General features: G+C 37.7%; 119 protein-coding genes, 1 tRNA gene, 1 pseudogene and 2 other annotated features (1 of these 123 running past the window's edge). Of the genes and pseudogenes, 103 read left to right on the forward strand and 18 right to left on the reverse strand.

Going from position 1 to position 115343, the window contains the following annotated elements:
• The 3 genes from B2R82_RS14275 to B2R82_RS14285 all read left to right on the forward strand — a co-directional run.
• Window positions 1–641, forward strand: a 641-nt coding sequence (locus tag B2R82_RS14275; protein WP_286925488.1) for an IS4 family transposase, incomplete at its 5' end; no start/stop codon positions are given.
• A gap of 196 nt (window positions 642–837) precedes the next feature.
• Window positions 838–3564: an ATP-binding protein gene (locus B2R82_RS14280; protein ID WP_286925489.1), complete on the forward strand. Its 2727-nt coding sequence runs from the start codon at window positions 838–840 to the stop codon at window positions 3562–3564.
• Between the two features lie 2 nt (window positions 3565–3566).
• The gene (locus B2R82_RS14285; RefSeq protein ID WP_286925490.1) at window positions 3567–4418 is read left to right on the forward strand and encodes a CheR family methyltransferase; all 852 of its coding nucleotides are present in this window, start codon (window positions 3567–3569) and stop codon (window positions 4416–4418) included.
• A gap of 53 nt (window positions 4419–4471) precedes the next feature.
• Here B2R82_RS14285 and B2R82_RS14290 read toward each other — a convergent pair whose 3' ends face one another.
• Both B2R82_RS14290 and B2R82_RS14295 read right to left on the reverse strand, forming a co-directional pair.
• The gene (locus tag B2R82_RS14290) at window positions 4472–5611 is read right to left on the reverse strand and encodes a PP2C family protein-serine/threonine phosphatase (protein ID WP_286925491.1); all 1140 of its coding nucleotides are present in this window, start codon (window positions 5609–5611) and stop codon (window positions 4472–4474) included.
• A 233-nt stretch (window positions 5612–5844) separates the two neighbouring features.
• Entirely contained in the window at window positions 5845–6858 is a 1014-nt protein-coding gene (locus B2R82_RS14295; protein ID WP_286925492.1) for a hypothetical protein, read from the reverse strand.
• Between the two features lie 382 nt (window positions 6859–7240).
• On the opposite strand from B2R82_RS14295, the gene B2R82_RS14300 reads away from it, so the two are divergent.
• The gene (locus B2R82_RS14300) at window positions 7241–8488 is read left to right on the forward strand and encodes a GNAT family N-acetyltransferase (RefSeq protein ID WP_286925493.1); all 1248 of its coding nucleotides are present in this window, start codon (window positions 7241–7243) and stop codon (window positions 8486–8488) included.
• Window positions 8489–8517: 29 nt separating this feature from the next.
• On the opposite strand, the gene psiE is transcribed toward B2R82_RS14300, so the two are convergent.
• Window positions 8518–8973, reverse strand: coding sequence for a phosphate-starvation-inducible protein PsiE (gene psiE / locus B2R82_RS14305; protein WP_286925494.1), 456 nt, complete (start codon window positions 8971–8973; stop codon window positions 8518–8520).
• A 212-nt stretch (window positions 8974–9185) separates the two neighbouring features.
• Here psiE and B2R82_RS14310 point away from each other — a divergent pair, with 212 nt between their 5' ends.
• On the forward strand, window positions 9186–9410 hold the full coding sequence (locus tag B2R82_RS14310; RefSeq protein ID WP_054771635.1) for a hypothetical protein: 225 nt from the start codon (window positions 9186–9188) through the stop codon (window positions 9408–9410).
• Between the two features lie 77 nt (window positions 9411–9487).
• Here the strand turns inward: B2R82_RS14310 and B2R82_RS14315 are convergent, their stop codons facing one another.
• Window positions 9488–11221 (reverse strand): methyl-accepting chemotaxis protein, encoded by a 1734-nt coding sequence (locus tag B2R82_RS14315; protein WP_286925496.1) that lies wholly within the window; start codon window positions 11219–11221, stop codon window positions 9488–9490.
• An 823-nt stretch (window positions 11222–12044) separates the two neighbouring features.
• Entirely contained in the window at window positions 12045–13028 is a 984-nt protein-coding gene (gene guaC, locus B2R82_RS14320; RefSeq protein WP_286925497.1) for a GMP reductase, read from the reverse strand.
• Between the two features lie 256 nt (window positions 13029–13284).
• Here guaC and B2R82_RS14325 point away from each other — a divergent pair, with 256 nt between their 5' ends.
• On the forward strand, window positions 13285–13704 hold the full coding sequence (locus tag B2R82_RS14325) for a VOC family protein (protein ID WP_286925498.1): 420 nt from the start codon (window positions 13285–13287) through the stop codon (window positions 13702–13704).
• 48 nt (window positions 13705–13752) lie between these two features.
• Here B2R82_RS14325 and B2R82_RS14330 read toward each other — a convergent pair whose 3' ends face one another.
• Both B2R82_RS14330 and B2R82_RS14335 read right to left on the reverse strand, forming a co-directional pair.
• A complete protein-coding gene (locus B2R82_RS14330) occupies window positions 13753–15702 on the reverse strand; it encodes a methyl-accepting chemotaxis protein (RefSeq protein ID WP_286925499.1) in 1950 nt (649 codons plus the stop codon).
• Window positions 15703–16012: 310 nt separating this feature from the next.
• A complete protein-coding gene (locus B2R82_RS14335; RefSeq protein ID WP_286925500.1) occupies window positions 16013–17962 on the reverse strand; it encodes a methyl-accepting chemotaxis protein in 1950 nt (649 codons plus the stop codon).
• A 215-nt stretch (window positions 17963–18177) separates the two neighbouring features.
• On the opposite strand from B2R82_RS14335, the gene B2R82_RS14340 reads away from it, so the two are divergent.
• Window positions 18178–18552 (forward strand): VOC family protein, encoded by a 375-nt coding sequence (locus tag B2R82_RS14340; protein ID WP_286925501.1) that lies wholly within the window; start codon window positions 18178–18180, stop codon window positions 18550–18552.
• 75 nt (window positions 18553–18627) lie between these two features.
• Here B2R82_RS14340 and B2R82_RS14345 read toward each other — a convergent pair whose 3' ends face one another.
• Window positions 18628–19368, reverse strand: coding sequence for a hypothetical protein (locus B2R82_RS14345; RefSeq protein WP_283870127.1), 741 nt, complete (start codon window positions 19366–19368; stop codon window positions 18628–18630).
• A gap of 265 nt (window positions 19369–19633) precedes the next feature.
• Between B2R82_RS14345 and B2R82_RS14350 the strand changes: the two genes are divergently transcribed.
• From B2R82_RS14350 to B2R82_RS14370, 5 genes are all read left to right on the forward strand, one after another.
• The gene (locus tag B2R82_RS14350) at window positions 19634–20830 is read left to right on the forward strand and encodes an acyl-CoA dehydrogenase family protein (protein ID WP_286925502.1); all 1197 of its coding nucleotides are present in this window, start codon (window positions 19634–19636) and stop codon (window positions 20828–20830) included.
• 3 nt (window positions 20831–20833) lie between these two features.
• On the forward strand, window positions 20834–21709 hold the full coding sequence (locus B2R82_RS14355; RefSeq protein ID WP_286925503.1) for a transporter substrate-binding domain-containing protein: 876 nt from the start codon (window positions 20834–20836) through the stop codon (window positions 21707–21709).
• A gap of 155 nt (window positions 21710–21864) precedes the next feature.
• Window positions 21865–22572 carry an amino acid ABC transporter permease gene (locus B2R82_RS14360; protein ID WP_286925504.1) on the forward strand — a complete coding sequence of 236 codons (708 nt, stop codon included), beginning with the start codon at window positions 21865–21867 and terminating at the stop codon, window positions 22570–22572.
• Between the two features lie 12 nt (window positions 22573–22584).
• Window positions 22585–23286 (forward strand): amino acid ABC transporter permease, encoded by a 702-nt coding sequence (locus tag B2R82_RS14365; protein WP_286925505.1) that lies wholly within the window; start codon window positions 22585–22587, stop codon window positions 23284–23286.
• Between the two features lie 13 nt (window positions 23287–23299).
• Window positions 23300–24055 (forward strand): amino acid ABC transporter ATP-binding protein, encoded by a 756-nt coding sequence (locus B2R82_RS14370; protein ID WP_283870123.1) that lies wholly within the window; start codon window positions 23300–23302, stop codon window positions 24053–24055.
• A gap of 44 nt (window positions 24056–24099) precedes the next feature.
• On the opposite strand, the gene helD is transcribed toward B2R82_RS14370, so the two are convergent.
• Window positions 24100–26403 carry an RNA polymerase recycling motor HelD gene (helD, locus tag B2R82_RS14375; protein ID WP_286925506.1) on the reverse strand — a complete coding sequence of 768 codons (2304 nt, stop codon included), beginning with the start codon at window positions 26401–26403 and terminating at the stop codon, window positions 24100–24102.
• A 407-nt stretch (window positions 26404–26810) separates the two neighbouring features.
• On the opposite strand from helD, the gene B2R82_RS14380 reads away from it, so the two are divergent.
• From B2R82_RS14380 to B2R82_RS14410, 7 genes are all read left to right on the forward strand, one after another.
• Window positions 26811–27767 (forward strand): AAA family ATPase, encoded by a 957-nt coding sequence (locus B2R82_RS14380; protein WP_286925507.1) that lies wholly within the window; start codon window positions 26811–26813, stop codon window positions 27765–27767.
• Window positions 27768–27791: 24 nt separating this feature from the next.
• Entirely contained in the window at window positions 27792–28427 is a 636-nt protein-coding gene (locus B2R82_RS14385) for an RNA ligase family protein (RefSeq protein WP_286925508.1), read from the forward strand.
• 92 nt (window positions 28428–28519) lie between these two features.
• Window positions 28520–28587 (forward strand) — tRNA-OTHER (locus B2R82_RS14390).
• A gap of 396 nt (window positions 28588–28983) precedes the next feature.
• A complete protein-coding gene (locus B2R82_RS14395; RefSeq protein WP_286925509.1) occupies window positions 28984–30396 on the forward strand; it encodes a YfcC family protein in 1413 nt (470 codons plus the stop codon).
• Between the two features lie 38 nt (window positions 30397–30434).
• On the forward strand, window positions 30435–31604 hold the full coding sequence (locus tag B2R82_RS14400) for a M20 metallopeptidase family protein (RefSeq protein WP_286925510.1): 1170 nt from the start codon (window positions 30435–30437) through the stop codon (window positions 31602–31604).
• Window positions 31605–31992: 388 nt separating this feature from the next.
• A complete protein-coding gene (locus B2R82_RS14405; protein ID WP_286925511.1) occupies window positions 31993–33039 on the forward strand; it encodes a YHYH domain-containing protein in 1047 nt (348 codons plus the stop codon).
• Window positions 33029–33652, forward strand: a complete 624-nt coding sequence (locus B2R82_RS14410; RefSeq protein ID WP_286925512.1) for a hypothetical protein — start codon at window positions 33029–33031, stop codon at window positions 33650–33652. Before B2R82_RS14405 ends, B2R82_RS14410 begins: the two co-directional genes overlap by 11 nt.
• Before the next feature lie 37 nt (window positions 33653–33689).
• Here the strand turns inward: B2R82_RS14410 and B2R82_RS14415 are convergent, their stop codons facing one another.
• Window positions 33690–34880: a coenzyme F420-0:L-glutamate ligase gene (locus tag B2R82_RS14415; RefSeq protein WP_286925513.1), complete on the reverse strand. Its 1191-nt coding sequence runs from the start codon at window positions 34878–34880 to the stop codon at window positions 33690–33692.
• Window positions 34881–35008: 128 nt separating this feature from the next.
• Here B2R82_RS14415 and B2R82_RS14420 point away from each other — a divergent pair, with 128 nt between their 5' ends.
• Complete coding sequence (locus B2R82_RS14420; protein WP_286925514.1) at window positions 35009–35929, forward strand: LysR family transcriptional regulator; 921 nt, start codon at window positions 35009–35011, stop codon at window positions 35927–35929.
• A 20-nt stretch (window positions 35930–35949) separates the two neighbouring features.
• Here the strand turns inward: B2R82_RS14420 and B2R82_RS14425 are convergent, their stop codons facing one another.
• Complete coding sequence (locus tag B2R82_RS14425; RefSeq protein ID WP_286925515.1) at window positions 35950–36831, reverse strand: LysR family transcriptional regulator; 882 nt, start codon at window positions 36829–36831, stop codon at window positions 35950–35952.
• Between the two features lie 113 nt (window positions 36832–36944).
• Here B2R82_RS14425 and B2R82_RS14430 point away from each other — a divergent pair, with 113 nt between their 5' ends.
• Window positions 36945–37964 carry a YeiH family protein gene (locus B2R82_RS14430; protein WP_283872950.1) on the forward strand — a complete coding sequence of 340 codons (1020 nt, stop codon included), beginning with the start codon at window positions 36945–36947 and terminating at the stop codon, window positions 37962–37964.
• A gap of 78 nt (window positions 37965–38042) precedes the next feature.
• Here B2R82_RS14430 and B2R82_RS14435 read toward each other — a convergent pair whose 3' ends face one another.
• On the reverse strand, window positions 38043–38378 hold the full coding sequence (locus tag B2R82_RS14435) for a heme oxygenase (protein ID WP_286925516.1): 336 nt from the start codon (window positions 38376–38378) through the stop codon (window positions 38043–38045).
• Window positions 38379–38666: 288 nt separating this feature from the next.
• Here B2R82_RS14435 and B2R82_RS14440 point away from each other — a divergent pair, with 288 nt between their 5' ends.
• The 13 genes from B2R82_RS14440 (at window position 38667) to B2R82_RS14500 (ending at window position 51593) form a co-directional block, all read left to right on the forward strand.
• Complete coding sequence (locus B2R82_RS14440; protein WP_286925517.1) at window positions 38667–39350, forward strand: response regulator transcription factor; 684 nt, start codon at window positions 38667–38669, stop codon at window positions 39348–39350.
• On the forward strand, window positions 39334–40761 hold the full coding sequence (locus tag B2R82_RS14445) for a sensor histidine kinase (RefSeq protein WP_286925518.1): 1428 nt from the start codon (window positions 39334–39336) through the stop codon (window positions 40759–40761). The genes B2R82_RS14440 and B2R82_RS14445 overlap by 17 nt, the downstream gene beginning before the upstream one ends.
• 129 nt (window positions 40762–40890) lie before the next feature.
• Window positions 40891–41748, forward strand: coding sequence for a peptidylprolyl isomerase (locus tag B2R82_RS14450; protein WP_286925519.1), 858 nt, complete (start codon window positions 40891–40893; stop codon window positions 41746–41748).
• A 12-nt stretch (window positions 41749–41760) separates the two neighbouring features.
• Window positions 41761–42462: a polyphosphate polymerase domain-containing protein gene (locus B2R82_RS14455; RefSeq protein WP_283870109.1), complete on the forward strand. Its 702-nt coding sequence runs from the start codon at window positions 41761–41763 to the stop codon at window positions 42460–42462.
• Window positions 42463–42481: 19 nt separating this feature from the next.
• Window positions 42482–43165, forward strand: coding sequence for a DUF4956 domain-containing protein (locus tag B2R82_RS14460; protein WP_286925520.1), 684 nt, complete (start codon window positions 42482–42484; stop codon window positions 43163–43165).
• A gap of 38 nt (window positions 43166–43203) precedes the next feature.
• Window positions 43204–45012 carry a CotH kinase family protein gene (locus B2R82_RS14465; RefSeq protein ID WP_286925521.1) on the forward strand — a complete coding sequence of 603 codons (1809 nt, stop codon included), beginning with the start codon at window positions 43204–43206 and terminating at the stop codon, window positions 45010–45012.
• 88 nt (window positions 45013–45100) lie between these two features.
• Window positions 45101–45703, forward strand: a complete 603-nt coding sequence (locus B2R82_RS14470) for a class I SAM-dependent methyltransferase (protein WP_286925522.1) — start codon at window positions 45101–45103, stop codon at window positions 45701–45703.
• A gap of 481 nt (window positions 45704–46184) precedes the next feature.
• The gene (locus tag B2R82_RS14475; protein WP_286925524.1) at window positions 46185–47423 is read left to right on the forward strand and encodes an ABC transporter substrate-binding protein; all 1239 of its coding nucleotides are present in this window, start codon (window positions 46185–46187) and stop codon (window positions 47421–47423) included.
• 202 nt (window positions 47424–47625) lie between these two features.
• Complete coding sequence (locus tag B2R82_RS14480; protein WP_286925525.1) at window positions 47626–48501, forward strand: branched-chain amino acid ABC transporter permease; 876 nt, start codon at window positions 47626–47628, stop codon at window positions 48499–48501.
• 12 nt (window positions 48502–48513) lie between these two features.
• On the forward strand, window positions 48514–49449 hold the full coding sequence (locus B2R82_RS14485; protein WP_286925526.1) for a branched-chain amino acid ABC transporter permease: 936 nt from the start codon (window positions 48514–48516) through the stop codon (window positions 49447–49449).
• Entirely contained in the window at window positions 49449–50228 is a 780-nt protein-coding gene (locus tag B2R82_RS14490; protein ID WP_286925527.1) for an ABC transporter ATP-binding protein, read from the forward strand. The genes B2R82_RS14485 and B2R82_RS14490 overlap by 1 nt, the downstream gene beginning before the upstream one ends.
• Entirely contained in the window at window positions 50228–50935 is a 708-nt protein-coding gene (locus B2R82_RS14495) for an ABC transporter ATP-binding protein (RefSeq protein ID WP_283870102.1), read from the forward strand. The genes B2R82_RS14490 and B2R82_RS14495 overlap by 1 nt, the downstream gene beginning before the upstream one ends.
• Before the next feature lie 160 nt (window positions 50936–51095).
• On the forward strand, window positions 51096–51593 hold the full coding sequence (locus tag B2R82_RS14500) for a cupin domain-containing protein (RefSeq protein ID WP_286925528.1): 498 nt from the start codon (window positions 51096–51098) through the stop codon (window positions 51591–51593).
• A 40-nt stretch (window positions 51594–51633) separates the two neighbouring features.
• Here B2R82_RS14500 and B2R82_RS14505 read toward each other — a convergent pair whose 3' ends face one another.
• Window positions 51634–52353: a DUF6904 family protein gene (locus tag B2R82_RS14505; protein WP_286925530.1), complete on the reverse strand. Its 720-nt coding sequence runs from the start codon at window positions 52351–52353 to the stop codon at window positions 51634–51636.
• Between the two features lie 22 nt (window positions 52354–52375).
• A complete protein-coding gene (gene rluF, locus B2R82_RS14510) occupies window positions 52376–53077 on the reverse strand; it encodes a 23S rRNA pseudouridine(2604) synthase RluF (protein WP_286925531.1) in 702 nt (233 codons plus the stop codon).
• Between the two features lie 240 nt (window positions 53078–53317).
• Here rluF and adh point away from each other — a divergent pair, with 240 nt between their 5' ends.
• The 5 genes from adh to B2R82_RS14535 all read left to right on the forward strand — a co-directional run bounded on the left by adh (window position 53318) and on the right by B2R82_RS14535 (window position 58648).
• Window positions 53318–54838, forward strand: coding sequence for an aldehyde dehydrogenase (gene adh / locus B2R82_RS14515; protein WP_286925532.1), 1521 nt, complete (start codon window positions 53318–53320; stop codon window positions 54836–54838).
• A gap of 21 nt (window positions 54839–54859) precedes the next feature.
• A complete protein-coding gene (locus B2R82_RS14520; protein ID WP_286925533.1) occupies window positions 54860–55219 on the forward strand; it encodes a DUF779 domain-containing protein in 360 nt (119 codons plus the stop codon).
• 441 nt (window positions 55220–55660) lie between these two features.
• Entirely contained in the window at window positions 55661–56629 is a 969-nt protein-coding gene (locus B2R82_RS14525) for a DUF4003 family protein (protein WP_286925534.1), read from the forward strand.
• A 44-nt stretch (window positions 56630–56673) separates the two neighbouring features.
• Window positions 56674–58101 (forward strand): aldehyde dehydrogenase family protein, encoded by a 1428-nt coding sequence (locus B2R82_RS14530; RefSeq protein ID WP_286925535.1) that lies wholly within the window; start codon window positions 56674–56676, stop codon window positions 58099–58101.
• Between the two features lie 67 nt (window positions 58102–58168).
• On the forward strand, window positions 58169–58648 hold the full coding sequence (locus B2R82_RS14535; RefSeq protein WP_054771407.1) for an acyl-CoA thioesterase: 480 nt from the start codon (window positions 58169–58171) through the stop codon (window positions 58646–58648).
• Window positions 58649–58692: 44 nt separating this feature from the next.
• Here the strand turns inward: B2R82_RS14535 and B2R82_RS14540 are convergent, their stop codons facing one another.
• Complete coding sequence (locus tag B2R82_RS14540; protein WP_286925536.1) at window positions 58693–60003, reverse strand: globin-coupled sensor protein; 1311 nt, start codon at window positions 60001–60003, stop codon at window positions 58693–58695.
• Between the two features lie 324 nt (window positions 60004–60327).
• Here B2R82_RS14540 and B2R82_RS14545 point away from each other — a divergent pair, with 324 nt between their 5' ends.
• The gene (locus B2R82_RS14545; protein ID WP_054771408.1) at window positions 60328–60537 is read left to right on the forward strand and encodes a hypothetical protein; all 210 of its coding nucleotides are present in this window, start codon (window positions 60328–60330) and stop codon (window positions 60535–60537) included.
• 276 nt (window positions 60538–60813) lie between these two features.
• Here B2R82_RS14545 and corA read toward each other — a convergent pair whose 3' ends face one another.
• Both corA and B2R82_RS14555 read right to left on the reverse strand, forming a co-directional pair.
• Window positions 60814–61773 (reverse strand): magnesium/cobalt transporter CorA, encoded by a 960-nt coding sequence (gene corA / locus B2R82_RS14550; RefSeq protein WP_286925537.1) that lies wholly within the window; start codon window positions 61771–61773, stop codon window positions 60814–60816.
• 138 nt (window positions 61774–61911) lie between these two features.
• Window positions 61912–62592 (reverse strand): class I SAM-dependent methyltransferase, encoded by a 681-nt coding sequence (locus tag B2R82_RS14555; RefSeq protein ID WP_286925538.1) that lies wholly within the window; start codon window positions 62590–62592, stop codon window positions 61912–61914.
• A gap of 128 nt (window positions 62593–62720) precedes the next feature.
• Here B2R82_RS14555 and B2R82_RS14560 point away from each other — a divergent pair, with 128 nt between their 5' ends.
• The 8 genes from B2R82_RS14560 to ispD all read left to right on the forward strand — a co-directional run bounded on the left by B2R82_RS14560 (window position 62721) and on the right by ispD (window position 71403).
• Entirely contained in the window at window positions 62721–63026 is a 306-nt protein-coding gene (locus B2R82_RS14560; RefSeq protein ID WP_286925539.1) for a DUF4870 domain-containing protein, read from the forward strand.
• Between the two features lie 253 nt (window positions 63027–63279).
• On the forward strand, window positions 63280–63750 hold the full coding sequence (locus B2R82_RS14565) for a CtsR family transcriptional regulator (RefSeq protein ID WP_283870093.1): 471 nt from the start codon (window positions 63280–63282) through the stop codon (window positions 63748–63750).
• 13 nt (window positions 63751–63763) lie between these two features.
• Window positions 63764–64312 carry a UvrB/UvrC motif-containing protein gene (locus B2R82_RS14570; RefSeq protein ID WP_286925541.1) on the forward strand — a complete coding sequence of 183 codons (549 nt, stop codon included), beginning with the start codon at window positions 63764–63766 and terminating at the stop codon, window positions 64310–64312.
• Complete coding sequence (locus B2R82_RS14575) at window positions 64309–65418, forward strand: protein arginine kinase (protein WP_286925542.1); 1110 nt, start codon at window positions 64309–64311, stop codon at window positions 65416–65418. Before B2R82_RS14570 ends, B2R82_RS14575 begins: the two co-directional genes overlap by 4 nt.
• Window positions 65408–67852: an ATP-dependent Clp protease ATP-binding subunit gene (locus B2R82_RS14580; protein ID WP_286925543.1), complete on the forward strand. Its 2445-nt coding sequence runs from the start codon at window positions 65408–65410 to the stop codon at window positions 67850–67852. Before B2R82_RS14575 ends, B2R82_RS14580 begins: the two co-directional genes overlap by 11 nt.
• A 107-nt stretch (window positions 67853–67959) precedes the next feature.
• Entirely contained in the window at window positions 67960–69336 is a 1377-nt protein-coding gene (radA, locus tag B2R82_RS14585) for a DNA repair protein RadA (protein ID WP_286925544.1), read from the forward strand.
• A 276-nt stretch (window positions 69337–69612) separates the two neighbouring features.
• On the forward strand, window positions 69613–70698 hold the full coding sequence (locus tag B2R82_RS14590) for a PIN/TRAM domain-containing protein (RefSeq protein WP_286925545.1): 1086 nt from the start codon (window positions 69613–69615) through the stop codon (window positions 70696–70698).
• A 12-nt stretch (window positions 70699–70710) separates the two neighbouring features.
• Complete coding sequence (ispD, locus tag B2R82_RS14595) at window positions 70711–71403, forward strand: 2-C-methyl-D-erythritol 4-phosphate cytidylyltransferase (protein WP_286925685.1); 693 nt, start codon at window positions 70711–70713, stop codon at window positions 71401–71403.
• A 105-nt stretch (window positions 71404–71508) separates the two neighbouring features.
• On the opposite strand, the gene B2R82_RS14600 is transcribed toward ispD, so the two are convergent.
• Window positions 71509–73167, reverse strand: a complete 1659-nt coding sequence (locus tag B2R82_RS14600; protein WP_286925546.1) for an SWIM zinc finger family protein — start codon at window positions 73165–73167, stop codon at window positions 71509–71511.
• A 184-nt stretch (window positions 73168–73351) separates the two neighbouring features.
• Between B2R82_RS14600 and ispF the strand changes: the two genes are divergently transcribed.
• The 55 genes and pseudogenes from ispF to rpsK all read left to right on the forward strand — a co-directional run.
• Window positions 73352–73828 carry a 2-C-methyl-D-erythritol 2,4-cyclodiphosphate synthase gene (gene ispF / locus B2R82_RS14605; RefSeq protein ID WP_286925548.1) on the forward strand — a complete coding sequence of 159 codons (477 nt, stop codon included), beginning with the start codon at window positions 73352–73354 and terminating at the stop codon, window positions 73826–73828.
• 90 nt (window positions 73829–73918) lie between these two features.
• Window positions 73919–75379, forward strand: a complete 1461-nt coding sequence (gltX, locus tag B2R82_RS14610) for a glutamate--tRNA ligase (RefSeq protein ID WP_286925549.1) — start codon at window positions 73919–73921, stop codon at window positions 75377–75379.
• A gap of 50 nt (window positions 75380–75429) precedes the next feature.
• Window positions 75430–75652: a binding site (T-box leader), on the forward strand.
• A 172-nt stretch (window positions 75653–75824) separates the two neighbouring features.
• A complete protein-coding gene (gene epsC, locus B2R82_RS14615) occupies window positions 75825–76475 on the forward strand; it encodes a serine O-acetyltransferase EpsC (RefSeq protein ID WP_286925550.1) in 651 nt (216 codons plus the stop codon).
• Entirely contained in the window at window positions 76472–77872 is a 1401-nt protein-coding gene (gene cysS / locus B2R82_RS14620; RefSeq protein ID WP_283870083.1) for a cysteine--tRNA ligase, read from the forward strand. Before epsC ends, cysS begins: the two co-directional genes overlap by 4 nt.
• Before the next feature lie 5 nt (window positions 77873–77877).
• Window positions 77878–78297, forward strand: a complete 420-nt coding sequence (locus B2R82_RS14625; RefSeq protein ID WP_286925551.1) for a Mini-ribonuclease 3 — start codon at window positions 77878–77880, stop codon at window positions 78295–78297.
• Window positions 78297–79049 carry a 23S rRNA (guanosine(2251)-2'-O)-methyltransferase RlmB gene (gene rlmB, locus B2R82_RS14630; protein ID WP_286925552.1) on the forward strand — a complete coding sequence of 251 codons (753 nt, stop codon included), beginning with the start codon at window positions 78297–78299 and terminating at the stop codon, window positions 79047–79049. Before B2R82_RS14625 ends, rlmB begins: the two co-directional genes overlap by 1 nt.
• A 2-nt stretch (window positions 79050–79051) precedes the next feature.
• Window positions 79052–79564, forward strand: a complete 513-nt coding sequence (locus B2R82_RS14635; RefSeq protein WP_286925553.1) for an NYN domain-containing protein — start codon at window positions 79052–79054, stop codon at window positions 79562–79564.
• A 68-nt stretch (window positions 79565–79632) separates the two neighbouring features.
• On the forward strand, window positions 79633–80280 hold the full coding sequence (gene sigH / locus B2R82_RS14640) for an RNA polymerase sporulation sigma factor SigH (RefSeq protein ID WP_286925554.1): 648 nt from the start codon (window positions 79633–79635) through the stop codon (window positions 80278–80280).
• Between the two features lie 76 nt (window positions 80281–80356).
• A complete protein-coding gene (rpmG, locus tag B2R82_RS14645) occupies window positions 80357–80503 on the forward strand; it encodes a 50S ribosomal protein L33 (RefSeq protein ID WP_286925555.1) in 147 nt (48 codons plus the stop codon).
• Window positions 80504–80551: 48 nt separating this feature from the next.
• On the forward strand, window positions 80552–80737 hold the full coding sequence (gene secE / locus B2R82_RS14650) for a preprotein translocase subunit SecE (RefSeq protein WP_054771416.1): 186 nt from the start codon (window positions 80552–80554) through the stop codon (window positions 80735–80737).
• 323 nt (window positions 80738–81060) lie between these two features.
• Window positions 81061–81594, forward strand: coding sequence for a transcription termination/antitermination protein NusG (gene nusG / locus B2R82_RS14655; RefSeq protein WP_286925556.1), 534 nt, complete (start codon window positions 81061–81063; stop codon window positions 81592–81594).
• Between the two features lie 233 nt (window positions 81595–81827).
• Window positions 81828–82253, forward strand: a complete 426-nt coding sequence (gene rplK / locus B2R82_RS14660) for a 50S ribosomal protein L11 (protein WP_004233593.1) — start codon at window positions 81828–81830, stop codon at window positions 82251–82253.
• A 116-nt stretch (window positions 82254–82369) separates the two neighbouring features.
• Complete coding sequence (gene rplA / locus B2R82_RS14665; protein ID WP_286925558.1) at window positions 82370–83068, forward strand: 50S ribosomal protein L1; 699 nt, start codon at window positions 82370–82372, stop codon at window positions 83066–83068.
• Between the two features lie 51 nt (window positions 83069–83119).
• Window positions 83120–83265, forward strand: a sequence feature (ribosomal protein L10 leader region).
• Between the two features lie 32 nt (window positions 83266–83297).
• Complete coding sequence (rplJ, locus tag B2R82_RS14670) at window positions 83298–83798, forward strand: 50S ribosomal protein L10 (RefSeq protein WP_286925559.1); 501 nt, start codon at window positions 83298–83300, stop codon at window positions 83796–83798.
• 72 nt (window positions 83799–83870) lie between these two features.
• The gene (rplL, locus tag B2R82_RS14675; protein WP_054771419.1) at window positions 83871–84233 is read left to right on the forward strand and encodes a 50S ribosomal protein L7/L12; all 363 of its coding nucleotides are present in this window, start codon (window positions 83871–83873) and stop codon (window positions 84231–84233) included.
• Window positions 84234–84310: 77 nt separating this feature from the next.
• The gene (locus B2R82_RS14680) at window positions 84311–84913 is read left to right on the forward strand and encodes a class I SAM-dependent methyltransferase (protein WP_286925560.1); all 603 of its coding nucleotides are present in this window, start codon (window positions 84311–84313) and stop codon (window positions 84911–84913) included.
• Window positions 84914–85155: 242 nt separating this feature from the next.
• Window positions 85156–88731, forward strand: coding sequence for a DNA-directed RNA polymerase subunit beta (gene rpoB / locus B2R82_RS14685; RefSeq protein WP_286925561.1), 3576 nt, complete (start codon window positions 85156–85158; stop codon window positions 88729–88731).
• A 202-nt stretch (window positions 88732–88933) separates the two neighbouring features.
• Window positions 88934–92620: a DNA-directed RNA polymerase subunit beta' gene (gene rpoC, locus B2R82_RS14690; protein WP_286925562.1), complete on the forward strand. Its 3687-nt coding sequence runs from the start codon at window positions 88934–88936 to the stop codon at window positions 92618–92620.
• A 135-nt stretch (window positions 92621–92755) separates the two neighbouring features.
• Entirely contained in the window at window positions 92756–93004 is a 249-nt protein-coding gene (locus B2R82_RS14695) for a 50S ribosomal protein L7ae-like protein (RefSeq protein ID WP_054771420.1), read from the forward strand.
• Window positions 93005–93102: 98 nt separating this feature from the next.
• Window positions 93103–93522 carry a 30S ribosomal protein S12 gene (rpsL, locus tag B2R82_RS14700; RefSeq protein WP_004233609.1) on the forward strand — a complete coding sequence of 140 codons (420 nt, stop codon included), beginning with the start codon at window positions 93103–93105 and terminating at the stop codon, window positions 93520–93522.
• A gap of 44 nt (window positions 93523–93566) precedes the next feature.
• Window positions 93567–94037: a 30S ribosomal protein S7 gene (gene rpsG, locus B2R82_RS14705; protein WP_286925563.1), complete on the forward strand. Its 471-nt coding sequence runs from the start codon at window positions 93567–93569 to the stop codon at window positions 94035–94037.
• A gap of 42 nt (window positions 94038–94079) precedes the next feature.
• On the forward strand, window positions 94080–96158 hold the full coding sequence (fusA, locus tag B2R82_RS14710) for an elongation factor G (protein ID WP_286925564.1): 2079 nt from the start codon (window positions 94080–94082) through the stop codon (window positions 96156–96158).
• A 135-nt stretch (window positions 96159–96293) separates the two neighbouring features.
• On the forward strand, window positions 96294–97481 hold the full coding sequence (tuf, locus tag B2R82_RS14715) for an elongation factor Tu (protein WP_283870073.1): 1188 nt from the start codon (window positions 96294–96296) through the stop codon (window positions 97479–97481).
• A 219-nt stretch (window positions 97482–97700) separates the two neighbouring features.
• Window positions 97701–98390 carry a response regulator transcription factor gene (locus tag B2R82_RS14720; protein ID WP_286925565.1) on the forward strand — a complete coding sequence of 230 codons (690 nt, stop codon included), beginning with the start codon at window positions 97701–97703 and terminating at the stop codon, window positions 98388–98390.
• A gap of 6 nt (window positions 98391–98396) precedes the next feature.
• Complete coding sequence (locus tag B2R82_RS14725; protein ID WP_286925566.1) at window positions 98397–99413, forward strand: sensor histidine kinase; 1017 nt, start codon at window positions 98397–98399, stop codon at window positions 99411–99413.
• A gap of 96 nt (window positions 99414–99509) precedes the next feature.
• Window positions 99510–100271 carry an ABC transporter ATP-binding protein gene (locus B2R82_RS14730; RefSeq protein WP_286925567.1) on the forward strand — a complete coding sequence of 254 codons (762 nt, stop codon included), beginning with the start codon at window positions 99510–99512 and terminating at the stop codon, window positions 100269–100271.
• Window positions 100261–102246 (forward strand): FtsX-like permease family protein, encoded by a 1986-nt coding sequence (locus tag B2R82_RS14735; RefSeq protein WP_286925568.1) that lies wholly within the window; start codon window positions 100261–100263, stop codon window positions 102244–102246. Before B2R82_RS14730 ends, B2R82_RS14735 begins: the two co-directional genes overlap by 11 nt.
• 446 nt (window positions 102247–102692) lie before the next feature.
• Window positions 102693–103001: a 30S ribosomal protein S10 gene (rpsJ, locus tag B2R82_RS14740; protein ID WP_004233624.1), complete on the forward strand. Its 309-nt coding sequence runs from the start codon at window positions 102693–102695 to the stop codon at window positions 102999–103001.
• A gap of 46 nt (window positions 103002–103047) precedes the next feature.
• Window positions 103048–103677: a 50S ribosomal protein L3 gene (rplC, locus tag B2R82_RS14745; protein ID WP_286925569.1), complete on the forward strand. Its 630-nt coding sequence runs from the start codon at window positions 103048–103050 to the stop codon at window positions 103675–103677.
• A gap of 26 nt (window positions 103678–103703) precedes the next feature.
• Complete coding sequence (rplD, locus tag B2R82_RS14750) at window positions 103704–104327, forward strand: 50S ribosomal protein L4 (protein ID WP_004233626.1); 624 nt, start codon at window positions 103704–103706, stop codon at window positions 104325–104327.
• Window positions 104327–104611, forward strand: coding sequence for a 50S ribosomal protein L23 (rplW, locus tag B2R82_RS14755; RefSeq protein WP_004233628.1), 285 nt, complete (start codon window positions 104327–104329; stop codon window positions 104609–104611). Before rplD ends, rplW begins: the two co-directional genes overlap by 1 nt.
• A gap of 48 nt (window positions 104612–104659) precedes the next feature.
• Window positions 104660–105490, forward strand: coding sequence for a 50S ribosomal protein L2 (gene rplB, locus B2R82_RS14760; RefSeq protein ID WP_054771424.1), 831 nt, complete (start codon window positions 104660–104662; stop codon window positions 105488–105490).
• Window positions 105491–105550: 60 nt separating this feature from the next.
• Entirely contained in the window at window positions 105551–105829 is a 279-nt protein-coding gene (gene rpsS / locus B2R82_RS14765) for a 30S ribosomal protein S19 (protein ID WP_036151954.1), read from the forward strand.
• Window positions 105830–105851: 22 nt separating this feature from the next.
• Window positions 105852–106196 (forward strand): 50S ribosomal protein L22, encoded by a 345-nt coding sequence (gene rplV, locus B2R82_RS14770; RefSeq protein WP_004233639.1) that lies wholly within the window; start codon window positions 105852–105854, stop codon window positions 106194–106196.
• A 3-nt stretch (window positions 106197–106199) separates the two neighbouring features.
• The gene (gene rpsC, locus B2R82_RS14775; RefSeq protein ID WP_004233642.1) at window positions 106200–106853 is read left to right on the forward strand and encodes a 30S ribosomal protein S3; all 654 of its coding nucleotides are present in this window, start codon (window positions 106200–106202) and stop codon (window positions 106851–106853) included.
• A gap of 1 nt (window position 106854) precedes the next feature.
• The gene (rplP, locus tag B2R82_RS14780) at window positions 106855–107289 is read left to right on the forward strand and encodes a 50S ribosomal protein L16 (RefSeq protein ID WP_004233644.1); all 435 of its coding nucleotides are present in this window, start codon (window positions 106855–106857) and stop codon (window positions 107287–107289) included.
• Entirely contained in the window at window positions 107279–107479 is a 201-nt protein-coding gene (gene rpmC / locus B2R82_RS14785; RefSeq protein ID WP_004233646.1) for a 50S ribosomal protein L29, read from the forward strand. Before rplP ends, rpmC begins: the two co-directional genes overlap by 11 nt.
• Before the next feature lie 18 nt (window positions 107480–107497).
• A complete protein-coding gene (rpsQ, locus tag B2R82_RS14790) occupies window positions 107498–107761 on the forward strand; it encodes a 30S ribosomal protein S17 (RefSeq protein ID WP_004233648.1) in 264 nt (87 codons plus the stop codon).
• A gap of 43 nt (window positions 107762–107804) precedes the next feature.
• Window positions 107805–108173, forward strand: a complete 369-nt coding sequence (rplN, locus tag B2R82_RS14795; RefSeq protein WP_004233650.1) for a 50S ribosomal protein L14 — start codon at window positions 107805–107807, stop codon at window positions 108171–108173.
• A gap of 35 nt (window positions 108174–108208) precedes the next feature.
• Window positions 108209–108517 carry a 50S ribosomal protein L24 gene (rplX, locus tag B2R82_RS14800; RefSeq protein ID WP_053482809.1) on the forward strand — a complete coding sequence of 103 codons (309 nt, stop codon included), beginning with the start codon at window positions 108209–108211 and terminating at the stop codon, window positions 108515–108517.
• Between the two features lie 28 nt (window positions 108518–108545).
• The gene (gene rplE, locus B2R82_RS14805) at window positions 108546–109085 is read left to right on the forward strand and encodes a 50S ribosomal protein L5 (RefSeq protein ID WP_004233654.1); all 540 of its coding nucleotides are present in this window, start codon (window positions 108546–108548) and stop codon (window positions 109083–109085) included.
• A 21-nt stretch (window positions 109086–109106) separates the two neighbouring features.
• Window positions 109107–109292: a type Z 30S ribosomal protein S14 gene (locus B2R82_RS14810; protein WP_004233656.1), complete on the forward strand. Its 186-nt coding sequence runs from the start codon at window positions 109107–109109 to the stop codon at window positions 109290–109292.
• 29 nt (window positions 109293–109321) lie between these two features.
• The gene (rpsH, locus tag B2R82_RS14815) at window positions 109322–109720 is read left to right on the forward strand and encodes a 30S ribosomal protein S8 (protein WP_008181717.1); all 399 of its coding nucleotides are present in this window, start codon (window positions 109322–109324) and stop codon (window positions 109718–109720) included.
• Between the two features lie 30 nt (window positions 109721–109750).
• Window positions 109751–110290 (forward strand): 50S ribosomal protein L6, encoded by a 540-nt coding sequence (rplF, locus tag B2R82_RS14820; protein ID WP_054771426.1) that lies wholly within the window; start codon window positions 109751–109753, stop codon window positions 110288–110290.
• 32 nt (window positions 110291–110322) lie between these two features.
• Window positions 110323–110682: a 50S ribosomal protein L18 gene (rplR, locus tag B2R82_RS14825; protein WP_286925571.1), complete on the forward strand. Its 360-nt coding sequence runs from the start codon at window positions 110323–110325 to the stop codon at window positions 110680–110682.
• A 21-nt stretch (window positions 110683–110703) separates the two neighbouring features.
• The gene (gene rpsE, locus B2R82_RS14830) at window positions 110704–111207 is read left to right on the forward strand and encodes a 30S ribosomal protein S5 (protein ID WP_054771428.1); all 504 of its coding nucleotides are present in this window, start codon (window positions 110704–110706) and stop codon (window positions 111205–111207) included.
• 13 nt (window positions 111208–111220) lie between these two features.
• Window positions 111221–111403 carry a 50S ribosomal protein L30 gene (gene rpmD, locus B2R82_RS14835; protein WP_054771429.1) on the forward strand — a complete coding sequence of 61 codons (183 nt, stop codon included), beginning with the start codon at window positions 111221–111223 and terminating at the stop codon, window positions 111401–111403.
• Between the two features lie 34 nt (window positions 111404–111437).
• On the forward strand, window positions 111438–111878 hold the full coding sequence (gene rplO / locus B2R82_RS14840) for a 50S ribosomal protein L15 (protein WP_054771430.1): 441 nt from the start codon (window positions 111438–111440) through the stop codon (window positions 111876–111878).
• Window positions 111878–113173 (forward strand): preprotein translocase subunit SecY, encoded by a 1296-nt coding sequence (gene secY / locus B2R82_RS14845; protein WP_286925572.1) that lies wholly within the window; start codon window positions 111878–111880, stop codon window positions 113171–113173. Before rplO ends, secY begins: the two co-directional genes overlap by 1 nt.
• Window positions 113174–113243: 70 nt before the next feature.
• Window positions 113244–113897, forward strand: a complete 654-nt coding sequence (locus B2R82_RS14850; RefSeq protein ID WP_286925574.1) for an adenylate kinase — start codon at window positions 113244–113246, stop codon at window positions 113895–113897.
• Window positions 113898–114156: 259 nt separating this feature from the next.
• Window positions 114157–114225, forward strand: a pseudogene (locus B2R82_RS14855) (hypothetical protein); the annotation flags it as partial.
• Window positions 114226–114311: 86 nt separating this feature from the next.
• Complete coding sequence (gene infA / locus B2R82_RS14860; protein ID WP_004233690.1) at window positions 114312–114530, forward strand: translation initiation factor IF-1; 219 nt, start codon at window positions 114312–114314, stop codon at window positions 114528–114530.
• Between the two features lie 37 nt (window positions 114531–114567).
• Window positions 114568–114681, forward strand: a complete 114-nt coding sequence (gene rpmJ, locus B2R82_RS14865; protein WP_000868344.1) for a 50S ribosomal protein L36 — start codon at window positions 114568–114570, stop codon at window positions 114679–114681.
• A 24-nt stretch (window positions 114682–114705) separates the two neighbouring features.
• Window positions 114706–115071: a 30S ribosomal protein S13 gene (rpsM, locus tag B2R82_RS14870; RefSeq protein ID WP_004233729.1), complete on the forward strand. Its 366-nt coding sequence runs from the start codon at window positions 114706–114708 to the stop codon at window positions 115069–115071.
• A 25-nt stretch (window positions 115072–115096) separates the two neighbouring features.
• Window positions 115097–115343: the 5' portion of a 30S ribosomal protein S11 gene (gene rpsK / locus B2R82_RS14875; RefSeq protein WP_004233731.1), read on the forward strand. Its footprint extends 143 nt past the window's final position; the window shows 247 of its 390 coding nt (coding positions 1–247); its start codon is at window positions 115097–115099; its stop codon lies off the right edge, out of view.

Here is a 115343-nt window from a genome sequence, read left to right on the forward strand (position 1 = left end):
GTTGTTCGTACCCTGATAAAGCGGTGTTAACGAAAGCGAAAGAACATGATCGTGGTCAGCTTGAAATTCTCGTTGATGACAAGGAATGCATGTACGTGTTTGACCGAGGCTACTTAGATTATGAGCGTTTTGACCGCATGACAGATGATGGATTTTTCTTTGTCTCACGCTTACGAAAAAACGCCGTAACACGTGTGGTTGAATCGTTTGAAGTATCTGAACAGTCATCTGTGTTATCGGATGAAATGATTCTGATTGGCAACACGCAAAATCGTGCTGAAAATGTATTTCGCCGTATCGAAATACTGGATCCAAATGGTAAAGAGCTATATCTGATAACAAATCGTTTTGATTTAAGTGCAGATGAAGTCGCTGAACTGTATAAGTCACGCTGGGCAATTGAGCTGTTTTTCAAGTGGATGAAACAGCATCTAAACATTAAAAAGTTCTACGGGCAAAGCGAGCAAGCTGTGCACAATCAGGTGTTCATTGCGATGATCGTATACTGCTTAAACGTGCTAGCACAGCTTCACACAAACAGTTCACGGACGTATCTACAAATTAGTAGGTACTTAAAAGCAGTACTATGGAAACCGGCACGTATTTGGCTTCGGAAAATAGAAGGAAATACAGTACCATAAGGATTTTGAATCCTCAGTTGCCCCAGTCAAAGGTTATAGTAAAAAAAGGGTGTTTACTACTTTTGTTTAAGTGTCTTTCAATTTCTTAAAAACGCAAGAAATTGAAAACAGAAAATTCAATCAAAATTCATGCGACGTTAGTGAATACAATTATACTAATAATAGATGAATATGACAGGTAAAGGTAGGAAAACAAATGCTCAATAAATTAAAGCTAGGTATACGAACTAAAATTACATTAGGTTATATTGTTATCATACTTTGTTTACTTGCATCAGTAGTTTTCTTAAATAATCAAATTACTGCTTTACAAAAAGAAAGAAATTTTATTATAAAATATGATTCTCAAGTTCAGGAGTTAACCAACCGAATTGAGAAATACATCTTGGATATGGAATCAAGTCAACGAGGATTTATCATTACCGGGGATGAAAGTTATTTAGAGCCTTATAATAGAGCTTCCGAAAACTGGAAAATTGATTTTAATGATCTCTATCAGCTCTTAGATAATAAACCTAAGCAACAAGAGAAGCTCAAGGAAATAGAGGTAACGATAGAGCATTGGATTGCAACGTCTGGTAATCCAACACTTTTAATGAAGAAGGAAAATAACACTGCTGCTTTAAAGGAATTTTTTAAGGTCGATGTTGGTCGCAAAGATATGGAAACAATGCGGAAACAATTTACTGCATTTAGATTAGCTGAAAATGCATTTACTCAAACTAAGGCAAATCAATTAGACAAGCGAAATAGCAATATAACGAGTGCTTTATTTGGGCTGTTGGTACTTGTTTCGGTAATCGCTATTGTAATCGCTAGTGGAATTTCCCGCTCAATTGTGAAAACGATAACAGAGGTTACTCAAACAATTAAAGAAATTGCAGCTTCTAAAAGCAATCAAAAGGGAAGAATTTATGTGAAAACCAATGATGAAATAAATACCCTTGCCGATGCTACAAATGAGCTTTTAGATTCGATTGAAAAAAGAGAATGGCTACAGTCAAATATTGCGGACATTGTCACTAAATATCAAGGTATTTCGGTCATTACAAAATTAGCCGAAACCTTCCTTTCTGAAATGGCACAGAAGACACAATCCTCTCTTGGTGCCTTTTATGTTCGTGAAACAACAGAAGATAATATTCAATTTGTGAAAAAAGCTGCATTTGCTGGTACAAGTACTGATGTAGGAAAGGATAGCTTTAAACTTGGGCAGGGCTTAATTGGACAATGTGCCTTGGAAAAAAAGATTTTAATCTATAAGGATATTCCGGATGAATTTCGTTTGATCGGAACAGGCTTAGGGGAAGTACCACCTAAAAGTATTCTTATTATCCCAGTTATATTTGAGAAGGACGTAATAGCAGTTGTTGAATTGGCGACTATGACGGACTTCAGTAAGCTTCAGCTGGAATTAGTCAAGCAAGTAGTCGAAACGTTTGGCTTAACAGTGAATAGTGTTGTAGGACGTATGGAAATTGTACGCTTGCTTAATGAATCCAGAGCGATGACAGAAGAATTACAAGTACAATCGGAGGAGCTACAGACACAATCAGAAGAATTACAAATGCAAACAGAAGAGCTAACAATGATTAATGAGCAGTTGGAAGAAAGAACGAAAGAGGCAGAATCCAAATCGAGAGAGCTAGCAAAAGCGAAAAAGGAATTAGAAAAGAGTGCTGAACAGCTATTACTCAATTCCAATTATAAATCCGAGTTTTTAGCCAATATGTCACATGAGTTACGAACACCATTAAATAGTATCTTAATTTTATCAGAGATGCTGGCAGAAAATAGTCAAAGTAATTTAACGGAAGAGGAGGCTGAATTTGCGAAGGTTATCCATTCCTCTGGTGAGGATTTACTTGTACTCATTAATGATATTTTAGATTTATCAAAGGTAGAGGCAGGAAAGCTGGACATAATGTTTGACGAAGTAAATATGAGTGAGATCCCTCTGCAAATTGAGCAGACATTTGCACCTGTAGCAATGAAAAAGCATTTACAGTTCCATATTTCAAAAGCAGAAAATGTAGTGGATATTTTCTATACGGATGAAAGGAGATTCCAGCAAATCCTAAAAAATTTATTATCAAATGCTTTCAAATTTACAGAGCAAGGTTCCGTAACACTTGCTATTAAACAGTTAAAAGAAGAGCAGTTGACAAACAATATGCAGAATATAAGTGCTGATTGGTTAGAGATTACGGTTTCAGATTCTGGCATAGGTATTCCTAAGGACAAGCATCAACTAATATTTGAATCGTTCCAACAGGCAGACGGTGCAACGGTACGGAAATATGGCGGTACAGGTCTTGGCCTATCAATTTGTAAAGAATTTGCCAAACTACTTGGAGGTTGGGTTTCTTTACAGAGTGAAGAAGGGCATGGTAGTAGCTTCACACTAACAATTCCAAGCCTGCCTAATGGAATTCAGGAGGAGCAATGTCTTGAATTGGCTATTCATGAGGTTGGAGCTACAACAGAGTTACATGGAATAGAAGAAGAGCTGCATGAAGTTATAGAGGTAGAGGTATTTCAAGGGAAAACTATATTAATAGTAGATGACGATTATCGTAATATCTATGCACTAAAAACAGCGCTTGAAAAAAGAGGCATGAATATCTTAGTTGCCAAAGATGGGATAGAGTGCTTAGATATTATGCAAGCTAATCAGGAAGTAGATCTTATTCTTATGGATATTATGATGCCTAATATGGATGGCTACGAAACGATGTCTATTATTAGACAACAAATGAAGCTGAAGGATTTACCGATTATTGCTTTAACAGCAAAGGCCATGAAAAACGATCGTGATAAATCATTAAAGGCAGGAGCTTCAGATTACATTAGTAAGCCATTAAATTTAGATCAACTTTTATCCGTTTTAAGAGTATGGTTAGTTTCTAAAGGGAGTTTATAAGCATGGATCAATTTCAGCCCTTGGAGCAAAAACTACAAAATAAGCATACAAATTTAGAAATTGATTTATTACTGGAGGCAGTTTATCGTTTATCAGGCTTTGATTTCAGGGATTATAATCGTTCTTCCATAACACGAAGAATCTTGAATAGAATGAGAATCAATAATATCCCAACCGTTACTAGAGTGCTTGAAAAGGTGATACACGATCAACAGTTTCTAGAGCAGCTATTAAATGATTTTTCCATTAATGTCACTGAGATGTTCCGTAATCCAAGTTTTTTTAAAGCATTTCGACAGGAGGTTATTCCATATTTACGTAATTATCCTGAAATACGCATATGGCATGCAGGATGTGCAACGGGCGAGGAAGTATACTCCATGGCAATTTTGCTAAAGGAAGAGCAGCTCATTGATAAGGCAGTTATTTACGCAACAGATATGAATGAACAAGTATTAGAAAAAGCAAAAAAAGGTGCTTTCCCTATACACAAAATGCAAGCATATACTAAAAATTATATGCTTGCAGGTGGTAATGATGCATTTTCTGAGTACTATAAAACAGATTATCAGTATGCGTATTTCCATCCTTCCCTATTAAAAAATATTATTTTTGCACAGCATAATTTAGTTACGGATCAATCATTTAATGAATTCCATATTATTTTGTGCAGAAATGTTTTAATCTATTTTTCACAGGCACTACAAAGTAAGGTTCATCAATTATTTTATGAAAGTCTTAGTGAAAAGGGTTTTTTATGCTTAGGCGATAAGGAGACACTGCGCTTTGATGATATTATGGAAAAATATAAAGAAGTTGTAGGAAATGAAAGAATATATCAAAAGATCAATTAATGAAAATCCGCCTATCTTTCTAGATTCACAGATAAATAGGCGGATTATATTTTTTAAGCATGTGCTTGAATCATTAATACACACATATCATCAGGCTGATTGTCTTGCTTCTCTTTAGGTAATAAATTATCAATCAGACATTGTGTATAATCCCACTTTGCAGATGTTAGCGTTTGCAGATGTTTCTCAGACTCTATCTCACAAGGTCCCATCGCCTCTAATACACCATCTGTAAAGAGAATTATTTGTATATCATGCTCGTATTGTATTCTTTGTTTTTTTACTTCAATTTCATCAAAAAAGCCGACAGCACAGCTACCTTGATTTAACGGAACAAGTGTCTTTTCATCAATAAGGGCATAGCCAGAAGGATGGCCGGCATTTACATATTCGATTGTTTTTTGTTCTGTATCCATCACTAAATAAATCGCCGTAAAGTAATAAAGGTTGTCTTCCTTCCCATTTCTTAAAAGTGTCATATAGCGGTTCAATTCTTTTATGACTAATTCAGGCTCTATCAATTGTTTGACAGCTTCTCTAAGAACAGAAGAGATGAACATACAGACAAGTGCTGCCGAAATCCCATGTCCCATCATATCAAGTAAAATAACAGCATAGCGATGATCATTTATTTTGTGCCAATAATACATATCCCCTGCCAAATTAGAGGAGGGTAGGTAGGATACCGCTATTTGAATATTATTCTCATTTAATGGTGGACTCAGTAGACTCCTTTGGACATGCGTTGCTAAATCTAATTCGTATTGTATTTTCTTTTCCTGCTGAGTATGCCAATCTAATTCAGCCTTCAATCGTAGAGCCACACGAATTCTAGCAAGAAGCTCTGTTTTATTTATCGGCTTTGTAATATAATCCACCCCACCGATATCCAGGGCCTCAGCAAGTTGGTTTTTATCTTCTAGAGCGGTGACAAAGATAATTTGAATGTCCTTGAATCTTTCATTTTTCTTAATACGTTTACAGGCTTCAATACCATCTATCTCTGGCATCATAATATCTAATAAAATTAAATCTACAGAATTTCCTGTCGAATCTTGGACATCAAGCTGTAAATAGTCAAAAAGCTCATAAGCAGAAGCTAATGAAACACAGCTATCATAACCTGCATTTTTTAAAATTTTTTCAATTACAAATAGATTTACTTGATTATCATCTACAAGAAGAATGGTCATAACTATTTCCCCTTATTCTGTACTGTTGCGCAGATTATTAATATATGTGTATTTAAAAACTCTCAACTACATTATTATACAAAACATTAGAGAATAATGGTATTTTGGTGTTTTGAAGGAGTATTTTGCTAGGTATTAAGTCTTTTATATTGGTAAAATACTGTAATCGAAAGTATAAAAGCCCTCAGTGAATAAGTAGGTGTCTAGTTCATGGACTTTGAATAGCAATATGTCTAATCCTGCTGAATTCGTGCCTTTTTAAAGCCGCCATAAATATCAACTACATTGGCTATGATGGTAATAGCAACAGTGACTAGTAATATGCGATCTATAGCAAACAAAACCTTAGCAGAGGTTGTATCTGTAATTGCAGCAATATAGGGTATAGCTGCACTGTGTATAAAATCAGGTCGATTAACCATAAGAATAAAGACAATGGTCCCTAAACATTGAAGGACAGCATTTAGGACAGCAATTAGAAAAGTCCATTGACCCGCTTTTAATTTAAATAATGCTAAAGCTATACTTAAAGCGATACATATCAAAACAACCGGCGCAAAGGACAGTAACACATTTTGGTTGAATATAGGCATAACAAATTTCAATCCACCTCTATCGTGCGAAGAGTAGATTCCTAAAAGATGATTTGCATTAAAATAGATAAACGAAAAAACAGTAATACCTATTAAGCTAAAAATAATATCAGGAAGTGATATAGTTTTATCTTTTGGGATAACTTTACTATTTAATAAATCATCTGGAGTCCAAGGCTTTTGTTTTTTTATAAAAGGTATTGGAACATCACTACCTGAGCGTTCAATTATAATAAAAGAAACTGTAATCCAGAACAGCACGTGTAATACCACTGTGATAACATTTACAATAGTAATAGAAAAAGCATTAATCACAGTAGATAAAAGGGCATCTTCTCCGCTGTAGCGTACAATATTTTCTACCACATGAACGATTACCGTAATAAGTATGGCCCAAGGGACGATTAATTTTATTGTCCGAATATACGTGTCAAATACTTGTGGGCCAATTAAAAAGTTTGGTGAATCCCTGTAACTTGCTGCGACCTCAATAGGATTTCCTAGCTTTATAAGAACTTCTTTTACATCTGATTCTGTATAATCTTCAGGTAACATTTCCTCGATGGTAGATTTTAGCTTAGAACTAATTTCATCCCGTTTCGTTTTGCTTATCCTTTTTGTAACTTCATGAATATAGGCATCAATTAAATCCATTCTAAGTGTCTCCCTTCAATAAATTATTTATCTCATTCAACAGATTTTAGAAGGAATGAATTGTGTAGGCACAATTCAAAATCCGGAAGCATTGTTTATCTGTAGCGAAAGCAAAGCGTCAGCTACAATTACGCCAAGGCCAAATCGATTGTGTGACTTTAAAAGGGCATATACTTTTTCAGGAAGGTGAATAATCAGGATGTATTGTTGACTTCAGGAGAAATGACCCCGGTAGGATACCCAGCTTAGATCATCTCACTGTCATCATACAGTATTATTTTAACTCGTGGTAATATATGTTATTATCGGAAGTTAAAATTAATGTGAAAAATATGATTATGAACAATTTTTTAGATTGCAATAAATGAACAGGGGGATGAATATGCGAGTGGTAGATAAATTATGGGATGAAGAAGATTTTTTGCAATTTGTCGACATTGTAATTGGTGCTTATCCGGGAAGGCTGGACGGCTCACAGCCAACAAAAGAACAATTGAAGGCACTTTTTCAAAACAATGATGCAGCTATTCATTATTATGGATTATGGGAAGAAAATAAACTAGTTGGTGGTATGAGACTTCATGATTTTGAAATGAATTTACTTTCTAAAATAATTCCGGTTGGAGGGGTTGGTTTAGTTGCAGTTGATTTACTTCGCAAAAAAGAGAGGATTGCTAAGGAATTAATAGAACACTTTTTAAAAGTATTTTTAGAAAAACAAGTACACTTTGTAGCATTATATCCTTTTAGACCCGATTTTTATAAAAAAATGGGCTTTGGCTATGGACCTAAAATACATCAATACTTAGTAGAGCCTTCCAGCTTTCCGAAAGGTCCAACCAAAAAGCATCTTAAGTATTTAACAGTGCAGGATCAGCATAAATTAGCAGATTGCTATAAAAGAGTTACAATGAAAAGGCATGGTATGTTTTTAAAAACAGAATCGGAGCTCGCAGCAATATTTAAAAATCCTCAAAATTATGTGATTGCTGTTGAAAAAGGGGATACCATTCAAGGTTATTTAGTATTTTCCTTTACTAAACAAAGTGATACGAATTTCCTGCTTAACAATTTAGTTATTAAAGAGTGGATTTATGAAACACCAGAGGCATTATTAGAACTTAGCACATTTTTAAATAGCCAAGCCGATCAGGTTGCTCGAATTGAATGGAACACCCAAGAAGAAAATGTTCATTTCTTTTTAGGAGATGTAAGAAATGGATCGAATCATTTAATCCCAAGTGTCTATCATGCAAGCACTGTGTCAGGAGTTGGTTTGATGTATCGTATTATCAATGTCAGAGGCTTTTTTGAGGAGCTAAAAACACATAATTTCAATAATCAAACTTTAACATTTAAGCTTACTGTAGAGGATTCTTTACTCCCAGAAAATAATCAGCAAATCGTTATGAAAGCAATTGATGGCAATATGACAATAGTAGACAATCATAAATGCGATGTGGAGATGATAATAGATATTGCAGAGCTTTCCTCACTAACTATGGGAGTTGTTACAGTACAAGAGCTATTTATGCTCAGTAAGGTAAAGATTAGTGATGAGCGATATATTCAGAAATTACACCAACTCTTCTATGTCTATGATAAACCGATGTGTATTACAGCATTTTAGGGAAGCCATAGTGGGCATCCCCATGCGAACTATTTTTCTTTTTTTATAAAGAGGGAAGAACGTACTGGTCGTTCCAGTGGTGTAATGTTAATAATAAAATAGCTTATAATTAATATTAAAATAATAAGTGAATAAATTAAGGTATTGATGGGGTGGTCATGCTCAACAATAATTAATCGAATCATGGCTGTAATACCAATATATATAAAGTATCGTAGAGGGAAATGATAGTCCTCCTTAAAATATTTAACAATCATTGTGATAAATTCAAAATATAAAAAGAAGAGAAGAATATTTGCAAGGAAAAGCTTATAGTCGCCTTTATCCTTAGAGAAAATGATAATTTTAAGGAATTCGACTAGTTCTTTAAAAAGTAGGAAGGATAATATAAGCGCAAGAAGTATGAGACAAACATTAAGAAACAATTGTAAAGACTTTGGCACAGCCTTAATTAGTTGTTGATAGGTTGAGTTGTTTTGATCCATCTAATTCCTCCAATCATTATAAAAGACGATATAACATAATTATATGGTCGATCGTCTGGCGATTATGATTTGAATATAACATTTAATCGTTAATGTTTTTATAAATTTTTGTAAAATTTTGGTATATTTTATTGAAAGAATGTTTTCAAATTAATTTAGCGGTATGCTAAAATAGATGTGCATGAATATAAATTATAAAAGGGGTTTTTAAAATGGCAAAAGCTGCAAATTCAAATGCAAAAATTACACCAGAACGTTTAGAAGAAGCGTTAAATGTTCGCGATCGTCTTATTATTGAGTTACTAGTACAAGTACTTGATGAAAAGCTAGTAATTGAACGCCCTGTGCTACGTGAACGTTTAGGAAACCTTGTAGAACTTTCTGACCATGATGCAGAATTAAAGGAAACTTTACACGGTGTAATTAATAAACTGTAATTCTCTAAGATTTATATAATTATGCTTAAATGTAATTATAAAATCCCCTATAGCTTAGACTGTAGGGGATTTTAATATCATGTAAAACGATCTACTAATTCGTGCATACGTTCTGCCTCTGAGTGAAGCTCGACTGAGGAATGCATAATAGAAGTGACCGCTGATTTCTGTTCATCAATGGAAGCATTGATTTGCTCGGTAGCTGCTGCAGATTCAGTGGCCACACTTGCTATTTCATTAATAGCATTAATAACAATTAAACGATTTTCAGCCATTTCACTCATCCCCTGATCAAGGGACACAAGATGTGCAGTAATGCCCTGGATGGAATCAGCTAACAATGTAAAAGCATTTTTTACCTCACTTATAGAAGTAGCTTGTCCCTGTGAAAGCTGAAGGGTGTGCATCATCTTAGCGTCTGAGCTAGCAGTATCGATTTCGATACGTTTTAATAAATTTCTAACACGATTAGTTGCCTCATTCGTATCCTCTGATAAATTGCGAACTTCTTCTGCTACAACGGCAAAACCTTTTCCATGTTCACCTGCTCGTGCTGCTTCAATACTTGCATTTAAGGCTAAAAGATTAGTCTGTTCAGAGATGGAGGTAATTGTTTGTACAACATGATGAATTTCCTCCATTTGTCCTGTTAAGCTCGAGAAGTTTGATCTCAATTCTTCAATGACTTGTGTAAATTCATGTGAATTTTGCTGTAATATTTCGACCTTTTGTCTACCATTTTCCTGTGAGCTATTAATGTTATTCATATCCTCCGTAATTTCAGCATATTTTTCTGTTGCATTTGAAATAAGAGAAGACAATTTTTCAACCTTGCTAATGGCCATTTCGGCTTCTTCTGCCTGAATGACAGCTCCTTTCGATATTTCAGTAATAGCCTGATGGATTTCATCGGCAGAAGCGGTTGTTTCTTCAGTAATAGCGCTAAGCATTTCTGAGGAAATTCTCATTTTGCCTGCACTGTCTTTCGTGTTATCAACCATTTCATTTAAGCTGAGTTTCATATTATTCACATTGCTAGCCAGTATTCCTAATTCATCTTTTGTAGTTATAGGAATATCCTCGCCTGTTAATTTCCCTTTAGCAATATCAGAAGTCATCACCATAATTCGGCGTATGTATGAAGTCATTCTGCCAGAGAAGAACCAATATAGGGCAACGCCAATGATTGTTGCAAGGAAAGTCATGACAACTGTGTAGTAAAGGACATTTTTAGTACCTGCATTAAAATCCATTTCATAAGTACCAGCAGCGATAATCCATCCCCAATGCTTGTCCGTAGCTACATAGGTAATTTTAGGAGCAACAACATCAGGGTTTGATGGCAATGCCCAGTCATAACGGACATATCCCCCGCCTGCCTTAGCCTCATCAATCATTTCACGTACAAAATAGCGACCATCCGTTGTCTGTAGGTCTGAAATATTTTGCCCTTCAAGAGATGGGTGAGTTTCAACTGTTCCATCAGCTTTAAAGGCATAAAAATAGAAATTTTCACCGTATTTAATGGGGTTATCAATAGATCTTTTATTATCCTCTGTTTTCTTGCCTACTATTTGTGTCCTAGCACGCTCCTGAGCCTCGGCTAATGTAAGCTTCCCTTGCTGAACTTGCTCATCTAATTCAGCTATTACTTCGAGTATCCCCAATGTCCCATTCTTTAGACTTTGTCTACCTACCTCATCAATTTCACTTTTTGCCACAAAGTAATTTACCGTACCAACTAAAGTTGTAGGAATCAAAATGACGATAATGGCTAATGTGACAAGTTTGTTACGGACTGACTTCATCATGGGCACAACCTCCGTTCCTGTCTAATTATACAAAGTTTTACAAATCCTTAATTTAATTATAATACAAAGGATTTCAATAAAATAGAAAATTCCGAAAATTAACGATAATATTTTAAAATAAGGGCAATGTTATATTCTTTTATGATGAATGGAGGATTGGTGACCCTGAAAATTGCTTAGTTGAGTGTCAAAAATTATTGGTGAGGTACAAACTGCTCAGTTTAAGGAAGAACAATTCGTGGGAGGCGGAAAACTACTTGGTTTCCCTAGAAGAAGCACTTTGGTAAGGCTCAAAAAAGTTCGGTTCCCTGGATCAATCCCTCAGATAAGGCTGAAAATAGCTCGGCTCGCCAGAAGAAGCGCTCAGGTAGTGCTAAAACTAGCTCGGCTCGCCAGAAGAAGCGCTCAGGTAGTGCCCAAAACAGCTCGGTTCCCCAGAAGAAGCGCTCAAGTAGGCCCCAAACTAGCTCGGCTCGCCAGAAGAAGCGCTCAGGTAGGCCCCAAATTTGCTCGGCTCCCCAGAAGAAGCGCTCAGGTAGGCCCCAAACTAGCTCGGTACCCCGGAAGAAGCGCTCAGGTAGAGCCCAAATTTGCTCGGTTCCCCGGAAGAAGCGCTCAGGTAGAGCCCAAACTAGCTCGGCACCCCAGAAGAAGCGCTCAGGTGAGACCCAAAAAAGCTCGGCTCCCCAAAAAAACTGCTCAGGTTCTTCAAGGAACTGCTCTGGTAGCTTCTATTATTGCTCAGGCAATAATGGAAATTCAGCCTGGTTAAAGGCTTTATAATTACGAAAACCCAAACAAGAGTGTTTGGGTTTTAGCAATATTAATATACTTTATCGCCGTTAAAAATAGAGTTTTTCACAATAACATAATCTACATTTCGAATGGCATCTAGTTTGTTGCCACCTGCATAGGAAATAGAGGATTGAAGGTCTTGCTGCATTTCAATTAATGTATCCTTGATGCTGCCCTTATGTTCAACGTACATTTTTTTGCCTTCCACATTTTTGCGTTCGCCTTTTTGGAATTCAGAGGCAGACCCGAAGTATTCTTTGACAATTTTACCGTCAATTTCGATTGTTTCACCAGGTGATTCTTCATGGCCAGCAAATAATGATCCAATCATAACCATGGATGCGCCGAAGCGAACTGATTTTGCAATATCACCATGTGTGCGGATTCCTCCATCCGCAATAATTGGCTTTGTAGCAGCCTTCGCACACCAGCGTAATGCAGCTAACTGCCAGCCACCTGTACCAAAGCCTGTTTTAATTTTAGTAATACATACTTTACCTGGTCCTATACCAACCTTTGTAGCATCTGCGCCGGCATTTTCTAATTCACGTACAGCTTCAGGCGTACCAACATTACCAGCAATGACAAAACTATTTGGTAAGTATTTTTTGATGTGTTGAATCATACGAATGACAGCATTAGAATGACCGTGAGCAATGTCAATTGTAATAAAATCGGGAACTAGATTAACAACAGCTAACTCTTCTATAAATGAATACTCTTCATCTTTTACTCCAACACTAATGGACGCGATAAGTCCACGTGCTTGCATATCTTTAATGAAATCCGCACGAGTTTCAGGGTTGAAACGATGCATGATATAAAAGTAACCGTTTTCAGCAAGCTTCACAGCAAGACTTTCGTCGATAATTGTTTGCATGTTTGCAGGAACAACAGGAAGTTTGAATGTATGTCCACCTAAAGTAACTGATGTATCACATTCAGAGCGACTTTCTACAATACATTTTGCGGGAATTAATTGAATATCCTCATAGTCAAATACGTTATCCATTCTATACACTCCTAAAATACGAATATTTTTAAATAATCGATTTAAATCGTTCGTCATTTGGTAATTTACATGATTTTTGAGTAAATGTCAAAGCTTTTATCATAATAAATAGAAAAACAGCAGAATAAGTGATAAAAGCGATTCTATACATGCAGAAGGATGTTATTATATAAGCAATTTTATTTAAAATTTGTCATACTATTTGATATCCATGTACAATAGAATTGTTTCAGAAAATGACAAAGGAGTGTTGGAGATGGCAGTAGAAGTGTATTTAATTTTTAATGGAAATTGTCGGGAGGCTGTAACGTTTTATGAGAAGGCTTTTAATACGGACAAGCCTGAAATTATGACCTTTGGAGATTCACCTCAAAATCCCAATTATCAATTACCAGAGGAAGCCAAAGATCTTGTCATGCATACACGACTTTCGATTTTTGATAGTACAGTAATGTTCTCAGATACATTCCCAGGATCGCCATTCACACAAGGAAACAATGTTACATTAGCTATTGTTTCTAGTGATGAAGAGAAGATGCGTAAAGCCTTTGAAAATCTGAAGGATGGCGGCAAGGTAAGTATGGAGCTACAAGAAACTTTTTGGAGTAAGTGCTATGGCTCGCTTACAGATAAATTCGGAATTGAATGGCAATTTAGTCATGAGGAAAATAAATAGTGACAAAAGTAAAAGCACGATGATAGTCCTTTATCATCGTGCTATTTTTTAATATTTAAATTGGTTTACAAAGCCTTGGAGCTCATCGGCCATATCGAGTAGTGCTTTTGCAGCAGAGGCGATATCCTGCATGGAGGATAATGTTTGCTCGGTAGATGCAGCGACTTCCTCAGACGCGGCTGCATTTAGCTTAGCATGATCAGAAAGCTCAATTGCAGTAGCGGAAACTTCTTCGACCACTGCAGACATTTGCTGTGTTGATGCAGAGATATCCTCCATTTTTGGTGCAATACTTCTTAGGCTTGCGATAATACTCTCGAATTTCGTACTTGTGTCTTCGGAAAGTTTTAGACCATCCTGAACGTCTACGGATGCCTTTGTCATGGTTTGAACAGAATTCGCTGTGTCCTGTTGAATACCAGTAATTAGCGTAGAAATTTGCTCTGCCGATTGATGGGATTGCTCTGCTAATTTTCGAACCTCATCAGCAACTACCGCAAAGCCTTTTCCGTGTTCACCTGCACGTGCTGCTTCTATAGCTGCGTTCAATGCAAGTAGGTTGGTTTGGTCTGAAATTGCACTAATAATTTCAATAATAGAGCCAATTTCCTTTGTTCGATCATAAAGTGTTTTAATCATAGCATCTGATTGTGCAACAGATTCGTGAATAGAAACCATTTGGTTAACCGTTTGCTGTACTGATTGACCGCCTTCTTCAGCCAAATTAATAGCGTGGCTAGATAGGTCTAGAACCTGCATAGAGCTATCGGCAACCTCGACCACTCCTTTAGCTATCTCCTCGATAGAAATTGCATTTTGATCAATACTCGATGTTTGTTTTTCTGTACTAATAGCCACCTGTTGCATCGCTTCCGTCACCTGCTCTGAAGCAGCAATATTTTGTTCCGAATTAGCAGATAGATCTTGTGCTGACTTTTGAACATGCTCGGCACTCTGATTGACATTGCGGATTAATTTTTTTAAGTTCACCTTCATGGATATGAAGGCTTCACCTAGTTGACCAATCTCATCTTTCGTGTGTACTTCAATATACTCTGTTAAATCGCCATCACTAATTTTTAATGCGCTATTTTGAAGGAGTTTAAGCGGTTTAACAATAGACTTGATCATGTAAAGCATGAATATTAGACCTATAATTATTGAAAAGAAAGTAATAACTAAAATAATTTTAAAAGTTGAAGTAGCGGCATTTGTAGCCTCAGCCGTAAACATCGTACCAATAATCTTCCAGCCAGTTAGTTTATTTGTGACAAACTGTAAGTGGCGGTCATTTTCAACTATTGTTCCTTTCTCCTGCTCATAAACCTTCGAAATATAGCTTTCTGTTGCTTCAGAACCGCTCTCTTTATCTCGCTGAGAAACATATAGCTTATCCTTATCTATTAGGGAAGCAAATCCTGTTTCTCCAATACGAGCGTCCTCTGTAATTGCACCTAGCACAGAGATATTAAAATCTAACGCAATTACCCCAGATCCATCCGGAAGAGTCTGCATAACTGAAATAACCATGTTATTTGTTGATTTTGATATATAGGGTGAAGTAATGGTAACTTGTCCTTTGTTAGCGACTGCTTCTTTATACCAAGATCGTTCACGTGGATCATAGTCACTTTCATACTCATGAACAGGCTCATCTATTATTCTGCCATCCGCAGTACCTATATAAAGTAATTCAACCTCTGGGTGTGTATTTATATATTCTTGAAAAAGACCCTTTAGTTCATTGTTTTTTTCTCCCGATAGATAAGTTTGATCTACTTTTTTTGCAAAGTATTCGATATCCAATACTTTAGGAGAAATGGTATTTGTAATATTGGTATTTAGCATGCGTACGCTTTCTGTAGCACTTGCTTGTTGCTCCTTTAGAATTTGGCTTTTTGTACTTTTGAAGGAGGTGTATCCGATTAATAGAGTTGGAACGAGAAGTATGGCTAAAAATGCAAAAATTAATTTTTTTCGTAAGCTGATTCGTTTCATAGATAAATTCCCCCTTATAACAATATTTATATATATGAATAAATTGGACTACCAAAATGTTATTTGTCTTATTTTATCAGAAAAATGTATAATTGTATGTAATAAATTGGAATTTGTTAATGTTTTTCCACTTATAAACTGCTTCACTGATAGTTCAAATGTTTTAATCTGATTCTAAAAGTAAAATGAATTTAAATCAATGAAATTATCTAAAATATCAGAAAATTTAAACTCCTGTGTAGATTAATGTAAGCTATACAAAAATAAAAATCTGAGCTCAATCGCATGTTGAGCTCAGACGTATGAATCATCAATATTTAAAACGGCCTACATAGCTCTGTAATTCATCAGCCATATCAAGTAGTACTTTAGCAGCGTTAGCCATTTCTTGCATGGAGGATAATGTTTGCTCTGTAGATGCAGCCACTTCTTCAGATGCGGCAGCATTTAATTTAGCGTGATCTATTAGCTCAATAGCTGTTGCAGAGACTTCTTCAACCACTGCAGACATTTCCTGTGCAGAGGCAGATATGTCCTCCATCTTCGGAGCCATTTCCCGTAAGCTTGTCATAATATGCGCAAACTTTTTACTTGTATCTTCTGTGAGCTGTAAGCCATCCTGCACATCTGTAGAAGCCTTAATCATTGTTTGTACTGATTTGGCAGTCTCTTGCTGAATACCTGTAATTAGCTCAGAAATTTGTTTTGCTGAATGCTGTGATTGTTCGGCTAATTTTCGAACTTCATCTGCAACTACAGCAAAGCCTTTTCCGTGCTCTCCTGCTCGGGCAGCTTCGATAGCAGCATTTAAGGCAAGAAGATTTGTTTGATCGGAAATTGCACTAATAATTTCTAATATAGAGCCAATTTCTTTTGTTCGGTCATAGAGTGATTTTATCATCCTATCTGATAGTGCTACAGATTCGTGAATGGAATGCATTTGCTGAACCGTTTGATCTACAGAATGACCACCTTCCTCTGCCAATTGAATAGCATAGCTAGTGAGATCTGAAACTTGCATAGAGCTATCTGCGACCTCAACCACTCCCTTAGCAATTTCTTCAACTGATATTGCGTTCTGGTCAATTCCTGTTGTTTGTTTCTCTGAACTGATAGCCACCTGTTGCATCGCTTCTGTCACCTGCTCAGAAGCAGCAATATTTTGCTCTGTATTGACGGATAAACCTTGTGCAGCAGCTTGTACATGCTGAGAGCTTTGATCAACATTACGTATTAAAGATTTTAAACTTACCTTCATAGAGACAAAGGCTTCAGCCAATTGACCAATTTCATCCTTAGAATGAATATCAATAAACTCTGTTAAATCACCGTCACTAATTGTTACAGCACTTTGTTTCAGTCGATTAATTGGATTAACTATGGATTTAATCATATAAAGCATAAAGATAATACCAACAGTTATTGAAACAGCGATGATTATTAAGTTCATATTAAAGGTGGAGGCGGCAGCCTTAGAGGCCTCGGCAGAAAACATTGTACCAACAATCTTCCATCCTGTTAGCTTATTAGTAACAAATTGTAGTTGCTTATTTGATTCTCTTACTGTTCCACTATCTTGTTCATATATTTTTTTGATATAGCTTTCAGTTGCCTCTGAGCCACTTTCGTTCTTTTGGTCAGCAATATATACTTGATGGCTATCTAAAAGGGAGGCAAAACCATTTTTCCCAATGCGTATATCATTTGTGATGGTACTAAGGGTGGAAATGTTTAAATCTAGTCCAATTACGCCAGAACTGTCAGGTAAAGCTTGTGTAATTGTTATGACAATGTCGCCTGTAGCTTGAGAAATGTATGGTGCAGTGATGGACACCTGGTCATTATTTTCTAGAGCTTGCTTGTACCATGGTCTGGTAAGTAAATCAAAGTCATCTGGATATACTTGCGTAGGTTCATCTAATAACCGACCATATGCCGTTCCTAGATAGATGAGCTCTACCTCGGGGTGCATATTGATATATTCCCGGAAAAGAGTCTTTAGTTCTGGTTCTTTATCTACTTGTGTATAGGATTTATTCAGCTTTTTGGAGAAGTATTGGATATCTTTTATTTTTGGATCAATGGTGTTTGTAATATTCGTATTAAGCATGCGTATACTCTCGGCTGTGCTTGCTTGTTGTTCTTTTAAAATTTGTTGCTCAGCACTCTGGTAAGAAATAATGCCAATTAATAGTGTTGGGACTAGAAGCATTGCTAAAAATGAAAAAATGAGCTTTTTCCTTAAACTTAGTTGTTTCACTTAAATTATCCTCACTCTTATATTATAGTTGTATACTTTTCCGCAATAGGTAAAGAATAGACTAACTAGCTTATTTTATCAAAAATAAATTAAATGTTAAGCGTTTTTCCATAAATGCTTTTTTATCAGAATGTTTGCAGTAATATTACTCATGAGTGAACATAGAAAGCTTACAATTGTTGTATACTAATGTTCAAAAGAGGAGGGGATTGTTCATGATTAAACAAATTGGACAAGTCATGATATATGTAAATGACCAGGATGCAGGCGTTAAGTTTTGGACAGAAAAAATCGGCTTTGTGGTAGTTGATGAACGGGAAGAGGAAGGAATACGAACAATTGAAATTGCTCCAACGAAAGACGCTCAAACGACTTTCGTACTCCACAACAAAGAAATTATTGCAAAAATGCATCCTGAATTGAATTTAGGGACACCGTCGATTATGTTTTACGCTGATCATATAGAAGATCTGTATCAGGATTTTCAGGAAAAGGGTGTTATAGTAGGGGATTTAATAATGATGCCAATGGGGAGAGTATTTAATTTTGCTGATCATGAAGATAATTATTTCGCATTAGTTGAAAAATAAATAACAGTTTCGACTACTACCTCTAAAACGAGAATTTTTTTGAGCAAATTCTCGTTTTAAGTTATAGTAGAAAATTCATTTTAGGTCCTCACCATAAATCGATACCGTTTGGCGGTCCACAATAAATTTGTTACCGTTCCATTTTAGTATGTTCTCTACATAACCTAATCCATCAGCATGATATCTCCCCGCAATAGCCTGATACGCCAAAATTTCGTATATTCCATCCCGTTCATAATCAACAGGATACAACCCACTAATTGGATCAACCCATCCCTCTATAGGCTGTTTTAGCGTACCATCTTGATTATAGATTTCTGCTAAATATTCAGGTCCCTTGTACTGTAAATCAATAATATATTGCTTTTTAGGATTCGCGCTACGAACAGCTACTTTGTACTGATCTTGATAATTGACTGTATATTTATTAGTGAAAGATTCTGTATCAAAAATAGAACGAACTTGGCCGTTTATCGAGGCAAAGATTTCACCATTGATAATTCCTCCACTACCTCCAGTGTCAGAAATAGCTAAAATATCATCTTGATGATTGCCAGTGAAATCACCTAGAAAAATAGTTGGATTATAGCCAATATTTTGCTTTAGTATTACTTTTTCAAATTTTTGTGTTTGCCCATAAAAAATCCCCAAAGTTAGATTTTTCCACAGGGGGCTATCTGGGGTTTTAGTTCCTATTAAAAGGACTGTCTCTAAAATGCCATCTCCATTTATATCGCCAAATTTTGTTTGAATAACCTCGGGAGTTAGATGTGCCATGGCAATATTACCTAATGACGGATTCATATTATTTGTCATACATACACCTCTTTCTACCATCTAGCATATGTTGTAAAAACAGCTTGGTGAATAAAATTGAGATAAAGCCAATAAAGCTTACAAAAAAACTTATATTTAACCCATTGACATTTTTTATTGTGAAAAGTATCATAAATGTCAACGAATCAGAAAATTCAGTACCAATTTAAATCTCACTACTAAAAAAGTAGTTAGAGATTTTTTTAAAAAGTTAATTCTTAGTAAATATATATGTTTTGTATAATTTGGGAAGAAGGAGATTTTCTTGAAGGATTTATTTATTAAAACAGCACAACAAAAGTATTGGCTCGATCAATTGGCTTCTATTGCAGAGCCGATTAGAAACGAGGCTAAAGAGGTAGATGAACAATCTCGCTTTCCATTTGAAGCACATAGACTACTTCTGCAAATCGGCTATCCGAGACTAACTTTACCGAAGGAATTTGGCGGTGAAGGTTTATCAGTTTATGATATGGTACTCATTCAAGAAACATTAGCAAGCTATGACGAAAATGCTTCCCTCTCATTAGGTTGGACACTTGGTGTTGTAGGAGAAATATATGAGACAAAATTATGGGCAGATGATGCACTGCATTTACTTGCGCCAGAAATAAAAAAGGGTGCTATTATCAATCGAGCTGTTAGTGAAGCAGCAACAGGGAGTCCAACACGTGGAGGGCGACCTGGAACAAATGCTATTTCAACAAAACAAGGATGGCTATTAAACGGGCGTAAAATTTTTACAACGGCCTCTCCAGTGCTCGATTATTTCTTAACATCAGCATGGATTGAGGAAAAAAATCAAATTGGCTTCTTCTTGATTCATAAAGATGTGAAAGGTCTCTCCATTGAAGAAAACTGGGAGATGTCTGCAATGCGAGGAACAAGTAGCCATGATTTAGTACTAACTGATGTAGTTGTTCCTAGTAATTACTTAGTAGAATTACCTAGTCATCCTAGCGGTGGCAAAATAAATGGGTGGATTCTACATATTCCAGCAACTTACTTAGGTATTGCGCAGGCAGCCCGTGACTATGCACTATATTTTGCTAATCATCATCAACCGAATAGCCTAAATGCTCCAATAAGTACTTTACCCAATGTCCAGCAGCTTCTAGGCGACATAGAATTAAAGCTACATCAGGCACGCTTTGTCTTATACGGTGTAGCAGAGGCTTATGATGATCCAGCAAGACGCGAATTTTTAACAAATGAAATGGCTGTGGCTAAACATACCGTAACGAATTTAGCGATTGACGTTGTAGACAAAGCAATGCGAGTGGTGGGGGCAAAGAGCTTGCAGTTAACAAATCCATTGCAACGCTATTATCGAAATGTTCGTGCTGGTCTGCATAATCCGCCAATGGATGATATGACTATTATTAAGCTTGCAACGGCAGCAATTGAACAGCAAAAATTGAAGGAAATTAATGGAAAAACCATTGAAAATAAGGAGAAATGACATATGTTTAAACAAAAGAACAAGATTTTCAAATTCGCTGCAATAGGATTGGCTTCACTTGCCATTTTAGCAGGCTGTAATTCAGAAGAATCCTCATCAGATAAAGGAACGGATGCTGATGGCGTAAAAGTACGTACAGTGAAAGTTGCTTTTGATCAGGCTTCTAAGCCAATTAGTTATATAGATGATAAAGGGAATCCAACAGGCTATGATGTTGAAGTGATGAAGCTAGTGGATGAATTATTACCTGAATATAAGTTTGAGTATGTAGGGACAACAAGTGATGATTTATTGATTGGTGTTGAGCAAGGAAAATATCAAGTAGGGGTTAAAAATGCATTCTTTACACAGGAACGTACAGAAAAGTTTATTTTCCCGAAAGAATTTTTAGGATTAAGTAGTGCTGGTTTAGTATTACGAAAAGAAGATGAAGGTATAAAAACATTAGAAGACTTCGCGAAAAAAGGCTATGCATTAGCACCGATTGCTGCGAATAATGCCCAGTATACAATTATTGATGAGTACAACACAGCTCATCCTGACAATAAAGTAAAATTACAGGCTGGAGATGCATTTACGGTTGATGTGGTGCAATGGGTAAATGAAAAACGTGTGGATGGCGGTGTTATGATTGAAGGTCCATTTAAGCAACAAGTTTTAGCAGAGGATGGTCCTTACTATAACTTAAAAGATGATGTTGTTTACAATGAATTTGCTGTTATCAAAACATGGCCATTGTTTAATAAAAAGGAACAAGAATTTGCAGATGCATATGATAAAGCTATCGCACAGATTAAAGAGCAGAAGAAAACAAATGAATTAAGCACAAAGTTTTATGGGCGAGATTTATTTGAAGTGTTAGAAAAAGTGAACCGTTAATAGGCGGTAATTAATGAATTCTCTTCGGAAGAGAAGGTGTTAGCAGCTGCTACTATCAATAAAAGGCTGTTGAGTCAGTATACTCAGCAGTCTTTATTCATACAAAGAAAAATTTACTACGCTATAATCAGATATTTATAAAAGTTGGTGAGGAAATGGAGAAGTATTTTGATGCATCATACATTTGGAATTCAATCCCTGTATTATTGCCCTTTTTAAAAGTGACATTTTTAGTTGCAGGATCTTCCATCGTATTAGGCACAATATTTGGCTTATTATTAGCAGCTGCAAAGCTAAGCTCAGTAAAATTGTTACAAAAATTAGCGAATCTATATACAACAATTATGCGTTGTACACCATCAATTGTCCTGTTATTTCTTGTCTATTATGGTGTACCGGCATTAGCAGAAAATGTTGGCATAAATTTGCATTCTATTGAAACAGCTATTTTTGTTGTTGTGACATTTACGTTGCAGTTCGCTGCAATTATGTCAGAAGTGATACGTTCTGCCTATTTAGCAATTCCTAAAGGTCAATTTGAAGCGGCTGTTAGTGTAGGATTAACGCCAATTCAAGCCTATCGACGTATTATTTTCCCCCAAGCACTTGTTGTCGCCTTACCAAACTTTGGGAACGGTATGATTGCGTTATTACAGGAGGGGGCACTTGCTTATACGATTGGCTTAATTGATATTGTTGGGAAGGCAAATTTAATTATTGCTAGTAATATAAATGCACATGCATTAGAGATATATATTGCTTTAGCTATTGTATATTGGGTGCTTTCAATTATTATTGAAAAATTCTTTGCTATGCTGGAAAAGTATTTTGGCAAAGGGAAAAAGACATTAGAAACAACGTAGGGAGGGGAAGCCATGAATTATCAATTTTTACTTGAAACCTTTTTTGTAGCATTATCAGGTGTTCCTATTGCACTCCTTGTAACAGTTGTTGCGTTGCTCATTGCTTTGCCACTTGGTTTTTTACTGGCATTAACACGGATTAATAAAATTCCAGTTATTCATCATTTAGCAAAGATTTATGTTTCCTTTGTTAGAGGAACACCCATAATTATTCAAATTTTTATTATGTATAGTAGCATTCCGTTAATGCTAAAAATTATTTTTGAAAAATACAATATAAACTATGATATTTATAAAATCAATCCTATTTGGTATGCATTTATTGTTTTTGCCTTTAGTACAACAGCTATTTTAATTGAGGTATTTCGTTCTGCTTTAAGTACGATTGAAAAAGGCCAGTTGGAGGCAGCGCATGCAACGGGCTTAACGACATTTCAGGCATATCGCCGAATAATTATTCCACAAGCCTTAGTGGTGGCTATGCCAAATATTTGTACAGCTACTGTTAATCTTATTAAAGCGACATCTTTAGGCTATGCTATGTCTTTACCTGAAATCACATTGAAGGCTAAGGTAGCTGCCAATGTTGGTTACAATTATGTAGAAGCATATATTGATATTTTCATTGTGTACTTAATTTTATGTAGTACCGTTGAATTTCTCTTTAAACGATATGAAAAGCATTTAAGTAAATTTAAAGCGGCAAATGCCTGAGGGGTGATGAAGCATGTTAGAGATTAAAAATATCCATAAATCATTTGGTAATAATGAAATTTTAAAGGGCGTCGATTTAGCCATTGATAAAGGTGATGTTGTTGTTATTTTAGGTCCTAGTGGTTCAGGGAAAACAACCTTATTACGATGCATTAATTTTTTAGAAAATGCTGATCAAGGACATGCAACATTTGGAGATATTCAAGTCGATTTTCAACATGTAAAGAAAAAAGACGTCCATGCAATTCGTCAGCGTGTAGCATTTGTCTTTCAAAACTACAATCTCTTCACTAATAAAACGGCCTTGGAAAACGTGACAGAGGGCCTTATCATTGGTCGAAAGGTACCGAAAGCACAGGCAATTGAGATTGGTAAGAAGGCACTTGATAAAGTAGGACTTTCGGAAAAGTATGATGCCTATCCAAGTCAGTTGTCTGGAGGTCAACAGCAACGGGTAGGGATTGCACGAGCAGTGGCATTAAACCCAGATATTATTTTATTTGATGAACCAACCTCTGCACTTGATCCAGAGTTAGTCGGTGAGGTACTACAGGTCATGAAAAACATAGCAGCTGAGGGTACAACGATGCTTGTTGTCACACATGAAATGGGCTTTGCAAAGGATGTAGCCAATCGAGTGATATTTATGGATGGTGGAGTCGTTGTAGAGGAAGGAAGTCCACATGATATATTTGTGAATCCAAAAGAAGAGCGGACAAAAAAATTCCTTAAACGTGTTATTCCAGAAGACTACACTTTCTATATATAAAAATAACAGGAGAATCTGTTCTTTACAGATTCTCCTGTGTCCTATTATTGTAGAAAATACGTTAATTGGTTGATGGCATAAATGCGCAACTCATGCATAGCTCTCGTGCAGGCCGTATAGAAATAGTTACGTTCGTTTTCTCTTGAGTAATTAGCAACAGATGCATTATAGATAAGAACTGCATCAAATTCGATACCTTTTGCCATATATGCTGGCAGTAATAATATACCCTTTTTAAATTGCTTGGTATTGTGGTTAATCAGTTGAATATCTATTTGATTGCTTAATTGCTCATAAACATCAGAGCATTCAGCTGCAGTTTTACAAATTACAGCAATGGTTTCAAATTTGGTAGAGAGGTCGTTGATGCTTTGGATAATTTGCTCAGTTAATGCCAATTCATTCGGCACAATAGTAATCGATGGTTCTGGACCATTTCGGTTAAATGCCTCTACTTGACTACTATCATTTAAAATCTTGGCAGTGAGTTGAATAATTTGCTTTGTCGAACGATAGCTTTTCGTTAAAATCATTTTTTCTGCCTGATCCCCATATAATTGAGGGTCAAGCAATGAAGGATTACTAAAGGTATGCGGATGAATCGTTTGATGTCCATCTCCTAAAATGGTCATACGTGCCTTTGGAAATAACTGCTGTAAAACCGTTAATTGGAATGGCGAATAATCTTGGGCTTCGTCAATCAATACATGACGGATCATCGTATTTGTCTGTTGCCCTTCTATTTTGTCCTGTAAATATAAAAATGGTGCTGCATCCTCATAGGCAATCAGACGTTTTGCTAAATTAGGGAGAGTTCGCTGGCAAATATCCTCCCAATTGTCCGGCATAAGGTGCTGTAATTCTTTATGAACGGGACTATGCAGATCAAAGAGTTGTCGATACGTACCTAATATATGGACAAACCTTAACTGATGAACGGAGCTGCGTAATGGTTTAAAGTGTTTTTTGGTAATTTGTCTCGCTAATTTTTTGCGTTCTTGATCAAAATCATCGAAAGAGTTTTCTGTATAGCGTCCCTCAAATAAAAGCTCCTTGTAGGACTTGGAGTAGTCCTCCTTGTCTAATAGTTCAGCCTCTTCTTCTACCCATTCCTTTCTTCGTTCATCCCTTTCAAATTTCGTTAATTGCTGCAATAACCATTCTTTCACTAATTGTAGGCGATCAGGTATCGACATTGTGAAAGGGAAAGAATAGAAATATTCCGAAATCACTTGGGCTGGAATAATTCGTTCTCCACGAAAAACAATATTTTTAAATAATAAGCCTTTCTTCGATAAATAGCTTACATAATGATCCATTAATTGTTTGTAAGTAAGACTCGCTTTAAAAGAAATAGTACTTAATTTTGTTCGATAATGAGCGTCATTCTTTTCTGTTAAAAGATCTTCAAGCTGCTCGTAAGGATATTCTAATTGGAACTGTCGACCTAAACGTTTCTCAGCATACTCAATGAACGTCAATTGCTGCATATTGTCCTCACCTAAATCAGGTAAGACCGTATGGACATATTGATTAAAAAGTTGATTAGGTGTAATCAATAAAATTTGATCTGCAGTCATTTCATTGCGATAACGATACAATAGATAGGCTACTCGTTGTAAAGCAACAGCTGTTTTACCACTACCCGCAACACCCTCTACGATGAGATAGCGTGAGTGAACATGTCGAATAATCTTATTTTGTTCAGCTTGAATCGTTGCAACGATACTACGAATATGTTCGTTTGCGTTTTGCGCAAGAATATCAAGCAATAAGTCATCACCAATGGTAAGACCAGTATTAAACATGGATTGTAGCTGCCCATATTTAATTATAAATTGGCGTTTTAGTAACATTTCACCATGAATTTCTTCACCTAATGTTTCATAGGTTGCATCGCCAGGTGTGTAATCATAGTACATACTCGATATAGGTGCACGCCAATCATAAATAACTATATTGTCATCCTGTTCGTCCAATAATGTGGCTACACCTATATAAATTTTTAAAGGATCTTGGTGCCCATTTTGTAAAAAGTCAATACGAGCAAAATAGGGTGATTGTTGTAAACGTTCGTATACCTTTACGTTACGAATTGCACGTTGCTGTGCAAGCTCTGAGTCAGATAGAAGCTCTACCTGTTGCTTAATCGCAAAAAAGGTTTCGTCAACATCTTCAGCAGTATCTAAATTAACTCTGACATCGTTCCAAAAGGATTTCTTCAGGGCGACAGCATTTTCTTTGAAGCCTTTTTCCTTTAGCAGTAATTCGTTTTTTTTGTATTCAATGAGATTTAAACTATGCTCTAGGTAATGCTTTTCTTCTAGCCATTCTTTTTGATTTTCCAACGTTTACTCACATTCCTCTCCAATTTTTCTCTTCCTGTGGCAGTAATCCTCACCTATAAAGATGGTGAAAATGAAGGTAATTGTGATTCTCTATTAAATGGTTGTCCAAACACCTTTATCCCAAGGGGAAAAGTAGGGTGATTGAATCAGGAAATTTATCATACATCTACTTCGCAAAGAAGTATAGTCTAGTAATTTTTGTAAATTTATGATACAATAACAGTGTAAGGTAATAAAATATTAATACATATAGATTGCTCTACAAAAAGGTGGAGCAGTCTTTTTTATATGTACTATCCTGACACAATATGACTGATTACAATAAATTATTGTTAAAATTAATAGCATCCATACCTAAAGAATTTGACACGATACACGATATAGAATCTTGAAGGGAGGTGAAAAGGATGAAGGTAATCTTTACAGTGGGGTTGCCTGGGAGTGGAAAAAGTACATTTGTGAAACAGTTAGCAATAAGCGAAAATGCGGTCATTCTTTCGAGTGATGCAATACGTCAGGAATTGTTTGGCGATGCAACGAAGCAAAAATCACGTGTAGTCTTTCGTACATTATATGAGCGTTTAAATAATTTAGTGGCAAAAGGTTTTTCCGTCATAGTTGATGCCACAAATATTGAAAGGGACCGCAGGGTGTTTGCACTTCGTAAATTACCAAGCACCATTAAGAAGGAATGCTATTACTTTGATACACCTTATTCAATTTGTGTAGCTAGAAACCAACAACGGAAGCGGCATGTACCATTATTGGTGATGGAAAAAATGAGAAAGCATTTAGAATTCCCAACAGTAGGAGAAGGATTTGATGTAGTGCATATTGTACATGATTCAAGTCCCCATGAAATTTCTCGACAGCAATTTATTGCACTTATTCAAAGCCAGCCCACCTATGAAGAGCTTTTTCAAACACTTCGATCAATCCCACTTTTTAAAGAAATTTATCAATTCGATCAAGAAAACTCATTCCATCAATTTTTATTATGTCAGCATACGTATTTCGTATTAGCCTATATCAATGAATACTATATGGAAAGCGACAAATTGGCATTACAAATAGCTGCATTGTTTCATGATGTCGGCAAGCCATTTTGTAAAAAATATAAACCATTCCAACAACGATATGGCTACTTTGGACATGAAAATGTATCTGCTCAACTGGTTTGTCATTTTTTATTAGAGCTAGGCTTTGAGAAGAACTTTGTTTTAAAGGTCGTTTATTTAGTGCAATTCCATATGTTAATACAGTATGGGGGCGATAAAGGTGGCAGTGAAATTTATCATCTATTAGATGGTGATTTATTAACGAGGCTTTACTTTTTCCGTGAAGCAGATCAATTTGCTAAATAAATAATAGGGAAAGGAAGTGATGATATGTCGAAATTAAAAAAATACCCAAGAAGCTTTCATTTACCTTGGAGCAGGGGCTATACCCATGATGATAAAGTTGCTAAAAACGTGAATCACTTTTTAGGAAAAGAAGTGGTTGTCACTGAAAAATTAGATGGGGAAGGCACAACCCTATACAGAGACTATATGCATGCTAGAAGTATCAATTCAGCCAACCATTCCTCTAGACATTGGGTAAAAACATTTCACGCGGGTTTTGCGTATAGGATTCCAAATGATTGGCGATTATGTGGAGAAAATGTTTACGCCAAGCATTCCATTTATTATCAAGCGTTAACAAGCTACTTTTATTTATTTAGTATTTGGAATGAAGATAATATTTGTTTGAGCTGGGATGAGACGATTGCCTTTGCCGCTGAGTTAGGTATTGAAACGGTACCTGTTTTATATCGAGGGATTTTCGATGAAGAAAAAATAAAACGTACATTTACGGGTATATCACTGTTTGATGGTGAACAAGAGGGGTATGTCATTAGAAATGCTGGTTCATTCCATTACGATGATTTCCAATACAATTTGGGGAAATTTGTCAGAATGGATCATGTTCAAACAAGTGAGCATTGGTTACAAGAAGAAATCATTCCTAATCGTTTAAAATAAATCTGATGTAGGAGAAAATGTGATTTCAAAATAGTAAAAAGGGACTGAGAAAAATGTAATACTACATCAATCATTCAAAAATTATATATTATGAGGAAGAATGCAAGGGCTGCATATCCCTATAAAAGGGGGTTTACGGGTTCGATTCCTGTCATCCTCACGTAATAAAATATTAACACATTTAATAAAAGGTCTCCTTATAAACTTGGAGGGTACTGAAAAAGTCGATTTGCCACAAAAAATGTGATGCAAATCGACTTTTTTAAGTTTTTATTGACCTTTAACCCTTGTAGGGGGTTTTTCTATGGGGAGAAGCCAACTTAGTAGAAGAATAATAATTTTATTGTACAGAATTATCTAAAAATATTGACATTTTAATTTTTGTTTTTTATTCTTGTTTATAAAGTTTCCATTAAACAGAATACTTTTCCGTTTGGTGGAAAAATAGGTGGGTGATAACTACAATAAATAGTTTGAATTAGGGTATATATTGTAAATGTCTCAAACGCAATTGGAAAGCTTTCTATACTACATTTTTTCGTTAGGGGTGAAGTGCATGGCGAACCAGCACCAAGAAAAAGAGGTAGAAGTGTCACGAATAAAGGGGATTAATGCGTTTGTTTTAATGTTTATCATCATTATCACGATGACAATACTGACATACGTTTTGCCAGCAGGTCAGTATGATCGGATTGAGAGTAACGGGAGAATGGTTGTAGATCCAGAATCATTTCACTATATCGATTCAAATCCTGTTGGTTTTCTTGAAATGTTTAATAGTGTTCATTTAGGAATGCTTGAAGGTGCATCTATTATTTTATTTGTTTTTTTATTCGGTGGAGCACTAGGGATAATGCAAAAAACAGGGTCCATTGATTCATTTATTAAAGTAATGGCTTGTAAATTTGGGAAGCAGGAGTATGTATTAATACCTATTCTTGTTTTAATTTTTGCTAGTTTAGGAACTTTAATAGGTTCGGCTGAAGATACACTTGTTTATATTGCGATCGTTATTCCATTAACAATGGCATTAGGAATGGATGCTATTACAGGGTTTGCGATAGTGATACTAGGAACTTTAGCTACTGGCTTTACTTCAGGAATTACCAATCCGTTTAATATTGGCGTTGCTCAAACGATAGCTGAATTACCAATGTATTCGGGAATGTCCTATCGGATTATCGTTTTCTTTGTTTTTTATATTTTGACAGTTCTTTATATATATAGGCATGCAAAGAAAGTAAAAAATGATCCGTCTAAAGGGATTTATGGGAAATTTAAACGAGAAGAGAGTATTAAAATAGATTTAGACTTTAAGATGAGTACCAGTCTTTTACTGGCGTTACTCGTTCTACTAGGAAACTTTATTGCTTTAATTGTTGGGGTTATAAAATTTCAATGGTACATTAGTGAAATTGGCGGGATTTTTCTATTAAGCAGTATTATTATGTCTGTGATTTGTAGGGTTAGTCCAAATAAAATGGCTGAAGGATTTATTTCTGGTGCACGCGATATGGTTGAGGGAGCTTTAATCATAGGCTTTGCTCAAACGATTTTAGTCATTACAACTGCAGGAGGACTAATTGATACAATTCTTTATTTTGTAGCAAATGCAGTAAGTGTATTACCTGCTTCTATTAACGCAGTTGGGATGTTTTTGCTTCAACTTTGTTTGAACTTCTTAGTACCATCTGGAAGCGGACAAGCAGCTTTAACGATGCCTATTATGACGCCCTTAGCAGATTTAATTGGTGTAACAAGGCAAACAGCCGTATTGGCTTTCCAGTTTGGTGATGGTATCTCCAATATGATTATTCCAACAAGTGGTATTTTATTAGCAGGGTTGGCTATTTCAGGTATCCCATTCTCCCAATGGGTTAAATGGGTTTTCCCATATTTTCTTATTCAGACAGGTTTGGCGATTGTTTTATTAGTCATTGCACATGTCATGAACTATGGACCGTTTTAACAAATTGAATAAAAAATGATAGAGAGAAGGGAAAAACTATGGTTGGAACAGACGTTTTGAAGCAACAGGTTATTAAATGGCGACAGCATTTACATATGTATCCGGAATTATCATATCAAGAGCATAAAACGGCACAATTTATTTATAATCAGTTAAAAACATTCCCACATTTAGACGTTAAACGCCTTACAGAAACTAGTGTATGTGCATTTTTAAGAGGAACTAAAACGGAAGGTAATGGTCATACAATTTTATTACGAGCAGATATTGATGCATTACCGATTGAGGAAGAAACTGATCTCTCATTTAAATCACAAAATTCCGGAGTGATGCATGCTTGTGGTCATGATGCACATCCGGCAATGTTACTGGGGGCGGCTAAAGTATTAGCTGAACGTGGGACAGATTTTAATGGAGAAATTCGATTTGTCTTCCAGCACGCTGAGGAGGTCACTCCAGGTGGTGCCGCACAGCTTGTGTCTTTAGGTATTGCAGATAATGTAGATTTTGCTTTTGCACTACATGTAAGCCCTGATTATGAAGTGGGGCAATTTGCAATAAAAGATGGTAAATTTACTGCAGCAGCAGATGATTTTGAAATTAAGTTATATGGACGTGGTGGTCACGCCTCTACACCTGAGGTTTCAATTGATCCTTTATTAATTGGCTCAGAAATTGTTATAGCATTGCAAACAATTGTATCCAGAAAAGTACCGAGCATTCATGCCCCTGTTTTAACGGTTGCTAAATTTCACTGTGGGACAGCATTAAATATCATTGCTGACACAGCTGAGCTTGGTGGAACGATTCGCTCTCTAGATGCTAAAGTTCGGGTGGAAGCACGTGAACATTTAGAGAAAATCGTTCATAGTATTGCTTACATGCATGGAGCAACAGTAGAAATTAAATGGGAGCTGGGTTGTCCCTCGGTGACGAACGATAAGGAGCTAACGGCATTATCTCGCAGAGTAGCTAGTGATATTGTCGGAGAGACAGGGGTTAAAGAATTGCCTGCACCAATGTTTGGAACAGAGGATTTCGCAGATTTTTCAGAGGTTGTCCCTTCTTCTATGCAATTTATAGGCGTACATAATGTAGATTTTGGAGAAGCTTTCCCACTACATCATCCGCGCTTTAGGATTGATGAAGACGCACTTATTTATGGTGTCCGCTATTTTGAAAATATAGCACGTACACTTTGTCCTTAAAAAATGAACTCCCAAACGAGGAGGGCACTGAAAAAGTCGATTTGCCACAAAAAAAGTGATGCAAATCGACTTTTTTAAGTTTTCAAATTCTTTCAGTGTCCTTCAAACAAAATGTGATTTCATTTTTATTACCTGGAAAATATTATGTCATTCGGAGGGGAGGGAGCTTTTAAACAATTAGTTTTAGAAAAATTCACTACACACGATTTAGTATTGATTAACTTTTAATACTTTAGCTGTCGCAAATTTTATTTGATTATGGAAAGTGTTAAATAGTAGGAGAGATTTATAGTAGATTGAAAAGAAAAGTAGCAAAATATTAATATACTAATTGGAAAATATAGTATAATATAACATATGACATTTGTTATATTAGGAGGAATAAATGGTGAGAAATGGTTTTTCATCAATAGTTAGTGTTTTATTGTGCTGTTTTTTACTTCTGTTACCGTTTACAGCGAATGCTCATCCAGGTCGAACTGATAGTAATGGTGGGCATACCTGTCGAACTAACTGTGAAAAATGGGGATTAAAATACGGAGAGTATCATTATCATAATGGTGGGGGTAGTGCATCTAATGGAGGGAGTAGTAGTACATCAAAACCCGCTCCTTCATCACCTGTGCCAAAAGTAGATGAGAATCAAGTGAAGGCTGATAAATATTACACAGCTGCAATGGATTTATATAATCGTGCAGATTATCAGAAAGCTATTACTGAGCTTGAAAAGATTTATGAATTGGATAAAGGAAATAGTAAAACAGAAAATCTTATTCAAAAGTCTATGAGTAATATTTATGAATTGGCTAATTCTAAGGCTAATGAAGAGGATTATTCAACAGCAAAAGATTACGCAGTTTATATCAAGGAAAATCAACGTTCTAGTGTTGAGATAAAACAAAAGGCTACAGGTTTATTAGCACAAATAGAAGAGAATGAGAAAATCAATGAGTTACTTAATAAATCGGCAATTGCTAGGGATGAAAAAAATTATGTAGAAGCATTCGGCTTTATTCAAGAGGCTCAGAAGGTAAAAGAGTTAGATAAGACTAAATCTTTATATAATGAAACGGTAGAGGTTTTAGCAAGCGATGCAGAGGAAGCTTTTCACAAGAAGAAGTATGGAAATGCTAAAAAGTTTTACAAATTACTGATCAAAAATACGGAAATGCCAACATTAATTTCACAATATCAAAAGAAGCTTCAACGAATACAAGTTGAACAGTTACTAAATAAAAGTTTTGATATTGAAACAGCAGATCTTGAAGGAACATCTCTATTTAATCATTTAATGGAAGAGGAAAATAACACATCGTATGATGAAAATATTATAAATATATTAAAAAACTCCTTACAAGAAGATGATTCTATGAATTACATATTTAATGTTAATATCAAAGAATTATTCAAAGGAGGAAATAAGGATGCTTCATGAGCCTAAGTTAAAGCATAGAACTTCAATTTTAAAATCAACTTGGTTTATGTGGTTTTGGCTAATTATTTTTCCTCCTGTTGGAATATTTCTAGTGTGGAAGCGGGGAAGACTTACCAAAATGAAACGAACTATAGCTACCGTAATAGCTACTGCCTATTTTGTCTTCCCAATAATTATTGTTATGGCAACAACGTTACCCCTTTATAATAACCATGAAGAATTTATAGAAGCATTCAATAAAGAAGTAAAAAACCTAGATTTATCTTATTCTCTAGAAAATATAAAAAAGGAAGAAGAAACGATTACATCGAAGTTGGATAAGGATATTACTTTGATTGAAAATATTGATGAAAAAGGTGCAGTACACGAGTTGGTAATGGTGGGTCAAGGAGAAGGAATGGATATTATACTTTCTATGGGATTGTTAATTGGTATGACAAATCCCAATTTAAATCAAAGTCAAGTTGGGACTGTTTTAAAAGAATTACGTTTATTTGACGAAAGCTATCAATATCAAAATAATGAAACAACAGTAGAGAAAAATACGATTCGTTATAATTTAAAGTATGATCAATCTGTTGGTGTCATCTTTAGTATTTCAAAAGTAAATTAAAAAAGTGCGAGCAACCACTCGCACTTTTTTAATAATACTATTTTGTATAATTATCAAAATAACCTTGAATATAAATCATTGGTGTTCCTTTATCACCTGAACCAGAAGTTAGGTCAGAAAGAGAACCGATTAAATCCGTTAAACGACGTGGTGTTGTTCCTTGAGCAGCCATTTGACCAGTTAGATCCTCATCTTTATTTTGGATATACTCAGAAATCGCCGCTTTTAATTCATCACCACGAAGGTCTGCAAAATCATTATCAGCTAAATATTTAAGTTTAACTTCATTTGGTGTTCCATCTAAACCAGCAGTGTAGGCTGGTGAGACTACAGGGTCAGCCAATTCCCATATTTTACCCACAGGATCTTTAAATGCACCATCACCATAAATCATGACCTCAACTGTTTTACCTGTAGCCTCTTTAAGTTTAGCTTGGATACCATCAACAATTGGCTGGCAAGTATGTGGGAATAATTTCACACTATCTTCAGTGGCTTTGTTTGAACCAAGTAATCCATATTCTGCATTGAAGCCTGAACCGTTAACAGATGCTGATAAGATGTTATCAAGGCTATAAACTTTTTCAGCCCCATTTGCTGTTAGAATACGTTTTGTGCGTAAGCGTGTATGAATATCACAAGTTAAAACACTCTTCGTATAGTCCAAAATTGTTTTTGGATTATTTGAAAAGATAACCTCACAAGAAGCCCCCTCAGCTTCGATTATTTCCTTATAGTATTCAATATAATCTACACCTGTAAATGTGTGTTTTTTATAGCCGAAATGCTCGCGGAATTCAGCTTCATTTAACGTATCTGTCCAAGGGTTAATTCCTTTTACATCTAGCTCGTCGATATCAACTAGGTGATTACCAACCTCATCAGATGGATAACTTAACATAAGAACGACTTTTTTTACGCCTTTAGCAATACCACGTAAGCAGTTTGCGAAACGGTTACGGCTAAGAATTGGGAAAATAACACCAACCGTATCATCACCAAACTTAGTAGCAACGTCTGCTGCGATATCGTCGATTGATGCATAGTTTCCTTGTGCACGTGCTACGACAGATTCTGTTACTGTGACAATGTCTCGATCTTCAATTGAGTAGCCTTCAATCTGAGCGGCATTTAATACCGTATCAACAACGATTTGTTCAATATTATCGCCTTCGTTAATAATTGGACCACGAAGACCTCTTACAACTGTACCAACTACACGTTCCAAAATAATCTCTCCTCATTAAATAGGTAAAATAATTTATATAAATAATAATCAATATAATTTTACTATACGCCCCTTTAATGATATAAGTAAAATTAATAGTTCATATAATAGCTATAAGGAGTGCTTATATGATAGGGAAGTTAGATTTATATCGCGTTTTTAGTGTTGTTGCTAAAAATAATAGCTTTTCAAGAGCTGCTAGGGATTTATATATGACACAGCCTGCGGTTAGCCAAGCTATGATGCAATTAGAAAAGGAACTGGGTACACGTCTCTTTAATCGCACACCAAAAGGGGTAACACTAACAACCGAGGGTAGTCTTTTATTCGAATATACGAATTCAGCGTTAGGTCTTTTAGATGCCGGAGAGGAAAAGCTACTGGAATTTAAAAATTTAACAACCGGTCAATTAAAAATTGGTGTAGGTGATACGATTTCTCGCTTTTTTTTAATGCCATATTTAGAGGCATTTCATACCATGTATCCCAACATAAAATTACAAATGTTAAATGGAACGACATCTGAAATTTGTAATTTTATTAAGTCTGGTGAGGTGGATATAGGACTTTGTAATTTTCCAATAGAAGATGCGACATTACGGTTAACCGTATGTACAGAGGTTCAAGATATTTTTGTGTGTGGTGAGAAATATCGAACATTGATGTCAAAAAAATTAAGCTATGAGGATCTTTTAAAATTTCCCCTTGTTTTCTTAGAGAAAAAATCAAATTCCAGAAAATATGTAGAAGATTATTTATTTGCGAGAGGGATTCATATAGAACCTGAGTTTGAGCTAGGATCACATGATCTTGTGCTAGAATTCGCACGTAGTAATTTAGGCATTGCCTGTGTAACGAAGGAATTTTCTAAGGATTATTTGCAACGAGGACTTTTATATGAGTTAACATTAACAGAACAAATACCAGCACGTAGTATAGGCATGTGTTATTTAAAGAGTGTTCCACTTTCAAGGGCGGCAGCGAAATTTGTAGATATTATAGAGCAAAAGCAGGAGCGTAAACGTCTAAATCCAAGGAATATTAAGTAAGCTTAGCGACTAGTAGCACGCTAAGCTTTTTTGAGTATAGCTTCAATAAGTGTGTCAGCATTACGCTTATTTTTCATCGTTGGTGAGTATAGATACGAAAATGTTCGCATAAAATGCTGCTCCTCTAAATGTAAAATTTTGATATCCCCACTCTTTAATTCACGCTCAATTACACTTGCCGATAGCAATGAAAGTCCAAGACCCTGTATAACGCTCTCCTTGACACCTTGATTACTGCTAACTGTAAGAAGTGAACGTACCTGAAGCCCATTTGCTCTAAATAAATGGTCTAAATAGTAGCGTGTACCTGAGCCTTCTTCCCGCGCAACCCAGTTCTGCTGCTGTAGGTCCTCAACAGTAATAGTAGGCACTTTTGTAAGAGGATGATTACTGGCACTAACAATAAATAATTCATCCTGCATAAATGGTTTAATAATAAGTTCATGATCGTGTGCCTGCCCCTCAATAAGACCAATATCAACCTGTAATAACTTTGTATACTGTATGATTTCTTTTGTATTACCAATAATAATTTGAAGCTCCAGCTGAGGAAACTGCTGTTGTAGGCTTGCTATGATGGGAGGCAGGATATATTCACCGATTGTAAAGCTTGCGCCAATAGTAAGTGTACCTTGAATTTCATGGTGATAGGCTAAAATTTCTTCCTTTGCTTGCTCTGTAATGGCCATTATTTGTTTTGCTCGATTATATAAAATTTCTCCAGTCGGTGTGATTTGCACAGATTTTGGTGAACGAATAAATAAAGTGGTTTGCAGTTCCTGTTCTAAATTTTTAATGTGTAAGCTGACACTTGGCTGCGAAATATGGAGTATTTCGGAGGTCTTTGTAAAGTTATTAACCTCGACTAATGTGATAAATGTTTTTAAAGCGTCATATTGCATGCGATCACTCCTATCATTAAAAATATTAATAATCATAATTATATATATATATTTTACTGATGATTAACTTTTTTATAAAGTATAATCATAAAAGGATGAAAGAAGTGAACATCATGGTGAATGGACAGAATCGATTAAAAAGCTTCCTAGCTCCAGCATTTATCAAGGGAATATTGTTAACACTCCTTATAGCTCTAGCAGCGAAATATATTTCAACATTTCCGTTCTTCTCAATATTGGGCCAGCTTGTCATTGCTATTTTATTAGGAATGGCTTGGAGAGCAGCCTTTAAGGTGCAGGATGCTTGGCAGGTTGGTATATCATTTTCTAGTAAAAAGCTATTAAGATTTGGAATTATTTTATTGGGAATGCGCTTGAATTTAGCTGATATTTATCATGCTGGAGTGAGTGTTTTTCTGATTGCATTATTAGATTTAGTATTCGCCTTAGTGATTGTCTACGGTTTAGCAAAGATGTTTCATGTTGAACGAAAACTTGGCATTTTAACGGCTTGTGGAACTGCTATTTGCGGAGCGGCCGCTGTCGTGGCTATTGCTCCTCAAATTAAAGCGAATGAAAAAGAAACAGCTGTGGGTGCAGCAATTGTCGCACTACTTGGCACGTTATTCACATTAATCTATACATTGTTCTATTCATTATTTGGCTTAGCTCCAACCGAATATGGTGTATTTACAGGAGGTACCTTACATGAAATTGCCCATGTGATTGCAGCAGCATCAGCAGGTGGCAATGAAGCTATCGATATGGCAGTTATTGTTAAGCTAACACGAGTGGCTTTACTCGTGCCTGTAGCGATTATTATTGGTATTTTTTATAGAAAAATGGAGAAAGGGCAGGAAAAAGAGCCATTTTCGCTGTCAATCATCCCATGGTTTATTCTTGGATTTTTAGCTATGAGCGCGATTAATTCACTAGGAATAGTTCCTCCTTATGTAGCACAGGCATTTGTTAATATTGCCTATATTTTAATCGGTATGGCTATGGCTGGATTGGGATTAAACGTAGACATAAAAACCTTTAAGCAATTAGGTGTAAAAGCCTTTATTGCAGGGCTTATCGGTTCAATTTTCTTATCCATTGTAGGGTATCTTTTAGTTATTTTCATAAAATAATTAAGGCAAAAAAATCCTGCATATTTTCGAATATGCAGGGTTTTTTTAGATAGAATCAGAAGATAATTTAATGATAAATTAGCGAGCTGCTTCGATCGAAGACGCTAATTCTGCTATAACGATTTTGCTGGCTATCATTGGACTATTTTCAGGTTTTGCTCCCTCTGAGCCCGTTTCTGGACGATGATGGGCAGTTGCGAATGCATCGCTATTACGCCAAGCTTGGAAATGTTCCTTTGATTCCCAGTACATGTTGACGCTCATTTCGTCATAAGTTGGGTCATCAGTTGACACTAAAACCTCTACTTTATGAAAACCTTCAAACTGCTGTAGCGGTCCTGGCTTTGTAAAATTCGGTGCCATTTTTGCAGCAAAGCCCGGTTTAACCTGAATACGATTTGTCACAATAATCATGTTTTCTACCCCCCTAATCATTTTTAAGATAAAGATAACATATTTAATTCGAATGAAATTATCAATGATTATCATTCGCAATCAATGATAATTGTCGTAGGAAGACATTGTCAATAGAATAGCAATGTTTATACTATAAAAGGTTAAAGGATATTAAGAATTATGTAAAGTTTATCATCGATATAAAGTGTGTTTAAACGGATTTGTCCGATTGGACTGTGGACACTTAGCTGACATATTCCGATGTTATAATGATAACACGATCAAGCTAGGCACGAGGTGAAGGACATGGCAAAAATATTAATTGTAGAAGATGAATTTGCAATAAGTCAGGTGTTAAAAGCTTATTTAAAAAAGGTTGGCTATGATGTGATGCAATGTTTTAATGGCGGGCAGGCACTGACTGTGTTTCAAGAGTGTCAACCAGATTTAGTGCTACTAGATATTATGTTGCCAGAGAAAAATGGTTGGAGGGTTTTAGAGGAAATAAGAGATACTAGCTCTTGTCCCATCATTATGTTAACGGCATTAGGAGATGTAAATTACCGTTTAGAGGGCTTTGATCAAGGGGCAGATGATTATATTGCTAAACCATTTATAGCAGACGAGGTAGTGGCTAGGGTAAAGGCTGTTCTAAGACGTGCCAAAGGAAATCATTCTGCAGTAGAGAAAAAATTTGGCGGGCTTGAAATAGATACGAAGGCACATCGGGTACTACTGAATGGAGAGGAAATCATTTTAACACCTAGAGATTTATCGGTGCTATTATTTTTGGCTGAGCATCCCAATCAAACATTTACACGGGATCAGTTAATTGAGCAGGTTTGGGGCTGGGAGTATGATGGTAGCGATCGAGCAGTTGATTTAGCGGTGAAGCGACTGCGAAAGGCATTGACAGATTGGGATGAGACAGATGGAGAAATAAAGACATTACGTGGATTGGGGTATCAGCTAAGTGCTCCAAAAAGATAAACGTATATCTTTGCTCAACTACTGGACAAGTCGCTATTTATTGACGCTCTTTGTAGGACTAGCCATTATCTCTTTTATATCCGCCGTATGGATTCGTCATACAACATTGGAAAATAGATTGGAAATGATGAAATTTTTAGCCGATGAAACAGTATTTCGTCTTACAGATACTACAGGGTCAAATAATGGACCTATCGGCGGGATTCCAGGTTTTATTGGTAACCGAGAACGATTTAGCATGAGAGAAATTGATCCTATTTTATATGTTGCTGACGTAGAAGGCAATGTCTTAACAAGTAATCGACCAATTCCTCCAGGCAGTGCAAAAAATGTCGCCCATTTACTTGAGGGTGAAGAAGGTACTAAAAAAATAATCGAAATGAATAAAGGACAAGAGACAGTTCAATATGTTGTAAAACGAAAAGTCGAAAGTAATCAAAAGCTAGTTGGCTGGGTGCTTGTGCTTGAGAAAAAAGAAAACTTAACGAAAGTAAATCAAGCATATGGTCAATTAGCGTTACTGATAGGAGCTCTTGCCTTATTAGGGTGGGAAGCTATTTATTTGCTGTCAAGGCGTTTGGCACATCCAATCAAACAGGTAGCCGAAGCCGCGAAGCAAGTGCAAGAGGGTAATTATACAGTCAATTTGCCTGAAAATAATAAGGAAGAGGAAATTTATGAGCTTGTTACATCCTTTAAGGAAATGGCTAATCGTTTAGAGCAATTGGAAAAAACAAGAAAGGAACTATTAGCAGGTGTTACACATGAGCTTAAAACACCTGTCACATCAATTAGTGGACTGTTACAAGCAGTGAGGGATGGCGTTGTTACGGGTCAGGATGCTAAAGAATTTATTCAAATGGCATTAGTTGAAACGACAAAAATGAAGACTATGGTGGGCGATTTACTAGCCTTCAATCAATTCGCTGTCGATGCCATTCCGGTCAGACTAGAGACAGTTAATGTTAATCCACTTATACGTGATGCAGTTACACAGTGGGAGGTAATGCAGGAAGAAGAGGCAGTAAAAATCCACATACAATTGCTTGCACAACCCGTCTATGTTCAGGCTGATGTTGTCCGTATGCAGCAAATTATCACAAATTTATTAACGAATGCAAGGCAGGCCATGCAGGAGGGAACCGTCACGATTAGCTTGCTGAAAAAGAATGATTCGGTTTCCATTACTGTGCGAGACACTGGGCATGGTATTCCTCAAGAGGAGCAGGCATTTATTTTTGAACGCTTTTTTAGAGGTGAAAATAAAAAATATACCATTCGAGGACTAGGCTTAGGTTTATCACTTAGTAAAATGATGGCTCAGTCAATTGGTGGCGATTTGCGACTAATAGAAAGCAATTCTTCAGGAACATGCTTTGACCTATCATTGAAAAAAGCTACTACGCTATAAAAGGCGTGGTAGCTTTTTCGTTTGTAAAGATTTTTTGAAGGAAATGTAAAGCTGACATCTGACTGACACATTAAACCTTTATAGTAGGCTTTGTAAACGAGAAGCTAAAAGAAAGGGCGGAATCATGCTATGAAAAATAGGCTTTTCCGAACGCTAATCTTATCTGCTGGATTCGTCATGCTACTAGCCGGTTGTGCTGGGGGCAGTGGGTACGTAGCAAAGGTGGATGGAGAGAAAATTCTACAAGCGGAATTAGATGATGCGTTGCGTGAACAATACGGTACTGAAGTGCTTGAAACATTAATCACGAACAAAATGGTTGAGCTTGAGGCAAAAAAGCTAGGTGTCACTGTATCAGAGGACAGTATTCAATCAGAGTATGAAGAATTAATGGAGTCATATGGTGGTGAAGAAGCCTTACAGGAAGCTTTGGAAGCTAATGGACTTACAGAGAAAAGTGTAAAAGAAAATATTCGCATATACCAGCTTACCAAAAATGTTATTGCTACAGGCATAGATATTACAGATGAGGAAGTAGCTCAATATTTTGATAACAATAAGGAGAGCTATGGACAGCAAGAAGAGGTTGTAGCAAGTGAAATTTTATTGGAGGATGAGACAACGGCAAAGGATGTACTGAAAAAGCTAAAAGCTGGTGAGGATTTTTCAGAGCTAGCGAAGGCATATTCAATAGATTCAGCAACAAGTGGAAATGGTGGTGACATCGGTACTATTAGTCGAGGTCAAATGGACGAGGCATTAGAGGAAGTAGTATTCAGTCTTGAGAAAAATAGCATTAGTGATATTGTTCAAACATCTGAAGGCTATCACATCATTAAAGTAACCGATACGGTACCTGCAAAAGAGGCAGTACTCGAGGATGTCAAAGCTGATGTTTATGCCACTATTCTTGAAGAGCGGATAAATGAAGAATATACATCTTGGCTAGATGAAAAACAAGAGGAATATAAAATCGAGAGAAAATAAGGAGTGGTTTATATGTCTACTATAACTTCGTTTAATCCTAACGGTCGAAGGGAGATCAAACAAGCAATTTCTTATCCCGACTATGCCTTATTAAAATCAAAACTGCGGCATGTGATGCAGTTAGACAAGCATGCAGGGATGGATGGTAAATATTTAATTCGCAGCACTTACTTCGATAATTTTGCTAATAAGGTTCTTAATGAGAAAAAGGAGGGGTATATCAACCGTGATAAATACCGGGTACGAATTTACGATAAATCCTCAACCATTATTAATTTGGAAAGGAAAAGTAAGCGTAATAATCTTACCTTTAAAACAAAGTGTGCTATCTCTCGAAAGGAATATGAAAAAATGCGTAGTGGGGAAACATCTTGGATGGAAGAAGATCAACGTCCATTAATTCGTGATTTATATCAGGAAGTAAAGTATAACCAACTGAAGCCAGTTACGGTCGTCGATTATGAGCGAGAGGCTTATATGTATGCTTATGGAAACGTTAGAATCACCTTTGATAGTAAGGTACAGTCAAGTCTCCGTAATACAGATATGTTTAATACCAAATTACCTATGGTGGATGTACTTGAACCAAACCTAGTTATTTTAGAGGTGAAATATGATGACTACTTACCAGATATGATTAAGTATTTGCTGCAATCAGTAGATACACGTGCAGAAGCCTATTCAAAATATCAACTTAGTCGAATGTACGGCTAATATAGAGGAGAAATGAACAATGGATACAATCAAGTTTAGTGATATTTTTAAATCTAACTTTTTAGAAAAAACAACATCTTTTTCATTAATAGATTCAGTTATTGGCCTAGTAGTAGCCTTCTTTGTTGGACTTTTTATTTACGCTGTATATAAGAAGACCTTTAATGGTGTAATTTACTCCCATTCTTTTAATATTTCACTGCTAATTATGACAATGGCCACTGCGCTCGTTATTATGGGAATCAGTTCAAACGTGTTGTTATCGTTAGGTATGGTTGGTGCGTTATCAATCGTGCGTTTCCGAACACCCATTAAAGACCCTATGGATTTAGTCTATATTTTCTGGGCAATCGTTTCTGGGATTCTATGTGGTGCAGGGTTTATACCACTTGTTATTATTGGTGCAGTTTTAATTGGGCTTGTGCTACTCGTCTTTGTAAACAAAATTACTGTGGAAAATCCATATTTATTAATTGTGAAATTTGAAGAAGAACTAGCTTGTGATGAAGTAGAAAGAATTATAGCTACACAATCTAAAAAATTCTCCTTAAAATCAAAATCTATTATGCAACATGATGAAATTGAAACAACCTATGAAATTCGTGTGAAACAAAATGATGCCAAATTGATGGACAATCTTACAAAAGTACCTGGAGTAAAATCAGCAGTAATGCTTAGTTACGATGGTAATTTCACAGCTTAGTTAGCACTTTTAGAAACCTATGAAGAGAGGTGAAAATCATGATTAAAGCAAGAGTTGTCTATCTCTGTATGGCAATTCTACTACTCCTCTTTGTCGTATTGTATGCTGTACTTCCCAACATAGGCATTGAAACCAAAAATACCGAGTTTTCTTATGAGAACATTGTGTTTAATAAAAATAAAGTAACAACGGTAGATATTGAGATTGCTGAGGAAGATTGGGCAGACATGCTGGAAAATGCGACAGATAAGGAGCTAAAGCAAGCCAATATCACAGTCAATGGTAGGAGAATAGAGAATGTAGCAATTCGTACGAAAGGAAGTTCATCACTACACTCTGTTGTAAGTAGTGACTCGGATCGATATAGCTTAAAAATCGATTTCGATTACTATGATGATACGCAAAGCTTATATGGATTGAAAAAATTAAACTTAAATAATAATTTTAGTGATTCGACATTGATGAGAGAATATATTTCTTATGAACTGATGGAACAAATGGGATTACCCACACCTGCCCATTCCTATATGTATGTCACTGTAAATGGGGAAGAACGAGGCTTATTTTTAGGTGTAGAGGCAGTAGATGAAACATTCCTGGCAAATAACTACGGCTCTAATGATGGATTTTTGTTTAAGCCAGATGGGACAGGCAGTGATTTGAAATATATAAGTGATAATATTGCTGATTACACGGGGATTGGTTTAAAAACGAATGAAGGCAATGTTGATCAATCAAAGTTCATTGAAATGATTGAGGCCATCAATAGTGGCGGTGATATTGAAAAATATATTGATGTCGATGAAATGTTACGTTATTTTGCTATGAACACCGCACTTGTAAGCCTTGATAGTTATCAGGGCAATATGAAACACAATTACTATTTGTATGAAGACAATGGTGTGTTTTCGATTATACCCTGGGATTTTAATATGTCCTTTGGTGGCTTTGGTGTTGGCGGTAGAATGGGTGACAATAATCAAATTCCAGCCGATGCTGAAAAGAAAAAATTGGGAGATGCACAGATGAATGAGCAATTGGAGAAACCCAATATGAAGTTTCCAAATAATGGCGTTCAACAACAAGGACAGCAGCCAAACGGTGACCGAAAGCAGGGTGGATTCAATATGGAGATGGGGTTGTCTGGCAATCTTATGGAAGATAGTGCTATTAATTTTAGTGTGAGTACCCCTGTATCTGGCGTAATATTAGAGGATAGACCTCTATTAAATGCCTTACTCTCAAATGAAGAATATCGTGCTAAATATGAAGGCTATTTAGAGGAAGTGGCTACTAATTACTTAACAGAAGAATATATCCAAAGCATTACTAAAAAGTTAGCAGTGTTATTAACAACTTATGTGGAAGCAGACCCTACGAAATTCTCTACAACTGAGCAATTTTTAGAGGCCATAGAAGGGGAAAATAGTCTCCCGGAATTTGCTAAGCAACGATCAGCATCTATTTTAAAGCAATTGTCTGGCGAGCTTGTTGTAGAAGCGTCAACATCACAAGGTAATATAGGGATGCCTAATCCTAATGATAATGGTGATGTGAATGGCAACCCTATGCATGAGAATTTTGACCCTAGTCAGCTACCAGAGGATCTTGGTCCTTCTCAGCTTCCTCCTTTCAATCAGGATGGCAATAATCAAGGGGAGCGCCCTGGTCCAATGCAAAGACCCGATCAAAATGGTGGACCGATGGGAATGCCTGGTCAAAATAATGAACAGTTAAATCAAGCAACGGTCATTGATAAAAATACAGTGATTACAATAATCGTCTGTTTTACCCTGTTAATAGCTGCCCTTCTTGGTGTTCTTAAATTCAAGCGAAGAGGTCGTTAAAAAAATAACCATATCCAAAACTTTTGGGTATGGTTTTGCTTTTTATCATGCTAAAATTAAGCATTCTTTTTTTGAGGAGTCAACTAGTATGAATGAACAACAATATGATAAGTATTTGCATATTAATACAGTTGGTGAACAGTATGGTTTTCCTAAACTTGCGCATTATCATCGCTACGAGCCAACACCATATACGGGCCTGGAACAATTATTCTCCGGCTATCAAATGCCTGAAAATCCAGTGTTTATTGATATGGGATGTGGAAAAGGAAGAGTTCCTATTTATGTGCATCATAAATTTCATATCCAGACAATTGGAATTGAAATGGATGCAGGTTTTTATGCAGAAGCAGAGAGTAATAAAAAGAGCTATCTTCAAAAAAATAATGTTCCTATACCCATCTCCTTTATTCATACAATAGCGGAAGAATATTTAATTCAACCAAGCGACACAGTTTTCTTTTTTTTCAACCCGTTCTCTATTCATATTTTCCGTACAGTCATTCATAATATTTGGAAGTCATATGAGCAACATATGCGTGAGATTCATATTATTCTTTACTACCCACCATATGATTATTTGCAGTTTTTACTTCATGGAACACCATTTGAATTAATCCATGAGATTCATTTAGAAAATGAAAAAAATATAAACGAGCGCCTTTGTGTGTTTGCGTTAAAAAAAGCTTAGAGCATCCACTCTAAGTTTTTTTAATGCTTATTGGTATTGTTACTCAAATGTTAGGTAGCAAATGTAGCATTTATTTTCCCGGAAATAAACATATAATATGGCTTTCTGATAGTAATTGGAGTAAAGTATTTCCAAATTAAAAACATATTAATAGTTGACTCTTTTGAACTAAATCACTCAATTTTCGAAAAAAGGACTTCATATAAAAGATTTTTTTATAAAAAAACAAATTAAAATAATAGGTTTATACAAGTATAAACTGAAAATTGATAGATTATTCTTAAATAACTAATTATACTGAAAAATCACTCTAGACTAAATATAAAGAATGTTTTACAATGTAAAAGGCTTAAATGAATAATATTTAATTCAGTTTTAGATAGTTATAAATAATTATTTTCGCTATTGAGGAATTGCATTGAATTGTTTATAATTATCAGAAATATCTAATATTTGAGAAATTTTCAGGGGGAATATAATTATGAAAGACAACAAAAAGCTTAAAAAGTTCGGTTCACTTTTAGTTGCTACTTCATTAATTGCTGGTGTACTTGCTGGTTGTGGTGCTGGAGATAGTTCAAGTTCAGGAGGAAGCTCATCCTCAGGTGGTTCATCAGGTGGAGGTTCATCTAATGGCGGTACAATAAAAATTGGTGCAAACCTAGAGCTTTCAGGTAACGTAGCTTCTTATGGATCTTCGATTGGATTAGGCGCAGAGCTTGCTGTGAAAGAGATTAATGACAAAGGTGGTATCGATGGGAAAAAAATCGAGCTGATTAAAGTTGATAACAAATCAGAAAACTCAGAGGCAACTGCTGCAGCCATTAAACTAATAACACAGGATAAAGTAGTAGCGATGTTAGCTCCTGCAACTTCTGGTAATACAGTTGCCACAGTGCAAATTGCCAATGACAATAAAGTTCCAATTGTTACTGGATCTGGGACAGCTCCAAATATTACAGTAAATGATGATAAGAAAGGTACTATTAATGAATATGCATTCCGTACCTGCTTTATTGATCCATTCCAAGGAATTGTAGCAGCAAACTTTGCTTCCAATAAATTAGAAGCGAAAAATGTAGCTATTTTTGCTGACAATGCCTCTGATTATGCTAAGGGTCTAGCAAAATCATTTAAAGAAACAATTACTAAAAATGGCGGTAAAGTCATTAAAGAAGAAGCATATGTAGCTAAAGACACTGACTTCCGTACACAGTTAACCAATATTAAAGGGGCGAACCCTGACTTCATTTTTATCCCTGGATACTATGAAGAAGTTGGTTTAATTGTTAAACAAGCGCGCGATTTGGGCATTGATGTTCCATTGATGGGGGCTGATGGTTGGGATTCACCAACATTAGTAGAGCTAGCTGGGAAGGAAGCGCTGAATAACACATATATTACAAACCACTACTCTGCGGAAGACCCAGATCCGAAAATTCAAGATTTCGTAACAGCATTTAAAGCTGCGAACAAGGATAAAGCACCTGATGCATTCAATGCACTTGGCTATGACACAATCTACTATATTGCAGATGCAATTGAGCGTGCAGGCTCTACAGATGGGGAAGCAATTAAAAATGCATTAGCAAAAACAAAGGATCTTTCATTAGTAACAGGTACTTTCTCAGTTGACAAACAACATAACCCAATTAAAACAGCAACAGTTCTTGAATTCCAAGACGGTAAACAAGTGTTCAACTCTAAAGTTAATCCTTAATGTTTGTAGTAAGGGGGAGGCGGGTAAACACGCCTTCCTTTTTTATGTGTAGTAGATAGCTAGAATTTGCAAATAAATAGATTCTAGCAAAGGGAATCGGAAAAAACTTTTGATAGGGACACAATTTATTCTGCATTCAATAATAACATGTAGAGTACGTCCCGTTTTTGGATTTTTCAAAAAATAAAAGGAGTGAACGCTCATGGAATGGATACAGCAGCTTGTGAATGGTATTTCACTAGGTAGTATCTACGCATTAATAGCGTTAGGGTATACGATGGTATACGGGATTATTAAGCTGATTAACTTTGCCCACGGCGATGTTTTCATGATTGGGGCATTTATTGGCTTTTACGCAATCGCTAAATGGGAACTTGGCTTCTTCCCAGCACTATTATTGGCGATGGTAATCTGTGCAATATTTGGTGTTCTCATTGAACGTATTGCGTATAAGCGTCTAAGGAATGCAACACGTATTGCTGCATTAATTACTGCAATTGGTGTTTCACTATTAATCGAATATACAACGATTTTCTTCAGAGGTGCGCAACCAGCAGCTTATCCTGATGTCATTAAAAATAAATCATTTGATATTTTTGGCATTCAAATCAGTAGTACATCCATTTTAATTTTATCTGTCGCAATTGTACTGATGATTCTTTTACAATTCATCGTACATAAAACAAAAATCGGAAAGGCGATGCGTGCCGTTTCTCATGACGCGGATGCAGCACGTTTAATGGGAATTAACGTTGATAATACCATTTCAGCGACATTTGCTATTGGTTCAGCATTAGCAGGAGCTGCAGGCGTTATCTTTGGTGTGTATTATACGAAAATTGATCCTTTAATGGGGGTTATTCCTGGGGTTAAGGCGTTCATCGCAGCCGTTCTTGGTGGTATAGGAATTATTCCTGGTGCTATGGTTGGCGGTATGTTATTAGGTGTAGTGGAGTCATTAGTGAGTGCGCTTGGCTTCTCTTTATGGCGTGATGCAGCAGCATTCGTTATTTTAATTTTAATTTTAATCTTCAGACCATCGGGTATCTTTGGTAAAAATGCCCGTGAGAAAGTGTAGGTGAGCGGTATTATGAAAAAGTCTAAAGTTTTCTGGGGCTATGCCGTATTAGCGCTAGTCATCTATGCAGTTGTACAAATTCTTATTACCTCTGGTGCACTTGATATTTACTATCAAAATATGCTAATAACAATGTGTATTAACATTATGCTTGCGGTCAGCTTGCATATTGTTATTGGGATTACAGGTCAATTTTCAATTGGACATGCGGGGTTCTTAGCAGTAGGGGCATATATCTCTGCTATTATTACAACAAAGCTTATGCTGCCATTCCCATTAGCAATCTTCTTAGGGGCATTAGCTGCAGCAGTTGCAGGATTAATTGTAGGTATTCCAACATTACGATTAAAGGGTGACTATTTAGCAATTGCTACACTTGGTTTTGCAGAAATTATTCGTATTATTTTCTTAAATACGGATTATGTAGGTGGAGCAGCAGGGATGCAGGTTAAATATTTATCCAATTGGACGTATGCATTCGTAGGTGTTTTTTTAACAATTCTAGTAATCTCAAACTTTACGAATTCTCGCCATGGACGCGCATGTATTTCTATTCGTGAGGATGAAATTGCAGCAGATGCAATGGGTATTAATACTACTTATTATAAAGTAGTAGCTTTCGCTATCGGTTCTTTCTTCGCTGGACTTGCAGGGGCAATATTTGCACATAATTTTTATATTATTCAGCCAACTACTTTTGGTTTCTTAAAATCATTTGATATTTTAATCTATGTTGTACTTGGTGGATTAGGAAGTCTTTCGGGCTCTGTTATTGCTGCGATCTTCCTAACTATGATTTCAGCGTACCTCGCAAACTTCCCAGAGACACGTATGATTATTTACAGCTTAGTATTAATTGTTGTTATGCTGTACCGTCCAACGGGTTTAATGGGAACAAAGGAAATTACGGATCTATTTAAGTTTGGTAAAAAAGGAGGTACAAAATAATGACTGGAAACCTTCTTATCAATGTTGAAAATATGGGCATTCAATTCGGTGGTTTAAAGGCTGTACAGGGCGTTAATATGTACCTAAATCAGGGTGAGTTAGTTGGTCTTATAGGACCAAATGGTGCTGGGAAAACGACAAGCTTTAATATGCTGACAGGTGTTTATACGCCAACTGAGGGTACTATTACATTTGATGGTATAAAGCTTAATGGGCTTGCTCCATATCAAGTCACACAAAAGGGTATTAGCCGTACATTCCAAAATATCCGTTTATTTAAAGAGCTGTCTGTTCTAGATAACGTAAAGGTAGCCAATCATTCGCTTGCTAAGCATTCAATGTGGTCCTCCATTTTCCGCTTGCCAAATCATTTTAAAGGTGAGGCAGAAATGGAGCTTCAATCCATTGAGTTTTTAAAAATCTTTGGTCTAGATATTTATAAAGATGAGCTGGCAAAAAACTTGCCATACGGAATGCAACGTCGATTAGAAATTGCTCGTGCCCTTGCAGCAAAGCCTAAGCTTTTATTACTTGATGAGCCAGCAGCAGGGATGAACCCACAGGAAACGCATGATTTAATGGAGTTAATAGCATTTATTCGGAAAGAATTTGGATTGACTATTCTTCTTATTGAGCATGATATGAGCTTAGTTATGGGTATTTGCGAACGGATCTATGTGCTCGATCATGGTCAACTAATCGCTGATGGGACACCAGGGGAAATACGCAACAATCCAAAGGTAATTGAAGCTTACCTTGGTGAGGAGGTTATCAACTAATGCTAAAAGTACAGAATATAGATGTATTTTACGGAAATATACAAGCATTAAAAGGCCTCTCTTTAGAAGTAAACGAGGGTGAGATTGTTACATTAATCGGTGCGAACGGTGCTGGTAAAAGTACATTATTAAAAACATTGTCTGGCTTACTAAAACCTAAGGGAGGCATTATTGAATATGAGGGCTTCTCTATCGCAGGGAAGGCAGCTCAGTCAATTGTGAAATCTGGTATTTCCCATGTTCCTGAAGGACGTCGTGTTTTTGCCAATATGTCAGTAGAGGAAAACTTGGAGCTTGGGGCTTATCTTCGTAATGATAAAGCAGGCATAAAAAAAGATATGGACCACGTTTTTGAGCTATTCCCACGTTTACTAGAGCGTCGTAAACAGCAATCAGGAACATTATCTGGCGGTGAGCAACAAATGCTTGCAATGGGGCGTGCATTAATGGCAAAACCCAAGCTGTTATTAATGGATGAGCCTTCAATGGGGCTTGCGCCGCTCATGGTAAAAAATATTTTTAATATTATTGAGCAGGTCAATAAAGAAGGTACTACAGTATTGCTTGTTGAGCAAAATGCCAATATGGCACTGTCAGTAGCTAATCGAGCATACGTATTGGAAACAGGGCGTATTGTTCTTTCTGGTACAGCAAAAGAGCTACAAGAAAGTGAACAAGTAAAGGCAGCGTATTTAGGCGGTTTATAAGAGGGAAGGCATCTCAATGTAGAGGTGCCTTTTTTGCGTGTGAAAAGTCGGAAAAGTAATGGATAGAATGTTATAAGTGAAGGATAGAAACGTAAAAGAGACAGATAGCAGTAGCATTCTTCCTTTATAATTTGATATGGTGAATAAAAGGAGTGAGGTTATGAAGTATTCAGCGCAATATTTTATAGAAAAATTAAATTTAACGGAGCACCCGGAGGGAGGATATTATATATCTTCGTTTCGAGCTTCTGAGGATATAGCGGTTAGAGATGTGCAAAGACCGATTTATACTAGTATTTATTTCTTATTACGTTCGCAGGATATCTCTCATTTGCACCGTTTGACATCAGATGAGCTTTGGTATTATCATGCAGGAAGTCCTCTGACAGTACATATGATTTTTCCAGATGGTACATATGAGGCACGAAAATTAGGCTTAGATGTTGAAGCAGGGGAAGTACCGCAAATCGCTGTGCCGAAAAATACTATTTTTGGCTCCTCTGTAGAGGTAGAAGATACATTTAGCTTAGTTGGTTGCATGGTGGCACCAGGCTTTGATTTTGAGGACTTTGAATTATTTACACAAGATGAGCTTTTAGCTGATTATCCTCAGCATGAGGGGGTTATTCGAAAAATGGCTTATCCATCGATTCGATAAAGAAGTGCCGTCTCACAATTAGCTGAGACGGCACTTTTGTTTACCACAAAATTTTTTCAGGGTAATTGGTCTTTATTTCAATATCATGTAATGCCTTTTTTGTAGAAATGGCAGCTTCCATTAGCTGAGATTTGAGGGATACATACTCATCATCCTCTAACATTATGCGCAAAGCAAATGCTGCCAAATGGGCTTTCCGTTCCTCCCAGCTTAATTGAATATACTCTAGGTTCAGTACATCAATATACTGTGTAGCATAGCGGAATGTTAAGGGATTTTTCGTATGCAGCATTCTTAAAAATACTAAAAACTCTTCCTCATTTAGTTCTTGTTCAAGGCAATCAGCAACTGCCCCCTGGAATTTACGTATGGCAGCAACATCAATATTCCAATCAGAAGAATCGACTAACTCTTTGTGTAGTTGAATAAAATCATTTAATGCAATGGCCATAAAGATAAGCTCAGGCCAAAGTATCTCCGTTGAGAAATAGGCGTTTTTATTAGGGAAAATTAATTCATGCTGTGTCAGAATACTTTTAGTAAGGCCATTACTGACAAATTCCAGTTGACGCTCCCCCTTAGTAGCTTGGCGTAAATTGTAGCAAACATTCAAGATACGAAGACGAGAACCTTGATAATCATAATATTTATTTTCATCCCCTGTTATTTTGTGAATAGCATTGATGAGCTCATCTAAATCCCAAAAGTCACCACTAATACGTGCTCCTGTTAACAGTTCAGTACTTTGTATTGAAAGCATAATTCTCTCCCCTTACCATGCTTTATTTAGGTGTGTATTGAAGTAGTTTGAATAGTTCTGCTCGTTCCTTGTCCGTTAAATCACGCCATTGCCCAACCTTTAAATGACCAAGTTTGATATTCATGATACGAATTCGTTGTAGACGCTTAACGGAATAACCGAGAGCTGAACACATACGGCGTATTTGACGATTTAGACCTTGTTCTAAGATGATTTTAAAGACTTTATCTGATATTTTTTCTACATGGCATGGCAAGGTTGTCGTATCTAAAATATCTACACCAGCCCCCATTTTCTTGATGAATTGCTCCGTAATTGGTTTATCAACTTGCACAATATATTCTTTTTCATGATGGTTTTCTGCACGGAGAATTTTGTTTACTATATCTCCATCATTCGTTAATAATAATAGTCCCTCTGATTCCTTATCCAGACGTCCAATATGGAAAATTCGTAGAGGATGATTGACAAAATCAACGACATTCCCTTTTATATGACGTTCAGTTGTACTAGTAATTCCAACTGGCTTGTTTAAGGCAATATATACGAGCTGTTCCTCTTTTTTTACCTCTTTTCCATCAACACAAACAACATCACCAGCTTCGACTTTACTGCCAACAGTGGCGGCCTCTCCATTAATAGTTACTTTTCCCTCTTCAATCCATTTATCCGCACCACGACGAGAGACGATGCCAGTTTCACTTAAATATTTATTAATGCGCATATTGTTCTCCTATACATTTATATAATTTAAGTATACATTATCGTTGGTTACACCGTGAATGCTAGAAGCTTTTCTAGTAAAAATAAATTAATCGTAAAATTTTTAAAAAAGTTGAAATTATTTTTCGTTTCTGACAATATATTGAGTAAGAGGGTTTCTATGAAATTATTGTTATTTCGATATATAATAATAGTTTTTGTAGATATTTTCTCATTATTTTGTGTAAAGGGGAGAAGTAAAATGGTTTATGCATTTCCAAACACTGAAGGATCGGTAGTTCAATTCAAAGAGAAATATGATAATTATATTGGTGGAGAATGGACACCCCCTGTGAAAGGTCAATACTTTGATAATATCACTCCTGTTACTGGACAAGTTTTTACACAAGCAGCGCGTTCCACAGCTGAGGACATTGAACTTGCACTTGATGCAGCGCATGCCGCAAAAGATGCGTGGGGTAAAACATCCGCAACAGAGCGTGCAAACATTTTACTTAAAATTGCGGACCGTATGGAGCAAAATTTAGAAAAGCTAGCCGTTGCCGAAACATGGGATAATGGGAAAGCGGTACGTGAAACATTAAATGCAGATATCCCTCTAGCAATTGATCATTTCCGCTATTTTGCGGGTGCTTTACGTGCACAAGAAGGTGCAGTAAGCCAAATCGATAATGATACAGTTGCGTACCACTTCCATGAGCCTATTGGAGTAGTTGGTCAAATTATTCCTTGGAATTTCCCACTATTAATGGCTGTTTGGAAGTTAGCACCTGCACTTGCAGCTGGAAACTGTGTGGTGTTAAAACCTGCAGAGCAAACACCAGTTTCGATTATGGTGCTTCTTGAATTGATAGAAGATTTATTGCCATCAGGTGTCCTTAATGTTGTGAATGGCTTTGGTCTAGAGGCAGGAAAGCCGCTAGCATCTAGTCCACGAATTGGTAAAATTGCCTTTACGGGTGAAACAACGACAGGTCGCCTAATTATGCAATATGCTTCACAAAACCTTATTCCAGTTACATTAGAATTAGGCGGTAAGTCACCAAATATTTTCTTTGAGGATATTATGGATGAAGATGATGCCTTTTTAGATAAAGCAGTAGAGGGCTTTGTGTTATTCGCACTGAACCAGGGGGAAGTATGTACATGTCCTTCTCGTGCATTAATCCAGGAATCTATTTACGATAAATTTATGGAGCGTGTCTTACAGCGTGTAGAGGCCATTAAAGTAGGAAATCCACTTGATCCAAATACAATGATGGGTGCTCAGGCTTCAAGTGAGCAAATGGAGAAAATTCTTTCTTACTTAGATATTGGTAAGCAAGAGGGCGCTGAATGTCTAATTGGAGGAGAGAAAAACAATGTAGGTTCAGGCTTTGAAAATGGCTACTACATTAAACCAACTGTCTTCAAAGGGAATAATAAAATGCGCATTTTCCAAGAAGAAATTTTCGGTCCAGTTGTTGCTGTTACAACATTTAAAACAAAAGAGGAAGCATTAGAAATTGCGAATGATACATTGTATGGTTTAGGTGCAGGTGTATGGACACGTGATATGAATACAGCTTATAGATTTGGTCGTGGTATTCAAGCAGGACGTGTTTGGACAAACTGTTATCATGCTTATCCTGCACATGCAGCATTCGGTGGCTACAAAATGTCAGGTATTGGTCGCGAAAATCATAAGATGATGTTATCTCATTACCAACAAACGAAGAACTTATTAGTTAGCTACAGTGAAAACAAACTAGGTTTCTTCTAATCAGTAGGGAGGTGCATGAGCGTGGTCGAGCGTGTTTTAGCAACAGAAGAAGCGCTGGCACTAATCGAATTATTGCAAGAAAAGCATGGACCTGTTATATTTCACCAATCAGGCGGTTGCTGTGATGGATCTTCACCGATGTGTTATCCAGAGGGCGATCTTATATTAGGTGATCAGGATATTTGTCTTGGGGAGATTGGTGGAGCTCCCTTCTATATGCATAAAAATCAATATGATTACTGGAAGCATACACAAATAATTTTAGACGTGGTTGATGGTAGAGGTGGCATGTTTTCACTAGAGGGTGTTGAAGGAAAGCGATTTTTAACAAGATCAAGGGCCTTTTCCACAGAGGAATTAAAGGAATTGGGATTAATTTAAACCTTTATTGTACTAAAAATTGCTCCTTGTAGGATAAGCAAAAAAAGATGTAGGATCATGTATAAACAGCGGCAAAAGTGCAGTGCCGCTGTTTTTTTCTATGTTAATTTTTTTGAAAAAGTGTATGTAGGGCTATATTTCTTGGAGAGTTACGTAACAGTAAAAATTGCTGTATTCGGTCTTGTAGAGTTACTGTGAATAAAGATTTTTTTCTACTGGTTATGTTATTCAATATAATTACCTCCATTCGTATTTGTTATTTCCATTAAACCATATAAAATCGAGTAACATACATTACATTAAGCTTACTTTTTATGTTAATTGTTACAAACTGAAGATATTTTTTAGAATATAGAAGATAAGTGGAGATTGGGTGATCCGTTATCTGAATCCTTTCAATTGGATTTTACGTATATAATGGAAAAAAGGAGTGTACGGAATATGGATTATGCTATGATTGAAAATCAATTTACTCAAACAGTGGAAGCGGTTTCGAAGGCTGCGGGCTGGACAGTTGACCGTAAAATTATCTTAGCAATCGCTAGCAAATATGTGGCGTCAGGGAAGAGCTTTGATTCTGTTAAATATAAAGAAGTATTACAAGAAATGAAGAAGCAATCATCATGGATGTCCCCTTTAAGAACAACAGTTGGGTACAGCATTGCTGCAAACTTGATGGAGCAAGAGGATATAGAGCATGCTGTGAAAAATTTGCTAACAAACGTCTCAATAATGAAGGAAGCCAAATTTAGAAGTGGTAATTTTACCTTTATAGGAGCTCAGTTTTTAACTGAAGAGGAAAGCGGAAAACATGCACATGCACAGTCAGCGAGGGCTTTATTTGATGCAATTCGCAATCATCATCGATTTTTAACGTCCTATGAAGATATCCCATATGCTGTTTTATTGAGTAGCTCAATGGATGATGTTGAAGTACGGGCGGAAACGATGAACCGTTATTATAAAGAATTACGTACCTACAATTTTAATGCTGGCAATGAACTACAATGGTTATCACAGGTACTGACTTTCTTATCTCCTCAATACGATAATAAGCTGGTATCAAGTGTTGTGACGATTCGCGATACATTAAAAAAACAGGATGTTAAAGTTAAAACGATGCATTACCCATTGCTTGGTTTTTTAGCCATTCTTGAGGTAAATAATGTTCACCTTCAACAAATTATAGATTTATATCATGAATTAAAGGGCATGAAACTTTTGAAATGGCATCGTGAATTTGTATTATTTATGGCTATCCAAATTGCTATTTATGATATAGCTAAGGTGCAACAATCTTTATCCATGACAATCATCTCGTCTATTGAATTATTAATTCAAGCACAACAGGCTGCAATGTTAGCAGCGGTTACTGCAGCTACTGTAGCATCTAGTTCAAGCTCTTCGTGATAAAATAAAGAATGAATATGATTTTATGGAGGTGCAATTGAAGGATGAAGGAAACAAAACTTTGGATTAATGGTCAGTGGCAGAATGCACAGGAAACATATGAGCTAAGTTCACCATATAGCGGTGAGGTTATTGCAAAGGTTGCTAAAGCGTCAATTGCAGATGTTGAACGGGCGATAGAAGGTGCACAGGAGACATTCCAAACATTTAAAAAGACAACAGCTTACGAACGAGCAGAAATATTATATAAAGTTGTCCATATCATGCGACAGCGCAGAGAAGAATTTGCAGAAATTTTAGCCTTAGAGGCAGGTAAACCTTTATCAGCAGGTCTAATGGAAATAGAACGCACAATAGCAACCTATCAATTTGCGGCAGAGGGGGCAAAGCAAGCTAAGGGTGAAACAGTCCCAATGGACGCTGCACCTGGAGCAGGCGATCGTATTGGCTGGACAAAGCGTGAACCGATTGGGGTTATATCCGCCATTACGCCATTTAACTTCCCGTTTAATTTAGTAGCACATAAACTAGGACCTGCCTTTGCAGTAGGAAATACAGTTGTATTAAAGCCTGCAACACAAACACCATTAAGTGCAATTATAATGGCAGAAATTTTTCAAGAAGCAGGTTTGCCTGACGGAGCTCTTCAAATATTGACAGGTAGTGGTGGAGAGCTTAGTGATACACTCGTTACACATCCGCTTGTGAAAAAGGTGACTTTCACAGGAAGCGGTAAGGTTGGCTTGGGTATTAAAGAGAAGGTTGGTTTGCGCAAAGTAACGTTAGAGCTTGGTTCTAATGCTGCGGTTATTGTCGAACCTTCGACACCAATTGATAAAATTATAGCTCGTTGTGTTGGAGGTGCCTTTAATTTTGCTGGACAAGTTTGCATTTCATTACAACGAATTTATGTGCATTCTTCGATCATTGATGATTTTACAAAGGCATTTGTAGCGGAAACAGAAAAATTAGTGGTAGGAGATCCATTAGATAGAAATACAGATGTGAGTGCAATGATTCATCCAAATGAGGTGGAACGCATTCGCCAATGGATTGAGGAGGCAAAAGAACAGGGTGCGGTAGTCGCAACTGGGGGGACATTCACAGAAAGAACATTAACGCCAACTGTTATGACAAACGTTACTTCTGATATGAAAGTTGTTTGTCAGGAAACTTTCGCACCAATCGTCTCAATTGTTTCATATGAAACATTAAACGACGCTATTCGACTAGTAAATGAGTCAGAACTAGGCTTAAATGCAGGAATATACACGAATGTATTGTCAGATGCACTATATGCAGCAGATGAATTACAGGCAGGAGCAGTTATTATAAATGATATTCCGACATTTAGAGTGGATAATATGCCATATGGCGGCGTAAAAATGAGTGGCTATGGTCGTGAAGGGATTAAATGGGCTATAGAGGAAATGACAGACATGAAATTTATCACGATGAAAAAAACATTCTAATTTGCATCAACTTCTTTTCTGCGTTACGATGACGAAAGAACATTCATGAAGGGAAGTTGCAAAAATTATGACAAACAACGCTATGCCAATGAGTCAGTCACGTACTGTTCAAACGCGTCTCGTGTTACCGCCAGATACCAATAACCACAACTCCATTTTCGGTGGAAGAGTGTTAGCCTATATTGATGAAATTGCTGCTGTTACTGCAATGAAGCATGCTAAAGGACATGTAGTGACAGCTTCTATTGATTCTGTTGACTTTTTATCAGCCGCCCATGTAGGAGATATTTTAGAAATTGAAAGTATTGTTTCATCAACGGGCCGTTCTTCAATGGAGGTCTATGTTCGAGTTACTTCCAGAAACATTGAAACGGGTGAGGAGAAATTAACGACCGAATCATTTGTAACGATGGTTGCAGTAGATGATGATGGGAAGCCTAAGCCAGTTCCGGCAATCTACCCTGAGACAGATGAAGAAAAACGTCTTTTTGAAACAGGACCAGCTCGACGAGAGCATCGTAAACAAAAACGTTCATTACCACATTAAAGAAAAGGGAGATTGACAACCTGTCAATTTCCCTTTTTACGTTTTCACATGTTTAATTCATTCACCACATTAATAAGCGAGTCAGAAGAAGAGGAAACAAGTGTGGCACCTTGAGAGAGCTCAGTAATTAAATTTGAAATGGCAGAAATATCTCTTGATGTATTGACATATTGCTGCTGAATACCAGAGACAGCTTCAGCGATATCATTAAATGATTTGGATAAGCTATTTTGCGTGTCTACACTATGTTGAATTTTTTGATCCACATTAATAACAGAATTCGACATGGTTGTAATATTACTTTCCGTTTCTTTAATGAGATGGGAAACATTTTGTACAGCATTTTTTGTCTCTTCAGCAAGCTTTCGTACTTCCTCTGCTACAACAGCAAAGCCTTTACCATGCTCCCCAGCGCGTGCTGCCTCAATAGATGCATTCAATGCTAAAAGATTTGTTTGATCTGCAATACCTGTTACTAGTCCAACAATCTCGGAAATCTTTTGAGAGGAGGTGCGTAACTGATTCATTGTGACCTCAAGACCATTTACGCTTTGTAAAATAATTTGTATTAAATCGTTTTGCTCTTGTAACTGCTGTTGGCCACGTCTAGATTTTTCCTTCGTATCAGCAACAAAGCTTAAACCTTGCTTAGTGGCTACCGCAATATCATCTGTTTGAGAGGAGATAACTAATAGGGAAGCCGCTGTTTCATCACTAATAGCGTTCAGCTCCTCAGCTGTGCTTTGAATAGTTGTCACAAGTGCATGCTTTGTTTCATCTGCTGCTGTGCGTATACGTTCTTCCTCTTTTTCGTAGGCTTCAATGACAAGCTGTTGCTCAAAGTTAATAATTTTACAGAAGGCATTGATAGCGAGAATCGCATCATGCTTTGAAATATCTAATTTGTTAGCAAAGCTTGTAAATGTTGAAGTTAAAGACTGAAATGAGGCGATATACCATTTTGATTGAAGACCGATTCGAACGTGGGTTTCTGCAATTGCCTTTCGTTCGTCAATATAGGAGTCGTTGATACGGCTTTCAAAAATATCACTAAGGTGCTTATGTAAAGTAACCTTTAAACGATCAATCTGTGAAGTTCTATTAATAATATCTAATAAATCTTGACTTAAGCTAATGGCTGCATAGAATTGATCAACCATTTCAGGGATTAAATCCTTTGCTAAAGGCTGCAACTGTTTAATAATGGCTAAATCCTCAACCGTTAAATTTAAAAGTTGTAATTGTTTTTGAAGTTTTGGATGGTTAGAGATATCCAACTGTACATTTTTTTTATAGTTTTCAGGTGCTATTGTAATTGAGTAGCTTGAATTGTTCTTTTTTGTAAACCAACTCATTGTTGTTTGCTCCATTCTTTATAAATCCATTTTAAGTATATAAATTTAAAGTAAACTTAAACTATTTATCCTTATGTTGGAATTGCTACGTTTGTAAGTTTGCGAAATATATGGTATTTAATCTATTCTACTATTTTTTGTCGTATATTTGGTTAAAATTTTCATTTATTTCTATTATTTTTTTAATGACTATTGTTTAAATGTCATGAAATAGACGATTGAAAGAGTCCCAGGTGGTTTGTATTTAAAATGGGAAACCTGTAAAATACGAACTGTTTAGAAAGTAATAATTGAGCGTAAAAAGAGTGAGGAGGTATTATTTAAATGGAGAAGAAACGTTTCAAGTTTGTCATACCCGTGATGGTAATTGTCGCAATCGGTTCGGTTTATATGCTACGTAACTATTATGCTGAAGTGCCAGACGTGGAGCAGTTGCTAATTACTATTTGTGCAACATTAGTTTCTGGTGTACTTGCATACTTTTTATTCCCACAGCAAGGGGAAAACAAAATTGATGATCGTGGACCCTATTAATGTAGAGCAGGCATCCTAGATAACCTTCTAAGATGCCTATTCTATATTTATCTTCATTCAGCAAATGTTTTTTGTATCGAAAGCATAGCGGCAGATACAGAAGACTCCCACCTCTACAGGTGATGAGAAGAATGCGGTTTAGGTTCCTTTTCAGTGGGTGTGCAGACACCTACTGAATGAAGATAAAGCCCCCGGCGGATGTCACGGATTTTAAAAGGAATGAATTGTGAGGGCACAATTCAAAATCCGGACGCAATTACGCCAAGGCGAAATTGATTAAGGTTTAAATAATTTGAACCAGCCTTTCCATTTAAAGACCGCCAGCATAAAGATCACAATAAGTATCATAATAGCTAGGACGATAAAGTAGCTGTATTTGCCATGAAGCTCAGGCATATTGTCAAAGTTCATCCCATATACACCTGCAATAAAGGTTAATGGAATAAAGATTGTTGACACGATGGTTAAGGTCATCATAATGCCATTCATACGACTGGAGCTCATTGCCATATAGCTGTCGCGCATATCGGCCGTCAGCTCACGGTTGGATTCCACCATTTCTGTTAGCTTTAGCAAGTGATCATAAATATCTCCGAAATAAGCTCGTTCTGATTTATTTAGTGAGAATCGATATGAATTAAGAATCCGATATAATAAATCGCGCATTGGTAGAATTGTGCGCCGTAAATCAAGTAAGTCACTACGAAATTCGAATACGATTTTCATGGCATTTAGATTACTTTGATAGTTTAATTCATCTTCTAGTGCATTCAAATGATCCTCAATTTTATAGACAAGTGGGAAGTAATTGTCAACGATTTTATCGATTACCTGATAGGTTAAATACACTGTACCACGTTCCCAATTTTTCGGTTGCTTTTCTAGCATATTCTGCACTCTATCGATTTCGGGAGCAGTATTTTTATGAAAGGTTACAATAAATTTATTGGAAACAAAAATATTAACTTCCTCTGCTGCTAATTCTTCATTCACTCTATGAATAACAAAGAAATGGAAATCATCATAAAAATCGAGCTTTGGTCGCTGTAAACGCAATAAGCAGTCTTCTATAGCAAGTGGGTGAAAATGAAAAAACGTATCCAATAGCAGCTCTTCTTCAGTAGTAGGGCAATCAAAATCGACCCAATACCATTCAAAATGATTATTGTTTATTTCCTCGATAGGAAAACCCTTTATGAGTTGTTGATCCTTCGTAATCCCGATTGTGCGTATCACAGCGTTCACCCCAATTCTGTTGATTTTAACTTTCTAGGAATAATTGTCCTCATAGAGTAATACATTTATCTTCATCGAAAGCATAGAGGCAGCTACAAATGTCTTCTGTAGCGAAATTACACCAAGGCGAAATTATTTTTAGATTTCCTTATAGCATATCCATCCACCAAATAAAGTAGTGGCAAAAAATCTGGATGGTTTTGTAAATCCTGCCTCTTGAAGTAGTGTTAAAATATCCTGCTCAGGCATAAAAGAAAGGGAGCGTATGGATTTTTCCATATCTGCTACCTCTAAGGAAGATAGCTTTGTATGCTGCAGCCAATAGGCCCGCCATAAATCAAATTGTAGTTCGGTCTCTAAAGAGCCAGGCTGCCCGTATTTTGAAACAAGAACAAATGGTGCACCAGGCTTTAAATTATTTGCTATTTCTTTCAATGTTGCAAGCTTTTCTTGAGTCCCGTTGATAAAATGTAGCACTAAAATACAGCTAGCTGCATCAAACTCTCTAGAGGGTAACTTCGTTTCCAGCATAGTTCCCTGGTATAATGAAATTTGATTAGGCAAAGATTTTAATCGTTCCTCCGCTACATGTAACATGGCCTCAGAAGGATCAATGCCCACAAATGACCAAGTTGGCTTATGCTCTGCAAGTTGTAAAATTTCATTGCCGCTCCCAGAGCCAACTATTAGCAATTCCGCTTTCTCAGGTAGTGTGGATTGATAAAAGGTTTGTGTTAACCGTAGCATGGCATCGTAACTAGGTAATGTTCGACGAATACCCTTTTCGTATTCGTTTGCTAGTGTGTTATTAAATTCCATAGTGTCTCACATGCCTTTCCCAAAGAATTTTTTAAAAATACAACATACAATGAAACTATTCAGGGTATAGTTCCGTAAATAGTAGTACATAAAACAAAGGAAAATTTAAAAAAGAAGGGTTGATATAAATGGAAGCTAAATGGTCTAAGGTAATCATACACGCAAGTCCGTTTTTTGCGCCATGGTTAGTACCAATATTATTTTTCTTAATTAGTTCTGATGAGGAAGTAAAAGCTATTTCCATTCAAGCACTACTGTTCCAAATTATAATGGGTGTTTTAATTGCAATTTCTGTGGTACTAAGTTTTGTACTCGTTGGTTTACCATTCCTAATTATTTTCGGTATTATGTTGTTTGTCGTACCGATTATTGGAATTGTAAAGGCTTTATCTGATGAACCATGGCATTACCCAATTGTTGGTCGCTGGGTATAATTTTTATCGACGCAAGTATATGCTAATTGCATATGCTTGCGTTTTTTTCATCACGAAAAAGGGTACATTAGACATACGACCGTTAAGATATCTAGCATGAATAGCGATTTTTCAAGCGTTTGAATGAAAAAATGGTTGCTATTAATTTTTCTATAGGCGAAATCATTGCAATTATTTTCAAGCGTTTTGTATAATATACTCAAAGAAAGTCAAAGATAGTCAAAGTCAGTGAAGTAAGCGAGGTGTATTCCTAATGCGTAATATATCAGACATCATAGAAGGCTACTTGAAGCAAGTACTTGAATTAGGTGGAGAAGGGCATATTGAAATTAAGCGCAGTGAAATAGCTGATAAATTCCAATGTGTGCCCTCACAAATAAATTATGTGATCAATACTAGATTTACTGCCGAACGAGGTTATCTTGTTGAAAGCAAACGTGGTGGTGGTGGATACATACGAATTTTACGTGTCCGCGCGAATTCACAAATCGATTTGATTGACGATGTCCTCAGGCAGATAGAGGGAGGGGCATCGCAAACAATGGCAGAAGATTTAGTTTATCGGCTTATTGATGAGCAGGTAATTTCAAAGAGAGAAGCGAAGTTAATGTTAGCGGCAATTGATCGCTCCACTCTGGATTTGCCACTCCCATTACGGGATACCATTCGAGCAAGAATATTAAGAGCGATGCTAACAACAATCAAATATGAACAGCAAAAATAGAGAGGTGATGGAAATGATTTGCGAACATTGCAAGCAGCGTAATGCGACGGTAACTGTAACACAAGTTCAAAATGGACAAAAGGTAGAGCATCATTACTGTGACGTCTGCGCCTCGCAGTTCCATCCATTTCATGCAGAATTTAAACAAGAGCCTGTATCTATTCAACAGCTATTATCGAATTGGTTTGGCTCACCGACATGGCAACAACAAAAAGTGGATGAAAAACAACAGGCGCAGCCACAACCACAAACTTGTCCACAATGTGGCTTTACGTATAAACGATTTTTAAAAGAAGGGAAATTCGGTTGCCCTAGCTGCTATGACAGTTTTAGCGAGCACCTACCAAAGCTCTTTAATCGAATACAAGCAGGACCTCAACATATAGGTAAGATGCCCGGTGCTCATAGCAATATTTACGTCATTAAAAAACAAATAGAAGATATCCGTAAACTTATGAAAGTAGCTATAGATGAGGAACAGTTTGAGGAGGCCGCGAAACTGCGGGATGAAGTAAAGGAATTGGAGAAACAGCTACAATTTGAAGGTGGTGATGTGTCGTGATGATTGAATCGTTTTTAGAACGAGCTACACCAGCATGGATGAGCGTGGAGGACGATTATTCAGATATAGTCATTAGTACACGTATCCGTCTTGCACGAAATTTAGATGGCTATCGTTTTCCTCTGTCCTTTACAGAGAATGAGGCATTACAGGTAGAGCAGGCTGTAACACACGCTGTTCAGGATAGCACGAAACTACAAGATCATTACTCGTATTTTGCCGTCAAGGATTTAACATCCTTACAGCGTCAAATTCTTGTAGAAAAGCATTTAATTAGCCCTCAGCTTGCTAAAAAAGAACAGGTTGGCTCCATGCTATTATCTGATGATGAATCAATTAGTATTATGGTGAATGAAGAAGACCATTTACGCATTCAATGTATGACAGCGAGTTTTCAGCTGCAAAGGGCATATGAGCAGGCCAATAAAATTGATAGAGCCCTAGAAAAATCTTTACCTTATGCATTTCGTGATACTTTTGGATATCTTACAAGTTGCCCAACAAATATCGGTACTGGTTTACGAGCTTCCGTTATGATGCACCTACCTGCCCTTACATTAACAGCTCAAATGAGTCAAATTATTAATGCCATGACAAGGCTAGGAATGACAGTAAGAGGGATATATGGGGAAGGTAGTGAAAATTTAGGGAATGTTTACCAAGTGTCGAATCAGATAACACTGGGTAAAACAGAGGAGGATATTTTGGCTGACATTCAAAGCGTCGCCGAAAAGATTATTCAAAAGGAGCGACATGCAAGAGGTAGGCTAATGGAAAAAGCAGAGCTTGCTTTAGAAGACCGAGTATACCGTGCATTAGGTACTTTAACGCATGCTCGAATTTTAACGAGCGAAGAGGCAGCTACCTGCTTGTCCAATGTTCGTTTAGGGGTAGATTTACAGTTGATAGAAGGCATTAAGGCGACAACTTTAAACGAGTGTGTTGTCTGTATGCAACCAGGATTTTTACAACACTATGCAGGAGAGGTTTTACCACCTGCTGAGCGCGATCGCGTACGAGCGAAAATGCTTCGTGAGGCATTATTTCGTGAAAATATGAGTAAGCCTATTATAGGAAAAAAAGGAGAGGATTCATATGATGTTTAATCGTTTTACACAACGCGCACAAAAAGTATTACAGCTTGCACAGGAAGAGGCAATTCGTTGGAAACACGAATCAATAGGAACAGAGCATATTCTATTAGGGCTTATTCGTGAAGGCGGTGGTATAGCTGCGAAAGCATTAGAAGCCATCGATATTAGTCCTCAAACAATTGAAGCAGGTATCGAAGAGTTAGTTGGAAAAGGAAAAGAGGATGTGGGTCCGATTGTCCACTACACACCTAGAGCGAAAAAAGTCATTGAGCTATCAGTTGATGAATCACGCAAACTAGGTCATTCATATATCGGTACAGAGCATTTGCTATTAGCGCTTATTCGTGAAGGTGAAGGTGTGGCTGCTCGTGTATTAAATAACGCTGGTGTCGGCTTAAATAAAGCACGTCAGCAAGTGCTATTACTACTAGGAAATAATGATAATGCTCAATCTGGCCAACAAGCTGCCCAGGCTGCCAATACCCCTACATTAGATAGCCTTGCGCGAGACTTAACACAAATTGCTCGAGAAGGCTCTTTAGACCCTGTGATAGGTCGAAGCAAAGAAATTACACGTGTCATTGAAGTTTTATCTCGTCGTACAAAAAACAATCCTGTATTAATTGGTGAGCCAGGGGTAGGTAAAACAGCTATTGCTGAAGGTCTAGCACAGCAAATTATTAATAATGAAGTGCCAGAGATTCTTCGTGATAAACGCGTCATGACTCTTGATATGGGAACAGTTGTAGCAGGTACAAAATACCGTGGTGAATTTGAGGATCGCTTGAAAAAAGTGATGGATGAGATTCGTCAAGCAGGAAATGTTATTTTATTTATCGATGAATTGCATACATTAATCGGCGCAGGTGGTGCAGAGGGAGCAATTGATGCATCAAATATTCTAAAACCTTCTCTAGCACGTGGTGAGCTTCAATGTATCGGTGCAACAACATTAGATGAATATCGTAAATATATTGAAAAGGATGCGGCTTTAGAGCGACGTTTCCAACCAATACAAGTTGATGAGCCAACAGTTGAAGAAGCGATTCAAATTATCCAGGGCTTACGTGATCGCTATGAAGCACATCACCGTGTGAAAATTACAGATGAAGCGATTGAGGCAGCCGCAAAAATGGGTGACCGCTATATTTCTGACCGTTTCTTACCAGATAAAGCGATTGATTTAATTGATGAAGCAGGCTCAAAAGTACGCTTACGTTCATTTGCAGTTCCACCAAATCTAAAAGCGCTTGAAGATAAGCTCGAAAATGTGCGCTCTGAAAAGAATGCTGCAGTTTCTGGTCAAGAGTTTGAAAAGGCAGCCTCATTAAGAGATACCGAACAAAAGCTAAAAGATGAAATTGAAACGACAAGAAAGAATTGGAAGGAAGAGCAAGGGAAATCTGAATCAAAAGTTACAGTGGATGATGTAGCAGCAGTCGTATCTATGTGGACTGGAATCCCTGTATCAAAAATTGCCTCAGAAGAGTCCTCTAAGCTATTACAATTAGAGGAAGAGCTACACAAACGAGTGGTAGGGCAAGGGGAGGCAGTAGAGGCCATTTCCCGTGCTATTCGCCGTGCAAGAGCAGGCTTAAAAGATCCAAAACGACCAATTGGCTCATTTATTTTCTTAGGGCCAACAGGGGTTGGTAAAACAGAGCTTGCAAGAGCACTAGCTGAAGTGATGTTTGGTGATGAGGATGCGATGATTCGAGTTGATATGTCTGAATATATGGAGAAACATTCTACTTCGCGCCTAGTTGGTTCACCTCCAGGCTATGTAGGCTTTGATGATGGTGGCCAGTTAACAGAAAAGGTTCGTCGTAAACCATATTCAGTTGTATTACTAGATGAGATTGAAAAAGCTCATCCAGATGTTTTCAATATTCTACTGCAAGTGCTTGAAGATGGTCGTTTGACTGATTCTAAAGGTCGTGTAGTGGACTTCCGCAACACGGTTGTTATTATGACATCAAACGTTGGGGCAGATGCTTTAAAATACCAGAAAAACTTAGGCTTCAATGTTGGTGGTACGGAATCGAAACATAAAGACATGAAGGGAACAATGCTTGAGGAATTGAAAAAAGCATTCCGACCAGAGTTCTTAAACCGTATTGATGAGATGATTGTGTTCCACTCATTAGAAAAAGAACACTTAAAAGAAATTGTTTCCATGATGGCGAATGCTTTAACAAAACGTCTAAAGGAACAAGATATTTCGTTAGAGTTAACAGATGCTGCGCTTGAGAAAATTGCGCAAGAGGGCTATGATCCTCAATACGGCGCCCGCCCGCTACGCCGTGCACTACAAAAACAAGTGGAAGACCGCTTATCAGAAGAATTACTGAAAGGCAATGTAGAGAAGGGCAATCAAGTGGTCATTGATTATGTGAATGATGACTTTGTGGTAAAGAAAAAAGAGGGCATTTCTGCATCTAACTAATTTCTAACAGCTACGCTTCATCTCAAAAGGACAGCAGGCTATAGTGCCAAGCTGTCCTTTTTTATGTACAATTGACAATAAGAACAAATATTCGAGGTGAATGTGAATTGGCAAAGAAAAAAACGAAATTTGTATGCACAGGCTGTGGCTATGAATCTGCAAAATGGATGGGAAGATGTCCGGGCTGTGGGGAATGGAATAAGATGGTCGAAGAAGTAGAGGTAGTAGCAAAGGGACCTCGTGGAGCCTTCCAGCATTCTGCGACAGTTACGCAAAAGGCTCTTCCTATTATGCAGATCGAGGCTGCCGAGGAGTCTCGAATTACAACAGAAATGGGTGAGCTTAACCGAGTGCTAGGTGGGGGAATCGTACCGGGCTCTCTTGTACTTATAGGAGGTGACCCTGGTATTGGGAAGTCGACGCTATTATTACAAGTGTCTGCTTTACTTTCAAATAAGGGACATCGTGTGCTCTACATTTCTGGTGAGGAATCAATCCGCCAAACAAAGCTACGTGCAGAGCGTTTAGGGGTGGTTTCACAGGAGCTTTATATCTATTCAGAAACAAATTTAGAGTTTCTAAATCAAACAATTGAGGATGTGCAACCGAAATTTGTTATTGTCGATTCCATTCAAACTGTGTTTCATCCCGAGGTAACAAGTGCTCCTGGCAGTGTATCGCAGGTGCGGGAGTGTACGGCAGAGTTAATGAGAATTGCTAAAACGAAGGGAATCGCTATATTTTTAGTTGGACATGTAACAAAAGAGGGTCAAATTGCAGGGCCACGTATTTTGGAGCATATGGTAGATACTGTGCTGTATTTTGAGGGGGAGCGACACCATAATCACCGTATTCTGCGTAGTCAAAAGAACCGTTTTGGCTCAACAAATGAGATTGCTATATTTGAAATGCTTCAGGGGGGCTTAAAGGAAGTATTAAATCCATCTGAGCTCTTTTTACAGGAGCGTTCACAGGGGGCAGCGGGGTCAACCATTGTGGCTTCTATGGAGGGTACACGACCAATTCTTGTTGAAATTCAGTCACTCGTAACACCTACAAGCTTTAACTATCCAAAGCGTATGGCAACAGGTGTTGATCAAAACCGTGTACAGTTGTTAATGGCTGTTCTAGAAAAGAGAATGGGCCTCATGCTACAGGCACAGGATGCATATATTAAAGTTGCTGGCGGTGTAAAGCTAGATGAACCAGCCATTGATTTAGCAGTGTTGACAAGCATTGTCTCTAGCTTTAAGGATCAAGCAGTTAGAGCTACAGATTGTTTTGTTGGAGAAGTAGGGTTGACGGGAGAGGTGCGCCGTGTTTCCCGTATTGAACAACGTGTAATAGAGGCGGCAAAGCTAGGGTTTAAACGGATATTCATTCCGGCTTCAAATATTGGTGGCTGGGATTTTCCACAAGGTATTGAGATAGTTGGAGTAGAAACCATTAAAGATGCACTGAATGCTTGCTTTAGAGAGCTATAAAGGGGACAAGGTTCTGACATGCATTTTCCTCTTTCAATAATTTTTTAGATGCTAGGCATAAAAATCGGAACTAAAAAAGGGGTTTAAGCGTCCTACATAACACCCTAATAAGATGGCTCTTTTAACAACGTTATAGCTAGTAATAGTACCTCTTTATTTTCACCTTTGTATAGAGTTGCTGCTGGCGTTAAAAAGAAACAGGGGTTGTTAGGCTCATGAAAGATTTTCTACAGTAAACTATGTATAATTATAGTTAAGAATGGGAGGTGACAGCTTATGAAAAAATTTGTTCAAATTGCCTTTTTACTGATTGGGGGAGCGTTAGGCTTTGTTTTCTTACCGCCATTATACGAATTGCTTCATTTATCTTCTAATCCTTGGCTTGATAATCCCTATGTATCAGTAGCTTTAGGGGCAATTTTATTGTTTACACTATCGTTTGCGTTTTCGGATTATTTTGTGCGACTCATTAGCTGGCTGGAAGAGGTGCTATTTAAGGTACCTGTTGGTGACTTATTATTTGGTACGCTTGGACTTATCATCGGACTGATTGTAGCTTACTTCTTAGGCTTTGCCATAGAAAGTGTCCAGCTAGGATTCGTTTCGGAGATTTTACCAATTATCATGTCCTTTGTACTTGGCTATTTAGGGTTCCGTGTAGGCTTTAAGAAGCGCGATGAATTAATCCAACTCTTTACATTACGTGGAAGCAATACAAAGAAAAAACTAATAGATGGTGTAGATGCCCAAGAAGTAAAGGGGAGCTATAAGCTGCTGGATACAAGTGTTATTATTGATGGGCGTATTGCGGATATTTCTCAAACGGGATTTATTGAAGGTATATTAGTGGTTCCTCAATTTGTTCTTACAGAGCTTCAGCATATTGCAGATTCTTCTGATACTTTAAAACGTACAAGAGGTCGTCGTGGTTTAGATATTTTAAAAAAATTGCAAGATGAGCGAATGACAAAGGTGGAAATATCCGAAGAGGATTTTGAGGATGTGCAGGAAGTTGACTTAAAATTAGTGCGTCTTGCAAAGAAAATGAGCAATGATACACAGATTGTTACGAATGACTTCAATCTTAATAAAGTATGCGAGTTACACCACGTAAGAGTCTTAAATATCAATGATTTAGCGAATGCTGTGAAGCCTGTTGTTATCCCTGGTGAGGATATGCAAGTGATGGTTATTAAAGATGGTAAAGAGCATAATCAAGGAGTGGCTTATTTAGACGATGGCACAATGATTGTGGTTGAAGGTGGACGCAGTTATATCGGACAGGCAATAACGGTTACGGTAACAAGTGTACTGCAAACATCAGCGGGCCGTATGATTTTTGCTAAACCAAAGGATGACTAGGAAGTGGAAAATGTGCAATACGAGGTAGTATTACCTGCAGCGGGTAGCGGTAAGCGAATGGGAGCGGGGCAAAATAAGTTATTTTTAAATTTACTAGGAAAACCCATTCTCATACACACCCTGGAGGTTTTTGAACAGGATTCAAAATGTACAGGGATTTGGCTTGCAGTAAAACCAGAAGAGCGTTCCTATATTCAAGCCATGTTAGAGAAGTATAGGATTTTAAAGGTGAAGGGCTTACCTGATGGCGGTGCTGAACGACAGCATTCAGTTCATTCGTGTATGAAGGAGATGGAGCAGGTCGATATTGTGCTTGTACATGATGCTGCTCGTCCCTTTATCTCTCATGATATTATTGCGAATCTTGTGCAAAGTGCTCATACATATGGTGCTGCAATCGCTGGTGTCCGTGCAAAGGATACGATGAAAAAGGTACGTGATGGTGTGATTGAGGAGACGGTTGATCGTGATAGCTTATGGATGATTCAAACTCCGCAAGCTTTTCAGTTTGATTTAATCGTAGAGGCGGAGGATGTCGCAGAGAAGGTTGGCTTTCTTGGTACTGATGAAGCCATGCTTGTGGAACGTCTTGGACATGCCGTGCATATTGTAGAGAGTAGCTATGAAAATGTAAAGATGACGACAAAAGAGGATCTAGTTTTCGGAGAAGCGATCTTGCGTAAACGTGCCTTGGATGCAAAATAGTTGAATAGGTGGCGATTAGAGCCGCTATGAAAAATACCGTAGAGAAATCGATAATGATACTTCTCTACGGTATTTTAATTTGCTCGTATTTTTGAGGCGGGATTACTATTTCATAATATTAGTTAATTCCTCTATTAAAGCTGGACGTTTTGGATAAGTTTGCAGTAAATCAACAATCAACTGTTCTGCTTCTACCATATAACCAGCCTTACGCATGATATTGATAGAACGACAGACACCTTTATATTTTTTTCGATTAGTGGCGTATTGTGCATCTGCAGTGATAGCCTCAATGAATAGTGCACACACTTCTTCATAGTACTGCTCTTTAATAAATGAATAATAGTCTTCTATTCGTTTTGGATAATCTTTGCAATAGTCTAAAATACGTTTTGTTTGCTGTTCTTCAACAATAACCCTTTCGTATAAATAAGATTTTGTAAGGTTATTTAATAATTCTTCTAAAACTTCTGGCCATTGTTCAGCGGAGTGCAGAGCTTTGTATTTCGTATAAAATTCATACTCCCCATCAAGCAATAGTTGTAAAGCCAATTGACGCATATCCTCTGTATGTCCTAAATGCTGATGAGCCTTAAAGGCATAGCGTCTCCAAAGGCTAACGATTCCTGAAAGTTTTTGATCTTGCTCTAATCCATCTGCTGTTAATTGTAATACTTTTTCATAATCGCCGCGATTTATGGCAGATAGAATAACTTGTTCACGCATATGGTAGTCTTCAATATGCCCCTCCAAAAATGCCTCTACCTCATTGCTACTGTATTTGTGTTGTAATAAGTGAAGTTCAATCAGCTTTAGCTCTTTATTTAGATATTGTGCACGCCAATTATCTGATGTACTTTCAAGTGAATGAATAAGGGCTTTAAACTGCTCCTCAATCGCATCATCTTCACAAAGAGGGATACAGGCATGAAGCAAATGAATTCGACAATCTACCCAGTCTCCTAATACGGGTAGCATTGCTTTTCGAATAACTAGGTCAAATACAGATTTATACAGCTTTTTTGGCCAAAGATTTACGCCTTCTTCAATTGCCTGACTTATTAATTCAAGACTTTCACGAATAGCATCGCCAAAATAGCCATCAGAGTCATCCCCATATTGTAGTGCCTCTAATGTATATTGGAGACACAGAAAACTAAGCTCAATAGCTGTAATATTATCCTCCATGTCGATGTGCTCCTCAGCGTGTTGAAGGGTAGTTTGGACACCTTTAAGTGCTTTTAATGCCCGATGACGTGGGATAAAGCCGCTTCGCCCCTCCTGACCGGCTTTTAGATGCTGAGTAATCATTTTTTTGGAGGCCTTTAATATATCTATTGGCTCCATTAGTCGTATTTCTAATTCTTGCAGAAAATTAGGTGAGTTCTTCCCAACTGTTAAAATTAAATTAATTAAATTTTCCTTTGTTTGTGCTGCGAGTAATTGCTGTAATGTAGATTTTTGTGCTTTAGATGATTTAGATACTGATATAGGAGAATTGTTAAATTGCTCCTGAATAGCGTATAGTACAGCTACTATATGTTTGCAATCATCATCGTAAGGACAATCACAAGTTGCATCTGTAATATCTCCGTTTGCTTTGATAACAATATTTACAGTATAAGGTTCAGTTCCCTCAACCTCTGCCTGCCAATTGCTATTGTCTATTTGCATAATATCAATGACGTGATCATTCACATAATAATCGTACCCACGCTGTACTATTACTTTGCTAAACTGACTTTCAAAAGTATTAATATTCATTTCTCCACCGCCTTATCGTTTTAGACTTAAGGTAAGGATAACAAAGAATGTGCGAGTAGTGAGAGTCAAATATCTGATGGCTTTGTGAAATCACTCATTTCCTAGGAAATATGGTAAACTGTCTATAAATAGAAAATCATAAAGGTAGGTGAATGCTGCTACGGCAAGAACGTAGTAGTATCGTATGTTTCGAGTTGGACAAGGTTTTGACGTGCATGCATTTGAAGAAGGACGTCCATTAATTATTGGTGGTATAACAATTCCTCATGAAAAAGGGCTAGTAGGGCATTCTGATGCAGATGTTTTATTACATACTGTCACAGATGCAGCATTAGGGGCTATTGGAGAAGGAGATATCGGTCGGCATTTTCCAGACACAGACCCCGCATTTAAGGATGCAGACTCAGCAAAATTATTAGAGCATATCTGGAAAATTGTTGAGGATAAAGGGTATGTTCTAGGGAATGTTGATTGTACAATTATGGCACAGCGACCGAAAATGGCACCATATATTGAGCAAATGCAAAACCGTATTGCTGAATTATTGAACGCAGAACCGTCACAAGTTAATGTCAAGGCGACAACAACTGAACGATTAGGTTTTACTGGTCGTGAGGAAGGGATTGCTGCAATGGCAACAATTCTATTGATTAAGAAGTAAAAGCAGGCTATCAGCGCTTTTATTTCCTGTAGCAGAGTGGTAAAATGAACAAAGTCAATTTTTGATCGAAAATTTAGGAGGCTTTTAATTATGGCGAAAGAAGTTCGTGTTCGTTACGCGCCATCCCCTACTGGTTACTTACATATCGGTGGAGCGCGTACAGCGTTATTCAATTATTTATATGCAAAACATCATAACGGTAAATTTATCGTACGTATTGAGGATACAGATATTGAGCGTAATGTAGAGGGCGGAGAAGCATCTCAGCTAGATAACCTAAAATGGTTAGGTATTGAATACGATGAATCCATTGATATCGGTGGACCATATGCGCCTTATCGTCAAATGGAGCGTCTTGATATTTATAAAGAGCATGCGGAAAAGCTTTTAGAGCAGGGTGTAGCCTATAAATGCTTCTGTTCTTCTGAGAAATTAGAGGCATCCCGTGAAGAGCAAAAGGCACGAGGAGTAGCTGCTCCAACGTATGATGGGACTTGTCGTCATTTATCAGCAGAGGAAGTTGCTGCTAAAGAGGCTGCTGGTGAATCCTATACAATTCGTATGCGCGTACCTGAAAATGTAACATATGAATTTGAGGACTTAGTGCGTGGACAAGTTACATTTGAATCAAAAGATATCGGTGACTGGGTAATTGTTAAAGCAAATGGTATTCCAACTTATAACTATGCTGTAGTGCTTGATGACCACTTTATGGAAATCTCCCATGTTTTCCGTGGCGAAGAGCATTTATCTAACACACCAAAACAAATGATGATTTTTGATGCATTTGGCTGGGAGTATCCACGCTTTGGTCATATGACATTAATCATTAATGAAAATCGCAAAAAATTATCAAAACGCGATGAATCCATTATTCAATTCGTAACGCAATATAAAGATTTAGGCTACCTTCCTGAGGCAATGTTCAATTTCTTTGCATTACTTGGCTGGTCTCCAGAAGGGGAAGAAGAGATTTTCTCCAAGGAAGAATTTATTAAAATCTTTGATGAGAAACGCCTATCAAAATCACCGTCTATGTTTGATAAGCAAAAACTTACATGGATGAACAACCAATACATTAAAAAGTTATCTTTAGAAGAAGTAGTGGCATTATCTTTACCACACTTACAAAAAGCAGGTCTATTACCAGAAGAGCTGACTCCAGAACAACATGCATGGGCAACAGATTTAATTGCACTGTATCATGACCAAATGAGCTTTGGTGCTGAAATAGTAGATTTATCTAGCCTATTCTTTAACGATCATATTGAATATGATGAAGAAGCAAAAGCTGTTTTAGCAGGTGAGCAAGTACCTGAGGTCATGGCAGCATTTAAGAAACAGCTTGAAGAGTTAGAAGAATTTACACCAGATGCAGTAAAAGCAGCTATTAAAGCCGTGCAAAAAGCGACAGGTCATAAAGGTAAAAATTTATTTATGCCAATTCGTGTTGTCACTACTGGAGAAACACATGGCCCAGAGCTTCCGAATGCCATTTGTTTAATTGGTAAAGAAAAAGCAATTGACCGCGTAGAAAAATTTGCGCAATAAATAGAATTTTATTGACAATTTATTAGTTCGTTGTAAAATGAATTTACATTGAGAAAGCGTTGATAAGGAGAAGTAAGTGGCGCATGCTCTAAAGAGAGGACCATCACCGGCTGAAAGTGGTCTGAGCCTAGGCAAAACTGAAATGCACCTTTGAGCATAGGGCTGAACAAATAGTAGGCTTTATCGATTCGTTCCCGTTACAGGACGTCCAGAGTGGAGGGCTTTGCCTTCAATCAGAGTGGAACCGCGCGTTTTAAATTTAGCGTCTCTGTCATTCCTTTTTGGGAATGATGGGGACGTTTTTTTATATAAAATTCGTTCTGCTACTAGCAACTCTGGAAAGCAATCAACGTCAGCACAGTATTTCAAAGTCCAAGGATGCAGTTGATTATTGTGAAAATTTCAAAGGATCAAGGCAGATCAAAAAGAAAAGGGGGAGTTTTTTGTGTTTAAAAGAATGAAGGAAGATGTAGAAACCATTTTTGAAAATGATCCAGCTGCGCGCAGTGTGCTTGAAGTTGTACTAACATATTCGGGACTGCACGCCACTTGGGCACATCGAGTTGCTCACTGGTTCTTTAAAAAGCGTTTTTATTTTATAGCCCGTACCATTTCACAAATTAGTCGCTTCTTTACTGGAATTGAAATTCATCCTGGAGCGAAGATTGGTCGACGTTTCTTTATTGACCATGGGATGGGCGTTGTGATTGGTGAAACATGTGAAATTGGTGATAATGTAACCTTATATCAAGGTGTGACTTTAGGCGGTACAGGTAAAGAAAAAGGAAAACGCCATCCGACATTAGAGGATAATGTACTTGTAGCAACTGGCGCAAAAGTATTAGGCTCCATTACAATTGGTGAGAATAGTAAAATAGGCGCAGGCTCAGTTGTTTTAAAAGAAGTGCCACCAAATGCTACAGTTGTCGGTATACCTGGTAAAATAGTGATTAAGGATGGAATTCGTCTAGAGAAAAAACTAGACCATCAAAATATACCTGACCCAGTAGAAGAACGTTGTCAAGTTTTCGAGAAGCAGATTGCTACATTGCAACAGGAGATCGAACGCTTACAAAAGGAGAGAGAAACACAATGAGTATTCAAATCTTTAACTCATTAACACGACAAAAGGAACCTTTCGTACCACTAGAAGAAGGCAAAGTGAAAATGTACGTTTGTGGTCCTACAGTTTATAACTATATTCATATTGGAAATTCACGACCTGTAATTGTTTATGATACAGTACGCCGTTATTTTCAGTATAAAGGGTATGATGTGAAATTTGTCTCAAATTTCACAGATGTAGATGACAAAATTATAAAAGCAGCTAACGAGCTTGGTGAAGAAGTTCATGAATTAACAGAGCGCTTTATTAACGCGTATTTTGAAGATGTTACAGCATTAGGCTGTAAAAAAGCTGATGTACATCCACGCGTTACAGAGCATATGGACGATATCATTGAATTCATTCAAGTGTTAATGGATAAGGGTTATGCCTATGAATCTGCTGGTGATGTTTACTATCGGACGCGTAAATTTAATGGATATGGTAAATTATCACATCAATCAGTGGATGATTTAAAAATCGGTGCTCGTATTGAAGCTGGTGAGAAGAAAGATGATGCATTAGATTTTGCTTTATGGAAAGCTGCTAAACCGGGTGAAATTTTCTGGGAGAGTCCATGGGGGAAAGGTCGTCCTGGTTGGCATATTGAATGCTCTGTAATGGCGCGGGAGCATCTAGGAGATACCATTGATATTCATGCTGGTGGGCAAGATTTAACATTCCCACATCATGAAAATGAAATTGCACAATCTGAAGCTCATAATGATAAAACATTTGCGCGTTATTGGATGCACAATGGGTATATTAATATTGACAATGAAAAGATGTCTAAATCTCTAGGGAATTTTATACTTGTCAATGATATCCGCAAACAAATTGATCCACAAATTTTAAGATTCTTTATGCTTTCTGTGCATTATCGTCACCCAATCAACTTTTCAAAAGATTTAGTGGATGCAGCCGCAACGGGATTAGAACGAATCCTAACTGCTTACAATAATATCAAACATCGTTTAACAGCTACTGCTAGCTTAGGTGATCATTCGGAACAATGGCTTGAAAAAATTGAGGAACAAAAAGCTCATTTTGAAGAAGCGATGGACGATGATTTTAATACAGCTAATGGTATTTCAGTATTGTTTGAATTAGCTCGCATTGCTAATATTTATTTAAATGAAACAAACACTAATGAGAAAGTATTATCGCATTTTATGGAAACTTTTGAGGCGTTAGGTGACGTCTTAGGTATTGAATTTGCTAAAGAAGAAGAGCTATTGGATGAAGAAATAGAAGCCCTTTTACAAGAGCGTGTAGAGGCACGTAAAAACCGTGATTTTGCTCGTTCAGATGAAATTCGTGACCATTTGCAAGCGCAAGGTATCATTTTAGAAGATACGCGACAAGGAACTAGATGGAAACGAGGGTAAGTAACTTGGATAAACTCCGTAAAGAAGATGTTAAACAATTGAATGCGCTAGCGTTAGCTTATATGGGAGATGCTGTTTTAGAACAAAAGGTACGAGAGTATTTACTACGTGCTGGTCGTGTCAAACCAAACACGCTTCATAGGGAAGCTACACATTATGTGTCAGCAAAAGCACAATCTAAGATTGTTCATCGGATGATAGAGGAAAGCTTTTTAACAGAGGAGGAATTGGCTGTGTTCCGTCGTGGGCGCAATGCCAAATCCGGCTCTGTGCCAAAAAATACAGATGTGCAGACTTATCGAAATAGCTCAGGTTTTGAGGCAGTGCTTGGAAGTTTGTATTTGTTAAATGAACTAGAGCGCGTTTATGAAATCATTGCATACGCTATTCAAATAATCGAGGAATCGAAAGGAGTGTCGCAATAATGGCAGAGCAAAATGGTGAAATAATTGCCGGTAAAAACCCAGTGTTAGAAGCACTTCGTTCAGGCCGTGATATGAATAAAGTATGGATTGCAGAAGGTGTGAAAAAATCAGGTGTAAATGAATTACTTGATTTAGCACGCGAACGTGGTGTCATTGTTCAATTTGTTCCGAAAAAAAAGGTTGATCAATTATCAAATGCAAATCATCAAGGAATTGTTGCCTCTGTTGCAGCATATAAATATGCAGAGTTAGAGGATTTATTTGCAGCAGCAGCGAAAAAACAGGAGGATCCATTTTTCTTAATATTAGATGAGCTGGAGGATCCTCATAATCTAGGTTCTATTATGCGAACTGCAGATGCGATAGGAGCACATGGAATCATAATACCAAAGCGCCGTTCAGTAAGCTTAACCGCAGTAGTGGCAAAGGCTTCAACAGGAGCTATTGAGCATGTACCTGTAGTACGTGTGAATAATCTTGCTCATACAGTCGATGAACTTAAAGAACGAGGTGTATGGATAGCTGGTACAGATGCAAAGGGTTCTGCAGACTATCGAAAAATGGATGCTACATTACCACTTGCAATTATTATTGGTAGTGAGGGCAAAGGAATGGGCCGTCTACTAAAAGAGAAATGTGACTTTTTGTACCATTTACCAATGGTAGGGCATGTCACATCACTAAATGCATCAGTAGCTGCTGCACTCTTAATGTACGAAGTGTACCGTAAACGTCAAGAAGCGATTGAGTAGGCATGAAAAACATTTTGCTTGTTGACGGTTATAATATGATTGGGGCTTGGAAAGAGCTGCGGCCATTACGTGACGCGAAATTTGAAGATGCACGTAGAAGATTGATTGAGTTGATGGCCGAATATAAGGCAGCAATGGGATGGCGTGTCATTATCGTTTTTGACGCACATCTTGTACCAGGTGTGGAGCAATCTTATTTAGAAAATGATGTCGAAATCATTTATACACGGAAAAACGAGACAGCAGATGAACGTATTGAAAAAATGACACATGAACTAAAAGCTAGAAATGTTCAAATCTATGTAGCAACTTCTGATATGGCGGAGCAAAGCGTTATTTTTGGTAATGGCGCTTTACGAAAATCCGCAAGAGAGCTTGAGATTGATATGGGTATAATCCAACAAAAAATTTCACATGATGTGAAGCGGAAACAAGATAGCAAACCGCCTTCTCGTATAGAATTAAAGCCAGATGTTGCGTTAGCTTTTGAAAAATGGCGACGTGGCTTGAAATGATTGATTGACGCATATTTTCCAATTCCGTTATACTGTTCCTAATTATCTGTTGTGGCTGAGGTGATACCATGTTTAAAAATAGCATTGTACAAGTGACACAAGATTTTGAACGATTCAATGATGAAGAACTTATTGAAATGGTGCATCAAGGTAATACAGATGCGTTAGATTATTTAATTACGAAATACCGTTTGTTAGTAAGAGCGAAGGCAAGATCTTATTTTTTAATTGGAGCAGATAAGGAAGACATTGTGCAAGAAGGTATGATTGGCTTGTATAAAGCGATACGAGATTTTAAAGGAGACAAGCTAGCTTCTTTTAGAGCATTTGCTGAGCTGTGTATTACAAGGCAAATTATTACAGCTATTAAAACTGCAACTAGACAAAAGCATATTCCACTTAATTCTTATGTATCCTTGGACAAGCCAATTTTTGATGAAGAATCAGATCGTACGTTAATGGATGTGTTAACAGGCGCTATTATGGATGATCCGGAAGAATTAATGATTCATAGAGAAGAGTTCGGCTATCTAGAAGAAAAGATGAGTGAGATTTTAAGTGAACTAGAGCTACAAGTACTAGCCTTATACTTAGATGGACAATCTTATCATGAGATTTCGGCCAAATTAAATCGCCATGTGAAGTCCATTGACAATGCACTGCAAAGAGTAAAGCGTAAATTAGAGAGGCATTTAGTCCTTGAGGAAATGTCCTAACGATTGCATACCTTTGTTGACATTGACAATTTTAGGTGTTAGTCTTTAAAAGACAAAGTGCCGAAAAGGTGATTATATGGCAAAAAAAGTCGTGTTAAATTGTGAAAAATGCGGGTCGAGAAATTACGCGTTCCCAGCAAAAGAAGGCTCAACTGTACGCCTCGAATTAAAGAAATTTTGCTCGCATTGCAATGAACATACAGTGCATAAACAAACGCTATAAAGTAATTTGTAAATAGACAGATATGATTGATTCGGAGGTTAGGCTAGAATGGGCAAGATTAAAGACTTTTTCAGCAATGTAATGTCGGAAATGCGCAAAACAAGCTGGCCAAAAAGTAAAGAACTGACGAAATATACAGTCGTTGTAATTTCAACTGTTGTAATTATGGCTTTATTTTTTGTGTTAGTAGACTTAGGTATTTCATCATTATTCCGCTGGTACTTAGAGTTATAATTTAGTAAATAGCATGTTAATACTTCTGAAAATGCCCGTCCTTTGCAATAACGGGTTTTTTCGTTTGTTTTATCTTCATTCAGCAGAAAATTCCATCTTAATGAATGAGTGATTTGAGTGAAGTGAATGGCAGTAAGATATTCTCATTTTGATAAGTATATTAGTAGCAATAGATGACTATGCTAGTTTCTGTACATATCATCGGGCTTTCTTAAGTAGGTAAAACTATGTCTACATGAGATGTTTGTGAAAAGGGTAAGCATATCGCGATTCATTTTCACTTTTATTTGTAAGGGAGGGACGGACGAGGAGTCCTAGTAATTATGGAGAAAAATTGGTATGTTGTTCATACGTATTCAGGGTATGAAAATCGTGTAAAAGCAAACCTAGAAAAACGTGTTGAAACAATGGGGATGCAAGATAAGATTTTCCGTGTAATCGTGCCTGAACACGAGGAAACAGAAATGAAGGATGGAAAAAAACGTACAATGATGCGTAAAGTCTTCCCTGGTTATGTATTAGTAGAACTAATTATGACAGATGACTCTTGGTATGTTGTGCGTAACACACCAGGTGTAACAGGCTTTATCGGTTCATCAGGCGGGGGTGCAAAACCAACACCTTTATTACCAGAAGAAGCAGATCGCCTGCTACAACAAATGGGTATGTCTGACAAAGTTGTAGAAATAGATATTTCAGTGGGAGAGGCTGTCGAAGTACTGGAAGGGCCTTTTGCACACTTCCAAGGACGTGTAGAAGAAATTGACACTGAAAAAGGAAAAGTGAAAGTGTCTGTTGATATGTTTGGTCGTGAAACAATTATGGAACTTAACTTTGAACAAATACAGAAAATATAAATGTGAGAAACTGCATTGTAAAATAAATGCTTAGATGTATGTTTCGCAGATTTTGTAAATTACTACTTGCTTAAAAAAACTAAAAGTGGTATCATTTCATAGGTCAGACTGTCATACTTTAGTTTGACGTCTGCAATGATAATTTTAATGTTATCGGCACTTAGCTGACAGACAGATATTGAGTGGGAGGGGCAACCCAATTACCACATCACGGACTTAAGGAGGTGTGTCTCGTGGCTAAAAAAGTTATTAAAGTTGTAAAACTTCAAATCCCTGCTGGTAAAGCAAATCCAGCTCCACCGGTTGGTCCTGCATTAGGTCAAGCAGGTGTGAATATCATGGGATTCTGTAAAGAATTCAATGCGCGTACGGCTGATCAAGCTGGTCTTATTATTCCAGTTGAAATTTCAGTATTTGAAGACCGTTCTTTCACTTTCATTACAAAAACTCCACCTGCAGCAGTTCTACTTAAAGTAGCAGCTGGTATCCAATCTGGATCTGGTGAACCAAACCGTAAAAAAGTGGCAACGGTTAAACGTGATAAAGTTCGCGAAATCGCTGAAACTAAAATGCCAGACCTTAACGCTGCTTCAGTAGAAGCTGCTATGTTAATGGTTGAAGGTACTGCACGAAGCATGGGAATTGTTATCGAAGACTAATCCCTGTTACTTGATGTTTTGTTTTTTGGAAGGTTGCGAAGTTTCTTTGTGAACGCGCAACCTTTATTCGTGGGAGGTAAAATCCGCTACAACCACAATCAAGGAGGAATTATATAATGGCTAAAAAAGGTAAAAAACTGCAAGATGCAGCAAAATTAATCGATCGTAACACACTTTACAACGCTCAAGAGGCAATTGAACTTGCTCAAAAAACTAGCACAGTAAACTTCGACGCTACTGTAGAAGTTGCTTTCCGTCTAGGTATTGATACTCGTAAAAACGACCAACAAATCCGTGGTGCAGTAGTGCTTCCAAACGGTACTGGTAAAACTCAACGCGTATTAGTATTCGCGAAAGGTGAAAAACTTAAAGAAGCTGAAGCAGCTGGCGCTGACTATGTAGGTGATGCAGAGTACATCCAAAAAATCCAACAAGGTTGGTTTGATTTCGATGTAATCGTAGCAACTCCTGACATGATGGGTGAAGTTGGTAAACTTGGTCGTGTTTTAGGACCTAAAGGCTTAATGCCAAACCCTAAAACTGGTACAGTTACTTTTGATGTAACAAAAGCTATCGAAGAAATCAAAGCTGGTAAAGTAGAATACCGCGCAGATAAAGCTGGTATCATCCACGCTCCTATCGGTAAAGTTTCTTTCTCAGCAGAAAAATTAGTAGAAAACTTCTTAGCTGTTTTTGATGTAGTGCAAAAAGCAAAACCTGCAGCAGCTAAAGGTACTTACATGAAATCTGTAAACGTTACAACTACAATGGGTCCAGCTGTTAAAATTGATGCTTCTAATGTAGTAGTAAAATAATTTATATATATGTTGACAACAGTAATTATATATGATAATATGGTTGCTGTTGTGAATTATCCATTTGTACCGTAGACAGTAGGAGTGACTTGTCACTTAATGTTCCTACCGAGGACATCGGAATTCAGATTCTTATTTAAAGATGATGACTTTCAGCCTCTGTGTCTATTTGACCCAGAGGCTTTTCTTTTGTCGGTATAAATGACCCATTCTAATAGGAGGTGTCATCATGAACAAAGCAATCGAAAACAAACAAGTACAAGTTCAAGAGATTACTGAAAAGTTCCAAAACGCTGCTTCTGTAGTAGTTGTGGATTACCGTGGTCTTAATGTTGCGCAAGTGACAGAGCTTCGTAAACAACTTCGTGAAGCTGGCGTTGAGTTCAAAGTATACAAAAATACATTAACTCGTCGTGCTACTGAAGCTGCTGGTCTTGGAGGAATCAATGACGTATTAGTTGGTCCTAACGCAATTGCGTTCTCAAATGAGGATGTTGTAGCGCCTGCTAAAATCATCAATGAGTTCGCTAAGAAAAATGAAGCTTTAGAAATTAAAGCAGGTATTATTGAAGGAACTGTTTCTTCAGTTGAAGATGTTAAAGCACTTGCAGAACTTCCATCACGCGAAGGTCTACTTTCTATGCTTTTATCTGTACTTCAAGCTCCAGTGCGTAACTTCGCACTTGCAACAAAAGCTGTTGCAGAACAAAAAGAAGAACAAGGCGCGTAATTTCATACGCACTATAACTTCTGCGGCCTGATCGCAAACAATAAAACATTATCCAATTAGGAGGAAATTATAATGAATAAAGAGCAAATCTTAGAAGCTATCAAAGCTATGACAGTTCTTGAATTAAACGATTTAGTAAAAGCTATCGAAGAAGAATTCGGTGTAACAGCTGCTGCTCCTGTAGCAGTAGTTGCTGGTGGTGCTGCTGGCGCTGCTGAAGAAAAAACTGAGTTTGACGTAGTATTAGCATCTGCTGGTGCAGAAAAAATTAAAGTAATCAAAGTGGTTCGTGAAATCACTGGTTTAGGTCTTAAAGAAGCTAAAGAAGTAGTAGATAACGCTCCTAAAGCTCTTAAAGAAGGCGTATCTAAAGATGAAGCTGAAGAAATCAAAGCTAAACTTGAAGAAGTTGGCGCATCTGTAGAAGTTAAGTAATCTCGCGTTACTTTTTAACAAAAGGAAAGCTCGTCATTTTGGCGAGCTTTTTTTCTTCATTCTGAGGAGGCGTGAAAATGGCAGATCACTATTATACAAATAAGCCTCAAGCTGAGAGTAAACCTCGTCACTGGACATTCAAATTATTGGGGCATTCGTTTTCATTTGAGACAGATGCGGGTGTTTTTAGTAAAAGCGAAGTAGATTTTGGATCCCGTGTGTTAATAGATGCTTTTCAGATGCCTGATATTGATGGTGCAATTTTTGATGTGGGATGTGGGTATGGACCAATCGGGTTATCGATTGCCAAAACAAATCCAGGTCGTACTGTTTTTATGATGGATATAAATGAACGTGCGGTTGCACTCTCACAAAAAAATGCGCAAGTAAACGGTGTTCAAAATGTACGGATATTTGTGAGTGACGGACTATCGATGGTTGACAAGGATGTAAAAGCCGCAGCTATTTTAACCAATCCTCCAATTCGCGCTGGAAAAGAAACAATTTTCCGTTTTTACGATGGAGCTTATGATAAGTTAGTGTCATCTGGTGAGCTGTGGGTAGTAATTCAAAAAAAGCAAGGTGCACCATCAACGGTTAGTTATTTAGAAGAAAAATTTTCTGAAGTCGAAGTTGTGGAAAAGAAAAAAGGTTACTGGATCGTACGTGCAAAAAAATAAATGAAATATGTATAAAATATTGACTTGACAAATCGGCTATGATAATATGATACAATGCAAAAATATTATTTTGAGGTCGTGTGCCCTTTTTGTATAGGTTTGTTTTAATATGGGTATACTTGCCAAGATAAGTTTAGTTAACCGAAAATGAGATCTTTTTGAAGACTCGTTTTCTTTTTGTCTTTCGAAATCATACACTATTTGTATGATTTTGCAAAGACCTAATATCGCTTTATTGAGGGGTGAATGAGTTGACAGGTCAACTAGTTCAGTATGGACAACACCGCCAGCGTAGAAGCTTTGCGCGTATTAAAGAGGTGCTTGAGCTTCCAAATCTGATTGAGATTCAAACGGCGTCTTACGAGTGGTTCCTTGAAGAAGGTTTACGTGAAATGTTCCGTGACATTTCGCCGATCGAGGACTTTACAGGCAATCTTTCATTAGAATTCATCGATTATTCATTAGGTGATCCTAAGTATGATGTCGATGAGTGTAAAGAGCGAGATGTTACTTACGCAGCTCCATTACGTGTGAAGGTACGTCTTTACAACAAAGAAACAGACGAAGTGAAAGAGCAAGATGTATTCATGGGTGATTTCCCATTAATGACTGAAACAGGTACGTTCATTATCAATGGTGCTGAACGTGTTATCGTTTCACAATTAGTTCGTTCACCAAGTGTGTATTTCCATGATAAAACTGATAAAAATGGTAAAAAAGGTTTTGGAGCTACAGTTATTCCGAACCGCGGGGCGTGGTTAGAATATGAAACTGATGCAAAGGATGTAGTGTATGTACGTATAGATCGTACTCGTAAGCTACCAGTAACAGTGTTGCTTCGTGCATTAGGCTTTGGTTCAGACCAAGAAATTATCGATATTATTGGTGATAACGAGTATTTACGTAATACGTTAGAAAAGGATAACTCTGAAAGTACTGAAAAAGCACTTTTAGAAATCTATGAACGTTTACGTCCAGGTGAGCCACCAACAGTTGAAAGTGCGAAGAGCTTATTATACTCTCGTTTCTTTGATGCAAAACGCTATGATTTAGCGAATGTTGGTCGCTATAAAATGAATAAAAAGCTTCATATCAAAAATCGTTTATTTAATCAAACGATTGCTGAAACGCTTGTAGACCCAGAAACAGGCGAAATTTTAGTAGAGAAGGGTACAGTTCTTGATCGTCGTACGTTAGATAAAATCTTGCCTTTCCTTGAGGATTCATCTAAAGGTATTGGGTATCGTACTTTATCACAAGTTGGTGGAGTGCTTGAAGATGATGTAACTATCCAATCTATTAAAATCTATGCACCAAAAGATGAAGCACAAAAAGAAATCAATATTATTGGTAATGCGTATATTGATGAGGAAGTGAAAAATATCACGCCTGCTGATGTATTATCTTCTGTAAGTTACTTCTTTAACTTACTGTATCATGTAGGAGCAACAGACGATATTGACCACTTAGGTAACCGTCGTCTGCGTTCAGTTGGCGAGCTATTACAAAATCAATTCCGGATCGGTTTATCTCGTATGGAGCGTGTGGTACGAGAGCGTATGTCCATTAACGATACAGCTGCTATTGTGCCACAGCAATTAATAAATATTCGTCCAGTAATTGCGTCTATTAAAGAGTTCTTCGGTAGCTCTCAATTATCACAATTTATGGACCAAACAAACCCATTAGCAGAGTTAACACATAAACGCCGTCTTTCAGCATTAGGGCCTGGTGGTTTAACACGTGAGCGTGCAGGGTTCGAAGTACGTGACGTTCACTACTCTCACTATGGTCGTATGTGTCCAATTGAAACGCCAGAGGGACCAAACATTGGTTTAATCAACTCATTATCTTCATTTGCTAAAGTAAATAAATTTGGATTCATTGAAACACCTTACCGTCGTATTGACCATGAAACAGGTAAAGTGACGGATCAAATTGATTACTTAACTGCTGATGAAGAAGATAACTACTATGTAGCACAAGCGAATTCACCATTAAATCCTGATGGTACTTTTGCGAATGACGAAGTAGTAGGACGTTTCCGTGGAGATAATACAGTATTCAATAAATCACAAATGGACTACATGGACGTATCTCCTAAACAGGTAGTTTCAGCTGCGACTGCATGTATCCCGTTCTTAGAGAATGATGACTCGAACCGTGCACTTATGGGTGCCAACATGCAACGTCAAGCTGTACCTCTATTAAATCCAGAGGCGCCATTTGTTGGTACTGGTATGGAGCATGTAGATGCCCGTGATTCAGGTGCGGCTGTCGTAGCGAAATATGACGGTATCGTTGAGCATGTTGAAGCTCGATCTATCCATGTACGCCGAATCGAAGTCATTGACGGTAAAGAAGTTAAAGGTGATTTAACAAAATATAAATTACAAAAATTTATTCGTTCAAACCAAGGTACTTCATACAACCAGCGTCCACTTGTAAAAGTTGGCGAACGTGTGAAGCCTCGTGATATTTTAGCTGATGGTCCATCGATGGAAAAAGGTGAGCTTGCTCTTGGTCGTAACGTGCTTGTTGCGTTTATGACATGGAATGGCTTTAACTATGAGGATGCTGTTATTATGAGCGAACGCCTTGTAAAAGACGATGTTTATACTTCTGTTCATATCGAAGAATATGAATCAGAGTCTCGTGATACAAAATTAGGACCAGAAGAAATCACACGTGATATTCCAAACGTTGGAGAAGATGCGCTTCGTAACTTAGACGAACGCGGAATCATCCGCATCGGTGCTGAGGTACGTGATGGTGATATTCTTGTTGGTAAAGTAACGCCTAAAGGGGTTACAGAATTAACAGCAGAAGAACGCTTATTACATGCAATCTTCGGCGAGAAAGCGCGTGAAGTTCGCGATACTTCATTACGTGTGCCACATGGTGCAGGCGGTATTATTCTTGATGTGAAGGTATTTAATCGTGAAGATGGCGATGAATTACCACCAGGTGTTAACCAATTAGTTCGTGCTTACATTGTTCAAAAACGTAAAATACGTGTTGGGGATAAAATGGCCGGACGTCACGGTAACAAAGGGGTTATCTCTCGTATCTTACCAGAAGAGGATATGCCATTCATGCCAGACGGAACGCCTGTCGATATTATGTTAAATCCACTTGGTGTACCATCTCGTATGAATATCGGACAAGTTTTAGAACTTCACTTAGGTATGGCTTCTCGTTATCTAGGCGTTCACATGGCAACGCCAGTATTTGATGGTGCCAACGAGGAAGATGTTTGGGAAACAATGGAAGAAGCTGGTATGAACCGTGATGGTAAAACAATCCTGTATGATGGACGTTCAGGTGAACCATTCGATAACCGTGTATCAGTAGGTATCATGTATATGATTAAACTTGCTCACATGGTTGATGATAAACTTCACGCACGTTCAACAGGTCCTTATTCACTTGTTACGCAACAACCACTTGGTGGTAAAGCACAGTTCGGTGGACAACGTTTTGGTGAGATGGAAGTATGGGCACTTGAAGCATACGGTGCTGCTTACACACTTCAAGAAATCTTAACAGTTAAATCCGATGATGTTGTTGGTCGTGTGAAAACATACGAAGCAATCGTTAAGGGTGAAAGTGTACCAGAGCCAGGCGTTCCTGAATCATTCAAAGTATTGATTAAAGAACTTCAATCTCTTGGTATGGATGTAAAAATGTTAACAGTCAATGATGAAGAAGTAGAGCTTCGTGATTTAGACGAGGAAGATGATCTTCAACCAGCTGACGCACTTAACATTGCTCCACAGCCAGATACAGAAGAAGAGCCAGTAGAGTCTTTTGAATAATGGAAAACCAAATTCACAGTTGTGAATAGGTCAAACTTATTTTTCAAATTAGCCGGGCAGGATTTAACGCCCTGTCCGGCTTTTCTTTTCAATAATTTATTCTATTTTAATCTTTTGCCAAAGAGACATGAATCTTGCAAACGATTATCGAGCTGCGTAAAAGAGTCTTTATAAAGACCTATACTAGAGGGAGGTAGGCTCCTTGATAGACGTTAATGAATTTGAATATATGAAAATTGGTTTAGCTTCTCCTGACAAGATTCGCTCTTGGTCATACGGTGAAGTAAAAAAACCAGAAACAATTAACTATCGTACATTAAAACCAGAAAAAGATGGTTTATTCTGTGAGCGTATTTTCGGTCCAACAAAGGACTGGGAATGTCATTGTGGTAAGTACAAACGTGTACGCTATAAAGGCGTAGTTTGTGATCGTTGTGGTGTTGAGGTAACACGCGCTAAAGTACGCCGTGAACGTATGGGCCACATCGAATTAGCGGCACCAGTTTCTCATATCTGGTACTTCAAAGGTATTCCTAGCCGTATGGGTCTTATTTTAGATATGTCCCCACGTGCACTAGAAGAAGTAATTTACTTTGCATCTTACGTAGTAATCGAACCAGGTGCTACAAACTTAGAAAGTAAGCAACTACTTTCTGAAAAAGAGTACCGTGCATATCGCGAAAAATTCGGTAACACATTCGAGGCATCTATGGGTGCAGAAGCAATTAAAAAGTTATTAGGTAAAATTGATCTTGAAGATGAAACTCAATCTTTAAAAGAAGAGTTGAAATCTGCACAAGGTCAACGTCGCACGCGTGCCATCAAACGTCTAGAAGTTGTTGAATCTTTCCGTAACTCAGGTAACTCACCTGAATGGATGATTTTAGATGTACTACCTGTCATTCCACCAGAGCTTCGTCCAATGGTGCAATTAGATGGTGGTCGATTCGCTACTTCTGACTTAAACGATTTATATCGTCGTGTAATCAACCGTAACAACCGTTTAAAACGTTTACTAGACCTTGGTGCTCCAAGCATCATCGTACAAAATGAAAAACGTATGTTACAAGAAGCTGTTGATGCTTTAATTGATAACGGTCGTCGTGGTCGTCCTGTAACAGGTCCGGGTAATCGTCCGTTAAAATCACTTTCACATATGTTGAAAGGTAAACAAGGTCGTTTCCGTCAAAACTTACTTGGTAAACGTGTTGACTACTCTGGTCGTTCTGTTATCGTAGTAGGTCCAAACTTAAAAATGTACCAATGTGGTCTACCAAAAGAAATGGCTATTGAGTTATTCAAGCCATTTGTTATGAAAGAATTAGTTGAACGTGGTCTTGCTCATAATATTAAATCTGCTAAACGTAAAATCGAACGTTTAAACAATGACGTATGGGACGTTTTAGAAGATGTCATTCGTGAGCATCCAGTACTACTAAACCGTGCACCAACACTTCACCGTCTTGGTATTCAAGCATTCGAACCAACATTAGTTGAAGGCCGTGCTATTCGTCTTCATCCATTGGTATGTACAGCTTACAACGCTGACTTCGATGGTGACCAAATGGCGGTTCACGTACCATTATCGGCAGAAGCACAAGCAGAAGCGCGTCTATTAATGCTTGCTGCACAAAATATCCTGAACCCGAAAGACGGGAAACCAGTTGTAACACCTTCTCAAGATATGGTATTAGGAAACTATTATTTAACACTTGAGCGTGAAGATGCTCGAGGAGAAGGCTCTGTTTTCTATGGTCCAAACGAAGTGTTAATTGCATATGATACAGGTCATGTTCACTTGCATACTCGTATTGCCATTAAAGCAAGTTCGTTAAACAACCCAAGATTTACAGAAGAACAAAATAATAAGTTCTTATTAACAACTGTTGGGAAAGTAATCTTTAACGAAATTTTACCTAAATCATTCCCGTATATTAATGAGCCAACTGATTTCAACTTAGAGCAAGAAACACCAGACAAATTCTTTGTTAACTTAACAATTGATGAAGAAACGTTAAAAGAGCTTGAGGCAGATGCTGCTTATAATGCACTTGATGAAAAAGGCAAAATTAATGCACAACGTACCGCTGTACTACGCAAATACTTTGCATCAGTACCAGTTGTGAACCCGTTCCGTAAAAAATTCTTAGGAAATATCATTGCCGAAGTGTTTAAACGTTTCCACATTACAGAAACATCTAAAATGCTTGACCGCATGAAAAACCTAGGATTTAAATATTCAACACGCGCGGGTATTACAGTTGGTGTTTCTGACATTGTCGTATTACCAGATAAAGGTGAAATTTTAGCAGAGGCTCAAGAAAAAGTGGATAAAGTTCAGGCGCAATTCCGTCGTGGTTTCATTACGGAAGATGAGCGTTATGACCGCGTTATCTCAAGCTGGAGTGCAGCGAAAGATGAAATTCAATCGAAGCTGATGAAATCTCTTGAGAAAACAAATCCAATCTTTATGATGTCTGATTCAGGTGCCCGTGGTAATGCCTCTAACTTTACACAATTAGCAGGTATGCGTGGTCTGATGGCCAACCCGGCTGGTCGTATCATTGAACTTCCAATCAAATCTTCATTCCGTGAAGGTTTAACCGTATTAGAGTACTTCATTTCGACGCATGGTGCGCGTAAAGGCCTTGCCGATACAGCCCTAAAAACTGCCGATTCAGGTTACTTAACACGTCGTCTTGTTGACGTTGCACAGGATGTTATTGTGCGTGAAGATGACTGTGGTACTGACCGTGGTTTAACAATTGGTGCATTAATGGAAGGCACTGAACTAATCGAGGCTCTAGATGAACGTATTGTTGGTCGTCATACGAAGAAAACAATTCTACACCCTGAAACTGGTGAAGTTATTTTAGAAAAAGACGGCTTAATTGACCAAGATATTGCTCGTGTAATTATCGAGGCTGGTATCGAGGAAGTAACTATCCGTTCAGCGTTCACATGTAATACAAAACATGGCGTATGTAAAAAATGTTACGGCATGAACTTAGCAACAGGTGAAAAGGTTGAGGTTGGAGAGGCAGTTGGTATTATTGCTGCTCAATCAATCGGTGAACCAGGTACACAGTTAACAATGCGTACATTCCATACAGGTGGGGTTGCCGGAGACGATATTACACAAGGTCTTCCACGTATCCAAGAAATCTTTGAAGCACGTAATCCAAAAGGTCAATCTGTTATTTCAGAGATCGCAGGTACTGTTTCAGATATCACAGAAATCCGTGAAGGCTTAAAAGAAATTACTATTCAAGGTGACGTAGAAACTCGTAAGTATCAAGCACCTTATAATGCGCGTCTAAAAGTTATCGAAGGTGATAATGTAGAGCGTGGTCAAGTTTTAACAGAGGGTTCTATCGATCCAAAACAATTATTAAAAGTAAAAGACGTTTCGACAGTTCAAGAATACCTATTAAAAGAAGTACAAAAAGTATACCGTATGCAAGGGGTAGAAATTGGTGATAAACACATCGAGGTAATGGTTCGCCAAATGCTTCGTAAAGTCCGTGTAATCGAAGCTGGAGATACAGATTTATTACCAGGTTCATTACTAGATATCCACCAATTTGCAGAGGCAAATGCAGATGCTGTTATGAATGGCAAAAATCCTGCAACTTGTCGACCTGTTATCCTGGGTATTACAAAAGCTTCTCTTGAAACAGAGTCATTCTTATCTGCAGCATCATTCCAAGAAACAACTCGTGTGTTAACAGATGCAGCAATTAAAGGTAAACGTGACGAGCTTCTTGGATTAAAAGAGAACGTAATTATCGGTAAACTTGTTCCTGCAGGTACTGGTATGCAACGTTACCGTCAAATCCGCATCGAAAAAGATGAGCTTGACTCGGAAGATTTAGTTTCTGCTGAATAATCATTAAATAAGTTCCGAAGAGATGAGTTTTATGTCTCTTCGGACTTTTTCAAGATATTAGTTGACAGCCGAAATTGATAATGATAATATATTGAAGGTTGATAGTTAACTGTCTGTACTTCGGAGGATATGAAAATGTCTTATGATAAAGTAAGGGCTAGTCAAACAATCATAGGTACAAAGCAAGCAGTGAAAGCAATGCAAGCTGGTTCAGTGAAAGAACTCTTTGTGGCACTTGATGCAGACAATTGGGTAACCGATTCGGCCATATCTTTCGCGAGAGAAATCGGGATACCAATCATTCTTGTTGAGTCCAAAAAGGAATTGGGCAAGGCCTGTGGAATCCATGTTGGAGCTGCGGTAGTTGCGATTGCTGTAGAGTAGTTTTTGTGTTTGAAACACAAAGACTTTGTTTTTACCCAAAAAATGAACCACCTGGATGTGTGGTATTGAAAAAGAAGAAATGAAGGGAGGAAAAATCGATGCCTACAATTAACCAATTGGTACGTAAGCCTCGTAAATCTAAAATCACGAAATCAAACTCACCAGCGTTAAACAAAGGTTATAACTCATTTAAAAAATCTTTAACTGATGTTAAATCTCCTCAAAAACGTGGTGTTTGTACTCGTGTAGGTACAATGACGCCTAAAAAACCTAACTCAGCGTTACGTAAATACGCTCGTGTACGTTTAACTAACCAAATCGAGGTTACAGCGTACATTCCTGGTGAAGGCCACAACTTACAAGAGCACAGTGTTGTTCTTATCCGTGGCGGTCGTGTAAAAGACTTACCGGGTGTTCGTTACCATATCGTTCGTGGTGCTCTTGATACTGCTGGTGTAAACGGTCGTATGCAATCACGTTCTCTATACGGTACAAAACGCCCTAAAGAAAAAAAATAATTTAAAATCTATAAGTTATTCACTCAATGAAAGGAGGAAAACACATGCCTCGTAAAGGTCCTGTTTCCAAACGTGACGTGTTACCAGATCCAATTTATAATTCAAAACTAGTAACTCGTTTAATCAACAAAATGATGATTGATGGTAAAAGAGGTACTTCTCAAAAGATTTTATACGGTGCGTTCGAGCTAGTTAAAGAACGTTCTGGTCAAAATCCAATCGAAGTATTCGAAGCTGCTCTAAACAACGTAATGCCTGTTCTTGAAGTACGCGCTCGCCGTGTTGGTGGTTCTAACTACCAAGTGCCAGTAGAAGTACGCCCAGAACGTCGTACGACTTTAGGTCTTCGTTACCTAGTTAACTATTCTCGCCTTCGCGGAGAAAAAACAATGGAAGAGCGTCTAGCTAACGAAATTCTTGATGCTTCTAACAACACTGGTGCATCAGTTAAAAAACGTGAAGATATGCACAAAATGGCAGAAGCGAACAAAGCATTCGCTCACTACCGTTGGTAATCTAAACATCGCATAAGCCCAATATGGAAGGAGAAATACCTAATGAAACGCGAATTCTCTCTAGAGAATACACGTAATATTGGGATCATGGCTCACATTGATGCTGGTAAAACAACAACAACTGAGCGTATCCTTTATTACACAGGTAAGATTCACAAAATTGGTGAAACTCACGAAGGCGCTTCTCAAATGGACTGGATGGAACAAGAGCAAGAACGTGGTATTACAATCACTTCTGCTGCAACAACAGCTCAATGGGACGGCCACCGTGTAAATATCATCGATACTCCTGGACACGTAGACTTCACAGTAGAAGTTGAACGTTCACTACGCGTACTTGATGGTGCGGTAACAGTACTTGATGCTCAATCTGGTGTTGAACCTCAAACTGAAACTGTATGGCGTCAAGCTACAACATACGGTGTACCACGTATCGTATTCATCAACAAAATGGATAAAATGGGTGCTGACTTCCTTTACTCTGTAGGTACTTTACATGAGCGTCTACAAGCAAATGCACATCCAATTCAATTACCAATCGGTGCTGAAGATCAATTCTCTGCAATCATTGACTTAATTGAAATGAACGCTACTTTCTATGGAAACGACCAAGGTACAGATGTATCTGTAGGCGAAATTCCAGAAGAGTATAAAGCACAAGCTGAAGAATACCGTGAAAAATTAATCGAAGCAGTTGCTGAAGTTAATGAAGATATCATGGAAAAATACTTCGCTGGTGAAGAAATTTCTAAAGAAGAGCTTAAAGCGGCTATTCGTCAAGCAACAATTAACGTTGAATTCTACCCAGTTATCTGTGGTACAGCGTTCAAACACAAAGGTGTTCGTAAAATGCTTGATGCGGTAATCGATTACTTACCAGCTCCAACAGATGTACCTGCTATCAATGGTACTTTACCAGATTCTGATGAAGAAGTTGTACGTCATTCTTCAGACGAAGAACCATTCTCGGCTCTTGCGTTTAAAGTTATGACAGACCCATTCGTAGGTAAATTAACATTCTTCCGTGTGTACTCTGGTATTTTACAATCAGGTTCATATGTACAAAACTCTACGAAAGGTAAACGTGAACGTGTAGGTCGTATCCTACAAATGCACGCTAACTCTCGTGAAGAGATTTCTCAAGTGTTCGCAGGGGATATCGCAGCAGCGGTAGGTCTTAAAGATACTACTACTGGTGATACATTATGTGACGAGAAAAACCTAGTTATTCTTGAATCAATGGAATTCCCAGAGCCAGTTATCTCTCTTTCTGTAGAACCAAAATCAAAAGCAGACCAAGATAAAATGGGTCAAGCTTTACAAAAACTACAAGAAGAAGATCCAACTTTCCGTGCTCATACTGACCAAGAAACAGGTCAAACAATCATCTCTGGTATGGGTGAACTTCACCTTGATATCTTAGTTGACCGTATGCGCCGTGAATTTAAAGTAGAAGCTAACGTTGGTGCTCCACAGGTATCTTACCGTGAAACATTCCGTGGCTCTGCTCAAGTTGAAGGTAAATTCGTCCGCCAATCTGGTGGTCGTGGTCAATTTGGTCACGTTTGGATTGAATTCTCTCCAAATGAAGAAGGAAAAGGCTTTGAATTTGAAAATGCTATCGTTGGTGGTGTAGTTCCACGTGAATACATTCCTGCTGTAGAAGCTGGTCTTAAAGACGCTTTACAAAACGGTGTACTTGCTGGTTACCCATTAATCGACATCAAAGCGAAATTATTCGATGGTTCATACCATGATGTTGACTCTAACGAAATGGCATTCAAAATTGCTGCATCTATGGCTCTTAAAAACGCGGTTTCTAAATGTAGCCCAGTTTTACTTGAACCAATGATGAAAGTTGAAGTTGTAATTCCAGAGGAATACCTTGGTGATATCATGGGTAACATTACTTCTCGCCGTGGTCGCGTAGAGGGTATGGAAGCTCGCGGTAACGCTCAAGTTGTTCGTGCGATGGTTCCACTTTCAGAAATGTTTGGATATGCAACAACTTTACGTTCTGCAACGCAAGGTCGTGGTGTATTCTCAATGGTATTCGATCACTATGAAGAAGTACCAAAATCAATCTCTGAAGAAATCATCAAAAAAAATAAAGGTGAATAATTGAATTTTCATCTTGCATAAAGTATAACTAATTTGTAAGCTATGATTGCAGGATAGGGGATGGGCCCGTTCTCTATTAGCATTCATTCTATAAATTTAAAAATAAAACATATAATTTTGAGGAGGCAATCTCTAATGGCTAAAGAAAAATTTGACCGTTCTAAAACGCATGCTAACATTGGTACAATCGGACACGTTGACCATGGTAAAACTACTTTAACTGCTGCTATCGCTACAGTTCTTTCTAAAAAAATGGGTGGTACAGCTAAATCTTATGCTGACATCGATAACGCTCCAGAAGAAAAAGAGCGTGGTATTACAATCAATACTTCTCACGTAGAATATGAAACAGAAACTCGTCACTATGCACACGTTGACTGCCCAGGACACGCTGACTATGTTAAAAACATGATCACTGGCGCTGCACAAATGGATGGCGGTATCTTAGTAGTATCTGCTGCGGATGGCCCAATGCCACAAACTCGTGAGCACATTCTTTTATCTCGTCAAGTAGGTGTTCCATACTTAGTAGTATTCATGAACAAATGTGATATGGTTGATGACGAAGAATTATTAGAATTAGTAGAAATGGAAATCCGTGATCTACTATCTGAATATGACTTCCCAGGTGATGATATTCCTGTAATCAAAGGTTCTGCTCTTAAAGCTCTTGAAGGTGAACCAGAATGGGAAGAAAAAATCGTTGAATTAATGGATGCTGTAGATTCTTACATCCCAACTCCAGAACGTCAAACTGACAAACCATTCATGATGCCAGTAGAGGACGTATTCTCTATCACTGGTCGTGGTACAGTTGCAACTGGCCGTGTTGAACGTGGTCAAGTTAAAGTTGGTGACGTAGTTGAAATCATCGGTATCGCTGAAGAAGCTAAATCTACTACTGTAACTGGTGTAGAAATGTTCCGTAAATTATTAGACTATGCTGAAGCTGGTGACAACATCGGTGCACTTCTTCGTGGTGTTTCTCGTGATGAAATCCAACGTGGTCAAGTATTAGCTAAACCAGGTTCAATCACTCCACACACTAACTTCAAAGCAGAAGTTTACGTTTTATCAAAAGAAGAGGGTGGCCGTCATACTCCATTCTTCTCTAACTACCGTCCTCAGTTCTACTTCCGTACAACTGACGTAACAGGTATCTGTAACTTACCAGAAGGCGTTGAAATGGTAATGCCTGGCGATAACATCGAAATGACAGTAGAACTTATCGCTCCAATCGCTCTTGAAGAAGGTACTAAATTCTCTATCCGTGAGGGTGGCCGTACTGTAGGCGCTGGTGTAGTTTCTTCTATCCAAAAATAATTTTAGCGCATGCTAATTTTCAAAACCAATCTGTGGGGACGCCTGCAGATTGGTTTTTTATGTTAATATTAGAGTAATAAATTTAAATTAGATTATTATATGTTCACTTACTGTGACTAATGACAAATTGTACTATTTAAGTTAAAGGATTAATTAGTATTTTCAAGCTTGCGGCGGTAAAAGCAAGATATCCTACTTGTTAAAAAGGAGTGCTTCAATATGGAATTGAAGATATTATTGATAGAGGATGATCCATCGATTTTTGAAATGATTCAGACAAGATTTACCCAATGGTCTTTACAAGTGGTTGGCCCTAAAAATTTTCAAAAGGTGATGGATGATTTTATAGAGGAAAAACCCCATCTAGTCATAATTGATATACAATTACCAGCCTATGATGGTTTTCATTGGTGTCGTGAAATTCGTCATATTTCAAAGGTCCCAATCCTCTTTCTATCGTCACGAGACCACCCGATGGATATGGTCATGTCAATGCAAATGGGTGCCGATGATTTTGTACAAAAGCCTTTCCATATGGAAGTATTACTAGCTAAGGTTCAAGCTATTTTACGACGTACATACGATTATATAGAAGAATCTTTGGATGTTACACGCTTCAATGGTGCGGTTATTGACTATGCTAGAAGTGAAATTATGTATCATGGTAATCTCGCCTCTTTAACTAAAAATGAACTCTTTATTTTACGTATTTTAGTGGAAAAGACGAATCAAATTGTTTCTAGAGATGATTTGATGAGAAAGTTATGGGATGATGAGCGCTTTGTTAATGATAACACTTTGTCTGTAAATGTTAATCGGTTACGCACGAAGCTTGAGGATATAGGTTTACAGGATGTTATTTTAACCAAAAAGGGACTTGGTTATATTGCAGTCACACAAGGGACGTGAAGCACAATGTTATTATTATTTATAAGAGAACGCTTAGCATGGATAGGCTACTTTTTATTTATGGTGGTTGTACTTAACATCTTATTTTTATTAGACGTTGGTTTAGTAGATGTATCTATTTGGTACGTAAATGTTATTTTGCTTGTTAGTTTTATAATATTTCTTTTTTGGAGATACGTAGTTGAGACAAAGCAGCTTAAAGATTTCCTGGGAAATGTAGATAGCCAACTTGATGATGCACATAGCAGAAGCTTAGTCCTTTCGCCTTTTCAAGCAGCTTACTTTACGAAAATAGAAGATATTATTTATGATAAAAATACAGAGTTAAATCAAGCTAAAGTTCAATTACAGGAGTATTCAGATGAGCTTCTTGCATGGGTTCATGAAGTAAAAGCACCATTAACAACTATTAATCTAATGCTAGATCATATTGAAGATTTAACATTACGTCGTAAATTAGAAGCAGAGTGGCTTAGGCTGCATTTATTAGTGGATCAGCAGCTACATCAAACACGATTATCTTCCATTGAAAAAGATAATTATATGGTAGAAATAGAGCTACGTGCCGCTGTCTATAACGAAATAAAAGCTATGCAGGCATGGTGTATTGAAAAGGGTATCGGCTTTGATGTTGAAGAGCTTACAGAAACAGTAATGACAGACGGTAAATGGCTAGCTTTTATTGTTCGACAAATTTTATCTAATGCGATTAAATATAGTCCTGCAAACTCAGAGATATTCATATTTACAGAAGTAGACCCAACAGGAGCGACACTATTACACATTAAAGATAATGGTATTGGTATTCGTAAGGAGGATTTACCTCGAATTTTTCAGAAGTCATATACGGGGACTGCTGGGAGGGAATCTAGTCAATCAACAGGTATGGGTTTATACTTAGCACATAATGTAGCACAGAAGATTGGAATTCGTATTACGGTTCAATCTAGTGTAGGGGAAGGCTCCATATTTACCTTGCGTTTTCCATTACAAAATGAATATGTCAAACTAACGGGTAGATGACGAAATTGTCACCTACCTTTTTATATTGTCATGTAAAACGCACGAATAAGCGAAGAAGACAGGGTACACTTGACCTATAGAAAGGGGCGTTTATAAGTGGCAGTTTTAATTGGTCGTAAAGTAAAGAAAGTCTACGGTAAAAAATCAACAGCTCAAGAGGTTTTAAAGGGTATAGATTTAGAGGTTAATCAAGGAGAATTTGTTGGAATTATGGGCCCATCAGGTTCTGGAAAAACAACATTATTAAACGTTCTGTGCTCTATTGATTTTGCCACAGAAGGTGTTATTGAAATAAATGGTCAAAACTTACGAGGAATGAAGGAAAAGGCTCTAGCTAACTTTCGCCGTGAGCAACTAGGTTTCATATTCCAAGACTATAATTTACTGGATACGTTAACGGTAAAAGAAAATATATTATTACCATTGGCTATTGGCAAGCTTCCAAAGGCTGTTGCAGACAGTCGTGTAAAGGAGCTAACACATTTATTAGGAATTGCTGAGATTCTAAATAAATATCCCAATGAAATATCAGGTGGACAAAAACAACGTACATCTGCAGCTCGTGCACTCATTACAAATCCATCGCTAGTATTTGCAGACGAGCCTACTGGTGCACTTGATTCTAAATCAGCTACTGCACTTTTAAAAAATCTACAAAGTATTAATGAGGCAAAGAAGGCTACTATTATGATGGTTACGCATGATGCAGTAGCCGCAAGCTTTTGTACGCGTGTTTTGTTCTTAAAGGACGGGCTTATTTATAGTGAGCTATATAAAGGAGATAAAACGAGGCAGGCGTTTTTCCAAGAAATCATGCATACGCAAAGTGTGCTAGGTGGTGACGGTTATGAGTCTTAGTAAGCTTGTATTACGTAGCATGAAGAAAAATATGAAGCACTATTATTTATATTTTTTTGCTCTTATTTTCAGTGTGACTTTATTTTTTTCCTTTGTGACTTTGCAAAACAATGCTGATGTACTAGAAACTGTAAGTAAGAGTGGTACAGCCACAGCAGGTTTTGGAGCAGCAACATATATATTGTATTTTATAGTGTTATTCTTCGTGCTATATGCAAACCATCTTTTTATGAAGCGTCGTAGTAAGGAAGTTGGTTTATATCAACTAATCGGTATGACAAAGGGATTGATTGTACGTCTATTAGCGATTGAAAGTATTCTATTATTTGTTGGTGCAGTCATTTTAGGTATGCTTGCAGGCTTCTTTAGCTCTCGATTATTTGCCATGATACTATTACGAGTACTAGAAAAAGAGGCGCTTGTCACGATGACATTTAGTATCGAGGCATTACAAAAATCTATAATCGTTTTCGTTATACTCTTAGTAATTGTGCTTGTCCAAATGGCTTGGATGATTCACCGCGTATCATTACTTTCCTTATTCAGTGCTGCTAAACAAGCAGATGAACGCGTAAAACGTTTTAGTCCATTACAAATGGCGATAGGCTTTATAGGGCTTGTACTGATTGTATATGGCTATTATGCTTCAACTAAGCTTTTTGATATCGAATCTGCTGGCAATTTATTTGTTAACATGATGATTATTTTGGCTACTACTATAGGTGGTACATTTATAGTATTTCGTTTCTCTGTAGCGTTTATAATGAATTCTATCCGTTTAAAGAAAAATGGACATTTAACCGTTCGTGATGTATTAGCATTAACACCAATTATGCATCGCATGAAAAGTAACGCAAAATCTTTAACATTAATAACAGTTTTAACGGGTGTTTCTCTAGGGATTACAACATTATCGTATATAGGGTATTATTCATCAGAGTCGTCGGCATTTAGCCAAGTACCTGGAGATTATATCTTACTTGAAGACAATGGGCAGGAATTTCTAAAGAAGCTAGAGGACGAGAATATTGCTTTTGACAAAATAGATTACCGATTACAGGGAGTAATAGCGTCAGTTGGACAATTATTGTCAGAAGAAGAACAACGAGAAGGAAATCCTTTTTATAATATGGAAGGAACAATCTATACCGTTCCACTTTCTGATTATCAACAAATTAACCCAGATGCCTTGATATCTGGTAATGAAGTTATCTTAACAAATTATGGTGGGTACATGGCAGCGATGTTCAAGTTAGAGAAAGATCGCAATATTGTGGTATCTGCTGGAGAGCTCAAGGAAACATTTCATGTTGTGGACATTCAAGATAATAGTATTATAAGTGGGATCGTAACAGCTGGCGGTGGTGGACCAATTTTTGTCGTTACAGATGAAATGTTTGAAAAGCTAGCAGTACAATCTGAGCTTTTCCCTTGGCATAAGCAAGCCACAATTAATTTGAAATCAAAAGAAGATATAGCTCAAGCAGAGGAATTATATATTCAAACAGGTGCAGGGGTTATTTCAGCGTTGGATAGCAATGGTCAATCAAAACAGTTTATACAGTCATCTTTTGAAAGCGAACGTAAGGAGTATATTGAAGACTTAGGAATAACTATTTTTACGACTGCATTTTTAGGATTAGCATTTTTAATGACAACAGGTAGCATTTTATACTTTAAGCAAATGTCTGAGGCTGAAGAAGAGCGTGGATCTTATACAATTCTAAGAAAGATAGGCTTTGCTGAAAGAGATATTTTGAAAGGAATTTATATGAAACAGGCCTTCAATTTTGGTGTTCCGTTAGTCATTGGATTACTTCATAGTTATTTTGCTGTAAAATCTGGTTGGTTTTTATTTGGCTCAGAGTTAACAGCGCCGTTGTGGATTGCTATGAGTTGTTATATAGCTTTATATGCTATCTTTGCATTCCTCTCAGTGGGCTATTATAAAAAGGTTATTCGCGAATCACTATAGCAATACAATAGGAAGAAACTCAAAAACAGTATGGGTATTTAATCACCATACTGTTTTTTTATGTGCAGTGAAGGAGGAGTTAAGCATTGAAAGATGTTTGGTTTGGAATTGTAATATCTACTTTTATATAAGATTGTAAGTTGTTAGAAATATTCGAAAACGTTGATATTATACTCTTATGTGTTGCAATATTTCTAGAATTTCTTTATACTAATAAACGGCTTAAATAAGCGAAGAAATAGTAGTAGTAAGAATATCAGCAACATTTAAAAGAATTTAGCGAAAAGACTTGCTTATTCTTTTTTTATTGTATATAATGTTGAATGTTGGTCTTTGACTGCGATGAAGCGAGAGGTTGCCGACACACCCGGCCGCTTTGCCATGGCGGTGTGTAGGAGAATTTTCGTGGAGAATGTCTAGAAAATAGGCGAGAAGGAGGGAAAATAATGGCAAAACAAAAGATTCGTATTCGTTTAAAAGCGTATGATCACCGTATTTTAGATCAATCTGCTGAGAAAATTGTGGAAACTGCAAAACGTTCAGGTGCAAGTGTATCAGGTCCGATTCCACTTCCAACTGAGAAGTCTGTGTACACAATTCTTCGTGCTGTTCACAAGTACAAAGATTCTCGTGAACAATTCGAGATGCGTACGCATAAACGTCTGATCGATATCGTTAACCCAACACCACAAACTGTTGATGCGTTAATGAAACTTGATTTACCATCTGGCGTTGATATCGAAATCAAACTTTAATGGTAAAAACAATATAACTTTTTAAAACTTACAGGAGGTGTGACAAATGGCTAAAGGAATCTTAGGTAGAAAAATTGGTATGACACAAGTTTTCGCTGAAAACGGCGATTTAATCCCGGTAACAGTTATCGAGGCTACTCCAAACGTAGTTCTTCAAAAGAAAACTGTTGAAACAGACGGCTACGAAGCGATCCAAGTTGGTTTCGAAGATAAGCGCGTTAAGCTTTCTAACAAACCAGAACAAGGTCACGTAGCAAAAGCGAATACTGCTCCTAAGCGCTTCATTCGTGAATTCCGCAACGTGAACGTTGGAGAATACGAAGTTGGTCAAGAAGTCAAAGTAGAAATTTTCGCAGAAGGCGATGTAATTGATGTAACAGGAGTTACTAAAGGTAAAGGTTTCCAAGGTGTTATTAAACGCCACGGTCAATCTCGTGGTCCTATGGCCCACGGTTCTCGTTACCACCGTCGTCCTGGTTCAATGGGTCCAGTTGCTCCGAACCGCGTATTTAAACAAAAGAAATTACCTGGTCAAATGGGTGGCACTGTAGTTACAATCCAAAACTTAGAAATCGTGAAAGTTGATGCGGAACGTAACTTACTACTTGTTAAAGGTAATGTTCCTGGTTCTAAAAAAGCTCTAGTTACAGTAAAAACTGCAATTAAAGCTAAGTAATCACTTAAGGAAAGGAGGAAACAGGAATGACAAAAGTATCTGTACTTAGTCAAACAGGTGCTTCAGTTGGTGAAATCGAATTAAACGATGCGATTTTCGGAATCGAGCCAAATGAAGCAGTATTATTCGACGCTGTAGTAGCTCAACGCGCTTCTCTTCGTCAAGGTAATCACAAGGTGAAAAACCGTTCTGAAGTTGCTGGTGGTGGTCGTAAACCATGGCGTCAAAAAGGAACTGGTCGTGCTCGTCAAGGTTCTATCCGTTCTCCACAATGGCGCGGCGGTGGTATCGTATTCGGTCCTACTCCACGTAGCTATTCTTATAAATTACCTAAAAAAGTTCGTCGTTTAGCTCTTAAATCTGCTTTATCAGCTAAAGTAGTAGAACAAAATTTCTTAGTTCTTGATGCTCTTACACTAGCAGCACCAAAAACAAAAGAATTCACAAAAATTCTTAAAGATCTTTCTTTAGAGAAAAAATCTTTATTCGTAACTGCTGATCTAGATGAAAACGTAGCATTATCTGCTCGTAACATCCCAGGTGTAACAGTTTTAACTGCAAATGGAATCAACGTTCTTGATCTATTAGGTCATGATAAAGTTGTATTCACTAAATCTGCAGTAGAAAAAGTTGAGGAGGTGCTTGGATAATGGAAGCACGTGATATTTTAAAACGTCCGGTCATTACTGAGCGTTCTTCAGAACTTATGGCAGAGAAAAAGTATACTTTTGAAGTAGACACTCGCGCAAACAAAACTCAAGTAAAAGACGCAGTAGAAGAAATCTTTGGCGTAAAAGTTGAGAAAGTAAACGTTCTTAACTACAAAGGTAAATTCAAACGCGTTGGCCGTTATGGTGGTTACACAAACAAACGTCGTAAAGCGATTGTTAAATTAACTGCTGATAGCAAAGAAATTGAATTATTCGAAATGTAATCCTTAATGGATTTATGATTTGAACACTCAAGAAGGAGGGAAAACACAATGGCGATTAAAAAGTATAAACCTACCTCTAACGGTCGTCGTAATATGACGTCATTAGACTTTGCGGAAATTACAACTAACAAGCCTGAGAAATCATTGCTTGAACCAACTAAACGCAAAGCTGGTCGTAACAACCAAGGTAAAATCACTGTTCGTCATCATGGTGGTGGTCATAAGAAGCAATACCGTGTTATCGATTTCAAACGTGTTAAAGATGGCATTCCGGCAAAAGTTGCTACTATTGAATATGATCCAAACCGTTCTGCGAATATCGCATTAATCAACTACGCTGATGGAGCAAAAGCTTACATTTTAGCACCAAAAGGTCTAGAGGTTGGTCAAACAATCGTGTCTGGTCCTGATGCTGATATTAAAGTAGGGAATGCATTACCATTAGCAAACATTCCAATGGGTACAACTATCCATAACATCGAATTAAAACCTGGTAAAGGTGGACAATTAGTACGTTCTGCTGGTACTTCTGCGCAAGTACTTGGTCGTGAAGATAAATACGTAATCGTTCGTCTTCAATCTGGTGAAGTACGTTTAGTGTTAGCTACTTGCCGCGCTACAATCGGTCAAGTTGGTAACGAACAACACGAACTTGTACACATCGGTAAAGCAGGTCGTAGCCGTTGGTTAGGTAAACGCCCAGAAGTTCGTGGTTCTGTAATGAACCCTAACGATCACCCACACGGTGGTGGTGAAGGACGTTCTCCAATCGGACGTAAATCACCAATGACTCCTTGGGGTAAACCAGCACTTGGTTACAAAACTCGCAAGAAGAAAAACAAATCGGATAAATTTATTATCCGTGGTCGTAAAAAATAAAGTGATTAAACTACGGTTCTATGTGAGAGCCGTGGTGGAATCACGGAGGGAGGTTCCTACATGGGTCGCAGCTTGAAAAAAGGACCTTTTGTCGATGACCACTTAATGAAAAAAGTGGAGGCACAAGAGGCTTCTGAGAAAAAACAAGTTATCAAAACTTGGTCACGCCGTTCTACAATCTTCCCGAACTTCATCGGTTTAACGATTGCTGTTTATGATGGACGTAAACACGTTCCAGTATACGTAACAGAAGATATGGTTGGCCACAAACTTGGTGAGTTCGCACCGACACGTGCTTACAAAGGTCACGGTGCAGACGACAAGAAAACAAGACGCTAATTTTGAGAGGAGGTAAATCCTAATGACACAAGCTAAAGCTATCGCTCGTACAGTTCGCATTGCTCCTCGTAAGGTACGTCTAGTTGTAGACTTAATTCGAGGCAAGCAAGTTGGTGAGGCAGTTGCAATTTTACGTCATACTCCAAAAGCGGCGTCTCCAGTCGTTGAAAAAGTATTAAAATCTGCAGTTGCTAACGCTGAGCACAATTATGATCTTGACATCAACTCTTTAGTAGTTTCTGAAGTTTTCGTTGATGAAGGTCCAACATTAAAACGTTTCCGTCCACGTGCACAAGGACGTGCAAGCGCAATTAACAAACGCACAAGCCACATTACTCTAGTGGTATCTGAGAAGAAGGAGGGTTAATCCGTGGGTCAAAAAGTACATCCAATAGGACTACGCGTTGGTATTATTCGTGACTGGGAGTCAAAATGGTACGCTGAAAAAGACTATGCAACTCTACTTCACGAAGACATCAAAGTGCGTAAATATATTGAAACGGCTCTTAAAGACGCTTCTGTTTCTAAAGTAGAAATCGAACGTGCTGCAAACCGTGTAAACATTACAATTCACACTGCGAAACCAGGTATGGTAATCGGTAAAGGTGGTACTGAAGTTGAAAATCTTCGTAAATACCTTAGCGATTTAACTGGTAAACGTGTACACATCAATATTATCGAAATCAAACGTGCTGATCTTGATGCTCGCTTAGTAGCTGAAAACATCGCTCGTCAATTAGAAAACCGTGTATCTTTCCGTCGTGCGCAAAAGCAAGCGATCCAACGCACAATCCGCGCTGGTGCAAAAGGAATTAAAACACAAGTATCTGGTCGTTTAGGTGGCGCTGATATTGCGCGTGCTGAACACTATAGTGAAGGAACTGTTCCACTTCATACTCTACGTGCTGACATTGATTATGCACACGCAGAAGCTGACACTACTTACGGTAAATTAGGCGTTAAAGTATGGATCTACCGTGGTGAAGTTCTTCCTACGAAGAAATCTGTGGAAGGAGGCAAATAATATGTTATTGCCTAAACGCGTAAAATACCGTCGTGAACACCGCGGAAACATGCGTGGCGAAGCGAAAGGCGGTAAAGAAGTAACTTTCGGCGAATGGGGCTTACAAGCTCAAACAGCTAGCTGGATTACTAACCGTCAAATCGAATCTGCTCGTATCGCGATGACTCGTTACATGAAACGGGGCGGTAAAGTTTGGATTAAAATCTTCCCACACAAACCTTACACTAAAAAACCTCTAGAAGTCCGCATGGGTTCTGGTAAAGGTTCTCCTGAAGGTTGGGTAGCAGTAGTAAAACCAGGAAAAGTTATGTTCGAAATTGCTGGTGTATCTGAAGAGGTTGCACGTGAAGCACTTCGTTTAGCATCACATAAGCTTCCTGTTAAATGTAAAATCGTAAAACGTCAAGAAACTGGTGGTGAATCTAATGAAAGCTAATGAAATCCGTGACCTTGCCACTTCTGAAATTGAATTAAAAGTGAAATCACTGAAAGAAGAGCTTTTCAACCTTCGCTTCCAATTGGCGACTGGTCAATTAGAAAACACAGCTCGTATTCGTGAAGTGCGTAAAGCAATCGCGCGTATGAAAACTGTTATTCGTGAAAGAGAAATCAGTGCAAATAACTGATAAAGGAGGTTTTCAAGTATGACTGAGCGTAATCAACGCAAAGTTTACACGGGCCGCGTTGTTTCAGATAAAATGGACAAAACTGTTACTGTTTTAGTTGAGACTTACAAAAAGCACAAGCTTTATGGTAAACGTGTAAAATACTCTAAAAAGTTTAAAGCTCATGATGAGTTAAACACAGCGAAAATCGGTGATATCGTACGTATCATGGAAACTCGCCCGCTATCAGCTACTAAACGTTTCCGTCTAGTTGAAGTTGTAGAAAAAGCGGTTATTATTTAATAACTATTTCGGAACAACCAATTTCCGAAGGGAGGTAACCTAAGTGATCCAACAAGAAAGTCGTATGAAAGTTGCTGACAACTCAGGTGCACGTGAAGTTCTTACAATTAAAGTGCTTGGTGGCTCTGGCCGTAAAACTGCTAACATCGGTGATATCGTTGTTTGTACAGTTAAGAAAGCAACACCAGGTGGCGTTGTCAAGAAGGGTGACGTTGTTAAGGCTGTTATCGTTCGTACTAAATCAGGCGTACGTCGTAAAGATGGTACGTACATCAAATTTGATGAAAATGCTTGTGTAATTATTCGTGATGATAAATCACCACGCGGAACTCGTATTTTCGGACCTGTTGCACGTGAATTACGTGACAGCAACTTCATGAAAATCGTTTCTCTAGCTCCAGAAGTTCTTTAATTTCATGATAGTGCCAATCAAGGAGGTGCGACAGCATGCATGTAAAAAAAGGTGACAAGGTTAAGGTTATCACTGGTAAGGATAAAGGCAAAGAAGGCGTAATTCTTGCTGCTTACCCTAAACAAGATCGCGTTCTTGTTGAAGGTGTGAATATCGTGAAAAAACACGTAAAACCTAACCAATTGAATCCACAAGGTGGAATTGTAAGCCAAGAAGCTGCAATTCACGTTTCGAACGTAATGCTAATCGATCCTAAATCTGGCGAGCCGACTCGTGTAGGTTATAAAATCGAAAACGGTAAAAAAGTTCGTGTTGCAAAAAAATCAGGTGCAGTAATCGACTAATTAGTATAAATAGAAGGGAGGTACACACATGAGCCGCCTAAAAGAAAAATATTTAAATGAAGTTTCACCTGCTCTTATGAGCAAGTTTGGATATAAATCAGTTATGCAACTGCCAAAAGTTGAGAAAATCGTTATCAACATGGGTGTTGGTGATGCAGTTCAAAACTCAAAAGCATTAGATGCAGCTGTAGAAGAATTAACAATCATCACTGGTCAAAAACCAGTAGTAACGAAAGCGAAAAAATCGATCGCAGGCTTCCGTCTACGTGAAGGTATGCCTATCGGTGCTAAAGTTACATTACGCGGTGAGCGTATGTATGAATTCTTGGACAAATTAATCTCAATCTCACTACCTCGTGTACGTGACTTCCGTGGTGTTTCTAAAAAAGCATTCGATGGTCGCGGTAACTACACTTTAGGTGTTAAAGAGCAATTAATTTTCCCAGAAATCGATTACGATAAAGTTTCAAAAGTACGCGGTATGGACATCGTGATCGTAACGACAGCGAATTCTGATGAAGAAGCTCGCGAGTTATTGACACAATTCGGTATGCCGTTCCAAAAGTAATCAAACAAGGAGGGCGAAAACGTGGCTAAAAAATCTATGATCGTTAAACAACAACGTAAGCAAAAGTTTAAAGTACAAGAATATACACGTTGTGAACGCTGTGGTCGTCCACATTCAGTATATCGCAAATTCAAACTTTGCCGTATTTGTTTCCGAGAACTTGCATATAAGGGACAAATTCCTGGCGTGAAAAAAGCCAGCTGGTAATCCCCTAATTTGGGAAGGAGGTAAATGTAATGACAATGACTGATCCGATTGCAGATATGCTTACTCGCATTCGTAATGCGAACATGGTTCGTCACGAGAAGTTAGAAGTACCAGCTTCCAACGTGAAAAAAGAAATCGCTGAAATTTTAAAGCGTGAAGGTTTCGTACGTGACGTAGAATACGTGGAAGACAATAAGCAAGGTATTATCCGTATCTTCTTAAAATACGGTAAAGATAACGAGCGTGTTATCACTGGCTTAAAACGTATTTCTAAACCTGGTCTACGAGTATATGCTAAAACAAATGAAGTACCTAAAGTATTGAACGGACTTGGTATCGCTTTAGTGTCAACTTCACAAGGTTTATTAACAGATAAAGAAGCTCGCGCTAAACAAGTTGGCGGCGAAGTTCTAGCATACGTTTGGTAATTAGCAATAAATGAATGGAGGTGCAACTAAATGTCTCGTGTAGGTAAAAAAATTATCGAGGTACCAGCTAACGTAACTGTTACTGTTGCAGCTGACAACAATGTTACTGTTAAAGGTCCTAAAGGCGAACTTGTTCGTTCTTTCCACCAAGATATGAAAATTGAGCAAGAAGGTAACGTAATCTCAGTATCACGTCCTTCTGATTCAAAAGAACACCGCACAAACCACGGTACTACTCGTGCGCTTCTAGCGAACATGGTTACTGGTGTTTCTGCTGGTTTCGAAAAATCTTTAGAGCTTATCGGTGTTGGTTACCGTGCGCAATTACAAGGTAAAAAACTTGTACTTAACGTAGGTTATTCACATCCAGTTGAGTTCACACCTGAAGATGGTTTAGAAATTGAAGTTCCTTCTAACACTAAAATCATCGTTAAAGGTATCAGCAAAGAACGCGTTGGTGCTCTTGCATCTAACATCCGTGACGTGCGTCCACCAGAGCCTTACAAAGGTAAAGGTATCCGTTATGAAGGCGAATATGTTCGTCGTAAAGAAGGTAAAACAGGTAAATAATGCTGCCTAAGCATTAGAAAGGAGTGACCCTTGTGATTACGAAACAAGATAAAAATCAGGTTCGTAAAAAACGTCATGCTCGTGTACGTTCTAAAATTTCGGGTACAGCTGAGCGTCCACGCTTAAACGTATTCCGTTCTAACAAGAACATTTACGCGCAACTTATCGATGACGTAGCAGGCGTAACAATTGTTAGCGCATCTTCTCAAGAAAATAGTTTCGATGGTGCTGGTAACAATGTTGATGCTGCAACTAAAGTCGGTGAAACAATCGCAAAACGCGCTACGGAAAAAAATATTACTGCTGTAGTATTTGACCGTGGTGGTTACTTATATCATGGACGCGTTAAAGCTTTAGCTGAAGCTGCACGTGAGAACGGTTTAGAATTTTAATAAGAAGGAGGGACACATTTCATGAGTCGTATTGACGCAAACAAACTTGGAGAACTTGAAGAACGCGTAGTTACTATTAACCGTGTTGCTAAAGTTGTTAAAGGTGGACGTCGCTTCCGCTTCACAGCATTAGTTGTAGTTGGCGATAGAAACGGTCATGTAGGTTTCGGTACTGGTAAAGCTCAAGAGGTGCCAGATGCTATCCGCAAAGCTGTTGAAGATGCGAAGAAAAACTTAATCGAAGTGCCACGCGTAGGTGGAACAACTCCACACTTAGTGCAAGGTCGCTTTGGTGCAGGAGAAATCCTAATCAAACCTGCTGCTCCTGGTACAGGAGTTATCGCTGGTGGCCCAGTACGTGCCGTACTTGAGCTTGCTGGTATTACTGATATTCTTTCAAAATCACTTGGATCAAACACACCAATCAACATGGTGCGTGCAACTGTTCAAGGTTTAACTGAATTAAAACGCGTAGAGGACGTAGCTAAATTACGTGGTAAATCAGTGGAAGAAATATTAGGATAAGGGGGGAAAGATAATGGCTAACAAATTAGAAATCACCCTTACAAAATCTGTGATTGGTACTAAACCGGCGCAACGTAAGACAATCGAAGCTCTAGGTTTACGTAAATTACATCAAACTGTTGAGAAAGCTGATAATGCAGCAACTCGCGGTATGTTAGATAAAGTAGCTCACTTAGTTACTGTAAAAGAAATTTAATTTCCAATTATTGAACAAGGAGGTGCCACCCACTATGAAACTGCATGAGTTAAAACCAGCAGAAGGTTCTCGTAAGCAACGCAACCGCGTTGGTCGTGGTATCGGTTCTGGTAACGGTAAAACAGCAGGTAAAGGTCATAAAGGTCAAAACGCTCGTTCTGGTGGCGGTGTACGCCCAGGCTTCGAGGGCGGTCAAAACCCATTATTCCGTCGTTTACCAAAACGTGGCTTTACGAACATTAACCGTAAAGAATACGCTATCGTTAACCTTGACACTTTAAACCGTTTCGAAGACGGTGCAGAGGTAACTACTGCATTATTACTTGAAACTGGTCTTGTGAGCAATGAAAAAGCTGGAATTAAAGTTCTTGGCAACGGAACTCTAAACAAAAAGCTTACTGTAAAAGCTCATAAATTCTCAGCTTCAGCAAAAGAAGCAATCGAGAATGCCGGCGGAACTACTGAGGTGATTTAATGTTTCAGACAATCTCTAACTTTATGCGTGTTCGAGATATACGAAATAAAATCATTTTCACTCTTTTATTGTTGATCGTTTTCCGTATTGGTACGTTTGTGCCAGTACCAAACGTTGATGCTAATGTATTAAAGGTAACTGATGAGTTGAATCTCGTTGGTTTCCTGAATACTTTTGGCGGTGGTGCGCTGAAAAACTTCTCCATCTTCGCTATGGGGATTTATCCATACATCACTGCTTCAATCATTGTTCAGTTATTGCAAATGGACGTAGTACCGAAATTTGCTGAATGGGCAAAGCAAGGTGAAGTCGGACGACGTAAACTTGCTCAATTCACGCGCTACTTTACAATTATTCTTGCTTTTATTCAGTCATTCGCGATGTCATTTGGTTTTAATAAAATGTATGGCGGATCATTGATTAAGGAAGAAGGAATTTTAACTTATGTTACAATTTGTATTGTATTAACAGCGGGTACAGCATTCCTAGTTTGGCTTGCTGAACAAATTACTGCGCATGGTGTTGGTAATGGTATTTCGATTGTAATTTTCGCAGGTATAGTTGCGGCATTACCTACAAGTATCAACCAAGTTTATGCACAACAAATCGAGGGTGCTGGTGATAAGCTATTTATCAATCTGGTTATCCTGGGCTTACTTATTTTAATTATGCTTGCAGTTGTTGTTGGAGTTATCTACGTGCAACAAGCACTACGTAAAATTCCAATTCAATATGCAAAACGAGTTACTGGACGTAACCAGCAAACTGGTGGTCAACAAACGCATTTACCGTTAAAAGTTAATGCTGCAGGGGTTATTCCGGTAATCTTTGCATCAGCGTTCTTGATGACACCTCGTATGTTAGTTCCGTTCTTCGGTAAAAATGATGTGACAACATTCATTGAAAACATATTCAATTATGAAAAACCTGTTGGAATGATTGTTTATATTGTTTTAATTATCGCATTCACATATTTCTATGCATTCGTACAAGTGAATCCAGAAAATGTGGCTGATAACTTGAAAAAGCAAGGTGCTTACATTCCAGGTATTCGTCCTGGTGAAAGTACGCAAACGTATTTAACAAGCGTGTTATATCGTCTGACATTTGTCGGTGCGATTTTCTTAACTGTTCTTTCTGTAATGCCGATTTTATTCATGAACTTTATGAAACTACCTGCCACTGTGCAGATCGGTGGTACAAGTATTATTATCGTAGTCGGCGTAGCGCTCGAAACGATGAAACAGCTAGAGTCTCAACTTGTTAAACGTCACTACAAAGGCTTTATGAAATAATGTTGGTTTTTGGGGAACGTTTCATCGTTTCCTGAAATCAGCAAACCTTTTGTGGGAGGAATATTTCCTTATGAATATCGTTTTAATGGGTCTGCCAGGTGCTGGTAAAGGTACACAGGCAGATAAGATTGTTGAGAAGTACGCGATTCCTCATATTTCTACAGGCGATATGTTCCGTGCTGCTATTAAAGAAGGCACAGAACTAGGCTTACAGGCTAAATCGTTTATGGATCAAGGAGCTTTAGTTCCAGACGAAGTAACGATTGGTATTGTTCGTGAGCGACTTGCTAAGCCTGATTGTGAAAAGGGCTTCTTATTAGATGGTTTCCCTCGTACTGTTCCACAAGCTGAAGCTTTAGATAGCATTCTTGCTGATCTAGGCAAGGCAATTGAACATACGCTTAACATTCAAGTTGAAAGAGATGAGTTAATTGCTCGTCTATCAGGTCGTCGTATTTGTAAAACTTGCGGTACATCCTATCATTTAATTTTTAATCCTCCTGCTGAGGAAGGAAAATGTGATAAAGATGGTGGCGAGCTTTATACACGTGCGGATGATAATCCTGAAACGGTTGCAAACCGTCTGGACGTAAATATGAAACAAGCACAGCCTTTACTTGATTTCTATGAAGCTAAAGGTGTGTTAACTAATATAGATGGACAGCAAGATATTAACAAAGTATTTGCTGATCTTGATGCTCTATTACAGGGCAGCCGCAGCTGATACCCGGCTCCGGGCGCAGAATACTGCTTCCGCGGGAGGCATGCGGAAGCAACAACGAAACATAATTTTTTTGAGAGTTGCAAAAGCATATTGTGCCCGGTATATATTTCTTTTAAAAAGTGCAACATTATTTTTAAAGGAGTATAATGGGTTTCGTGGAAGCATCTGTGTAACGGGTATGAATATCTCATCCAAGACATTCCGGTATTCGTGTAAACATGGGAGATTCAGTGTCCTTTGCTGGTCCTGTAGATTCCGTGGATTGTGTGAAGCGAAACCAGACGAGCGTCTTTCAAACATCTCTCATACAATCCAAACATATGTTGAAACGAGGTTGCTTCGATGGTTGCAGCAGATATCCGTTTGATGTAACGATGAGAACTTTAATTTGCATATAGAGAGGAGACAGAGTAGATGGCGAAAGATGATGTAATTGAAGTCGAAGGAACAGTTGTTGAGACTTTGCCAAACGCGATGTTTAAGGTAGAATTAGAAAATGGACATGTGATTCTAGCACACGTATCTGGTAAGATTCGTATGCACTTTATCCGCATTCTACCTGGAGATAAGGTTACTATCGAGTTATCTCCTTATGATTTAACTCGCGGTCGTATCACATACCGTTTTAAATAATCTTTTGCGCTCCGGACTACTAAGGAGGTTAGGTTAGATGAAAGTGAGACCATCTGTGAAACCGATCTGCGAAAAATGTAAAGTAATTCGCCGACGCGGTAAAGTAATGGTAATCTGTGAAAATCCTAAACACAAACAAAAACAAGGATAATTCTGAAGGAGGTGCACAACGTACATGGCACGTATTGCTGGTGTTGACATTCCTCGCGACAAACGCGTGGTAATTTCATTAACGTACATTTTCGGTATTGGTAAAACTACAGCTCAGAAAGTATTAGCTGACGCAGGCATTTCAGAAGATACACGCGTACGCGACTTAACTGAAGATGAGTTAAACAAAATCCGTGAACAATTAGATTCATACAAACTTGAAGGTGACTTACGTCGCGAAACTTCATTAAATATTAAACGTCTGATGGAAATCGGTTCATTCCGTGGTATCCGTCACCGTCGTGGTTTACCTGTTCGTGGTCAAAATACGAAGAACAATGCGCGTACGCGTAAAGGTCCTCGTAAAACAGTTGCGAACAAGAAAAAATAATTGGTAAAGGAGGTTCCTTCTTAACATGGCTCGTAAACAACAAACTCGTAAACGTCGTGTGAAAAAGAATATCGAATCTGGTATTGCACACATTCGTTCTACATTTAACAATACAATTGTAACGATTACAGATATGCAAGGTAACGCTGTATCTTGGTCAAGTGCTGGTGCTCTTGGTTTCCGTGGTTCACGTAAATCTACACCATTCGCTGCTCAAATGGCTGCAGAAACTGCTGCTAAAACATCCCTTGAACATGGTCTGAAAACGTTGG

The sequence above is a fragment of the Lysinibacillus sp. UBA6686 genome, from assembly GCF_002455205.1.
In the GTDB taxonomy this organism is placed as follows: Bacteria; Bacillota; Bacilli; order Bacillales_A; family Planococcaceae; genus Lysinibacillus; species Lysinibacillus pakistanensis.

Excerpts from the sequence above, each read along its gene's own strand:
- B2R82_RS14280 (WP_286925489.1), top strand. The coding sequence starts at position 838 with ATGCTCAATAAATTAAAGCTAGGTATACGAACTAAAATTACATTAGGT.
- B2R82_RS14285 (WP_286925490.1), top strand. The coding sequence starts at position 3,567 with ATGGATCAATTTCAGCCCTTGGAGCAAAAACTACAAAATAAGCATACA.
- B2R82_RS14290 (WP_286925491.1), bottom strand. The coding sequence starts at position 5,611 with ATGACCATTCTTCTTGTAGATGATAATCAAGTAAATCTATTTGTAATT.
- B2R82_RS14295 (WP_286925492.1), bottom strand. The coding sequence starts at position 6,858 with ATGGATTTAATTGATGCCTATATTCATGAAGTTACAAAAAGGATAAGC.
- B2R82_RS14300 (WP_286925493.1), top strand. The coding sequence starts at position 7,241 with ATGCGAGTGGTAGATAAATTATGGGATGAAGAAGATTTTTTGCAATTT.
- psiE (WP_286925494.1), bottom strand. The coding sequence starts at position 8,973 with ATGGATCAAAACAACTCAACCTATCAACAACTAATTAAGGCTGTGCCA.
- B2R82_RS14310 (WP_054771635.1), top strand. The coding sequence starts at position 9,186 with ATGGCAAAAGCTGCAAATTCAAATGCAAAAATTACACCAGAACGTTTA.
- B2R82_RS14315 (WP_286925496.1), bottom strand. The coding sequence starts at position 11,221 with ATGATGAAGTCAGTCCGTAACAAACTTGTCACATTAGCCATTATCGTC.
- guaC (WP_286925497.1), bottom strand. The coding sequence starts at position 13,028 with ATGGATAACGTATTTGACTATGAGGATATTCAATTAATTCCCGCAAAA.
- B2R82_RS14325 (WP_286925498.1), top strand. The coding sequence starts at position 13,285 with ATGGCAGTAGAAGTGTATTTAATTTTTAATGGAAATTGTCGGGAGGCT.
- B2R82_RS14330 (WP_286925499.1), bottom strand. The coding sequence starts at position 15,702 with ATGAAACGAATCAGCTTACGAAAAAAATTAATTTTTGCATTTTTAGCC.
- B2R82_RS14340 (WP_286925501.1), top strand. The coding sequence starts at position 18,178 with ATGATTAAACAAATTGGACAAGTCATGATATATGTAAATGACCAGGAT.
- B2R82_RS14345 (WP_283870127.1), bottom strand. The coding sequence starts at position 19,368 with ATGACAAATAATATGAATCCGTCATTAGGTAATATTGCCATGGCACAT.
- B2R82_RS14355 (WP_286925503.1), top strand. The coding sequence starts at position 20,834 with ATGTTTAAACAAAAGAACAAGATTTTCAAATTCGCTGCAATAGGATTG.
- B2R82_RS14360 (WP_286925504.1), top strand. The coding sequence starts at position 21,865 with ATGGAGAAGTATTTTGATGCATCATACATTTGGAATTCAATCCCTGTA.
- B2R82_RS14365 (WP_286925505.1), top strand. The coding sequence starts at position 22,585 with ATGAATTATCAATTTTTACTTGAAACCTTTTTTGTAGCATTATCAGGT.
- B2R82_RS14370 (WP_283870123.1), top strand. The coding sequence starts at position 23,300 with ATGTTAGAGATTAAAAATATCCATAAATCATTTGGTAATAATGAAATT.
- B2R82_RS14380 (WP_286925507.1), top strand. The coding sequence starts at position 26,811 with ATGAAGGTAATCTTTACAGTGGGGTTGCCTGGGAGTGGAAAAAGTACA.
- B2R82_RS14385 (WP_286925508.1), top strand. The coding sequence starts at position 27,792 with ATGTCGAAATTAAAAAAATACCCAAGAAGCTTTCATTTACCTTGGAGC.
- B2R82_RS14395 (WP_286925509.1), top strand. The coding sequence starts at position 28,984 with ATGGCGAACCAGCACCAAGAAAAAGAGGTAGAAGTGTCACGAATAAAG.
- B2R82_RS14400 (WP_286925510.1), top strand. The coding sequence starts at position 30,435 with ATGGTTGGAACAGACGTTTTGAAGCAACAGGTTATTAAATGGCGACAG.
- B2R82_RS14410 (WP_286925512.1), top strand. The coding sequence starts at position 33,029 with ATGCTTCATGAGCCTAAGTTAAAGCATAGAACTTCAATTTTAAAATCA.
- B2R82_RS14420 (WP_286925514.1), top strand. The coding sequence starts at position 35,009 with ATGATAGGGAAGTTAGATTTATATCGCGTTTTTAGTGTTGTTGCTAAA.
- B2R82_RS14425 (WP_286925515.1), bottom strand. The coding sequence starts at position 36,831 with ATGCAATATGACGCTTTAAAAACATTTATCACATTAGTCGAGGTTAAT.
- B2R82_RS14430 (WP_283872950.1), top strand. The coding sequence starts at position 36,945 with ATGGTGAATGGACAGAATCGATTAAAAAGCTTCCTAGCTCCAGCATTT.
- B2R82_RS14435 (WP_286925516.1), bottom strand. The coding sequence starts at position 38,378 with ATGATTATTGTGACAAATCGTATTCAGGTTAAACCGGGCTTTGCTGCA.
- B2R82_RS14440 (WP_286925517.1), top strand. The coding sequence starts at position 38,667 with ATGGCAAAAATATTAATTGTAGAAGATGAATTTGCAATAAGTCAGGTG.
- B2R82_RS14450 (WP_286925519.1), top strand. The coding sequence starts at position 40,891 with ATGAAAAATAGGCTTTTCCGAACGCTAATCTTATCTGCTGGATTCGTC.
- B2R82_RS14455 (WP_283870109.1), top strand. The coding sequence starts at position 41,761 with ATGTCTACTATAACTTCGTTTAATCCTAACGGTCGAAGGGAGATCAAA.
- B2R82_RS14460 (WP_286925520.1), top strand. The coding sequence starts at position 42,482 with ATGGATACAATCAAGTTTAGTGATATTTTTAAATCTAACTTTTTAGAA.
- B2R82_RS14465 (WP_286925521.1), top strand. The coding sequence starts at position 43,204 with ATGATTAAAGCAAGAGTTGTCTATCTCTGTATGGCAATTCTACTACTC.
- B2R82_RS14470 (WP_286925522.1), top strand. The coding sequence starts at position 45,101 with ATGAATGAACAACAATATGATAAGTATTTGCATATTAATACAGTTGGT.
- B2R82_RS14475 (WP_286925524.1), top strand. The coding sequence starts at position 46,185 with ATGAAAGACAACAAAAAGCTTAAAAAGTTCGGTTCACTTTTAGTTGCT.
- B2R82_RS14480 (WP_286925525.1), top strand. The coding sequence starts at position 47,626 with ATGGAATGGATACAGCAGCTTGTGAATGGTATTTCACTAGGTAGTATC.
- B2R82_RS14485 (WP_286925526.1), top strand. The coding sequence starts at position 48,514 with ATGAAAAAGTCTAAAGTTTTCTGGGGCTATGCCGTATTAGCGCTAGTC.
- B2R82_RS14490 (WP_286925527.1), top strand. The coding sequence starts at position 49,449 with ATGACTGGAAACCTTCTTATCAATGTTGAAAATATGGGCATTCAATTC.
- B2R82_RS14495 (WP_283870102.1), top strand. The coding sequence starts at position 50,228 with ATGCTAAAAGTACAGAATATAGATGTATTTTACGGAAATATACAAGCA.
- B2R82_RS14500 (WP_286925528.1), top strand. The coding sequence starts at position 51,096 with ATGAAGTATTCAGCGCAATATTTTATAGAAAAATTAAATTTAACGGAG.
- B2R82_RS14505 (WP_286925530.1), bottom strand. The coding sequence starts at position 52,353 with ATGCTTTCAATACAAAGTACTGAACTGTTAACAGGAGCACGTATTAGT.
- rluF (WP_286925531.1), bottom strand. The coding sequence starts at position 53,077 with ATGCGCATTAATAAATATTTAAGTGAAACTGGCATCGTCTCTCGTCGT.
- adh (WP_286925532.1), top strand. The coding sequence starts at position 53,318 with ATGGTTTATGCATTTCCAAACACTGAAGGATCGGTAGTTCAATTCAAA.
- B2R82_RS14525 (WP_286925534.1), top strand. The coding sequence starts at position 55,661 with ATGGATTATGCTATGATTGAAAATCAATTTACTCAAACAGTGGAAGCG.
- B2R82_RS14530 (WP_286925535.1), top strand. The coding sequence starts at position 56,674 with ATGAAGGAAACAAAACTTTGGATTAATGGTCAGTGGCAGAATGCACAG.
- B2R82_RS14535 (WP_054771407.1), top strand. The coding sequence starts at position 58,169 with ATGACAAACAACGCTATGCCAATGAGTCAGTCACGTACTGTTCAAACG.
- B2R82_RS14540 (WP_286925536.1), bottom strand. The coding sequence starts at position 60,003 with ATGAGTTGGTTTACAAAAAAGAACAATTCAAGCTACTCAATTACAATA.
- B2R82_RS14545 (WP_054771408.1), top strand. The coding sequence starts at position 60,328 with ATGGAGAAGAAACGTTTCAAGTTTGTCATACCCGTGATGGTAATTGTC.
- B2R82_RS14555 (WP_286925538.1), bottom strand. The coding sequence starts at position 62,592 with ATGGAATTTAATAACACACTAGCAAACGAATACGAAAAGGGTATTCGT.
- B2R82_RS14560 (WP_286925539.1), top strand. The coding sequence starts at position 62,721 with ATGGAAGCTAAATGGTCTAAGGTAATCATACACGCAAGTCCGTTTTTT.
- B2R82_RS14565 (WP_283870093.1), top strand. The coding sequence starts at position 63,280 with ATGCGTAATATATCAGACATCATAGAAGGCTACTTGAAGCAAGTACTT.
- B2R82_RS14570 (WP_286925541.1), top strand. The coding sequence starts at position 63,764 with ATGATTTGCGAACATTGCAAGCAGCGTAATGCGACGGTAACTGTAACA.
- B2R82_RS14580 (WP_286925543.1), top strand. The coding sequence starts at position 65,408 with ATGATGTTTAATCGTTTTACACAACGCGCACAAAAAGTATTACAGCTT.
- B2R82_RS14590 (WP_286925545.1), top strand. The coding sequence starts at position 69,613 with ATGAAAAAATTTGTTCAAATTGCCTTTTTACTGATTGGGGGAGCGTTA.
- B2R82_RS14600 (WP_286925546.1), bottom strand. The coding sequence starts at position 73,167 with ATGAATATTAATACTTTTGAAAGTCAGTTTAGCAAAGTAATAGTACAG.
- ispF (WP_286925548.1), top strand. The coding sequence starts at position 73,352 with ATGTTTCGAGTTGGACAAGGTTTTGACGTGCATGCATTTGAAGAAGGA.
- gltX (WP_286925549.1), top strand. The coding sequence starts at position 73,919 with ATGGCGAAAGAAGTTCGTGTTCGTTACGCGCCATCCCCTACTGGTTAC.
- cysS (WP_283870083.1), top strand. The coding sequence starts at position 76,472 with ATGAGTATTCAAATCTTTAACTCATTAACACGACAAAAGGAACCTTTC.
- rlmB (WP_286925552.1), top strand. The coding sequence starts at position 78,297 with ATGGCAGAGCAAAATGGTGAAATAATTGCCGGTAAAAACCCAGTGTTA.
- B2R82_RS14635 (WP_286925553.1), top strand. The coding sequence starts at position 79,052 with ATGAAAAACATTTTGCTTGTTGACGGTTATAATATGATTGGGGCTTGG.
- sigH (WP_286925554.1), top strand. The coding sequence starts at position 79,633 with ATGTTTAAAAATAGCATTGTACAAGTGACACAAGATTTTGAACGATTC.
- rpmG (WP_286925555.1), top strand. The coding sequence starts at position 80,357 with ATGGCAAAAAAAGTCGTGTTAAATTGTGAAAAATGCGGGTCGAGAAAT.
- secE (WP_054771416.1), top strand. The coding sequence starts at position 80,552 with ATGGGCAAGATTAAAGACTTTTTCAGCAATGTAATGTCGGAAATGCGC.
- nusG (WP_286925556.1), top strand. The coding sequence starts at position 81,061 with ATGGAGAAAAATTGGTATGTTGTTCATACGTATTCAGGGTATGAAAAT.
- rplA (WP_286925558.1), top strand. The coding sequence starts at position 82,370 with ATGGCTAAAAAAGGTAAAAAACTGCAAGATGCAGCAAAATTAATCGAT.
- rplJ (WP_286925559.1), top strand. The coding sequence starts at position 83,298 with ATGAACAAAGCAATCGAAAACAAACAAGTACAAGTTCAAGAGATTACT.
- rplL (WP_054771419.1), top strand. The coding sequence starts at position 83,871 with ATGAATAAAGAGCAAATCTTAGAAGCTATCAAAGCTATGACAGTTCTT.
- B2R82_RS14680 (WP_286925560.1), top strand. The coding sequence starts at position 84,311 with ATGGCAGATCACTATTATACAAATAAGCCTCAAGCTGAGAGTAAACCT.
- B2R82_RS14695 (WP_054771420.1), top strand. The coding sequence starts at position 92,756 with ATGTCTTATGATAAAGTAAGGGCTAGTCAAACAATCATAGGTACAAAG.
- rpsL (WP_004233609.1), top strand. The coding sequence starts at position 93,103 with ATGCCTACAATTAACCAATTGGTACGTAAGCCTCGTAAATCTAAAATC.
- rpsG (WP_286925563.1), top strand. The coding sequence starts at position 93,567 with ATGCCTCGTAAAGGTCCTGTTTCCAAACGTGACGTGTTACCAGATCCA.
- fusA (WP_286925564.1), top strand. The coding sequence starts at position 94,080 with ATGAAACGCGAATTCTCTCTAGAGAATACACGTAATATTGGGATCATG.
- tuf (WP_283870073.1), top strand. The coding sequence starts at position 96,294 with ATGGCTAAAGAAAAATTTGACCGTTCTAAAACGCATGCTAACATTGGT.
- B2R82_RS14720 (WP_286925565.1), top strand. The coding sequence starts at position 97,701 with ATGGAATTGAAGATATTATTGATAGAGGATGATCCATCGATTTTTGAA.
- B2R82_RS14725 (WP_286925566.1), top strand. The coding sequence starts at position 98,397 with ATGTTATTATTATTTATAAGAGAACGCTTAGCATGGATAGGCTACTTT.
- B2R82_RS14735 (WP_286925568.1), top strand. The coding sequence starts at position 100,261 with ATGAGTCTTAGTAAGCTTGTATTACGTAGCATGAAGAAAAATATGAAG.
- rpsJ (WP_004233624.1), top strand. The coding sequence starts at position 102,693 with ATGGCAAAACAAAAGATTCGTATTCGTTTAAAAGCGTATGATCACCGT.
- rplC (WP_286925569.1), top strand. The coding sequence starts at position 103,048 with ATGGCTAAAGGAATCTTAGGTAGAAAAATTGGTATGACACAAGTTTTC.
- rplD (WP_004233626.1), top strand. The coding sequence starts at position 103,704 with ATGACAAAAGTATCTGTACTTAGTCAAACAGGTGCTTCAGTTGGTGAA.
- rplW (WP_004233628.1), top strand. The coding sequence starts at position 104,327 with ATGGAAGCACGTGATATTTTAAAACGTCCGGTCATTACTGAGCGTTCT.
- rplB (WP_054771424.1), top strand. The coding sequence starts at position 104,660 with ATGGCGATTAAAAAGTATAAACCTACCTCTAACGGTCGTCGTAATATG.
- rpsS (WP_036151954.1), top strand. The coding sequence starts at position 105,551 with ATGGGTCGCAGCTTGAAAAAAGGACCTTTTGTCGATGACCACTTAATG.
- rplV (WP_004233639.1), top strand. The coding sequence starts at position 105,852 with ATGACACAAGCTAAAGCTATCGCTCGTACAGTTCGCATTGCTCCTCGT.
- rplP (WP_004233644.1), top strand. The coding sequence starts at position 106,855 with ATGTTATTGCCTAAACGCGTAAAATACCGTCGTGAACACCGCGGAAAC.
- rpmC (WP_004233646.1), top strand. The coding sequence starts at position 107,279 with ATGAAAGCTAATGAAATCCGTGACCTTGCCACTTCTGAAATTGAATTA.
- rpsQ (WP_004233648.1), top strand. The coding sequence starts at position 107,498 with ATGACTGAGCGTAATCAACGCAAAGTTTACACGGGCCGCGTTGTTTCA.
- rplX (WP_053482809.1), top strand. The coding sequence starts at position 108,209 with ATGCATGTAAAAAAAGGTGACAAGGTTAAGGTTATCACTGGTAAGGAT.
- rplE (WP_004233654.1), top strand. The coding sequence starts at position 108,546 with ATGAGCCGCCTAAAAGAAAAATATTTAAATGAAGTTTCACCTGCTCTT.
- rpsH (WP_008181717.1), top strand. The coding sequence starts at position 109,322 with ATGACAATGACTGATCCGATTGCAGATATGCTTACTCGCATTCGTAAT.
- rplF (WP_054771426.1), top strand. The coding sequence starts at position 109,751 with ATGTCTCGTGTAGGTAAAAAAATTATCGAGGTACCAGCTAACGTAACT.
- rpsE (WP_054771428.1), top strand. The coding sequence starts at position 110,704 with ATGAGTCGTATTGACGCAAACAAACTTGGAGAACTTGAAGAACGCGTA.
- rpmD (WP_054771429.1), top strand. The coding sequence starts at position 111,221 with ATGGCTAACAAATTAGAAATCACCCTTACAAAATCTGTGATTGGTACT.
- rplO (WP_054771430.1), top strand. The coding sequence starts at position 111,438 with ATGAAACTGCATGAGTTAAAACCAGCAGAAGGTTCTCGTAAGCAACGC.
- secY (WP_286925572.1), top strand. The coding sequence starts at position 111,878 with ATGTTTCAGACAATCTCTAACTTTATGCGTGTTCGAGATATACGAAAT.
- B2R82_RS14850 (WP_286925574.1), top strand. The coding sequence starts at position 113,244 with ATGAATATCGTTTTAATGGGTCTGCCAGGTGCTGGTAAAGGTACACAG.
- infA (WP_004233690.1), top strand. The coding sequence starts at position 114,312 with ATGGCGAAAGATGATGTAATTGAAGTCGAAGGAACAGTTGTTGAGACT.
- rpmJ (WP_000868344.1), top strand. The coding sequence starts at position 114,568 with ATGAAAGTGAGACCATCTGTGAAACCGATCTGCGAAAAATGTAAAGTA.
- rpsM (WP_004233729.1), top strand. The coding sequence starts at position 114,706 with ATGGCACGTATTGCTGGTGTTGACATTCCTCGCGACAAACGCGTGGTA.